106 protein-coding genes and 1 other annotated feature (1 of these 107 only partly in view) are annotated in these 115,343 nt (G+C 39.4%); of the genes, 58 read left to right on the top strand and 48 right to left on the bottom strand.

Features of this window, described 5'->3' with window-relative positions:
- Positions 1-173 precede the first annotated feature (173 nt).
- Positions 174-638 (top strand): YaiI/YqxD family protein, encoded by a 465-nt coding sequence (locus JI723_RS10255; protein ID WP_140186486.1) that lies wholly within the window; start codon positions 174-176, stop codon positions 636-638.
- Positions 639-702: 64 nt separating this feature from the next.
- Here JI723_RS10255 and JI723_RS10250 read toward each other — a convergent pair whose 3' ends face one another.
- The 4 genes from JI723_RS10250 to JI723_RS10235 all read right to left on the bottom strand — a co-directional run bounded on the left by JI723_RS10250 (position 703) and on the right by JI723_RS10235 (position 5,380).
- Positions 703-1,266, bottom strand: coding sequence for a class I SAM-dependent methyltransferase (locus JI723_RS10250; protein WP_140180033.1), 564 nt, complete (start codon positions 1,264-1,266; stop codon positions 703-705).
- Positions 1,267-1,804: 538 nt separating this feature from the next.
- A complete protein-coding gene (locus tag JI723_RS10245; RefSeq protein WP_140186488.1) occupies positions 1,805-3,103 on the bottom strand; it encodes an MFS transporter in 1,299 nt (432 codons plus the stop codon).
- 85 nt (positions 3,104-3,188) lie between these two features.
- Entirely contained in the window at positions 3,189-4,304 is a 1,116-nt protein-coding gene (locus tag JI723_RS10240; RefSeq protein ID WP_140186490.1) for a M20 family metallopeptidase, read from the bottom strand.
- A gap of 617 nt (positions 4,305-4,921) precedes the next feature.
- On the bottom strand, positions 4,922-5,380 hold the full coding sequence (locus JI723_RS10235; RefSeq protein ID WP_319066088.1) for a GNAT family N-acetyltransferase: 459 nt from the start codon (positions 5,378-5,380) through the stop codon (positions 4,922-4,924).
- Positions 5,381-5,591: 211 nt separating this feature from the next.
- Between JI723_RS10235 and JI723_RS10230 the strand changes: the two genes are divergently transcribed.
- The 4 genes from JI723_RS10230 to JI723_RS10215 are packed head-to-tail and all read left to right on the top strand — an operon-like array spanning position 5,592 to position 15,692.
- On the top strand, positions 5,592-7,427 hold the full coding sequence (locus tag JI723_RS10230; RefSeq protein ID WP_319066090.1) for an AAA family ATPase: 1,836 nt from the start codon (positions 5,592-5,594) through the stop codon (positions 7,425-7,427).
- A 6-nt stretch (positions 7,428-7,433) separates the two neighbouring features.
- Entirely contained in the window at positions 7,434-8,066 is a 633-nt protein-coding gene (locus tag JI723_RS10225) for a 4Fe-4S single cluster domain-containing protein (protein ID WP_319066092.1), read from the top strand.
- A gap of 17 nt (positions 8,067-8,083) precedes the next feature.
- Entirely contained in the window at positions 8,084-14,323 is a 6,240-nt protein-coding gene (locus tag JI723_RS10220) for an AAA domain-containing protein (RefSeq protein WP_319066093.1), read from the top strand.
- A 7-nt stretch (positions 14,324-14,330) separates the two neighbouring features.
- Positions 14,331-15,692 (top strand): hypothetical protein, encoded by a 1,362-nt coding sequence (locus JI723_RS10215; protein WP_272579855.1) that lies wholly within the window; start codon positions 14,331-14,333, stop codon positions 15,690-15,692.
- 64 nt (positions 15,693-15,756) lie between these two features.
- Here the strand turns inward: JI723_RS10215 and JI723_RS10210 are convergent, their stop codons facing one another.
- Positions 15,757-18,843, bottom strand: coding sequence for an efflux RND transporter permease subunit (locus JI723_RS10210; RefSeq protein ID WP_272579856.1), 3,087 nt, complete (start codon positions 18,841-18,843; stop codon positions 15,757-15,759).
- Positions 18,840-19,931 (bottom strand): efflux RND transporter periplasmic adaptor subunit, encoded by a 1,092-nt coding sequence (locus JI723_RS10205; protein ID WP_272579857.1) that lies wholly within the window; start codon positions 19,929-19,931, stop codon positions 18,840-18,842. Before JI723_RS10205 ends, JI723_RS10210 begins: the two co-directional genes overlap by 4 nt.
- A gap of 201 nt (positions 19,932-20,132) precedes the next feature.
- Between JI723_RS10205 and JI723_RS10200 the strand changes: the two genes are divergently transcribed.
- The 5 genes from JI723_RS10200 (at position 20,133) to JI723_RS10180 (ending at position 24,017) form a co-directional block, all read left to right on the top strand.
- On the top strand, positions 20,133-20,780 hold the full coding sequence (locus JI723_RS10200) for a LysE family transporter (RefSeq protein WP_070928014.1): 648 nt from the start codon (positions 20,133-20,135) through the stop codon (positions 20,778-20,780).
- Positions 20,781-20,916: 136 nt separating this feature from the next.
- The gene (locus tag JI723_RS10195) at positions 20,917-22,317 is read left to right on the top strand and encodes an amidohydrolase (protein WP_272579858.1); all 1,401 of its coding nucleotides are present in this window, start codon (positions 20,917-20,919) and stop codon (positions 22,315-22,317) included.
- Between the two features lie 128 nt (positions 22,318-22,445).
- Positions 22,446-22,709, top strand: a complete 264-nt coding sequence (locus tag JI723_RS10190) for a YjbD family protein (protein WP_070928017.1) — start codon at positions 22,446-22,448, stop codon at positions 22,707-22,709.
- A gap of 211 nt (positions 22,710-22,920) precedes the next feature.
- Entirely contained in the window at positions 22,921-23,241 is a 321-nt protein-coding gene (locus tag JI723_RS10185; protein ID WP_337979355.1) for a hypothetical protein, read from the top strand.
- Complete coding sequence (locus JI723_RS10180; RefSeq protein ID WP_337979354.1) at positions 23,205-24,017, top strand: transketolase-like TK C-terminal-containing protein; 813 nt, start codon at positions 23,205-23,207, stop codon at positions 24,015-24,017. The genes JI723_RS10185 and JI723_RS10180 overlap by 37 nt, the downstream gene beginning before the upstream one ends.
- Here JI723_RS10180 and JI723_RS10175 read toward each other — a convergent pair.
- Entirely contained in the window at positions 24,014-24,448 is a 435-nt protein-coding gene (locus JI723_RS10175) for a MarR family winged helix-turn-helix transcriptional regulator (RefSeq protein WP_233445675.1), read from the bottom strand. The two genes, JI723_RS10180 and JI723_RS10175, sit on opposite strands and share 4 nt — an antisense overlap.
- A 119-nt stretch (positions 24,449-24,567) precedes the next feature.
- On the opposite strand from JI723_RS10175, the gene JI723_RS10170 reads away from it, so the two are divergent.
- Positions 24,568-25,104: a transketolase-like TK C-terminal-containing protein gene (locus JI723_RS10170; RefSeq protein WP_272579860.1), complete on the top strand. Its 537-nt coding sequence runs from the start codon at positions 24,568-24,570 to the stop codon at positions 25,102-25,104.
- A 125-nt stretch (positions 25,105-25,229) separates the two neighbouring features.
- On the opposite strand, the gene mnmH is transcribed toward JI723_RS10170, so the two are convergent.
- On the bottom strand, positions 25,230-26,318 hold the full coding sequence (mnmH, locus tag JI723_RS10165) for a tRNA 2-selenouridine(34) synthase MnmH (RefSeq protein WP_272579861.1): 1,089 nt from the start codon (positions 26,316-26,318) through the stop codon (positions 25,230-25,232).
- Positions 26,319-26,376: 58 nt separating this feature from the next.
- Positions 26,377-27,195, bottom strand: coding sequence for an aminoglycoside adenylyltransferase family protein (locus JI723_RS10160; protein ID WP_272579862.1), 819 nt, complete (start codon positions 27,193-27,195; stop codon positions 26,377-26,379).
- A gap of 113 nt (positions 27,196-27,308) precedes the next feature.
- On the opposite strand from JI723_RS10160, the gene JI723_RS10155 reads away from it, so the two are divergent.
- Entirely contained in the window at positions 27,309-27,911 is a 603-nt protein-coding gene (locus JI723_RS10155; protein ID WP_070928027.1) for a TetR/AcrR family transcriptional regulator, read from the top strand.
- A 52-nt stretch (positions 27,912-27,963) separates the two neighbouring features.
- On the top strand, positions 27,964-29,064 hold the full coding sequence (gene nemA / locus JI723_RS10150) for an alkene reductase (RefSeq protein ID WP_337979353.1): 1,101 nt from the start codon (positions 27,964-27,966) through the stop codon (positions 29,062-29,064).
- A 57-nt stretch (positions 29,065-29,121) separates the two neighbouring features.
- Here nemA and JI723_RS10145 read toward each other — a convergent pair.
- A protein-coding gene (locus tag JI723_RS10145; RefSeq protein ID WP_319069321.1) for an IS3 family transposase occupies positions 29,122-30,332 on the bottom strand; the annotation gives its coding sequence in 2 pieces (ribosomal slippage) (positions 29,122-29,984 and positions 29,984-30,332; 1,212 coding nt in all).
- Positions 30,333-30,456: 124 nt separating this feature from the next.
- The gene (locus JI723_RS10140) at positions 30,457-31,659 is read right to left on the bottom strand and encodes an MFS transporter (RefSeq protein WP_272579864.1); all 1,203 of its coding nucleotides are present in this window, start codon (positions 31,657-31,659) and stop codon (positions 30,457-30,459) included.
- 165 nt (positions 31,660-31,824) lie between these two features.
- Here JI723_RS10140 and JI723_RS10135 point away from each other — a divergent pair, with 165 nt between their 5' ends.
- Positions 31,825-32,442 carry a TetR/AcrR family transcriptional regulator gene (locus tag JI723_RS10135; protein ID WP_272579865.1) on the top strand — a complete coding sequence of 206 codons (618 nt, stop codon included), beginning with the start codon at positions 31,825-31,827 and terminating at the stop codon, positions 32,440-32,442.
- A gap of 27 nt (positions 32,443-32,469) precedes the next feature.
- A complete protein-coding gene (locus JI723_RS10130; protein WP_272579866.1) occupies positions 32,470-32,967 on the top strand; it encodes a GNAT family N-acetyltransferase in 498 nt (165 codons plus the stop codon).
- A 125-nt stretch (positions 32,968-33,092) separates the two neighbouring features.
- Here JI723_RS10130 and JI723_RS10125 read toward each other — a convergent pair whose 3' ends face one another.
- From JI723_RS10125 to JI723_RS10105, 5 genes are all read right to left on the bottom strand, one after another.
- Positions 33,093-33,554, bottom strand: coding sequence for a GNAT family N-acetyltransferase (locus JI723_RS10125; RefSeq protein WP_337979352.1), 462 nt, complete (start codon positions 33,552-33,554; stop codon positions 33,093-33,095).
- A gap of 455 nt (positions 33,555-34,009) precedes the next feature.
- Positions 34,010-34,348 (bottom strand): hypothetical protein, encoded by a 339-nt coding sequence (locus tag JI723_RS10120; RefSeq protein WP_337979351.1) that lies wholly within the window; start codon positions 34,346-34,348, stop codon positions 34,010-34,012.
- A gap of 495 nt (positions 34,349-34,843) precedes the next feature.
- Positions 34,844-35,287, bottom strand: a complete 444-nt coding sequence (locus JI723_RS10115; RefSeq protein ID WP_337979350.1) for a tetratricopeptide repeat protein — start codon at positions 35,285-35,287, stop codon at positions 34,844-34,846.
- Between the two features lie 8 nt (positions 35,288-35,295).
- Positions 35,296-36,150 carry an SDR family oxidoreductase gene (locus JI723_RS10110; protein WP_337979349.1) on the bottom strand — a complete coding sequence of 285 codons (855 nt, stop codon included), beginning with the start codon at positions 36,148-36,150 and terminating at the stop codon, positions 35,296-35,298.
- A 133-nt stretch (positions 36,151-36,283) separates the two neighbouring features.
- Positions 36,284-36,754 (bottom strand): GNAT family N-acetyltransferase, encoded by a 471-nt coding sequence (locus JI723_RS10105; protein ID WP_272579871.1) that lies wholly within the window; start codon positions 36,752-36,754, stop codon positions 36,284-36,286.
- Positions 36,755-36,922: 168 nt separating this feature from the next.
- Here JI723_RS10105 and JI723_RS10100 point away from each other — a divergent pair, with 168 nt between their 5' ends.
- The 4 genes from JI723_RS10100 to JI723_RS10085 all read left to right on the top strand — a co-directional run bounded on the left by JI723_RS10100 (position 36,923) and on the right by JI723_RS10085 (position 40,068).
- Positions 36,923-38,545, top strand: a complete 1,623-nt coding sequence (locus JI723_RS10100) for a DUF4139 domain-containing protein (protein WP_272579872.1) — start codon at positions 36,923-36,925, stop codon at positions 38,543-38,545.
- 76 nt (positions 38,546-38,621) lie between these two features.
- On the top strand, positions 38,622-39,371 hold the full coding sequence (gene ydfG / locus JI723_RS10095; RefSeq protein WP_070928051.1) for a bifunctional NADP-dependent 3-hydroxy acid dehydrogenase/3-hydroxypropionate dehydrogenase YdfG: 750 nt from the start codon (positions 38,622-38,624) through the stop codon (positions 39,369-39,371).
- A 141-nt stretch (positions 39,372-39,512) separates the two neighbouring features.
- Positions 39,513-39,809: a DUF1283 family protein gene (locus tag JI723_RS10090; RefSeq protein WP_420704854.1), complete on the top strand. Its 297-nt coding sequence runs from the start codon at positions 39,513-39,515 to the stop codon at positions 39,807-39,809.
- Between the two features lie 25 nt (positions 39,810-39,834).
- Positions 39,835-40,068 (top strand): DUF1161 domain-containing protein, encoded by a 234-nt coding sequence (locus JI723_RS10085; RefSeq protein ID WP_070928056.1) that lies wholly within the window; start codon positions 39,835-39,837, stop codon positions 40,066-40,068.
- Between the two features lie 50 nt (positions 40,069-40,118).
- On the opposite strand, the gene bioD is transcribed toward JI723_RS10085, so the two are convergent.
- The 3 genes from bioD to JI723_RS10070 all read right to left on the bottom strand — a co-directional run bounded on the left by bioD (position 40,119) and on the right by JI723_RS10070 (position 43,226).
- Positions 40,119-40,793, bottom strand: a complete 675-nt coding sequence (gene bioD / locus JI723_RS10080; RefSeq protein WP_337979348.1) for a dethiobiotin synthase — start codon at positions 40,791-40,793, stop codon at positions 40,119-40,121.
- A 142-nt stretch (positions 40,794-40,935) separates the two neighbouring features.
- Positions 40,936-42,144 carry an ROK family protein gene (locus tag JI723_RS10075; protein WP_272579873.1) on the bottom strand — a complete coding sequence of 403 codons (1,209 nt, stop codon included), beginning with the start codon at positions 42,142-42,144 and terminating at the stop codon, positions 40,936-40,938.
- 179 nt (positions 42,145-42,323) lie between these two features.
- Entirely contained in the window at positions 42,324-43,226 is a 903-nt protein-coding gene (locus JI723_RS10070; protein WP_070928062.1) for a LysR family transcriptional regulator, read from the bottom strand.
- A gap of 112 nt (positions 43,227-43,338) precedes the next feature.
- Between JI723_RS10070 and JI723_RS10065 the strand changes: the two genes are divergently transcribed.
- From JI723_RS10065 to tus, 3 genes are all read left to right on the top strand, one after another.
- A complete protein-coding gene (locus JI723_RS10065; RefSeq protein ID WP_272579874.1) occupies positions 43,339-44,592 on the top strand; it encodes an MFS transporter in 1,254 nt (417 codons plus the stop codon).
- A gap of 114 nt (positions 44,593-44,706) precedes the next feature.
- On the top strand, positions 44,707-45,270 hold the full coding sequence (locus JI723_RS10060) for a lytic polysaccharide monooxygenase (protein WP_272579875.1): 564 nt from the start codon (positions 44,707-44,709) through the stop codon (positions 45,268-45,270).
- Positions 45,271-45,391: 121 nt separating this feature from the next.
- On the top strand, positions 45,392-46,312 hold the full coding sequence (tus, locus tag JI723_RS10055) for a DNA replication terminus site-binding protein (protein ID WP_272579876.1): 921 nt from the start codon (positions 45,392-45,394) through the stop codon (positions 46,310-46,312).
- Positions 46,313-46,397: 85 nt separating this feature from the next.
- Here the strand turns inward: tus and fumC are convergent, their stop codons facing one another.
- A complete protein-coding gene (gene fumC / locus JI723_RS10050) occupies positions 46,398-47,795 on the bottom strand; it encodes a class II fumarate hydratase (RefSeq protein ID WP_070928066.1) in 1,398 nt (465 codons plus the stop codon).
- A gap of 180 nt (positions 47,796-47,975) precedes the next feature.
- On the opposite strand from fumC, the gene manA reads away from it, so the two are divergent.
- The 3 genes from manA (at position 47,976) to add (ending at position 52,111) form a co-directional block, all read left to right on the top strand.
- On the top strand, positions 47,976-49,154 hold the full coding sequence (gene manA, locus JI723_RS10045) for a mannose-6-phosphate isomerase (RefSeq protein ID WP_140179578.1): 1,179 nt from the start codon (positions 47,976-47,978) through the stop codon (positions 49,152-49,154).
- 111 nt (positions 49,155-49,265) lie between these two features.
- Positions 49,266-50,906 (top strand): YdgA family protein, encoded by a 1,641-nt coding sequence (locus tag JI723_RS10040; RefSeq protein WP_081335945.1) that lies wholly within the window; start codon positions 49,266-49,268, stop codon positions 50,904-50,906.
- 200 nt (positions 50,907-51,106) lie between these two features.
- Positions 51,107-52,111 carry an adenosine deaminase gene (gene add, locus JI723_RS10035; RefSeq protein WP_337979347.1) on the top strand — a complete coding sequence of 335 codons (1,005 nt, stop codon included), beginning with the start codon at positions 51,107-51,109 and terminating at the stop codon, positions 52,109-52,111.
- A 156-nt stretch (positions 52,112-52,267) separates the two neighbouring features.
- Here the strand turns inward: add and JI723_RS10030 are convergent, their stop codons facing one another.
- Positions 52,268-53,242 (bottom strand): bile acid:sodium symporter family protein, encoded by a 975-nt coding sequence (locus JI723_RS10030; protein WP_337979346.1) that lies wholly within the window; start codon positions 53,240-53,242, stop codon positions 52,268-52,270.
- A gap of 48 nt (positions 53,243-53,290) precedes the next feature.
- On the bottom strand, positions 53,291-54,334 hold the full coding sequence (locus JI723_RS10025; protein ID WP_070928076.1) for an oxidoreductase: 1,044 nt from the start codon (positions 54,332-54,334) through the stop codon (positions 53,291-53,293).
- 117 nt (positions 54,335-54,451) lie between these two features.
- Here JI723_RS10025 and JI723_RS10020 point away from each other — a divergent pair, with 117 nt between their 5' ends.
- From JI723_RS10020 to JI723_RS09955, 15 genes are all read left to right on the top strand, one after another.
- Positions 54,452-54,892: a DUF2569 domain-containing protein gene (locus tag JI723_RS10020; RefSeq protein ID WP_070928079.1), complete on the top strand. Its 441-nt coding sequence runs from the start codon at positions 54,452-54,454 to the stop codon at positions 54,890-54,892.
- An 88-nt stretch (positions 54,893-54,980) separates the two neighbouring features.
- On the top strand, positions 54,981-55,562 hold the full coding sequence (gene rsxA, locus JI723_RS10015) for an electron transport complex subunit RsxA (RefSeq protein WP_070928081.1): 582 nt from the start codon (positions 54,981-54,983) through the stop codon (positions 55,560-55,562).
- Positions 55,562-56,167 (top strand): electron transport complex subunit RsxB, encoded by a 606-nt coding sequence (gene rsxB / locus JI723_RS10010; protein WP_140179576.1) that lies wholly within the window; start codon positions 55,562-55,564, stop codon positions 56,165-56,167. Before rsxA ends, rsxB begins: the two co-directional genes overlap by 1 nt.
- Complete coding sequence (gene rsxC / locus JI723_RS10005; protein ID WP_337979345.1) at positions 56,160-58,688, top strand: electron transport complex subunit RsxC; 2,529 nt, start codon at positions 56,160-56,162, stop codon at positions 58,686-58,688. Before rsxB ends, rsxC begins: the two co-directional genes overlap by 8 nt.
- A gap of 13 nt (positions 58,689-58,701) precedes the next feature.
- On the top strand, positions 58,702-59,787 hold the full coding sequence (gene rsxD, locus JI723_RS10000; RefSeq protein ID WP_272581382.1) for an electron transport complex subunit RsxD: 1,086 nt from the start codon (positions 58,702-58,704) through the stop codon (positions 59,785-59,787).
- 9 nt (positions 59,788-59,796) lie between these two features.
- Positions 59,797-60,423, top strand: coding sequence for an electron transport complex subunit RsxG (gene rsxG, locus JI723_RS09995; RefSeq protein WP_272581383.1), 627 nt, complete (start codon positions 59,797-59,799; stop codon positions 60,421-60,423).
- A 2-nt stretch (positions 60,424-60,425) separates the two neighbouring features.
- Complete coding sequence (locus JI723_RS09990; protein WP_140179569.1) at positions 60,426-61,142, top strand: electron transport complex subunit E; 717 nt, start codon at positions 60,426-60,428, stop codon at positions 61,140-61,142.
- 20 nt (positions 61,143-61,162) lie between these two features.
- Positions 61,163-61,804 carry an endonuclease III gene (nth, locus tag JI723_RS09985; RefSeq protein ID WP_070928091.1) on the top strand — a complete coding sequence of 214 codons (642 nt, stop codon included), beginning with the start codon at positions 61,163-61,165 and terminating at the stop codon, positions 61,802-61,804.
- A gap of 109 nt (positions 61,805-61,913) precedes the next feature.
- Positions 61,914-63,857 (top strand): exoribonuclease II, encoded by a 1,944-nt coding sequence (locus JI723_RS09980; protein ID WP_140179567.1) that lies wholly within the window; start codon positions 61,914-61,916, stop codon positions 63,855-63,857.
- A gap of 193 nt (positions 63,858-64,050) precedes the next feature.
- On the top strand, positions 64,051-64,269 hold the full coding sequence (osmB, locus tag JI723_RS09975; protein WP_070928095.1) for an osmotically-inducible lipoprotein OsmB: 219 nt from the start codon (positions 64,051-64,053) through the stop codon (positions 64,267-64,269).
- A 419-nt stretch (positions 64,270-64,688) separates the two neighbouring features.
- Positions 64,689-65,930, top strand: a complete 1,242-nt coding sequence (locus JI723_RS09970; protein WP_140186597.1) for a YjgN family protein — start codon at positions 64,689-64,691, stop codon at positions 65,928-65,930.
- Positions 65,927-66,949, top strand: a complete 1,023-nt coding sequence (locus JI723_RS09965; protein ID WP_337979344.1) for a M48 family metallopeptidase — start codon at positions 65,927-65,929, stop codon at positions 66,947-66,949. The genes JI723_RS09970 and JI723_RS09965 overlap by 4 nt, the downstream gene beginning before the upstream one ends.
- A 118-nt stretch (positions 66,950-67,067) precedes the next feature.
- Entirely contained in the window at positions 67,068-67,583 is a 516-nt protein-coding gene (locus JI723_RS09960; protein WP_337979343.1) for a type II CAAX endopeptidase family protein, read from the top strand.
- Positions 67,517-67,711 (top strand): CPBP family glutamic-type intramembrane protease, encoded by a 195-nt coding sequence (locus JI723_RS19910; RefSeq protein ID WP_369427510.1) that lies wholly within the window; start codon positions 67,517-67,519, stop codon positions 67,709-67,711. The genes JI723_RS09960 and JI723_RS19910 overlap by 67 nt, the downstream gene beginning before the upstream one ends.
- A 100-nt stretch (positions 67,712-67,811) precedes the next feature.
- Positions 67,812-68,405 (top strand): tetratricopeptide repeat protein, encoded by a 594-nt coding sequence (locus JI723_RS09955; protein WP_337979342.1) that lies wholly within the window; start codon positions 67,812-67,814, stop codon positions 68,403-68,405.
- Positions 68,406-68,429: 24 nt separating this feature from the next.
- On the opposite strand, the gene yciH is transcribed toward JI723_RS09955, so the two are convergent.
- The 5 genes from yciH to pgpB all read right to left on the bottom strand — a co-directional run bounded on the left by yciH (position 68,430) and on the right by pgpB (position 71,885).
- Entirely contained in the window at positions 68,430-68,756 is a 327-nt protein-coding gene (yciH, locus tag JI723_RS09950; protein ID WP_070928099.1) for a stress response translation initiation inhibitor YciH, read from the bottom strand.
- The gene (pyrF, locus tag JI723_RS09945) at positions 68,749-69,489 is read right to left on the bottom strand and encodes an orotidine-5'-phosphate decarboxylase (protein WP_337979341.1); all 741 of its coding nucleotides are present in this window, start codon (positions 69,487-69,489) and stop codon (positions 68,749-68,751) included. The genes yciH and pyrF overlap by 8 nt, the downstream gene beginning before the upstream one ends.
- 42 nt (positions 69,490-69,531) lie before the next feature.
- The gene (gene lapB / locus JI723_RS09940) at positions 69,532-70,701 is read right to left on the bottom strand and encodes a lipopolysaccharide assembly protein LapB (protein ID WP_272581389.1); all 1,170 of its coding nucleotides are present in this window, start codon (positions 70,699-70,701) and stop codon (positions 69,532-69,534) included.
- 6 nt (positions 70,702-70,707) lie between these two features.
- Positions 70,708-71,025, bottom strand: a complete 318-nt coding sequence (locus JI723_RS09935) for a LapA family protein (protein ID WP_070928102.1) — start codon at positions 71,023-71,025, stop codon at positions 70,708-70,710.
- A gap of 137 nt (positions 71,026-71,162) precedes the next feature.
- Entirely contained in the window at positions 71,163-71,885 is a 723-nt protein-coding gene (pgpB, locus tag JI723_RS09930; RefSeq protein WP_272581390.1) for a phosphatidylglycerophosphatase B, read from the bottom strand.
- Positions 71,886-72,100: 215 nt separating this feature from the next.
- Here pgpB and ribA point away from each other — a divergent pair, with 215 nt between their 5' ends.
- Both ribA and hemB read left to right on the top strand, forming a co-directional pair.
- Positions 72,101-72,697: a GTP cyclohydrolase II gene (ribA, locus tag JI723_RS09925; RefSeq protein ID WP_070928461.1), complete on the top strand. Its 597-nt coding sequence runs from the start codon at positions 72,101-72,103 to the stop codon at positions 72,695-72,697.
- Positions 72,698-72,998: 301 nt separating this feature from the next.
- A complete protein-coding gene (gene hemB, locus JI723_RS09920; protein ID WP_272581391.1) occupies positions 72,999-73,976 on the top strand; it encodes a porphobilinogen synthase in 978 nt (325 codons plus the stop codon).
- Positions 73,977-74,030: 54 nt separating this feature from the next.
- On the opposite strand, the gene JI723_RS09915 is transcribed toward hemB, so the two are convergent.
- The 3 genes from JI723_RS09915 to cysB all read right to left on the bottom strand — a co-directional run bounded on the left by JI723_RS09915 (position 74,031) and on the right by cysB (position 78,668).
- On the bottom strand, positions 74,031-74,486 hold the full coding sequence (locus JI723_RS09915) for a hypothetical protein (protein WP_070928106.1): 456 nt from the start codon (positions 74,484-74,486) through the stop codon (positions 74,031-74,033).
- Between the two features lie 287 nt (positions 74,487-74,773).
- A complete protein-coding gene (gene acnA, locus JI723_RS09910; protein WP_272580112.1) occupies positions 74,774-77,446 on the bottom strand; it encodes an aconitate hydratase AcnA in 2,673 nt (890 codons plus the stop codon).
- Positions 77,447-77,693: 247 nt separating this feature from the next.
- Positions 77,694-78,668 carry an HTH-type transcriptional regulator CysB gene (gene cysB, locus JI723_RS09905; RefSeq protein WP_070928108.1) on the bottom strand — a complete coding sequence of 325 codons (975 nt, stop codon included), beginning with the start codon at positions 78,666-78,668 and terminating at the stop codon, positions 77,694-77,696.
- Positions 78,669-78,950: 282 nt separating this feature from the next.
- Between cysB and JI723_RS09900 the strand changes: the two genes are divergently transcribed.
- Entirely contained in the window at positions 78,951-80,984 is a 2,034-nt protein-coding gene (locus JI723_RS09900) for a M13 family metallopeptidase (RefSeq protein WP_337979340.1), read from the top strand.
- A 735-nt stretch (positions 80,985-81,719) separates the two neighbouring features.
- On the opposite strand, the gene sodC is transcribed toward JI723_RS09900, so the two are convergent.
- Together sodC and topA are read right to left on the bottom strand one after the other, a co-directional pair.
- A complete protein-coding gene (gene sodC, locus JI723_RS09895; protein ID WP_070928112.1) occupies positions 81,720-82,244 on the bottom strand; it encodes a superoxide dismutase family protein in 525 nt (174 codons plus the stop codon).
- Between the two features lie 295 nt (positions 82,245-82,539).
- Entirely contained in the window at positions 82,540-85,134 is a 2,595-nt protein-coding gene (gene topA, locus JI723_RS09890; protein ID WP_140179542.1) for a type I DNA topoisomerase, read from the bottom strand.
- Between the two features lie 290 nt (positions 85,135-85,424).
- On the opposite strand from topA, the gene JI723_RS09885 reads away from it, so the two are divergent.
- Positions 85,425-85,673, top strand: coding sequence for a DUF2498 family protein (locus JI723_RS09885; protein ID WP_070928116.1), 249 nt, complete (start codon positions 85,425-85,427; stop codon positions 85,671-85,673).
- A gap of 92 nt (positions 85,674-85,765) precedes the next feature.
- Here the strand turns inward: JI723_RS09885 and sohB are convergent, their stop codons facing one another.
- Positions 85,766-86,812, bottom strand: a complete 1,047-nt coding sequence (gene sohB / locus JI723_RS09880; RefSeq protein ID WP_070928118.1) for a protease SohB — start codon at positions 86,810-86,812, stop codon at positions 85,766-85,768.
- Between the two features lie 178 nt (positions 86,813-86,990).
- On the opposite strand from sohB, the gene JI723_RS09875 reads away from it, so the two are divergent.
- Positions 86,991-87,755, top strand: coding sequence for a YciK family oxidoreductase (locus JI723_RS09875; protein WP_272580110.1), 765 nt, complete (start codon positions 86,991-86,993; stop codon positions 87,753-87,755).
- Positions 87,756-87,759: 4 nt separating this feature from the next.
- On the top strand, positions 87,760-88,350 hold the full coding sequence (gene cobO / locus JI723_RS09870; protein WP_272580109.1) for a cob(I)yrinic acid a,c-diamide adenosyltransferase: 591 nt from the start codon (positions 87,760-87,762) through the stop codon (positions 88,348-88,350).
- 133 nt (positions 88,351-88,483) lie between these two features.
- On the opposite strand, the gene JI723_RS09865 is transcribed toward cobO, so the two are convergent.
- The 4 genes from JI723_RS09865 to rnm all read right to left on the bottom strand — a co-directional run bounded on the left by JI723_RS09865 (position 88,484) and on the right by rnm (position 92,394).
- Positions 88,484-89,392, bottom strand: a complete 909-nt coding sequence (locus JI723_RS09865; RefSeq protein WP_337979339.1) for a hypothetical protein — start codon at positions 89,390-89,392, stop codon at positions 88,484-88,486.
- Positions 89,393-89,557: 165 nt separating this feature from the next.
- Positions 89,558-90,475: a 23S rRNA pseudouridine(2605) synthase RluB gene (gene rluB, locus JI723_RS09860; RefSeq protein ID WP_272580107.1), complete on the bottom strand. Its 918-nt coding sequence runs from the start codon at positions 90,473-90,475 to the stop codon at positions 89,558-89,560.
- A 136-nt stretch (positions 90,476-90,611) separates the two neighbouring features.
- Entirely contained in the window at positions 90,612-91,232 is a 621-nt protein-coding gene (locus JI723_RS09855; protein WP_070928126.1) for an L-threonylcarbamoyladenylate synthase, read from the bottom strand.
- Positions 91,233-91,521: 289 nt separating this feature from the next.
- Positions 91,522-92,394, bottom strand: a complete 873-nt coding sequence (gene rnm, locus JI723_RS09850) for an RNase RNM (RefSeq protein WP_272580106.1) — start codon at positions 92,392-92,394, stop codon at positions 91,522-91,524.
- Positions 92,395-92,561: 167 nt separating this feature from the next.
- Positions 92,562-92,662 (top strand) — a sequence feature (Trp leader region).
- Positions 92,663-92,689: 27 nt separating this feature from the next.
- Here rnm and JI723_RS09845 point away from each other — a divergent pair.
- From JI723_RS09845 to JI723_RS09815, 7 genes are all read left to right on the top strand, one after another.
- Positions 92,690-94,264: an anthranilate synthase component 1 gene (locus tag JI723_RS09845; RefSeq protein ID WP_070928130.1), complete on the top strand. Its 1,575-nt coding sequence runs from the start codon at positions 92,690-92,692 to the stop codon at positions 94,262-94,264.
- On the top strand, positions 94,264-94,872 hold the full coding sequence (locus tag JI723_RS09840; RefSeq protein WP_070928132.1) for a glutamine amidotransferase-related protein: 609 nt from the start codon (positions 94,264-94,266) through the stop codon (positions 94,870-94,872). Before JI723_RS09845 ends, JI723_RS09840 begins: the two co-directional genes overlap by 1 nt.
- Positions 94,873-94,893: 21 nt before the next feature.
- Entirely contained in the window at positions 94,894-95,895 is a 1,002-nt protein-coding gene (gene trpD, locus JI723_RS09835; RefSeq protein WP_070928134.1) for an anthranilate phosphoribosyltransferase, read from the top strand.
- 1 nt (position 95,896) lies between these two features.
- A complete protein-coding gene (gene trpCF / locus JI723_RS09830) occupies positions 95,897-97,255 on the top strand; it encodes a bifunctional indole-3-glycerol-phosphate synthase TrpC/phosphoribosylanthranilate isomerase TrpF (RefSeq protein WP_272580105.1) in 1,359 nt (452 codons plus the stop codon).
- 64 nt (positions 97,256-97,319) lie between these two features.
- Positions 97,320-98,510 (top strand): tryptophan synthase subunit beta, encoded by a 1,191-nt coding sequence (trpB, locus tag JI723_RS09825; protein WP_337979338.1) that lies wholly within the window; start codon positions 97,320-97,322, stop codon positions 98,508-98,510.
- On the top strand, positions 98,510-99,316 hold the full coding sequence (trpA, locus tag JI723_RS09820; RefSeq protein ID WP_272580104.1) for a tryptophan synthase subunit alpha: 807 nt from the start codon (positions 98,510-98,512) through the stop codon (positions 99,314-99,316). Before trpB ends, trpA begins: the two co-directional genes overlap by 1 nt.
- A 238-nt stretch (positions 99,317-99,554) precedes the next feature.
- Entirely contained in the window at positions 99,555-99,869 is a 315-nt protein-coding gene (locus tag JI723_RS09815; protein ID WP_272580103.1) for a BON domain-containing protein, read from the top strand.
- A gap of 293 nt (positions 99,870-100,162) precedes the next feature.
- On the opposite strand, the gene ompW is transcribed toward JI723_RS09815, so the two are convergent.
- The gene (gene ompW, locus JI723_RS09810) at positions 100,163-100,801 is read right to left on the bottom strand and encodes an outer membrane protein OmpW (protein ID WP_070928144.1); all 639 of its coding nucleotides are present in this window, start codon (positions 100,799-100,801) and stop codon (positions 100,163-100,165) included.
- A 414-nt stretch (positions 100,802-101,215) separates the two neighbouring features.
- On the opposite strand from ompW, the gene JI723_RS09805 reads away from it, so the two are divergent.
- Positions 101,216-101,968, top strand: a complete 753-nt coding sequence (locus JI723_RS09805) for a YciC family protein (RefSeq protein ID WP_070928146.1) — start codon at positions 101,216-101,218, stop codon at positions 101,966-101,968.
- A 61-nt stretch (positions 101,969-102,029) separates the two neighbouring features.
- On the opposite strand, the gene JI723_RS09800 is transcribed toward JI723_RS09805, so the two are convergent.
- Entirely contained in the window at positions 102,030-103,784 is a 1,755-nt protein-coding gene (locus tag JI723_RS09800) for a SulP family inorganic anion transporter (RefSeq protein ID WP_337979337.1), read from the bottom strand.
- A 226-nt stretch (positions 103,785-104,010) separates the two neighbouring features.
- Between JI723_RS09800 and JI723_RS09795 the strand changes: the two genes are divergently transcribed.
- The gene (locus JI723_RS09795; RefSeq protein ID WP_070928465.1) at positions 104,011-104,568 is read left to right on the top strand and encodes a septation protein A; all 558 of its coding nucleotides are present in this window, start codon (positions 104,011-104,013) and stop codon (positions 104,566-104,568) included.
- Between the two features lie 53 nt (positions 104,569-104,621).
- Here JI723_RS09795 and JI723_RS09790 read toward each other — a convergent pair whose 3' ends face one another.
- Positions 104,622-104,816: a YqaE/Pmp3 family membrane protein gene (locus JI723_RS09790; RefSeq protein WP_070928148.1), complete on the bottom strand. Its 195-nt coding sequence runs from the start codon at positions 104,814-104,816 to the stop codon at positions 104,622-104,624.
- A 406-nt stretch (positions 104,817-105,222) separates the two neighbouring features.
- Between JI723_RS09790 and yciA the strand changes: the two genes are divergently transcribed.
- Positions 105,223-105,639 carry an acyl-CoA thioester hydrolase YciA gene (yciA, locus tag JI723_RS09785; protein WP_070928150.1) on the top strand — a complete coding sequence of 139 codons (417 nt, stop codon included), beginning with the start codon at positions 105,223-105,225 and terminating at the stop codon, positions 105,637-105,639.
- A gap of 65 nt (positions 105,640-105,704) precedes the next feature.
- On the opposite strand, the gene JI723_RS09780 is transcribed toward yciA, so the two are convergent.
- The gene (locus JI723_RS09780; RefSeq protein WP_272580101.1) at positions 105,705-106,436 is read right to left on the bottom strand and encodes a TonB family protein; all 732 of its coding nucleotides are present in this window, start codon (positions 106,434-106,436) and stop codon (positions 105,705-105,707) included.
- Between the two features lie 120 nt (positions 106,437-106,556).
- On the bottom strand, positions 106,557-106,739 hold the full coding sequence (locus tag JI723_RS09775) for a YciY family protein (RefSeq protein ID WP_081335948.1): 183 nt from the start codon (positions 106,737-106,739) through the stop codon (positions 106,557-106,559).
- Between the two features lie 308 nt (positions 106,740-107,047).
- On the opposite strand from JI723_RS09775, the gene cls reads away from it, so the two are divergent.
- Together cls and JI723_RS09765 are read left to right on the top strand one after the other, a co-directional pair.
- A complete protein-coding gene (cls, locus tag JI723_RS09770; RefSeq protein WP_272580100.1) occupies positions 107,048-108,508 on the top strand; it encodes a cardiolipin synthase in 1,461 nt (486 codons plus the stop codon).
- Between the two features lie 21 nt (positions 108,509-108,529).
- Positions 108,530-108,862: an HI1450 family dsDNA-mimic protein gene (locus tag JI723_RS09765; RefSeq protein ID WP_140179528.1), complete on the top strand. Its 333-nt coding sequence runs from the start codon at positions 108,530-108,532 to the stop codon at positions 108,860-108,862.
- Positions 108,863-109,121: 259 nt separating this feature from the next.
- On the opposite strand, the gene oppF is transcribed toward JI723_RS09765, so the two are convergent.
- From oppF to JI723_RS09735, 6 genes are all read right to left on the bottom strand, one after another.
- A complete protein-coding gene (oppF, locus tag JI723_RS09760) occupies positions 109,122-110,123 on the bottom strand; it encodes a murein tripeptide/oligopeptide ABC transporter ATP binding protein OppF (RefSeq protein WP_272580099.1) in 1,002 nt (333 codons plus the stop codon).
- Complete coding sequence (gene oppD, locus JI723_RS09755; RefSeq protein WP_070928159.1) at positions 110,120-111,109, bottom strand: ABC transporter ATP-binding protein; 990 nt, start codon at positions 111,107-111,109, stop codon at positions 110,120-110,122. Before oppD ends, oppF begins: the two co-directional genes overlap by 4 nt.
- Positions 111,110-111,120: 11 nt before the next feature.
- Positions 111,121-112,029 carry an oligopeptide ABC transporter permease OppC gene (gene oppC, locus JI723_RS09750; RefSeq protein ID WP_070928161.1) on the bottom strand — a complete coding sequence of 303 codons (909 nt, stop codon included), beginning with the start codon at positions 112,027-112,029 and terminating at the stop codon, positions 111,121-111,123.
- A gap of 15 nt (positions 112,030-112,044) precedes the next feature.
- A complete protein-coding gene (gene oppB, locus JI723_RS09745; RefSeq protein ID WP_070928163.1) occupies positions 112,045-112,965 on the bottom strand; it encodes an oligopeptide ABC transporter permease OppB in 921 nt (306 codons plus the stop codon).
- 238 nt (positions 112,966-113,203) lie between these two features.
- Positions 113,204-114,820, bottom strand: coding sequence for an oligopeptide ABC transporter substrate-binding protein OppA (oppA, locus tag JI723_RS09740; protein WP_233445692.1), 1,617 nt, complete (start codon positions 114,818-114,820; stop codon positions 113,204-113,206).
- A gap of 119 nt (positions 114,821-114,939) precedes the next feature.
- Positions 114,940-115,343: the end of an ABC transporter substrate-binding protein gene (locus JI723_RS09735; RefSeq protein WP_272580118.1), read on the bottom strand. It continues 1,156 nt past the right edge of the window; the window shows 404 of its 1,560 coding nt (coding positions 1,157-1,560); its start codon lies off the right edge, out of view; it ends in the stop codon at positions 114,940-114,942.

Here is a 115,343-nt window from a genome sequence, read left to right as displayed (position 1 = left end):
GAAAGAAGTAGTTTAAGCTATTGTGATCTTATTGATAATAAAGAATTTACACTGAATGCTAGCTTTCAATCAGTTTTTATTTTAGTGATGGAAAAAATAGCTTAAAATCAAGAGCAATCAAATTGTTATTATTCAGTGGTAAAACACGATTTTAATTGTTATGGAGTAACTTGATGTTTATTTGGGTTGATGCGGATGCTTGTCCAAAAGTCATCAAAGAGGTTTTGTATCGGGCGGCTGATCGCGAAGAAGTTCAGATAACATTCGTTGCTAATCAGCGTTTAAGTGTACCGCCATCGGCTTTTTTACGTACCCTACAAGTGCCCGCTGGGTTTGATGTTGCAGATAATGAAATTGTACGTCGTGCACAGAAGGGGGACTTGGTCGTCACTGCGGATATTCCTTTGGCCGCTGAGGTGATGGAAAAAGGGGCGATCGCCTTGAATCCGCGAGGGGAACGTTATAATGAAGCGACTATTCGAGAACGTTTAACAATAAGAGATTTTATGGATACGATGAGGGCGAGTGGTGTTCAAACGGGTGGACCCGCAAGTTTAAATCAACGAGATCGCCAACAATTTGCCAATGAATTAGATAAATGGTTATTGCAACGAAGGAAAACCTTATCTGCACAATAAAAGATTGATGTCACCTTAAAATCCACTTTAAGGTGACATTGTATATTTATTCATGGTTTAACTCTTAATCTAACTTAGGCTTACAAGTATAGACCCAAGCGGGTGGAACATTAAGGTAAACCCTTTCTTTGGTAAAATGAAAGTAACGTGAAAACATAGATTCACAACCTTTTGTATATTGAAACAATATCAGACTGCCATTATTTTTCAGTAATCGTTCTCGGGTATTTTTCAGGATCTTCATACCTGTTTTCTTGCTTAATGAACGAAAAGGGAGCCCTGAAATAACAATGTCATAGTCCCCGAATAAATATTCTGCTGAACGATGATGTACGGTTATTCGGTGCTCATCTATTTGATTGAGGATCTTAATGAAATCGTTATTAATTTCATAGAGATCTAAACTGGCTAATGAAGACATACGTTGTAAAATATATTGACTAATAACGCCGTTGCCTGCGCCAATTTCCACTATTTTATAGCTATTTTTCCAATCTATATTATTGAGAATATTATTGCATAGCCAAGGTGAAGAGGGTAATAACGTTCCCATTTTAGTTGGCGAAGCAATAAAATTTTTCATATACAATGGGTAGTGATTAAATTGGTAAAAAAAAGATAGTTTCATTTTGCGTACCTTAATGAGAGGCGCTTTTGTTTATACCGATAGACCACATTCACTACAGAATTTCGCATTCTTATTTAAAATAGATTGGCATTGCCTACATTGTATTAGGGGTTGTTCTGATCTGTTAACATCCCAGTTTTGATATTCATATTGTCCATGATGCCTACCGTGTTTAGCGTAACCGCCATGTTTAGAATAGCGATTATAGTTGGAGTAACGTGATTTTCTATTGAAGCCAAATAACCAACTGAGAAATGACATGGTCTAATCCTCCTGCGTTTAATTTAATGATAGTATAAACCTTGGATATAACACTAAGCGCAATAGATTAATGCCATAATTACAATTAATTACATTGATAATGGTTTTAATAACAAAAACTGAAGATAATATTTAAATTTATAATAAAAATCATTTATAAGACTGGAAGAATATATTAAATGATATCTTGTTTTAATTGCGGTGAGAGTGAAATGGGGATTCTAAATAGATGTTGTAATTCTATACTTCTCAACATCTATTTAAATAATCATTAAAGTTAAACTTTTCGTTGGCTAAACATAATCACAGAAGCAATTAATAGTAATACTGTCATTAAAATTAAGCCATAAGTGAGTGAGCCTGTGGTTTGTTTGATCCACCCTAAGACATAAGGACTTAAAAAGCCACCAAATAACCCAATGGTATTGATCATAGCTATACCACCAGCAGCGGCAGTTCCCTGCATATATTTAGACGGGATAGACCAAAAGATGGTATAAGCTGTCCAGACTAATGCTGTTGCAATAATTAGCAATAATATCGCCAGAAAAAAATTGCTCATATAGTTAGAGGCAAATAAAGCAAGGCCCGCAACGAGAGCAGGGATAGCAACATGCAAACGGCGTTCTTGGCGTATATCCGATGATTTGGATAAGATCACCATGCTGAATAAGGCTGCAATATAGGGCAGAGCTGAATATAAACCAATATCAATCAGATCAGTAATGCCATGTGACTGCAAAATAGTTGGTAACCAGAAACTGATCGCATAAATACCACACATAATACAAAAGTATAGAATAGCTAATGCATAGGTAAGTGGTGTTTTAATGGCAGTTAAAAACGATGCATGGTTGATAACGCTTTGCTGTTTTTGGGAGATTGAAGAGGCAAGTTCTTGTTTTTCTTCTTTGGTTAACCAACTAGCTTGCTCTGGTTTATCTATAATATAGAACCAAGCCCAAATACCAAGAAGAACGCACGGTAAGCCTTCCAACATGAACATCCATTGCCAACCTTGTAATCCATTGACACCATGAAAGTGAGTCATTAACCATGTTGATAACGGGCCACAAATAATGCTGCCAATTGGGGCTGCTAACATAAGTAATGCCATTGCAGATGCCATACGTTGAACTGGAAACCATAATGTCAGATAGAAAATCACACCAGGGAAGAAGCCAGCTTCAAAAACACCAAGTAAAAAACGTAATATATAAAACATTGTTGGAGAAGAGACAAACATCATGGACGCAGATGTTAGCCCCCATAAGATCATAATACGGACAAACGTTCTTTTTGCGCCGATCTTAGTTAAATACAGATTACTTGGTATTTCAAACAGTACATAACCAAGAAAGAAGATCCCTGCACCTAAACCATATGCAGCATCACTAAGGTTGATCGCATCCTGCATCTGTAACTTAGCGAAGCCCATATTAATGCGGTCAATATAAGCAAACATATAGCACAGCGCTAAAAAAGGCAGTAAACGCCAATATAACTTATTGTAGGTTTTGTCAGAAATAGCGCCCTGACTGGTAATAGTTTCGACTTCTACTGTATTTTGGTACATGTAACGACTCCTCGTTTATTTTACTTATGTTGACTAAAGAATTGGAGTACGTACTGCGCATTGATGATTGCTATTTACCCATTCTTCAAGCTGAAGCCCAATCAGAAATAATTTTGCTATACAGTGTCTTAGCTGCCTCCATTTTAACGATAGAGCAATATTCATCCGTTTGATGTGCTTGTTCAGGTTCACCCGGACCTAATACAATGCAAGGGGGATTACCTAATGCGGGAACTAATAACGAAGCATCGGTAAAATAAGGCATTGTTTTTGCTTCTAAAGGTTGTTGGTGTAGGGCTTGGCAATGTTGATAAACTTGACGAACCCAAGTGTGCTTTTCATCGGTTAACACGGCAGGTAAATCAACCAATGTGGTTAATACAGCGCTTTCCCCTAAAAGAGCGGCCAGCTGCTGCGATATTTGCTGATGTGGTAAGTTGGGGACACTGCGAATATCCATATCGAAATGAACATAATCAGGGACAGAGTTAATATTCTCGCCACCTTGAATTCGACTTACATTCATAGTGGGTGAAGACATTAAAGGGTGAGGAGCACCAAGGGAATGATCTTTTATTTTGCCTAAGGCATCAACGGCTAAATAAATGGCATTGATCCCTAAAGAAGGCATAGAGCCATGAGCCGTTTTGCCTTTAAGAGCACAGCGTAACCATAAAGCACCTTTATGGCCGATAATAGGATAATTATTCGTTGGCTCGCCCACAATTAAGGCGCCGGGTTCAGGAACATGTTCTTCAGCTAGCAGTGCTTTTGCGCCATCACAACCCGTTTCTTCACCACCGGTTAAATAAAGCACTACCCCTGTACTGTTACGCAAAGCGGCTTGCTGCTGTATACAGGCAATGATAAACGCAGCTATAGAAGCCTTCATATCGCTGACTCCGCGTCCATAGAGCTTGTCTCCGTGAATATCGTGACCAAATGGGTCAAACTTCCAAGGTGTTTTGCCTAAAGGAACGGTGTCGATATGTCCAGTAAAACCCAATGGTTTACCAGCCTTTGAACCTGAGATCCACGCGAGAAGATTCATGCGTTGTTCACCAAATGAATGAAGTTTCGTTTCAAAACCTTTGTGCTTCAAATAATCCGCAAGAAACTGCATACATTCGGCTTCATTGCCGGGGGGATTAATAGTATTAAAACTGAGTAATTTTTGCGTTAAAGATAATGTTGAATTCATAGAGCTTCCTTATTTAATCTTTACTCTAGATAATTCGAAGTACAGCTAGGCAAAAAGTAAACAAGTCACTAGGCGCATACATAAGGATATGACTAGTGCGAGTGAACATCGTTAATGCAGCAACTTGAAGTATCACGAGTAAACTATTAACAGCCCCTAGTACTTAAATAATAAAATAGAGGCGCGACTAAACATCCATACTGAACAAGGATAAATAGCTGATATAAATTTATTTTTTGATAAAAAATGGCATAACAACCGATAATGCTGATGGATATAATTAATTAACAATCTGATAACACTATAAGGGATATATTATTGAAATTGCAATTACTTAATATCTTTAATGATATTCATTCGATATAAATAAATTTTCTGGATTATTATATTTAGTGTTTTCGATGGTAGAAATAGCTTCAACTACCATGATAGTTGAGCTGGAAAACAACATACTAATAAATGGTTGAGAGTGTTATTAATTCAATATGCTAACTTTATATAAATTAGCAGCACATTTCGAAGGTTATTTTTAGATGAAAAATTATAAAAGTGATACTTAATCATATTATCTAACATGATCTCACATTACTTTTTTTTATTCGGCCAGTTAAATTTATTTACTGTTTATATATATCTGGCCGAACAATTTGCCAAACAAAATTCTCTTGCTTAACTGGGCGATAACCGACTTTTTCGTAAAGCCAAGAAGCGGTCGAAGTTACTAACATAATACGTCGTAAACGCTGAGTAACAGGGTGCTGTTGGCAACATTCAACTAACCAACGACTCAATTTATGATTACGCCATTCTTCTACAATATATACATCGCATAAATAACCAAATGTTGCGTAATCAGTCACTAACCTCGCAAATCCAATTTGCTTATCATCTTTAAATAATCCGAAACATAAACTATTGGTAATAGATAACTGCACAGTTTCACGGGAAATACCCGCAGCCCAAGTCGAATGAGTTAAAAACTGATGAATGGCTGTAATATCCATGTTGTGTGGATTAGTCGTGATAGAACAGTTGGATAACGTTGGATGCAAATAGGTTTCAAATGAAGGGGACATCTCGGCTCACTTATTCAATATTAGGGTAAATTAAGGCGATTGATTGCTTATAAATTACAATGGAATATAGAAATATTAAACACAAAGATGAATGAATAACCAAATGTAATGAGAATGTTCAGATTATTGGTTGTTGTTATAGATAAATGCGCTATTTATCGAACATTTACGGTAAACTTGAATAAAATGCTCATGTAAGGTAAAGGATGTCATGGAAACTGCTTTTCAAAAACCACGTTGGTTACGCGATTTACTGAGATTTATACCATTAAAAAGCCAATTTGTATTATTTGGCAACGTTCGTGATCTTCAGGCAAGCGAAGTTGCTCCTAATGTGGTGACACCATTACCGTTTAATCAATCCTTATTTAATAGTTTATTTGAGGCTGGCTACGCACATATTATTACCTATACCCCTTTATTGGGGTTCCAATGGGTGGCTAACCCAGCCAAACAGGTTGAGGCAGGGATGGCACTCATGCAAAAACTGGGGTTAACACCCACTGAAGGGTATTCCGCAGGAGGAATAGATATCCTCAATCAAGTGCTGGATAAATGGGTAAATTGTACTGAACAGCCGATAGCACTTTGCATTGATTTCGCCTCATGTTTAATTTCCCACCGCGCTAATTTGACGCCAGCAGAGCACAGTTTATTTACTCGAGCTTTAGTGGTATCCCATCAAGCAAAAGCACGTCCAGCAGGCGAAAAAAATCAACCTTATTTTAATAGCTTATTTTGGATTGTGGAAAAGGAAACGGATTTACCTGATTGGTTCTTAGTCAACAATCCACGAGTGCGCGCTATTTCGGTGGCTAAGCCAGATAGCCAAGTTCGCCGACAACTCGCGCCAAGTTTATTGTCTTCGCTAGCAAACTTTAGCGATATAGAGGAAAGCGAAAAACAGCGTTTACTTAATGATTTTATCGATGAAACTGAAGGTCTACTGCTACTTGATTTAACTGCGATCATTCAGCTTGCGCGCATTGAGCAAGTTGACGCTGTGCGTATTAGTGATGCTGTACGTCGCTATAAAGTAGGTATTACCGAAGATCCATGGAAAAAAATCGATAAACAAAAAATTCGTCATGCACCACAAATGATCCAACGCAGGGTTAAAGGGCAACAGCATGCAGTCACCCATTTACTCGATATTATCAAACGCGCGATGACAGGGGTTGGTGGTCATAAAGGCGGCCGTCCTAGAGGGGTTGTCTTTTTGGCGGGACCAACTGGTGTTGGTAAAACGGAATTAGCCAAAACAGTAACTCAACTGCTATTTGGCGATGAGAGTGCTTATATTCGTTTTGATATGTCAGAGTTTAGTGCCGAACATGCAGATCAACGTTTGATTGGTGCTCCTCCTGGTTACGTAGGCTATGATTCAGGTGGCGAATTAACCAATGCCATCAGAGAAAAACCTTTTAGTGTTGTGCTATTTGATGAGATTGAAAAGGCACATCCTCACCTAATGGATAAGTTTTTACAAATTATTGATGATGGTGTTTTAACTTCAGGGCGGGGAGATCGCGTTTATTTCTCTGAATCTCTGATCATCTTTACTTCCAACCTCGGTATTTATCGTTTAGATGCTAATGGGGAACGCGTTGCTAATGTGCAACCCCATGAACCATTTGAAACAGTGACTCGCAATGTAAAAAATGAGATTGAGCGACATTTCAAATTAGTGCTTAACCGGCCTGAATTATTAAACCGTATCGGTGAAAATATCATTGTTTTTGATTTTATTCGCCCAGATGTGGCAGAGCAAATCTTTGAACAAATGGTTGATAACATTCTATTAGATCTGGAAAAACAGTCATTAAACATTGTTATTTCCCAACAGGCAAAAGAGAGACTAAAAACACGTTGTTTAGCTGATTTATCGAATGGTGGGCGCGGTATACGCAATCAATTAGAAGCATATTTAATTAATCCATTATCACGAGCCATTTTTGACAGCGAATTGGTGGAGAATAGCGCTTATCAAATAACAGATATAGAGATAGGTGAATCAACGCGTATATTACTGCAACCGATGGCGTAATAATAAATGACAAAAATCAGTCTTTCACGAGTTCATTTTCCTGTCACGACTTTGGGGCCCGGTCAACGTATTGGCTTATGGGTTCAAGGCTGCTCTATACATTGCAAAGGATGTATGTCACCGGACACTTGGCATCGGCGAGAAAATGGTATTGATATTACGGTTTTGATGCAGCAATTAAAACCATGGTTACAAGAGGCGGATGGGATCACCATTTCAGGTGGAGAACCATTTGAGCAACGAGATGCTTTGCAATGTTTATTAACAGAACTACGGCAAGATTTTCAGGGTGACATTTTAGTTTATAGCGGTTATGAATGGGATGATATTCATCAAGACATTTTAGATATGAATGGGTTGATTGATGCGTTAATCACAGGACCATATCAAGAAAGCGCGCCACAAACATTGGCATTGAGAGGAAGTGATAACCAACAGTTGCATTGTCTCACATCATTGGGAAAACAACGTTTCTCTCAATACGATACTCAGTTAATAGATTCTCATAAAGCGCTTGATCTCGCCGTAGATGAAACAGGTCGTATTTTTTTACTGGGGATCCCCCAGCGCCATGACATGTCCTATTTACAATCATGGCTTGAACAAAAAGAACAACCTTTAAAACAACTTAAAAAATAAGTGGATCGGAATAGCGGATGACCATGATACGTTTTTGCCCTCATTGCCAGACAAAACGCCCATTAACGGAGATTTTTTGTGAGGGGCAAATTAATCATCAACCTTGTGGTTGGGATCTTACTCTTGAAACCATTCAGGATGAAAGTTGGCAACCGCCATTACAGCAAAGCGAAGTTACCGGCGATCACATTTCAGCGGGCGATAAGGTTGTCGATGTATCGACATCAGACGCGATAGTTTGCGTCAATGGTCATCCAATGGACCCCAGTGATCTTATTTGCCTACAATGCGGTGCTGATGCAGCGTTATCCAATGATAGTCGCGAGCAGCAACAAGAGATAACTTCTCACCGATATATAGATGACTGGCGTCTAGATCAACGTATTAATGAAATTGATAGCGCGCGTGAGCGTTACACTGTCACAAATAAGCTGACAGGGCAAGTTGGTGTATTAACGCTGTACCAAAAGGGGGAAGAGCCTGATCCGGCGATTTACCAAGTACTCAAACTCATTCCCACTGAGCATGTGCCACAGTTTTATGAAACAGGGCGATGGGAAAATAGAGCATGGCATGTCACTGAACAGTTAACCGGTGGCTCACTTAGCCAATTTATCCAACAAGGGGATTTTTGGCGGCCTGATGAAATTCCTAAATTAGTTGAAGAGCTGGGAACTGCATTAGCCACATTTGCTGAACATGGATTACGTCATCGTGCTTTAAGGCCTTCTAACCTATTAATACGCAGTCGTGAACCACTCGATATTGTTATTATAGAATATGGTTCAGCAAGCTTGTCTGAATTTGATCTTGATATCGTCTCACCATTAGATATTTCACGTTATACCGCTCCAGAAACCTTAGCAGGAGGGGTTTGCGCCGCATCAGATTGGTGGAGCTTAGGGATTATTTTGCTGGAGCAATTAACCCGTGGAAAATGTTTTGATCATATCCATGATAATGCATTTCTGATTCATGTCATGACGAATGGTATTGAGCTCCCTAGTGAATTGGATGACCGTACTCAACTCTTATTACGTGGTTTATTAAATAGAGATCGCTTTTCACGTTGGCAGTGGCCTCAAGTTTCAGCTTGGTTACAAGGTCGTCCTGTCCAAGCTCCTGAATTGCTCAATAGCGACATACAGCAACAAGTACATAACTTGTCATTCGCAGGATACCAATTCAGTCATCCAGAAACATTTGCGTTGGTTGCAGCGGAACAAGCGCATTGGGACGATGCGATTGACTTGTTAACCCGTGGAGAAATCACGTCATGGTTAAGTAAATTTGACCAAATGGGCAGTGTATTAGGGCAATTACAGCGTTTAATGAATAATACAGAAATTATTCCTGACCTAAAATTGGCCTTAGCGCTACGGATTTTGAATCCAAATATTCCGTTTGTTTTTCAAGGTGAAATTATCACGCCAGCATGGCTACTAGACAACCCAATGTTGGGTTACCAATTAATTAGTGAGCCATTAGCAAATCAACTTCAAGCGATAGACGAGCAACATTGGCTGGTTCAACTTTTTCATCGTCAATGTAGGATCCGCCTGCGCGCAGAACAACAGCAAATCCCACTCAATGAAGAAAGCTTAAAACTCTATTTATTAATTAGTTCTACCAGCCAGTTAATGGCGCGTTGGGATATTTTTCATCAGCAATTCCCTGATACACATAACGACAGCTTAAGGGTACTCATTGGTAAACAAAAGCCACAAGAAGATGATTATATTTTACTACTCAGTGCTGATATTGGGCAGTTTATAGCGGTAGACACTATTATAAGTGATGCGGCTAAATTGGCTACACAATATGATATTGCCCATTTTGACCATGAAGTGGCTAAGCAGCAGTTGCTTTTACCACGTAATGAGCTATTTCAATTATTAGCAGAACGATTAGATGGTTTTAAACGACTCGGTGTAATGGATATTGATCAGTGGGCTGACACTTTTTTATTAACGCGTCGCTTGCCACTCCCGCAGGTTTTGCTGATGTTAGCCGTCCCAATTGAGCAATGGCAAGTTCCAGAATCACAGAAGTATATCCTTGAAGTTCTTGGCTTTTTCGCACAAAAACTCACCTCTGTTACCCAACGTGGTAACCTTGTCCGTATGCGTTTAACGGCTACAGCCGGTCGGGTTGACCTTACTGAGTGCACGAGCTCACACCAAGGTGCTGATAAGCTATTAGAGCATTTAATTAATCGGAAAAGCCGTGCAATCACGATTGATAGTGATTTGTTGTTACAGCGTAAAGGCGTTAATTCACGTTTGTGGGCATTGCAATCAGATACGCAATTGTACCAAAGAGACACCGGTATCAATGGCATGTATTTAGGTTTTCCATTTTTACTCCTGAATACCCAACCCAATAAAATCAAACCACGTATTGCGCCATTATTTTTATGGCCCGTATCTATTTTATCTTCTGAATTACAACGAGGACCTGTCCAACTCGCTTTTGATAATGATAGAGCAGCGGTCCGCATTAACCCAGCGCTGGCTAATTTTGTTGGGATCCCCGCAGTGAGTGAATGGCAAGACGCGTTAGATAATATTCTTTCGCAAGCCGCCTTAAGTGTTGAAGAAACAATGACAATGCTCAATGGGCTTTTGCCCGTGAGAGAATTTAATTTATCACCATTACCCTCTATTACTGAAAATGTACCCGAAAACAGTGCACAAATTATTTGCTCGGCGGTGTTGTTCCATACTTCATTTATTGGGCAAGCCATCAGCAGTGATTTGCAATTAATTACTTCACAAAGTATTAATCAAACAGCACTAGCCACCATGCTCAACCTCAATGAGCAACAAAGTATAGATGGGGCACGACAGGAACAAACTAAAGACCAATACTTTTTATCACTGCCAGATCCGTCTCAGGAGGCGGTAGTACAGGCTGCTCGCCAAGGAACCGGACTATTAATTGAAGGCCCTCCGGGAACAGGGAAAAGCCAAACGATTGTCAACTTAATTGCTGATGCTATTGGTCGTCAGAAAACGGCATTAGTTATCTGTCAAAAGCCCGCTGCATTAGAGGTGGTTTATAAACGCTTAGTTGCTAGTGGATTGGCAGATCGTGTATTAATGATTAATCAAAATCAGAAATCACGAGAAGTTATTCAGGCAGTTCGAGAACAACTTGAACAATTATGGGTTAAATTGGCAACCGAGTTACACGATGATGATTGGCGCAATCAACGTCGGCAAGTTAATCAAACACTTGAACAGTGTGAAAATACGCTTGATGAATATTATCAGGCAATGTATACCGATGATGACCAATTAAAATTGTCATATAAAGAGGTATTATCAGGGTTATTGGTTGCTGATAAAGCCGAACGTTATTTGCTGGATATTGATCAAATACAATCTGTTTTAGTCTTACAAAACAAAAACAGTATCACTCAATTTATCAATGATATTAATATTCATGCCCCTAACTGGTTTGCATTAAATTATGAGCAAAGTCCATTGAATGGAATAGCGCAATTTAACCTTGATGATCCAGAATACCGCTTGTTTGAGCAGACTTTTCCATTGTTTATCGCGGCAGAAACTCAGCGTTTAAGCACTGAGAGTGGCATTGAACATCAAATAAATATAGAGCTATTGCTAGATCATCGAACAACTTACCAGCAGTGCAAACAACAGTTTGCTTTATTGACCCCCGATCAATGGCACGACTTTTCGCAGTGGCTAACCTTGTTTTTAAATGAGCAGGGTAAACAAACCATTGGTGCTACGGTGATAGAGCAATTAATACAGCTAAATAACCGCTTAAGCAGCATTGATACCACAGGAACAGAATCTCATTATTTTTCGCTATTGGCATCATTGGATAATTTAACATTATCTCAGCTGTCACGTGCTATTTCGGAGAAATTACACGGCTCATTTCTACGTTTTTTAAATCCTTTCTATTACAGTCGAAAAAACAAACTCGCTCAATTCGTTGCTTCCAGTGGAATGAACAGTAGTGTTATTAAGTTTGATTGTTTATTAAAAACGATTAATACCGAGCAACAATGGCGCCTGTTATATCAAGAACTATTACCTATCTTCCATCAATTACACATTGAGCCACTAAATCCAGCGATACAGTTATGGCAGAAAACCCTCAGCTCGCTAATTGAACAGCTTCGACAAGTTGAACAAAATGCGGCCACTTTGGCAAATTATCCACAACCAGAACATTTTTTATCGGCCATTGTTCAACTGCAACGACTTGGATTTATGCAGCAATGCCGCGAAGTAGAAGCGGCTATCGACAAAGCGGAAGCAAGGCAAAACAGCTTAGCTATTTTGGATAGGCTAAAACCTGTATTAACAGTAACTTATTGGCAACAATTTAAAGATGCTATTATGACGGGGAACTCATTAGCGACAGCTATTGAACAGTTAAAAAAAGCGTTACCTGAGCTAGCTCGATTTCAAAAATTTAGGGCTGAAACCGCGCATTTTTCACCAGCAAATTGGCAAATATTGGCTTTGTTACGACCGTTGATTGAGGCTGATCACTCTTCTCATTGGGTAAGTAAATTAGCCAATACGGTTAAACATGCCTTTTTGTTATCGGCTAAAAATAAAATTGAAACCCGATCACCCGTACTTTCTTTAGATAATAATCAAGTCACAGAACAGATTGCTCAACTCGCTGAATTGCAAAATCAATTACAACGGCATAATAAGCAAGCGTTAACTCTCAATATTGATACATTAATGTTAGCTAGCCGCCGTGAATGGGAAGCAATTACACGTCTAACAGGACCGAGAGCTAGGCGTCTTCGTGAATTTATTAGTGAAGGATGTGAGCTTGGATTAATGCAATTGCGTCCAGTTTGGTTGATGACACCGGATGTAGCAAGTCAGATTCTACCACTTAAAGCAGGTCTGTTTGACAGTGTCATTTATGATGAAGCATCACAAATGCCGATTGAATATGCATTACCAACCTTATTTAGAGGAAAGCAGGCGATTGTCAGTGGTGATGAAAAACAGATGCCACCATCAAAATTTTTTAGTGGAAAACTCACCGATGATGATGAACATGATGAAGATGAAGATCAACAAGAGCAAGCGGATGAGCAGTGGAATTACCGACAAATTAGCGATTGTCCTGATCTGTTGCATCTAGCACGTACGGTATTACCCGTATATTCTCTCGATATTCACTATCGTTCAGTCTACCGTGAATTGATTAACTTCTCTAACTACGCATTCTATGAAAATCGGTTGAATATCCCAGCCCAACACTCCACGAAAATCGTGAATGATGTTAAACCATTAAGATTGATCACCGTTAATGGTACTTATGTTAATCAAAGTAATGAAGATGAAGCAAAAGCAGTTGTAGAGCACTTATCTCAAATTTGGTTGCGCCCATTTAATGAAAGACCTTCTATTGGTGTGGTCACCTTTAACCAAAAACAGGCTCAATTGATTAATCAACATATTCGAGCTAAAGCGCTAGTGGACGAGCAATTTCATCAAGCCTACAGTGAAGAAGCTCAACGCCAAACCAACGATGAAGATATGTCATTTTTTGTGAAAAATGTCGAAAACGTCCAAGGTGATGAGCGTGATGTGATTTTATTTTCCACCACGTTTGGGCGTAATCAACAAGGAACATTTAGGCGTAATTTTGGTGTATTAGGGCAAACTGGAGGCGAACGGCGTTTAAATGTCGCGATCACTCGGGCGCGTCAACAAGTGGTGATCATGTCATCAATGCCAATCGATGAAATTTCAGATTTACTCACGACATATCGGAAACCTGAGATCCCACGTGATTATTTACAAGGCTATTTAGCTTACGCTAAAAACTTGAGTGACCCATTAATGCAAGCAGAAAACAGTAAATTGCTCAATCGAATGTGTTATACGCAAGCGGCACAAACGCAACCCGAAGTAGAGATTGATGCATTTGTTGGATCCGTCACCCAATTTATTCGTTCTCAAGGTTGGAAAATTGCACCTACAGAGCAAGTAGGGGTATTTTATTTTGATTGTTTAATTGAAAATGAAGCCACTGGGCAATTTTTATTGGGGGTAGAATGCGATATGCCACACCATATGTTATTGCAGCGTGCGCGTTCACGAGAACTCTGGCGAGAAGGGGTATTAAAACGTATTGTAGTGGCTCGCCATCGTGTCTCGCTGAGAGAATGGTATTACGAGCGAGAAAAGGCACAACAACAACTTGTTGCAGCAATTCATCAAGCATCATTAATGATTAAATAGGTTAAATATGAGCTCCGCGGTTTATCAAATTTCAGTACGAGAAAGGCATGAAATCCTTTGCCAACGTCAACTTGCAGTCATGAATCGGGTATTTAAACAATGGCAAAAGCTCAACGAACAGCAACATAACAAAGATGCAAAAACCGATCAATTCATCGCAGCGCATCGAAAGTTAGTGGAACATAGCCAACGATTATATCGACTCAAATCGAGAGAACTCATTTCATTTAATCAAAAAATGGAGAGTTTTATTGCAAGTCTTAACGGTGAAATGCGTCAAATTCGTGAGCAAGTGATTGAAGAACAAGCCGCGCAAGCTCGTAGTCAATTTCATCGACAACGCAACCTTGTAGGGTTGATTACGCTACTACAACAGCAAGCTCCTAATGAAACCGCGTTAATGACTGAGTTGCAACGAGCAAGTTCATTAGATCAAGAACAGTTAGCCAATCTAACTTTCCGTGCAATTTCATTAATTGAAAATCTCGCACGGATTCCTTCAACGCATCAAAGTGAGTTACTTAAACAATTAAAAGCTCAGTCCGATAGCAAGAACGTATTTTGGCACAGTAGAGTTCCACAAACCCCGTTTTCTATGCAGTGTGAACAGATTGCTTTGATGATTGAAAAAGTAAAGATTTTAGCAGGAGAACAACAAGTTATAGGCTATTCAGAGACGTTAGCTGAAATTGAATTAATGCCTGAAGGTACCCAGCGCCATGTTCGCGCGGACTCATTGATCATGACGATCGCCGCACAGCTACATGACAGTCAAAAACGTATTGAACTGATGGAACGGTTAGAACAAGTTAGTGATGAGCTCAATAGCTTTAACAGCACAGAATTCACCTTACTCAGCCAGCAAGCTAGTCAATTATCATCAAGCGCTTCAATTATGCAAATTGAGCAACTGATCATACAAATAGAAGCCGCCATAGCGCAATTAGAACAACAAATTGTCACTCAAGCTCAGCGTACCATCGTCCTTGAAGGGCTTAGCAAATTAGGTTATGAAGTGCGTGATAGTTCTGTTGCCTCATGGCTAGCAAATGGCCAAGTGGTGGTGACTCATCCGGCTACGCCTGGCTATGGTTTGGAGCTTGGAGGGAAACAAACTCGTTTTCAAGCACGTACTGTTGCATTTTCTTCGCAGCGCGATACCCAACGTGATCATGATGTTGATGCTATTTGGTGTCATCAACATCAACAACTACAAGATATTATTGCGAAGTCAGATGCTGAGCTCACATTAGATAGAGCCTTACCTGCGGGCAGTAGTGAAATGAAAGTGATAGAAACCACAAATCAAGAAAATGAGCAGGCTCATAGGGTCATTGAACAAACCCAATATAGAACATTAAATAAATAGACTTAGAAATTATTTGTTTTACTAATTATTTAAATAAAAAGGGCAATTAAGCCCTTTTTATTTATTACCAATGTTTTACATCACGATCTGCTTTTGTTACGGATGTAAACTTCGCTAGTAGCGGCAATAGTTTCTTTTTTAGGTCATCAATAAAGCTATAAATGACGGGGACAAATAATAAACTCAATACCGTAGAGCTTAATAACCCACCAATGACAGCAACAGCCATTGGTGCTCTAAAGCCTGCATCAGCACCTGTCGTTAATACTAATGGTATCATTCCTGCGATCATGGCAAATGTTGTCATAATAATAGGGCGGATCCGTTCTTGACCGGCTTCGACAATTGCTAATTCACGGCTTAAGCCCGAACGCTCTTTTTCTAAGATAAATTCGACTAATAATATTGAGTTTTTAGTCACGATCCCCATTAACATCAAAATACCGATAATCACCGGTAAATCAATCATGGCACCATATAACACTAAAGCAATAATCGCACCGCCAATGGAAAAGGGTAATGCAGCTAAAATAGTAATAGGCTGCATGAAATCCTTAAATAAAATAATTAAGATGGCAAAAACGAGTAAAATACTAAATAGCATTGTGGTACTAAAACGATTGAACATGTCATTCATATATTCCATATCGCCATATTCTAATTGAGTCACACTCGTTGGTAGAGCGTTGTATTCGGGTAATGCCATGACACTTTCTAACGCTTCACCCAAGGTTAATCCCTCTAAGTTACCCTCAATTGACATTTTTCTGGAGCGATTGATACGGTCAATCTGTGATGGGCCATCGCTAAAATCAATATTTGCTATCGACTTTATAGGAATATTTTGTTGTTGGTTATTGCGTACATAAAGATTATTCAAAACGTTGACATCATCTTTCTGGTAATCGGGTAATATCACCTGTAAGGCTAATTGGCGTTCCGGTAAGTTAAATTTCGCACTTCGTGAATTAGCTTCTCCCATTGTAGCAACACGCAAAGTATTGGCGATTTCATCGACATTAACGGCGGTACGGCCAAGATCGCGAGTAATTGGTTTAACGATTAGCTCTTTACGCAATAATGGCTTAACCACGCGAACATTATTAATGCCTTTTATCTTAGCAATACTGTCACGCAATATATGCATTTGATGTTCTAGTTCTTGTGGGTCTGTACCTGTAAAGGTGAGTGAAAACTCTTTATTGCCATCACTATTACTGAAAGTGTAACGAGCGTCAGGGCTTTGCTGAAGTAAATGTGCAATCGAGTTTTCGAATTGTTTTTGTGACATTTCCCTTTCATCGGGTTCAGTTAACGTTAAAATTAATTGGCCTTTATGTTGAGCGATACCCTCAGCATCGTCGCTGATCCCTGCAATAGTGTAGATAGATTTAATCTCTTCTCGCTGGTGTAATAATGATGCCATATGAATAATAGCTTGCTGTGTTTCTTCGACAGGTGTACCTGGAGGTAATTCAACCTCAATTTGGCTAACGCTAATATCACCTTCAGGCATAAAACCAGCAGGTAAATAAGCGACTGTTGAAACAGAACCCACTAAGAACATCAGTGCCAATGAAAGTGCTAATTTACGGTGCTTTAAGGTAGCCAATAACAACTTTGTATAGTTCACAATCCACTGTGGTGTCGTGTGTTCTGTAATAGTTCTTTTGCTGGGTAATAGCAAATATGCAGCCATTAATGGCGTAACCAACCGAGCCACTAATAAAGAGGACAATACGGCGGCAGAAACGGTGATACCAAAGGGAACAAAATATTTACCGACGAAACCACCAATAAAGCTAACCGGTAAAAATACGGCAACAATCGTTAATGTAATAGCAACAATGGCAAAACCAATCGCATCTGATGCTTTTAATGCCGCTAAATAAGGGCGTTCTCCGCGCTCAATATATTTTTGAATATTTTCAATTTCAACAATAGCATCATCGACTAAAATACCAATCACTAACGTTAAAGCTAATAAGGTAATACTATTTAATGTATAACCAAATAGCGCCAGTATAAAAAAGGTGGGTAATATTGATAGAGGCAGAGCCACTGCGGCCACTAAGGTGGCTCGCCAACTCTTTAAAAAGAAGAAAACGATGATGACCGTTAAGAATGCACCTTCTAATAGCGTTTGGATAGTTAAATGATAACTGGATTCGGTATATTTGACGGTTGAAGAAACCAGCTGAATCTCAATATCAGGATGTTTTTGTTTTAACTCTGCAATTGCGTTATCTACACCTGCTGCGACTACGGTATCACTCGAATCTTTCGCACGAAAAACCGCAAAACCAACTACATCGGCCCCATTTAATTGGGAAAAAGTTTTCGAGGTTTTTTGTCCATGATAAATGGTCGCAATTTCATCAAGTTTAATCCATTGTTGTTCACCAACAGGTAACTGGATATTTTTGATTTCATCGATATTATTCTTTTCGCCTAACACACGGATGGTGTGTTGTAATGCGTTATATTTAGATGAGCCACCTGCTGAATTTTGATGCACACTGCGCAGTAATTCATTAAGGCTAACAATTGAAAGCTGTAATGCAGCTAGTTTATTTGCATCAGGCTCAACACGTATAACACTTTCTGCACCACCTAAACGGCTAACTTTTTGTACGCCGGGGATCATAATAAGTTGTTTGCTAATTGTATCATCAACAAACCAAGACAAATCGGCAATTGACTGACTATCCGATGCAACGGCATAACGTAAAATTGCCCCTCCTTCGACATCAATACGATTAATTAACGGTTCATCGATAGTTTGTGGTAAATCACTTCTAATTTGCGAAATTTGTTCGCGAATATCGTTGGTCGCAATATATGAATCAATATTTAAATCAAATTCAACGGTAGTGGTTGAAACACCTTCAGTAATAGTAGATGAAATATGACGAATACCTGGAATACCAGAAACGGCACGTTCAACTTGTTTGGTAACCGCATTTTCAAGTTCGGTGGGTGATGAGCCATCTTGAGTAACGGTTACGGTGACAATTGGAAAGTTAATGACAGGATTTGCAGTCACGGGTAAATTAATAAATGAAAATATACCTGCGATGGTCAGCGCCAAAAAAATGACAATAGTCGGGATAGGGCGAGTTATCGCCCAAGACGATAGCTGTAATTTCATGGCTTAGCCCTTACTGGTGTAACCGTATCATTCTCTGTTAAAAACGCTTGCGCATTGGTCACAACATCAAGGTCAGCGAGTAATGGTGAAAGGATTTCAATATCTCCAGCCTGTATTCTACCAACAGTGACTTTCTGCGATTTCACGACATTGTTATCGACAGTGAAAATAACCCGTTCGCCATTATCAAGCGTTCTAATCGCACTGTAAGGCAAAGTAGTTTGCATTTTTGCTGCATTACTGACCGTCATTACACCTGACTCACCAATTTGAATATGTGGTTTGTCGGAGTCTAATGAAACGCGTATTTTCCCTAGCTGCGATATACTGTCTAATTTAGGTGAGATATAGCGTATTTTCCCTGAAAACTGCTGTTTATCTGAGGTTGTTAATACAATTGTCTCAACTGACGATAAGCGTTTTAACTCTGAGGCATGCGCCAGTGCTTCAAATTCTATGTCATCGTTTTCAATGATTTTAAATAGCAATTGATTATCAGATAACATACCGCGTATCGCATGGCGTTCACTGATCACCCCCGCGACAGGAGCAATAATTCGCGATTTATCTTGCTGGCTCTGTTCTTTCATAAGCTGTGCCTGCAATTGACGTAATTCTGCTTTGCTAGCTTCAAGCATAGCCGATTGGGCTAATGCTTCTGATTTGGCTTTTTCAAAATCATTAGCTGAAATAACACCAGAGCGTGCCAAGGGTTTTAAGCGAGCAAGTTCTTTTTGTGACTGTTCTGATAAGGCTTTTTGCTGCCTAATATAAGCACTTGCTTTTTCAGTCTCTGCTTGCAATTGTTTGACCGCGGCGCTTTGCACTGGTGACTCTAAAGTTGCAAGTAATTGACCTTTTTCAACCGATTCACCTTCTTCAACAAACACATCAATGACCATTTGTTGCTGTAGTGGTGAACCAATTGCTATTTCATTTTTTGCCACAAATTTACCGGGCAAAGAAAGTGTGTCTACATATTGAGTTTTTTGTGGTTGAGTGACACTCAAACGCATATTTTCTGCATTAGATATTGGTGAAATAAATAAAAAAAAAAGTAAAGATGAAGTAGTAATAAAACGTCTCATAAATACATATGTTCCCTGAGTAGCATTGCCGGTAACATAATGAAACGTAGTGCTGATTACCATAAACCAAAGTTAAACCTTAATTTTTCGTTAAGCTTGTGAAGTCAGAAAAGAAAAGTAATTTACGCTTGAGTTATAGTGTTAAACATTATGATAAGTTTCAGGTGAATTATAACTTTCTAATTAATAGGTGGCTAACGTATGGATCCTCTACATAGCATTATTGTCACGTTGTTCTTGTTTATATTGACATTTCTTAACCCTGGAGCGAATTTGTTTGTCGTTGTACAAACCACATTGAGTTCGGGGAAGCGGGCAGGTTTAACGTGTGGCTATGGTGTTGTGTTAGGTAATGCCATTTATTCAGGATTAGGGCTATTTGGCTTAGTGGCTTTAATGACACAATTTGGTGAATTCTTTTCTATTATTAAAATTTTAGGTGGGGCTTATTTACTTTATTATGCTATCTCGACTTTTCGTAATAAAACACAGCTCAATTTAAATACAGATAGCGAAACCGAAAAATTGCACACTATTATTTATTTTAGGCGAGGGTTAATTTCTGATTTATCGAACCCACAAACTATTCTGTTTTTTATCAGTATTTTTTCAACAACGCTAAATGCAGATACCCCGCTGTGGACAAAAATCGTGATCTGGCTAGGTATTGTGACGGCGTCACTTATTTGGCGCATTATTTTGTGCCAAACCTTTTCTTTATCATCAGTAAGGCGAACCTACTCACGGATCCATAAAATCGTTGGAAAAGTAGTAGGGGTGATACTTGGGGGATTGGCCTCAAGATTAATTATCCAAGGTATAGATGAGCTGATTTATCGCAAAATATGATCACGACTATGGATGGCGTAGTCTTTAGTTTATTACTGGTAGCGGGTGTTGTGGGACTGTAACCGCTATATGCATGTTTATCTCTATTATTCATAAGGGTATCATATTTAAATATCTTAATTCTTATGGGGTCATTATGTCTTTTTCTAAATCAGTGCTGGCATTAACTATTATTGCTACTTCTTTTTCCAGTTATGCCATCAAAGAGGCATCTTTAATGATTGTTGATGGAACCGTTCTCACCATGGATCCTCAAAATAAGGTGATTGAAAATGGCACTGTGGTGATAAAGGATAATAAAATAATTGCCGTAGGTGGCGCTGAGCTAGCCAAGGAATACCAAGCCACAGATGTATTGAATGTTGATGGCGATATTGTTATGCCTGGCTTAATCAATACCCATACTCATGCCTCAATGACCGTGTTTCGTTCATTGGCAGATGATGTACCTGATCGTCTTCACCGCTATATCTTCCCACTTGAAAATAAAATGGTGTCACGTGATATGGTACGGATTGGGGCGAACTTGGGTAACGTAGAAATGGTGAAAGGCGGCGTTACTACTTATGTTGATATGTATTATTTTGAAGATGAAGTCGCGAAATCTGTCGACAAAATGGGGAATAGAGCAGTTCTTGGTGAATCAGTGATCCAATTCCCTGTTGCGGATGCACAAAATGCAGATGAAGGTATTGCTTATGCTATGAACTTTATTAATCAATATAAAGATCATCCGCGCATTACACCTGCATTCGCGCCTCATGCCCCATATACCAATTCTACGGAGCATCTACAGAAAATAGCCAAGCTTTCGCAACAACTTGATGTTCCCGTCACAATCCATTTAGCTGAAACTGACCGTGAACAAGCGGAAATAGCTAAGCGTACGGGAGGGAAAAGTCCTGTTCAATATATGGCTGATATCGGTGCATTAAATAATAAAGTGATCGCAGCTCATGCCATTATGGTTGATGACAAAGACATTGATTTATTGAAGCAATATGATGTTGGCGTAGCCCATAATATCAGTGCAAATACTAAATCGGCGAAAGGTGTTGCCCCAGTGACAAAAATGCTAGAAAAGGGCGTTCGTGTTGGTCTTGGTACTGATGGCCCTATGTCGAGCAATACCTTAACCACCATGAACGAGTTAGGCTTAGTCGGGAAAATTCATAAATTAGAGAATAAAGATCGTTCTGCCATGCCTCCATTGACGGTCGTTAAAATGGCGACTATGGGATCAGCTCAAGCATTGCATATGGAAGATAAACTTGGTTCTTTGGAGGTGGGTAAGTTAGCCGATATTATTGTTGTTGATACTAAAGCCCCCAATATGGTTCCAATGTATAGTCCATATGCCGCATTAGTATATGGGGCAAATGGCGGAGATGTCCGTCATACTATCGTTGATGGCAAAGTATTAATGAAAGATCGCCAATTACTAACCGTTGATGAAAAAGTGATTATCAAAGAAGCCCAAAAATTCGCACAACAAGTGCGTGAAACAGTGATAGCCAGCGGTGAAGCTGTTAAGTAACACTAACCAATAGCAACGCTGATACCATCATTGTTGTTATGGTATCAGCTCTATTGATATTCTTCATAGTCAGCATGGTTTGTTCAGTGTTATATTATTATCTCCTACGCGATGACCGAGGTGATAAAATGAAGATGTTAACGCTACAAGAGATGACCGAAGCGCAGTTATTTAGAGTAAAAACACGCTTAGGTCAGGAAAGAAAAAAATTGGGGCGTGAATTAACGAATGCGGAACACAGTAGGGTAAAGACGGCAATAGTCACTGAAATATCTAAAGAAGTTGAGTTAGCCGCTAAAAAAGCCAGAGCACAAAAGAAAAAAGATAAATTAGTTTCTAGTGATGAAACATTCAGTTGGTCATCTAATAACCATCGTCGAGGCCTTCGTTAAATCATAGATTAATTACACGTTAGCGCATTTATTTCTGCCCGATACAGAGTCCTTAACGTGGATTCTGTATGTCTAGTTGATTCAAAAACTCCCCTTTATTCCCTTTTTTTAGCAGCTTAGCAACGAACACAGTTTCGCTATCTATCTATTTGACTCTTCATATGATTGCAATTACAATCATTGCAAATGCAATTGTGTTTCAGGCTAGAGTATGTTAACCCAATATTTTAAGATGCCTTCGACAACAGTTAAAACAAGGCAAGCTGTGCAAGCCTGCATTAATCAGATTGATTTATATAAACAATATGTTTTAAAAATACAAACCTCTCCTGATTGTTATATCAACAATATTAGACAATTATTAAGTAAATTGGATACTCTGTGGATGGTTTCTGGCGATGAATCAAAGCAAGGACAGACGAATAAACTAAAAACAGCTTGGCCACTTTGGTTTCAAAATAAAGTAGGCAGTTATGAGAAACCCCTGTTTTATTTTTGCACAGTAATACTATCTCCACATTACTTTCATTAGAAGTCGAAACCAATCGCAAAGGTATTTTTTTCAATAGTGCAGATAAATCTAATATTGAATTGCCGAAAGGCGTGCAAGCTTGGTTTCCTTTAATACTCTCCACTATGAAGAATTGGCTGCCTTTTGATCCTGCTAATGCTCAAGAAACCGCCGCAATAATGCAGCAAGCATTAAAAACTATCTATTTAGATGGCGAACAAAAAATGGTTTATATTGCGACTCATGAACAAGTTTCTGAATTTTCACCAATGACCAATAGTGACATAGTCGATGCTTATAAAGGTATGTATCAAATAAGTACCCCTGAAAAAAGACACAAAAATTTAGTTGTCAGATTGTGTGGGGCTGGTAAATCATTAGAGCGAGTAAAAAAAGCGGCTCATTTGCTTAAACATCATTGGGATATTGAGTGTGAAGTTTGGAGTTGCCCCAGCTATACTCGGCTCGCTTATGATGCAGAGCAACTTACCTATAATCGACAACAAAATGTTCAAAACCCGTTAGTCAAATCACATATAGAACGGTGCTTTGGAAAAGAAGATTGGCCGGTTATTGCTGTGACTGATTACAACTATTTAATTGCTAGCCAAATCAAGCCGTTTGTTACTGCTAAGTTCACCGCAATCGGTTCAGATCCACAAATACATGGAGAAGCGAGTTATCCTCAGCCTGAATGGATCGCATTATGTGCATTAAAAAGATTAGTTGAACAGCACAAACTGTCTACCGATATATTAGAAAATGCAATCCATCTCTTAGGTATCGAAAATAATTAATCTCTAACTTCTCTTGCTGAGGCATCTAAAGCTTCAGCAAAGCGAGTGATTTCGTCTGCACTAAACTGACTAATAAAATGCTCCTTGATCACAGTTTGGTAAACTGCCCACATTTCTTTTCTAAGGGCTTTTCCTTTTTCAGTAATAGTAGCAAAGGCAGCTCTGCGGTCATCATCTGAACGTGATCTAACGACCAATTGCTCTTTTTCAAGGCGGTCAATAAGTCGAGTTAAGTTATACCGTTCAATTACAACCACATCAGCGAGCTCATGCATACGCCGAGTTCCATCTTTACCGCTCTCTAAGCCCCAAAGCACATCATACCATGCATATATCGGGAGCTTTGCTTCAGCTAATTTCGCTTCAATTTTTCTAATAATTAACTTATGGGCTCTTACGAAAGAAAACCATAAATCAGGTTTTTTGCTCATCACTATTCGCCATTTATTAAGTCCCGGAAAAAGTTGCAATTGCAATTATAAAAGGATACAGTCACTTTTACCATGATTGCAATTGCAACTATAGCAATTGCAATTTACGAGGGGCCTATTTGCTGAAATCCACAGCGCAGTCTACGGATAGTGAAAAGCGTGTACAGCTGATATCCAGTGGATCAATAATGAATGAAACCTTAGCGGCCGCAGATATATTGCTGGCGGACTTTGCTATTGAGAGCAATATTTGGAGTGCAACGAGCTTAACCGAATTAAGACGTGATGGCATGGCAACGGAACGTTGGAATATGCTTCACCCAGAAGAGGAGCCGAGAAAAAGCTATATTGAGCAATTGATGGCACCACACTCAGGACCTGTCGTCGTTGCAACAGACTATATGAAAATAGTCGGTGACCAAATAAGGCCATATTTGCCTGAACGTAAGTTTATTTCATTAGGTACAGATGGTTTTGGACGTTCAGATACTCGTGAAGCTTTGCGTGAATTATTTGAAGTTGATCGTCATTTCATTGTTATTGCGGCACTGAAGCTATTAGCCGATGATAATATCATTCCAAGAACTGAAGTTCAGCGGGCGATTCAATTGTATGGTATTGTTCCTGAAAAAGTGGCTCCCGCAGAGGTAAACTAATTTGATAGCAGATAACCCACGATTGGTGGGTTATCTTTTTCGTATAAAGACAAAAAAACTTTTGATTTTTAACGTAAATATCATAATTATTATTTAATAAAGCGATTTGTTTTTTAGGTTTTACACTAATGTGTGGTTAGCCATTCAAATACTTCTGAATAAGTTCCCCGAAAAGCTATTCTTTCCTGTTTTTTATCTAATTGATAATTGTACATAGGATCATAGTATTCGTTTAACAAGGGACATAACCAAGTAAAGTGGGCTTCTGTGGAGCCTGTTTTTTTCTGCTCAATTAAGGCTATGTCTAATAAGGCTGTTAGCTCTAACGCACGTTGAGAACCTAAGCGACGGCGTATCGCAGATAAGCCATGATGCAAATATTCACTATAGGCTAACCAGCCTTGTTCCTCACCATAACAGCGTAAAAAATCGCGGGTCATACTATCAAAATACTCGTGTTTTAACCGCTGTAACCGCTGCTCGAAAGGATCACTAACAACAACTAATGAAGCTGTAGCCATTTTATGACGTAATGGTTCTGGTAAACTGTTTGCTCCGATCGCTTTGCTTTCGTCTTCGAATACCCAACGTGCAGTATGTGAAGATTTTTTCAGTAATTGAACGCCCAAATAGTTTTCAAATGTTGCTTGCGGAAATTGAGGCTGTAAAGTTCGACCAAACGATGAGCCTCTATGATGTGCAATACCTTCAAGATCAATACCATCAGGTAATTCACGTACTAATATCGTTTTACCATTACCCGTACATCCACCAACTAAAACAGTAGGCCGCTGTAATAACTCTTTGGTCGATTCAATGATCGTTTGTCTTATTGCTTTATAGCCTCCATTCACGAGTGGATAATCGATACCCGTTTCATGAAGCCATTGTTGAACAATGTGTGAACGCATTCCACCACGAGCACAGCAAATATAGCCTTGAGGGTTTTTAATACATGCATCGCGCCAAGCGGCTATACGCCTATCACGAATTTCACCGCTCACTAATTGATGACCAAGTTCAACGGCTTTCTGAGATCCTTGTTGCTTATAACATGTGCCTACCGCTGAACGTTCTTCATCACTCATTAATGGTAAATTATAAGCTGCGGGCATTGAACCTTGATTAAATTCAATCGGTGCCCGAACATCAATTAGCGGAGTATCTGTGGCTAATATCTCTCGGATATTTTGTTGTGAATGTATTAATTCCATAAATAAAACTATAGTTAATCAAAATTAAACCAGAGGTCACTATACGCCTGTATGGCGATTATGGCACGTAATGATCCGTATTTTGTATTGCAATTAAATGCTTACACTGCGCCTTTATCGCTAAAATACAACATGTAATGGCGGTTTTGTTTGAAGCATCGAATACTTCGCCCGTTAAATAGGTTTTTTTCGCAGCCATAATCAGTTGCTGATGTAAAGGTTCTGAAATTCTCTCAATTAACCAATCGGCAGCTACCGATTTGGACTCAATTTCACCAGTAGTGAGCGTATACATAATGCGCGCTAAAGCAAGAATGATATTACATTCGTCATTCTCCCAATCAGCAGGGGCGTTCCATTGGTCTAACGTCGATATAAAGGCTTGAGCGAGATCTTCACGAGGAATGGCTGGAAAATTTATCGTTGCTTCATCACCAAATAGAACAATATTATGTCGCCGAATTTTAGTGATTAAAATCGCAATATCTGGGTCAATTTGAGGTGCTTCATAAATCCCCGCGTTAATATCATCACGCAGCCATTCGCCAAATTGCAATTCACGTTTAGGCGGATAATGCCAGTGCTTGATGGTGTCATTGAGTAATATGGTAATCTCTAATGCTCTATATTGTGGATCCGCTCCGGGCCAGGCCGAAATGTTCAGAAATTGCGTCATTAAATTTTTACGCTGTTGTTCTGAAAGAGGGGCATTTACAGTCACCAATAAATCGATATCACTTAATGGTTTTAATCCTCCAAGTAGAGCTGAGCCATATAAATGAATACTGTTAAGCTGTTTTCCAATGTTTTGTTGAATGATTTCACAAGCTGCTTTCACTTGCTCACGAATATCATTATCAATATTTTCAAAAATCACATTTCACCCATGTATTTGTTTTTAATATAATATACTGAAAAATATATAAGATATATCCAATCTTTCTATAAAACACACTTGCATTAGACTGGTCGGTCTATTATGGTATCCACATGAACAGAAAAACTGAACATGACACCCGTGAACACCTTTTAACCACTGGCGAACGCCTTTGCCTCCACCTTGGTTTTACTGGGATGGGGCTAAGTGAATTGTTAAAAACCGCTGAAGTACCTAAAGGGTCATTCTACCATTATTTTCGCTCAAAAGAGGCATTCGGCGTTGCTATGCTTGAACGCTATTATGCAGGTTATTTGCAAGACTTATCTGACCACTTTGAGCATGGGAAAGGGAACTATCGGGAACGTTTTCTGACTTATTATGGAAATGTTTTAAACAATACTTGTTTGCTAGAACATGTAAAGGGTTGCCTAACCGTTAAATTGTCAGCTGAAGTCTGCGATTTATCAGAAGACATGAATGCAGCGATGAATAATGGGGTTAGCCAAGTAATCGCATTGTTAGCTCAGGCCTTAGAAAATGGCCGAGAAGAAAAGTCGCTTTCTTTTCAGGGAGATCCATTTTCAACCGCACAAGTATTTTATTCATTATGGCTTGGAGCAAATTTACAAGCCAAAATTTTACGTAGTGATGCGCCGGTAAAAAGCGCCATTTCACATATCGAAAAATTAATCACAGCGCCTGAAAGTGAATAGGCGTTTTTATTTTCCTAGTTACTAGTCGACCGGTCTAATTTTCGGAGGTTAAATGTTACAAGAAAAACTATTTACACCCATTAAGATAGGTACATTCACTGCGCCCAATCGTATATTTATGGCTCCACTGACTCGATTACGTAGTATTGAACCTGGTGATATCCCAACTCCGTTGATGGCCGAATATTATCAGCAAAGAGCAACTGCTGGATTAATTATCACTGAGGCAACACAAATTTCAGCGCAAGCTAAAGGCTATGCAGGGGCTCCGGGAATTTATAGTGCCGAACAAATCACAGCATGGAAAAAAATCACTTCAGATGTTCATAAAGCAGGAGGGCATATTGCTGTACAGTTATGGCATACAGGACGTATCTCACATACCAGTGTACAACCTAACGGGCAAGTGCCTGTCGCACCTTCAGCAATTAATTCAGGTACACGAACCTCATTGCGTGATGAGAATGGTAATATTACCCGTGTTGATACATCGACACCACGTGCTTTAGAACTATCTGAAATTCCGGGTATTGTTAATGATTTCCGTAAAGCTGTAGCTAATGCAAATGAAGCGGGCTTTGATATGATTGAATTACATGCAGCACACGGATATTTGCTACATCAATTTTTATCACCATCAGCAAACCATAGAACAGATCAGTATGGTGGAAGTAGAGAAAACCGTGCACGTTTTCTTTTAGAGGTGGTGGATGCAGTTTGTGATGAATTGGGTTCAGAACGTATCGGTATCCGTATTTCCCCAATTGGCTCTTTTCAAAATACCGATAATGGACCAAATGAAGTAGAAGATGCGCTCTATTTAATTGAAGAACTTGAGAAACGTAAGATAGCCTACATCCACATGTCTGAACCTGATTGGGCTGGAGGGCAACCTTACACAGAGGATTTTCGTCAAAAAGTTCGTGAACGTTTCAGTGGAGTGATTATTGGCGCGGGAGCTTACACCACAGAAAAAGCAGCCTCATTGATAGGAAAAGGCTTAATTGATGCAGTTGCATTTGGCCGCGATTTTATTGCGAATCCAGATTTAGTTGCTAGGCTTCAGCAGAACGCTGAGCTTAATCCACAGCGCCCTGAAAGTTTCTACGGTGGAGACGCAGAAGGTTATACTGACTATCCATTTCTTTTATAACAATTCGTTATTGATAAAATAATATATTGACTAGTCCTGATATAGGTTGACAACTTTTCAGGTATAAAATGCTCGATGAACCTCATCGGGCGTTTTATAGTTTAATGATAAATGAGGTCGCCTTTCATTATAAATCTGTATTGATTCTTCAACCAACCTCCTAGCCTGTTCTAAATTTCTCGGCTTTATTAACAAATATTCCATTTTTAATATCCCATTGACTCGCTCTGCTAATGCATTTTGATAACAGTCATAGCCATCCGTCATAGAACATTGAATATTATGTTTTTTATGGATTTCCTGATATTCCGACGAACAGTATTGTAAGCCTCGATCTGAATGATGGATCAAGGTCGTGGTTGAACTTCGTTTTTTTAATGCTTGTACAAATGATTTCTTGACGGCTTTTGTTTTCATATTGTCATCAAGATGATAACCCACTATTTTTCGCGAATAAGCATCGGTGATCAGACTTAAATAAGTATCTCCTTCGTGTGTGGATAAATACGTAATATCAGCAACCCACAGTTGCTCCGGTTGTGAAGGGATAAACCCTGATTTAATTAAATTTGGATGTCGATGAAATCGATGATGACTCAATGTTGTTCGATGATATGACCGCTTATTAGGCACTAATAAGCGATGTTCTCTCAACAAAGAAAATAATCGGTCACGACCAATAATTAATTGTTTTTGTTTCAAAAGAAAGTGTAATTTTCTCACCCCAAGCCTAGGGTGAACTGTTCGCTCAGATTTCACAGCACAAACAATAATTGCATCTAATTTTTTCCGCTTATCAGACGTATCTTGACGTTTGTAATAGGCTTGCCGAGTGATTTTCATAAAACGACAAGCTTTGGTTACGGTGAGTTTTTCAACCGTTTTTTCCTTAATAACTCGGCTTTGCGCTTTTTTGAGAGGCGAACTCCAAAATCCCTATCCATCACTTTGACAACCGCCTCAAAAAAATCAGCTTTGAGCTGCATCTCCTCAAGCTCTTTTTCAAGGGCTTTAATGCGTTGTTCAGGTGTTTGTTGCTCCGAGGTTTGGTTCATAGCAGCACCTTTATAAAGAGTATTGGGCGTACCTTCCGACCAATCTAATCTACCATGCTTACGTAACCAAACCAAAACAGTTGAACGCCCCTGTATGCCATATCGATATTGAGCTTGTTTATAGGTGAGCTCGCCTTTTTCTACTTGGTCAACAACCGCCAGTTTAAAGGCAAGAGAATAATCACGTTGAGTTCGTTTACCTATTGGTTTCATTACACTCTCCAATTTTAGATTGGAAAAGTGTCAACTTTATTTAGGACCGGTCATATTAAATAAAAAAATCCGATATTAATTCAATATCGGATTTTTTATTATTCAAACATTTTTGAGCATTTGGTTAAGAACATTCAACAATCTTTCTCTGAGCATTTTTGATACGATGGGTTAATGTGAATATTAATACAAACGCTAATGATGCGACCAGTAACATACTTACCATCAAGATATAACCATTAAAATTATCCATGATATAGCCGCCAACTAAGCTACCAATAGTAATTAAAATTAAAAACATGAATGTGATAAGTGCGGAACCTTTTTCAACTAATTCAGGAACATGAACGTGCATCCACATATTAATTGTCGCGGGTATCATACCTGCCGCCACTCCCCATAAAAACACAATCATTGCACTATTGAACCAACTAAAATGCCAAATAGATAAAGCTAAAAATGTGACTGATAATAAAAATGCACTAATTGCAAAATTGTAACGCACATTATATTTACCAACATAGCCTGCTAGTACATTACCCAGAAAACTAGCAATACCAAAAACCAGTAATAATGCAGAGATCTGCTCATCTAAAAAACTAATCGTTTCTTTAAAGAAAACAGTAAAATAGTTATATGCGGCAAAATGAGCTAAAAATATTAATGAAAATATAATTAAACCTTTACGAGCAATAGGATGAGAAGGAAGTAATAATAATTCTTTCCATTGCATTGTCGATGATGGTTTTAATGAAGGTAGAGATAGATATTGCATAACAAAAGCTATCACACCAAGGATCACTAAAATAAAGTAGGGGGCTCTCCAGCCATATAAATTACCTAGCCAAGAACCTAACGGTACTCCAAACACAGTAACGAATGTGACAGCAGAAAAGAATATAGTTACAGAAGTCGTAACGGGCATATTTTTAGGAGCTAAACGTAAGACTAACCCAGCTGCGACTCCCCAAAATCCCCCCAAAGCAATACCTAGAATGAATCGTCCTAATAAAACAAGATAATAATTGGTTGCTAATGCTGTAATGGCATTAGCAACTATCATTAATACCACTAGAAATAGTAGGACTTGTCGTCTATCGAGTGTTTTGGCATAGATAGGCACTAGTAATGCAGATGCCATACCTGCGATAGATGTAACAGTCACGGTTAGGCCAGCGGTGCCTACAGAAATCTGAAAGTCATATGCGATATTATTGATGACACTTATGGCCAAAAATTCACCTGTCACAATAATAAAGCAAGCAAAAGTTGCAGATATTAGCGAAAGCCAGTTACCATTGTGTGTAGAAAGGTTAGGTATTGCCATGTGTTTACCTTATTAAGTTATTGTTGCTAGTTAATATATAATTCTATAGCGGTCACTATAGAATTGAGCTATTCTTAATGGAAACATGATGGCTGTCAATTTATTTTATAGTGATCACTATAAAATAAAACAGTGATATGAAATTAATTGTTGGAAAACAAGTATATGACTCAGACAAAACGCGGACGTCCAAAAGGCTTTGATCAGCAAGAAGCTTTAGCTAAGGCGATGTTACTGTTTTGGGAAAATGGTTATGTTGCCACCTCAATTAGTGATTTGACTAAATCACTAGGCATCACTGCGCCTAGTTTATATTGTGCTTTCGGTGATAAAGCTGCCTTATTTAATCAATGTATTGATTATTATTTAACCCATGAGGCATGTCCCATCCTTGCTATCATGAAGCAAGCGAAGACAGCTAAAGTTGCGATTGAATTGTTAATGTATGATACAGCAAAAAGATTGGCGCAACCTGATAAACCCGCAGGTTGTATGCTTATCACTGCCACGATGAATGGTGCAAAACAAATCGAAGAAGTATCACAGAACGTACATGAAAAAAGACAAAATTATCAAGAAATTTTGCTGAAAAGATTGGAGCAGGGCATTGAAGAAGGCGATATTGCTCCAAATGTACCAATTCATGCAATTACTGATTTTTATATTACAGTGATTAACGGATTAACAATACAAGCCTGTGATGGCGCGGATATTGATAAGCTTAATCAAGTGATCCTAAATGCGATCAAAGCATGGTCAATTTTTGATGTTGATATTAACTAGCAATATTAAGGAAATAAAATTAATACTATGATTGAACCTAAAATTCGTCTACTCGGAGTAGCTGATGTACAAGATTTTCGTAACATTCGCTTGTCAGCGTTGAAGAAATCTCCAGAGATGTTTGGTTCAATTTATGATTGTGAGGAAAAACAACCAATTCAATCTGTTGCAAAACGGTTGGATAGTTTTACAGCATTCGGTGCATACATAGACGAAAAGATTGTCGGTTTGTGTGTCTTTAAACAAGATGATGGCATTAAAGATGCTCACAAAGCTTATTTATCGAGCGTTTTTGTTGAGCCTGAATTTCGAGGGTTAGGTATAGCGGAAAAGCTATTACAGTCAGTGAAAAATTATGCTCTTAAGCATGTTGAGCAAATCATGCTCAGCGTAGTAGATGGAAATACCGCTGCTATCAACCTCTATGAAAAACATGGTTTCAAAATTTACGGTGTGGAACCTCGTGCGCTGAAAGAGGGCACGGAATATCGAGACGAAATATTGATGGCGTTAATCCTTCGCTAAGGCTTTTTGTATAAACCTAATACTGCAAAATTTGGGATCTACATTACACAGAAGTAAAAGCATCGTTAATTTGCCTTTAGTAATTAGTGCAAGCCATTATTGACTATGCAATCCTAACCAATTGATTATATTGTTATTTTCATTTTTGGTATAAATCGTCCAGGGATTGACTCTGAAGGTGTATTGTACATCGTTATTGCGCCCATTTTTTTATAAAAATTTTCAGCATTAGGATCTGCATCAAGTACTAGCTCTTTTATGTTCATCTTTCGTGCATGTTCCACAGCTCGTTCATACAAGGTTTTGCCAATCCCTTGGCCAATAAAAGAGGGGGCGACAAATAGCTTTTCTAGTTCTCCTTGTCCTGCGTTATCATTCAATTTGAGTTGAACAAAACCACAATATTTTTCATTATTTTTTGCGACCAAAATTAAAGAGTTAAGAAAATCGGCTTCTTTCAATGTGAGTTCATCACGGCACATCTCAATAAAGTCAGAACTGTATCCCCAGTATTGTTTAGATTCCAGAGCGATTGTTGTAAGTTCTTTTGCTTCAGAGGCATTAGCTATATCAATACTAATCGACATATTATTAAATCCTTGTTGGGGATCTGCGCAGAATTGAATAATTTATTCTAAAGATTATCTCAATGCCTGAAGCGCAACAACAAATACAATAAGAAAAGGTCACAATGAGCATGTGGTGAAGATTGAAATCACATCACAAGATATTTGATAAAGGTTTGGTTGAGAATAAGTTGTTCGGCCAGTATCTGTTTTTTATCTATGCGTAAATGCTGTATCGAGTATCCCATTAAAATTCTCAGATTGGGCTAGAAGTGAAGTTATTAAATTCTCAACACGTATCTGAGTCAATAGGGCTTTGAAGCGGTAAATCCTTGAAAGGATCCATCTTATGAAGTTATTGGTGATTACATTCAATTTAACATAATATGTATTATGCGAACCTAAGTATGAAATGAAGAAATCCAGCGTTCTGGCTGGTTAATCGTGTTGGTTCTTTTTGGCTTTAAAGCTAGAGCCTAACCATAAACTGGATGTGTTTTAATTAAAATCGTGGGTTCTATCTGCACTGAAACTTCAGGAAGCCCGCTATTTTCTTCACGCTTAATCATCATTACATCTTTATTTAATTGAATTTTTTCAACATATCTAATATGTAGTACTAAATTCGTAATATTGTCTACTTTCATTTCTAACGTTACGAATCCCTCAAATGCTGTAAAATAAAAAAGTAATGACACATTATTTTTATGATACTCATATCCAAATGTCATATTATCTGATACATCTTTCAAAAAAGGCTCTGTTTCAAAAAAACATAAAAAATCCACTTCATCTGGCAGTTCTGTGATACCCATTACGATGCTCCCTTTTTTATGAATCTAGAGCCGAACATTCTAGCTGGTTAATTGGTGTTGGTTCGTTTATCACTAGAATGACTTTTTGTCTCTGGGTCATCAAGCTACTGAACCGCTTTGGTATTGCGAAAAGCAAAATGTTCCCATTTAATAACGTCGGTGAATCATTTGCGCCAGTGTTGGTTGATTGAACGCGAAAATGTGACTAATTGACCATATAAAAACGGCTATCCTATTAATTAGTGACCCTGTCACATAAATACAATTATAAAATGCCCCGTCATAGATGCCATGTGCGGTTAGATTTGCTCAGAACTAAAATTGCTCCCTATTCTACTACTTGCCGCTGAAAATGACTCATTGACAAAGATCCTGAGTACATAGGTTAAATTAATCCATGATAGGTTGTCCTAGTTTTAATTCGGATCGCATACTTAATTAATGAGGTAAGGTCACGCCATGTTTTTATCGGAATTTCATTATTTTTATCTATATTCAATGTGTTAAATCATTATATTTATTACAAGGATAAGTGTTTTTATCGTCAGCAGTGATTGCCTTAAGGATAGAATTAATGCTATCTAAAAAATAAAAAGCTGCTTTTTCAGTATCAACTTCTACTCCATCGCCATTTTTATACATTTCACCTAATAGATAAGATGCCGTTGGGTCACCTAGATAAGATGCCTTGACATATAACTCTTTGGCTTTATCAAGATCTTTGGCTCTCATGTGACCATTTTGATACATAAACCCCAAAGAGGTTATGGCATTTGGCAGTTCTTTCTTAGAAGATCTTTCAAATAGTTCAAAGGCATATATCCAGTTCATATCAACGCCGACGCCATCGTAATACATTAAACCAAGGACGTATTGAGATTTAGTGCAACCTTGAGATGCAGATTTTCTGGTCCATTCAAATGCTTCCTCTGGATTCATCGTGATAATTAGTTAAGTTTTTTTGCTTCTTCAATATAGAAGTCGATTAAGCGTTCATTACCTACTGATTGCCCTATGTGGTCAGAGCCCATAAATGTCAGAAAAAATTCGATCGGGCCATACGTTTTTTGTGACGTAAAATTCCTTACCAGTACAATTGTTATTTTTCTCATCCAATCGGGTAAGTGTGTGATTTTGATTTCACGACCAAGGGCTTGACCGGCTAAATGACTAATTTGATTAAGGCTGAGTATTTCTGGTCCTCCTACGGCAACATCGCTTTGTTTTTGTTCTATCAAACTTACAATAAAAGTAGCAAGATCACCACCGGAGATAGGATTAATTTTTACGTTACCATTACCGAAAAGGTAAATCCGTCCAGATGCAGCCATATTGAGAAAGTCCCCCATGTCACTGAAGTAACCGTTAGGACGGACAATCGTTGAATTAATCGATGAACGTTTAAGTTCATCAGCAAATCGCTCTTTGGCTTGAAAAATTTTAAGTTGTCGGTTTTTGTCACCGTCTATTGCAGAGATATAGATGAATTTCTTAACGCCTGAGCCTTCCGCTTCGTGTAATAAATTAGCATTACCTTGGTAATCTACATCCATATACGTTAAGCCGTCTTTCTGACGAGTGATACCGACAGCACTGATCACGACATCTATTCCATCCGCTATACAGTGTAAGGTTTCTGGCTTGGTAATCTGACCAACAAAAATTTCATCCGCAGCTGAAACCTGAATTTGCTGCTTGGCTGATCTGACCAATGCCCTTACCCAATATCCTTTCTGTTTCAATTCCGAAACAAGATGACGACCTAAATAACCTGTAGCCCCTGCGACCAATACTTTTTGCACACTATATCCTATGGTTAACCGTTTGTTCTAAGCCAATTTACGGCTTATATTTTAAAAGAAAAAGCTAAGCAGCTAATGGCGCTCGCTCGGCATAATGGGCTGTAATGTTTAACGGAAGTAACACCTATCAATGCTATTCATGCTTTGCAAATAACCTAAATCGTTGGAAGCAAATGCCATCATATACAAGAGTACCATCTGGTTGAAAGCCATAACGAGATACTGCTTTAGCTGCTCTGGATAGTGGTAATAAGATGGTTATGCTCTCCAGATTCATTTCATCAAATGCTCGGCGGATAATTTCTTTATAAATAGTTTTCCCCATTCCCCAATATTTAGGGTGAAGCACAAGCGCTAAGTCTGCATCTTCACCTTCTTTTTGAAGCCCTCCCCAGCCTATAAATATCCCATCAATTACAAAGGCCCAAGGGCCATAACCGTGAATATCCCATTGAGAGTCTTTATCTTTCGCCCAAGCTTGGCTTTTTTCAATGTCGAAATTAGGGCTACCTAGTGGCATATGTCTGAGAACCTCAGGGTGGTTATTTAATTCTGCGATATCACTCGGCGCTATATCAATCAGTCTTTTAAACTCTAATTGCATCTCTTTCCTTATTACGAAATTCTACCTAGTATGTTAATGATATTTTATAAGCAGTTACTTGCCTACCTTATAAAGGTCATATTTAGGTTTATTCTGTTATCTAGATATTATCATATGAAATATGATGCGTTGTAATCCGCTAATTTTCACATTTTTATGAGGTTAAATATGCCGACTGTAGCAAAATTGGTGAAAGGTGTTGCATTATTTTCAGCATTTATTTCGTTGCAATCTGTTGCTAATGAGATCCAATCAATAAATAAAGCATTAAAACTAAATCAAGCAACGATATTTTTGCGGGGTGCGGAACTTAATAATAGCGCTGAGTTAGTGCTGCCTGCTGGCCAAAGCCAAATAACGCTAACAAATGTAGCTCAAAATGTAGACAAACAAAGTCTTTCTATGAGTTTTGCAACTGATGATATTGTCATTCGTTCAGTCAATCTACAACATGTTCCGACAAAACCATCGTATACTGCTGATATTACAGCACTAATACAGAAAATTAATGAAATAAAAAATCAAATCGCAGATATCAATATCAACGTAAAAGTTAATGATGAACAACTTGCATTACTTAAAGATCAGCGTTTTTTTGGTGAATCTACAGCATTATCTTTAGAACAAATCTCATCAAAACTCGACTTTATTCGTAAACAAATGGCATCAATTCTCAGTGAGCAACGTGTACATGAACAAAACATACAAAAATTAACTGAGGAAATGGAGCTATTACAAACTCAGTTAGAAAGTAAAATGCCAGCCAATGCAGATTCTCAAACCGAAATTGTACTGACCGTTGATACACCTAAAAGTATTACAACAAATATGCACGTTTCTTATATGACTCCTGATGCTGGCTGGTCACCATCGTATGATATAAGAGCAAAAGCGATTGATAAGCCATTATTATTAACCTATAAAGCAGATGTTATTCAAAATACAGGTATTAATTGGGAGCAAGTTAAATTATCGCTTTCATCAACTAACCCTACTCGTAATATTATTCCCCCGGCTTTATCACCTTGGTATTTATCTGTTTATGATGAACAAATGGCAGATATATCCGGTGGAAGAATGATGATGGAAATGGCGCCATCAGCCCCTGCTCCAATCGCTAGAATGAGTGCTAAAAAGGTTAATTCAGGTATTGCAGATTATGTGGTTACGGACACGAATGGTTTAAATCTTAGTTATAATATTGAATTACCTTATAGCTTAAATAGCACACCACGCTCCCAATCTATCACGATCAAACAACAAGATGTTGATGCTAAGTATCGCTACACAGCAACGCCAAAACTATCAGAAGAGGTTTATCTACAGGCTGAAGTTGATAATTGGCAAAATCTTAATTTGCTTAATGGCCCTGCAAATATCTATTTAATGAATAATTATATTGGTAGTTACCAAGTGATGACGGATCAACTGACTAAAACATTAGACGTACCTTTTGGGGTAGATAAAAATATCCAAATAAGCCGAGCAAGTAATGAGCTATTACGCAAAAAACCGACATTTATCGGCTCAATGATTGAACAAAAAGAAAGCTATATTATCAAAGTTAAGAATAATCGTAATAATGATATAAATCTTGTGGTCTATGACCAGTTACCAGTTAGCCAAGATAGTGAGATTAAAATTACCGATATGGAATATGAAAACGGTAACTTGGATAAAACTAACGGTAAAATTAACTGGGATCTCTTGCTGAAACCTAATCAACAAACTGAAATTCCTCTTAATTACACCCTTAAATATCCAAAAGAAAAGCATATTGTCGGGTTATGATCTGCAATTTGTAGAACGGTGCCGCTAGCGCTAGAATGACGTAATACTAATCGATAATAATTTGACAGGGGTAATGATGATTATTTTAGTAACAGGCGCAACATCAGGTTTTGGCGAATCAATAGCTCGTCGTTTTATACAAAATGGTGCGACCGTTATCGGCACGGGTCGGCGTTCTGAGCGCTTAGCTGCATTGCAAAAAGAATTAGGTGATAATTTTTATCCTTTAACTCTTGATGTGAGAGATAGACAAGCTATACAAACTGCGATCGCTGAGCTACCTGCTGATTTAAAAAACATTGATGTCCTTGTCAATAATGCAGGCTTAGCACTAGGTATAGAGCCTGCATTCAATGCTAATCCTGATGATTGGGCAACTATGATTGATACGAATACTAAAGGCCTAGTCAATATGACCTATGAAGTTCTGCAAACGATGGTTGCGAACAATCATGGGCACATTATCAACATAGGTTCAACAGCTGCAAATTGGCCATATAAAGGTGGAAATGTTTATGGCGCAACAAAAGCATTTGTTAGACAATTCTCTTTAGGTTTACGGGCTGATCTGCAAGGTAAAAAAATACGAGTCACCGATATTGAGCCAGGCTTAGTGGGGGGAACTGAGTTTTCAAATGTCCGCCTTAAAGGTGATGATGATAAAGCCGCAAGTATTTATAAAGGTGCTGATGCATTAACACCGGATGATATTGCAGAAACTGTCTATTGGGTGGCCAACTTACCGGCTCGTATGAACGTAAATACACTTGAATTGATGCCTGTCTGTCAGACATTTGCTGGTTTGACGATCCATAAAGAAGGCTAATTTTTCGTACTTTTCTAAGGTATTTAAGTCAACTTTTATGGTTACATTGTTAGAATGGAACTAAAGTAAGGAACTAAAATGAACTCATCATCAAAGTTTATTAAACATGGTTTAGCAGCATTACTTCTCTGTTTACCTTTAATGGGCGCTCAAGCTGCGAGTGTCAACTGTACTGCTGGAAGTACGTGTGTAACTTCGGGTAATGTTGATAGTGTTTTGACAAAAGAACAAGCTCGTCAAGAAAAAGAGCAATGGGATCAAACTCGTCAATTGCGTACAAAAGTTAACTCTCGTACCGAAAAAGAGTTCGATAAAATTGATGCTGCGTTTGATGCTAAAGATGCATGTGAAAAAAGCCTTAATTTAAATGCTTATTGGGAACCCAGTACTCAACGTTGTCTTGATGTCAATACTGGACGCCCTCTTGCTCGCCCATAACTCATTAATCAATTAAGGAGTTATTATGAAAATGAGATTGGTACTACCTGCATTAGTCGTTTTACTCGCGCCTGTATTCGCTCAGGCATCATGTGAAAGTGTGATTGAAGAAATTAAACAAAAAATTATTAATAATGGCGTGCCTGCTGATAATTTCAGTTTAGTTGCCGTCCCAAATGATGAAGCGGAACAGTCTCAAGGCCAAGTTGTTGGCCACTGTCAAAACGAAACGTATAAAATTATTTATACGCGTCATTGATAGCCAAAAGGGCACTAATTTCAGTGCCCTTGTCAATTTCGTTCGTCTTACTAAGCGTATTCACACATAAACTCTTTCAGTTTATTTTGATTCAAATACTGACAGAGCTCTTTTTCTTCTGGCCTTAACAAATAAGGGATTTCTCCAAGTAATGGGGCTTGTATATGTTGCTGTAGACGATTAATAATTTGTGCATAGTGGCCTAGCCCTGGGTTGATTCGATTGGCAATCCAGCCAACAAGCGGTAAACCATCAGCACGTATCGCATCAGCTGTTAATAAAGTATGATTAACACAACCATGTTGAATGCCAACAACGAGTATCACGCCAACTTTTTGGTCTTTTAGCCAATCCGTATAAAATGTATTGTCATCTAATAGATAACGCCAACCACCATTTCCTTCAATAACAACAGTATCACATTGGCTATTTAAATTGTCTAAACCTTGTTTTACCTTATTGAAGTTAATGAGGTTTTCTTGATTATAGTTATCTTTAATTTTAATGGGATTTACATCATCATAGGATACTAATTGTTGTGATGCGCCATGTATTAGCAATGCATCTTTATTCCGCATTCCTTCTGGAGTATCAATACATTTATCTGCGATAGGCTTATAACCTACCGCTTTAATTCCTTGACTATTAAGTGCCTGCAATATCGCTAATGTGGATACTGTCTTCCCGACATCTGTATCTGTCCCGGTAACAAATAGATTCATCATGGTTATTTTCTATCCTGAAGTGACAGACGACTGCATAATTCGCAGTGAAAAATGATATGGGATCAGTTTATGGGAAGAGAGAACTCTGAAGTTTGCGTTAGCTCAATTTTCTAGTTAATAACAATAATTTTATTAATAGTTATTAACCTTGTAGTAACTGAAGTAATAAAGAACCATCATAGAGCGCTTGTAAAATTAATGCTGTTTCACTGTCTTTCTTGGTAATTATAGAATTTTCTATCTGTAATTCATTACAATATAGGGGAATGGATTGAGAAATACAGTATTGGCGTAAAAGAGAATTGAATTGATCTGAAATATTATTTAAAGGTGAATTGATTAAAATTAATTCGGTACCAAAGATATTGATTAATTGAGAAAGCTGGTTAGCAAGTATTTTAGCGACATACTTCAATACATATAAGCAATGGGGATCTTGATTTTCAACACCGTGACAAAAGTGATTAAATGAAATATCACGACTAGTCAGATTAGATAATGAGAGTTGTTCTTGTGACTGATTGAGTTTTGCTAAAATGGCGGGAATTGAGATGACACTTTCAAGGCACCCTGTCCTACCGCAATAACAGTTTTCATTGTGCCCCTCAATTTTCACATGACCAAAATGTATTGCACGGCGAGTACTACTATCTAATGCAACACCATTATTGATGATGGCAGCACTAACAATCTCATCAATTTGTAAGTAGATAATATTTTTGGCTGTTCGTTTAGTATGCAATGAAAAATAATCTGTTAACGCTAATGCATTGACGTAAGGCTGTATATAAGTTGGCAATCCTGTTTTTTCAGTTAAAAAATTCCCAAGCGATAGATTTTCAATATCATAGCTCGCTAATTTATAAATGACCCCAGAGAACGGTTCAATTAAACCATCGAGAAGAATGCTAATTGCGGTCACACGTTCTAATTGCTGTGCATAGGTTGAAAAAAAATCACTAATTAATGTTGCAATGGTGCTTGAAAATTCATCATTACCTTTTACATTAAAAGGATAATCTTGCTCAATAATGGTTTGTGTATTGATCTGTTTAAGTGAAAGACTGATTGAGTTATGTTCAATACGTATTGATAAAAATTGCCACCCTTCGCTCTCTATCACTAAGCCAATTGCTGGGCGCCCTCGTAAACCGAGTACAGGGAACTCAATCTCTTTCACTAAATGTGCATCAATTAATTCACGAGTAATTTTAGTGATACTGGCTGGTGCCAGTTGTGACTGCTTTGATAGGGCAATTCGGGAAATTGGTCCATATTGATCAATGACTCGGTAAACAATACCAGTATTTAATTGCTTTATTTGATCAATATGACCCGTTTGGTTTTCCATAATAAGCTGTTAGATCCCATTGTATAGCAGTAGATTGACTCATTAATCATCATCGTCCTTCAAGTTGCCTTGTTTTTAAGCGCCTAGCGACGTGCTTATCTGTCGCCTAGTTACAACTTGTAATTATTTAGAGTATACATCAAGTTATGGCGAACTTAGCTATCTTCATTTGAATTTGTTTAACCAACAATATTTTTGATTAGCAGATCCGTCAATTTTTTAGCCGCTGCGGGTAATGCTCTACGTGTATTGTAGACTAACCATACTTCTGAAGCTGCCTCGATGTTAGAAAATTTGATATATCTAACGCCATCAATTTTCATACGAGTAAAGGATTCTGTAATAATTGAGATCCCCATTCCAGCTGAAATTAACCCCAAAATAGTCATCGCTTCCCCCGCTTCTTGGGAAATTTTGGGCGTGATCCCTGCTGATGTTAGTAAATGATGGATTTCGTCATACAAAGCAGTACCAACCTCTCTTTCGAAAAATACTAGGGGATAATCGGCTAATAGATGAATGTCGATGCCTGTTTTTTCATATTTTAACAATGGATGTCCTTCATAAACAGCCACCATAAAAGGTTCTTTAAAGAGCAATTGATAATCTAAATGTTCAGGCAAAGCTGTATTTCGCATAATACCGATATCAATCCGCCCAGTAAGTAACGGAGCCAACTGTTGTTTAGTATTCATCTGGTGCATATGAATCGCCACTTCCGGAAATGATTCACGATACTGGCGTAAGCTTGTTGTGACTTTATTCATAAAAGGCGTAGTTGAAGTAAAGCCTATCGATAGCTCCCCTAGCTCTCCCTTTTCCATCCTTGCGGCCTTAGTTGCCGCTGCATCAACTTGAGACAAAATTTGATAAGCCTCTTTAAGAAACATACTGCCTGCTGGCGTCAACGAAACGTTTCTATTATTCCGCTCTAGTAGTTTTGCGTTGATCTGCTCCTCAAGAGCTTGAATTTGCTGGCTTAACGGTGGTTGAGAAATATGCAACCGTTCAGCGGCTCGTCCAAAATGGAGTTCCTCAGCGACAGCAATAAAGTATCGTAAGTGTCTTAATTCAATGGCCATTTTCATTTGATATTTTTAAAGTATTATTTTTAATAATTAATATATTAGACAAAAAACTCTGAAGTTTCTATCTTTGATCAAAATCAATTGGATTGTTATGACAAGGAACATTATGGAACACTCAACAACAAATAGTCTGCCGACTGAAAATACTGCTAATGGAAAGCAAGATAATCCCACGCCTAAAAAACACTACATTCAACGTGATGACTCGCTGTACTTACGCGTAACGCTGTCATTTTTCACTGTTGGGTTAGCAACATTTGCGTTGCTTTACTTTGTACAACCAATTTTACCAATGCTGTCGGAAGATTTTAATGTGTCGCCAGCCACAGCGAGCCTCGCCCTCTCATTAAGCACAGGACTAATGGCATTAGGGTTATTGATCACAGGGCCAATATCGGATGCGATTGGTCGTAAAAATGTCATGGTAGTTGCATTAACCAGTGCGGCGTTATTTACTTTATTGAGTGCCTTCATGCAAAGTTGGCAAGGCATATTAATTGCGCGAGCTATGGTTGGCCTATCTTTAAGCGGCGTTGCCGCTGTGGCGATGACTTATTTAAGTGAAGAGATTCACCCTAGCTATGTTGCGCTATCTATGGGCTTATACATTAGTGGTAATTCAATTGGTGGCATGAGTGGTCGTTTGGTGACCGGTGTGATTGCTGATTTCTATTCTTGGCGTGTTGCCGTCATTTTATTAGGTAGCTTAGCGCTAATTGCAGCAATAGGTTTTTGGCGTTTACTACCACCGTCACAACATTTTCGCGCTAGCTCATTAAAACCTAAAAATTTATGGATCAACTTACGCCTTCATTTTAGGGATAAAGGGTTACCTTGGCTATTTATTGAAGGTTTTGTTTTAATGGGTGGTTTTGTCACTATGTATAACTATATCGGTTATCGTTTATTGGAAGCCCCCTATCATTTTAGCCAAGCGACAGTAGGTTTATTATCTATTATATATTTAACAGGAACTTACAGTGCATCTAAATCAGGTAGCCTCACACACAAATTTGGTTTAGCAAAAGTACTACTGTCCGCACTGGCACTGATGCTTATTGGTATTTTGTTAACATTATTCTCAGAGTTTTGGATTATTTTATTAGGTATGACAATATTGACCACAGGCTTCTTTGCTGCTCATTCAGTTGCAAGTAGTTGGGTTGGCCATAGAGCGAAACGAGCAAGAGGTCAAGCTTCATCTCTTTATTTATTCAGTTATTACGCGGGTTCGAGTATTGCAGGCACAGTAGGCGGAGTATTTTGGTTGAAATTTGGATGGTCAGGTGTTGCCTTATTTATTGCTGCCTTATTGCTTATTGGTATGTTGATTGGTTATAAATTGAAAGTTAGTTGTTAAGAAAATAATTAATTTTTAATGCATTTGATTTGTTAATACCTATCAAACGATGAAATTTATTTATAGCGTTTGATTAAGAGAACATGTTGTCTTCAATCTTAACGAGGACAACATATGAAAAACTTTTTTCTACTCTCTGTTTTACTTTGCTTTTCTACCACTGTTTTTGCCCATGGCTATATTGAGAACCCAGAAAGCCGCGCCTATTTATGCAAACTGCAAAAAAATACGAGTTGTGGCGCTGTAGAATATGAACCTCAATCTCTAGAAGGTCCTAAAGGTTTCCCACAAAATGGACCTAAAGATGGTAAAATTGCCAGTGCGGGTATTCAGGGATTTAATGCATTGAATGCACAAACTCCTTCACGATGGATAAAAAACACGATTACTCACCCTCAATTAACATTTAAGTGGCATCTAACGGCTAGGCATGCAACTAAAAAATGGGAATATTTTATCACTAAGCCTAACTGGAATCCCTCCCAGTTATTGGCTCGTGAGCAACTTGTTTTAACCCCATTCTGTGAATATAACGAACCAGCTCATCCACAAACGATAGTAACTCATAATTGTAAGTTACCGGCAGAAAATAAAGGCTATCATGTGATATTAGCCGTTTGGAGTATTGCTGATACGGCAAATGCGTTCTATCAAGTTATTGATGTTGATATTAAATAATCATTCAGGGGAAAAGAACTCCCCTAATTGCTGGTTAAATTATTATTATGCACGGTGTCTAATATTTGTTATTCTCTTTTCAAGAACTAATGAATGTTGTAACTAAATGGACATCTGTGATATGAACAAAGCTAAATATGATCTTCTTGATAACTTCAAACAGTTGGAAAGTAGAATATCTGAATTCAGTCAACAGCTGTCACAATTAACTGACTTTACCGCTGTTGTATTTCGTTTACCCGACATAATGAAAGGCGATGAAAACAAAGAAATTAGTGAAATTTATGTTGAGAAATTTACCGGTGTATCCGCCATTAAACAGGCTATAGACCATTTTAACCTATTATTTCTTCAAGATAAATCAGAATCAACGAGCAATAAATCTGCTATTCGCTTACCTGGTGCAATATGTGTCAGTACCCCCTATTCTACTTTTCGTTTACTTCAGTCTCAATTAGATGAAATTAATCAGTTAAAAAAACAAATTAAACATATCGTTACGAAAAAATCAGGAATTGATGAATCACAACGCTTTGAATTTGTTCATGATAGTTTACATGGCCTATTGACTCTCAATACCTATCGAACACTAACCTATCTTGTTGATGTTGATACTGTTAGATTTGGCTGGGCCAATAAAAAGGTTATCAATAAAGTCACTAAAGAACAGATTCTAAATAAGTTACAGGATTCATTAGAGAGTAAACGTTCACCATTAGGAATGACCCGTGAACATTGGCAAAGCCAAATAGAACAAGAAATACTTCTGATCAAAAGTTTAAGCGATAACGCAGTTTTAAAAACACAACGTCCAGTGAAAGTACAACCTATTGCTCGAGTTTGGGACAGCGCACAGCAAAAACAAACACAATTAGCCTGTGCGAACCCATTGATTGTATTTGCGGTTGATAAATCTTATGAAGAGATAGTGCTAGGCGATCTACCTGATTATCGAGCGACGAATATTGCTTTACGCAATCGGCCTCGTTCAAAGCCTGTTGAGTTGCTGCTCCCGCGTCTCAACTTATATGTCGAAATATGATGTGATAGAGTAACTGATACAATTAATTATATAAAGCACTTGCTACTCTACAAGCAAGTGCTTTTCATTACCAATCAATTAATGATTAGCTTTTCATGCTACCAACCATATCTTCAGGGCGAACCCACTCATCGAACTGCTCAGCAGTCAGATAATTCAGTTTCAATGCCGCTTGTTTCAGCGTTAGCCCTTCTTTATGGGCTTTCTTAGCAATTTCAGCTGCTTTATCATAACCAATGTGCGTATTAAGCGCAGTGACTAACATTAGCGATTCATGCAGTAATTTTTCAATACGTTCACGGTTTGGCTCGATGCCAATTGCACAGTGCTCATTGAAACTACGCATACCATCAGCTAATAAACGGATAGATTGCAGGAAGTTATCAATCAACATTGGACGGAAAACGTTCAATTCAAAGTTACCAGAAGCACCACCGATGTTCACTGCAACATCGTTACCCATTACTTGAGCGCACAGCATAGTCAGTGCTTCACATTGAGTTGGGTTTACTTTACCAGGCATGATAGAGCTTCCTGGTTCATTTTCTGGAATAGAAATTTCACCGATACCACAACGCGGACCCGATGCTAACCAACGAACATCATTAGCGATCTTCATTAATGATGCGGCCAAACCTTTTAGAGCACCATGAGCATGTACTAATGCATCACAGGTTGCCAGTGCTTCAAATTTATTTGGTGAAGTAACAAATGGTTGCCCTGTTAGCTCAGCAATTTTTTTCGCAACACGCACCGCGTACTCTGGATGAGTATTCAAACCTGTACCAACAGCAGTACCACCTAACGCCAGTTCACAAACATGTGGAACTGAATTTTCAATGTGTTTCTCACTGTGAGCTAGCATTGCTGCCCAGCCAGAAATTTCTTGGCCTAAAGTCAGTGGAGTTGCATCTTGCAAGTGGGTACGACCAATTTTGACGATGTCTTTGAACTCTTTTGCTTTAGCATCTAACACTTTGTGTAACGCTTTCAGTTCAGGTAACAAGTGTTCGCGAATGGCAACAACTGCCGCAACATGCATTGCCGTTGGGAACACATCATTTGAACTTTGGCTCTTGTTCACATCATCATTTGGGTGAATAAGACGGTCGTTCCCTCTTTGCCCACCTAAGATCTCGCTACCACGGTTCGCTAGCACTTCGTTCATGTTCATGTTACTTTGCGTACCAGAACCTGTTTGCCAAATAGCGAGAGGGAATTCAGTAGGATGTTTACCCGCTAATACTTCATCCGCAGCTGCAACAATTGCATCACCACGATCTTTAGGGAGTAATCCTAAATCCATGTTCACACTCGCCGCCGCTTTTTTAGTGACCGCTAAAGCATGGATCAATGCGACAGGCATCTTTTCTACAGATATACGGAAATGTTCTAAAGAACGCTGAGTTTGCGCGCCCCACAACTGGTCAGCAGGTACTTCGATTGGTCCCATTGAGTCTTTTTCAATGCGAGTGGCTGCCATTACTATCTCCTTAAGTACATACACAGAATAATCGGTTTTGGAATCATTGGCTTGCAGGTAAGCCGATGACAACGAACCTATAATGCCACATATTTAATTTCAATAATGCGACTTAACCGTGTTTATTGTATTGTAGTACATAAGGAAATACGTTGATTTTTAGAAAAAGAGAGTTTACCCATGCTAAAAATGATTAATAAAGTTCAAAATTATGACTGGGGAAGTAAAACTGCTCTCACGCAGTTGTACTCAGTCCCTAATCCAGAACATTTGCCAATGGCTGAATTATGGATGGGGGCTCATCCCAAAGCGAGTTCTTACGTTATTGACAATAAAACAGGGCATAAACTCTCATTAATCGATTACATCGCACAAAACCCATCTCAAATTTTAGGCGATAAAATAGCAGAGACATTTAAATCTCGTTTACCTTTTTTATTTAAAGTGCTTTGCGCTGCAAGACCACTGTCAGTTCAAGTTCATCCAAATAAAGTATACGCTGAGGTTGGCTTTGCAAAAGAAAATGCGGCGGGTATTCCATTAGACTCCCCCATCCGTAACTATAAAGATGATAACCATAAGCCCGAGTTAATTTATGCACTAACTCCGTTTAAGGCAATGAATGCATTTCGCCCATTAGAGGAAATTGCTGAATTACTTGATTTTGTCTCTGCCGCACATCCAGAAATTCAGTTTTTTGTTCAATCACCTAACGATGAGAAACTCGCTAAATTATTTGCACAAATTCTCAGCCTGACTGGAGAGCAAAAAGAACTCGCTTTAGGGGTGTTAAAAGCAGCATTAAATAGCCGCCAAGGAGAACCGTGGAATACGATAAAACAAATGGTCAGTCTGTATCCAGAAGATACAGGGCTATTTGTTCCTCTTTTGCTTAATGTCATCGAGTTGCAGCCGGGCGAAGCTATGTTCTTGTATGCAAGAACGCCTCATGCCTATATTGAAGGTGTTGGTTTAGAAATCATGGCTAACTCAGATAATGTATTGCGTGCTGGGCTAACAAATAAGCATATTGATGTTCCTGAATTGATTGCTAATGTCGATTTTATTTCGAAAACTAAAGAAAGCTTACTTAGTGAACCAGAAAAATCAGGAAATATCTGTAAATATCATATACCAGTAGAAGATTTTGCATTTAGTATATATTCTATTAACGACACGGGAATAGGCATAACTAATGAAACCGCTTCTATTCTATTTTGCATAGATGGCGAATTAGTTTTGAAATCAGGCGATGATGAATTAAAGATCTGTTCAGGAGAATCTATTTTTCTTTCTGCCTTTGAAAAAGAAGTTTATGTCACAGGTGTGGGTAAACTCGCTCGCGTGTATAACCTTTAATGTGTTTTTTTGTGTTTTATTCGTCTTGATTGCACGCAATAGACGGTTGGATGAAACTTGTAAATTTTTATAGTGCGTTAATAAAACGTGCTAAAAGGATGGATGTTTATAATGAAAAAGTCATTAGTTGCAGTTGGTGTGATTGTTGCTGTTGGTGCGGCTTGGACCGGTGCATCTTGGTATACAGGCTCTAAAGTTGAAAATGAACTGAATAAAATCATCAGCAACACTAACGAGTTCTTTGCTGCAAATGCCCCTGAAGCGGGTGTTGTGTTTAAAGTTGAAAACTTTAAACGTGGCGTCTTTTCTTCACAAGCGAACATCGTTATTTCAGCAGCAGAATCTAACGGTGCTGATGAAACTATAGTCTTCAATACCGATATTGAACATGGCCCTTTCCCTCTATCTCAAGTTGCTAAGTTTAATTTAATTCCTAAACTAGGTGCCGCGAATATTGAGCTCGCAAATAATGCTGCGACTAAAGAGTTATTCGAAATCACTAAAGGTAAACCTTTCATTTCTGGTACTGCTGTTGTTGGTTATAGCAAAAGTATTGATTCTAATTTAGAGTTGCTTCCAATTGAATATTCTAAAGATGATGCAAGTATCTCTTTCAGTGGTTCAAAACTGGTATTCAATTCCTCTGCTGATTTCGCTGATGTTGATGGCTCAATTATCACTGATAACTTAGTTATTCAAAAAGCTGACAAATCTGAGAGCATGACGTTAAAAGGGTTAAAAATAACCACGAACGTAACCAAATCTCAATACGGCTTCTACACGGGTAAACAAGATCTCGTTATTGCTGATACTGATTTCAACATCCCAGAAACGAAGTTCTCTTTCAAAAATCTGGTTATAGGTTCTGATACTGTTCTTGAAAAAGAAAGTGTTAAAGGTAGCATCTCCTATAGCATTGACGATTTGAAAGCATTAGAGCAAAACTTAGGTTCAGGTAAAGTTGCACTTTCAATCGATAAACTGGATGCGAAAGCGCTGGGTAAATTTGTTGAGCAGTACAACAAAGCATTAGCCGAAGGTTTGGCTACAGGTGATCCTTCGGCAGCGGCTGAGCAAGTTGCAATGGATATGATGACCAAAACATTGCCTGAGTTACTGCAAAGTAAACCAACCTTCTCTATCAGCCCGGCTTACTGGAAAAACGACGCAGGTCAAAGTTCAATCGATTTGAGTATGACCTTCAACAAATGGGATCAAGACGAACTGACTTCATTGGCTATGGCTAATAAAGTGGATGAGGCCGTTAAGAGCCTACTGACTTCTTTTGATTTTAACTTTACGTTGAATAAACCAATGGCGATTGAGTTAATAGCTCAAGCCGCAATTTTAGATCAAGGTAAAGCTGTTGATGCAGCGACTAAGAAGCAATTTGTGGAGCAAGCAACCGCTGAGTTTGACCAAGCGCAAGTTATGCTGACTTCAGACATGTTCTCTTCACCATTCGAAGAAATGTTCATGACCGATGAACAACGTGCAGAAAAAGCAAAACAGAAAAAATCACCTTGGATGGTTGAAAAAGGTAATGACCTGACAATGACTATCAAGTTCGCAGGTAACGATATCACCTTCAATGCTGATAAATACACTCTTGCTGATTTCTTAACTAAAATGAAAGTTATGTCTAGCCCTGAAGATAATATGGGTTATGAAGAAGACTTAGCTGAACCAGAAATGGGTACTGAAGAAGCCCCTGCGGAAGGTGCAGATATTGCTGTACCAGCAGCTAACTAATTACGATTAATTAGTTAGGATCACAAACAAACGCCAGCTTTATTTTTAAGCTGGCGTTTTATATTTATACCCCAAATAATTCGAGGTGCAGCCAATAGCAGATAAATTAGTCACCAAATGCGCTGACTAAAAGCACTGCAACGTGAAGGATGACGGGTATATACTAAAGATACGATATAACGACATAGGAACGGAATTCAGTGATCAACAAACAACTACCACTCACAGACATTCATCGTCATCTCGATGGCAATATCCGCCCTGAAACAATTCTTTCTCTCGCACAACAACATAATATTATTTTACCTGCTAATGAAATTGAAAGCCTACGCCCTCATGTGCAGGTTATTACTCAAGAAGCTGATTTAGTAGGTTTTTTACAAAAGTTAGATTGGGGAGTCGCCGTTTTAGCTGATTTAGATGCTTGCAAACGAGTCGCTCAAGAAAATGTTGAAGACGCTTATAATGCTGGCATCGATTATGCTGAATTACGCTTCTCTCCGTACTATATGGCCATGAAACATCAGCTTCCTATTGAAGGTGTCGTTGAGGCTGTAATCGATGGCATTGCCGCTGGTTGTCTAGAATACGATATAAAAGTAAATCTAATTGGTATTCTAAGCCGTACTTTTGGCCAAGAGGCTTGCGCAAAAGAGTTAGCTGGATTATTAGCCCATCGTAATAAACTGTGTGCTCTTGATCTTGCAGGCGATGAACTTGGCTTCCCTGGCGCCCTATTTCATAATCATTTTAAACAAGCGAGAGATGCTGGCTTACAAATTACCGTACATGCAGGTGAAGCAGCCGGTGCTGAAAGTATTTGGCATGCAATAAAAGAGCTTGGTGCTCAACGGATCGGCCACGGTGTAAAAGCTAGCGAAGATCCGAAACTTATTGAGTATTTAGCAACACATAAGATAGGTATCGAAAGTTGTTTAACCTCTAATATTCAAACCAGTACCGTTGCTTCTTTGGCTAACCATCCACTGAAAATGTTTTTACAGCACAGAATCATTGCCTCAATAAATACGGATGACCCTGCGGTAGAAGGCATTGAATTAGCTTATGAATATGAAGTTGCTGCACCTAAAGCAGGATTAACCCCTGCTGAAGTTGAACAAGCTCAAATTAATGGTTTAACCATGTCATTCCTCAGTGATAATGAAAAACAGCAACTACGGCAAAAAGCTGCCCTACGCCAATAAGTCACCATCTAACGACCATGGGTAGAAAGTCCCTTTCTGCCCTGTTTAACCTGTAAATGGCGCCATTGTTTATGTGATTTTTATTTTTTACACCACAAGTATGTTGTAACTAAAAACTATAAGACCGAACAAGTTTAATTGTTCGGCTGATAAATATTATTTAGTTAGACGCTTGGCGTAGCGCTGTGCAAGAACAGCACTAACCATTAACTGAATTTGATGAAATATCATGAGTGGTAGAAGGATCACGCCAACTACCGAGGCTGGAAATAGTACATTAGCCATAGGTACCCCATTGGCGAGGCTTTTTTTAGAGCCACAAAAAACAATGGTGATTTCATCTTCTTTACTGAATTTAAATAGTCGAGCTGCAATTATATTTAGCATCATAACAATAAATAAAATAATACAACTCACGACAGCAATCATAAATAATGAGAAAGCATCAATCCGTTGCCAAATTCCCTCTACTACCGCTTCACTGAACGCAACATAAACAACAAGTAGTATCGATGAACGATCTGTAATATTGATCAGCTTACGATTGCGACTCATCCAATTAGCAAGTAATGGTCGAGCTAAGTGTCCTACAACAAATGGTAACATCAATTGCAGTAAGATTGACCCTATCGCATTGAGCGTGTCCATCGCTTGACTGCCATCTTCATCCATTAAAAAACCAACAAGTATCGGAGATAAAAAGACCCCAAGTATGCTTGACGCTGATGCACTACAGATTGCGGCAGCAACATTACCTCCGGCAACAGAAGTAAATGCAATTGCTGATTGTACTGTTGCGGGCAATGCACATAAATAAAGGAAGCCCATATATACCGTTGGAGACATCCATGAAGGCACCATAAAGTGCAACCCTAGCCCAATAATTGGAAATAAAATAAATGTGCTAGAAAACACCATTAAATGTAGTCGCCAATGCCCTATCCCAGCAACAATTGATTCTCTAGATAGTTTTGCGCCATGCATAAAAAAGAGCAATGCAATCGCTGCTGTGGTTAAATATTGAAAAGCCACCTTTATATTCCCCTCACAAGGAAATAGGCTGGCAATCACGACAACACAAATCATGATCAATAAGAACGGATCAATTTTTAGTTTAGCTAACAAATTCATCATATTACCCAAAAAAGAACCAGCAAATGCTGATGCATCAAATAAATATTAGAAATCAATATTGATAGTACGTTTTTCCTTGTCAGAACGTATGCCTGCTTCAATAAGTTTCATAATATTGATAGCTTCTTGAGGAAGAACAGGCGTGGCTGCGCCATTGCGTATCGCCTCATAAATTGCAAGATAATATCCACCATAGTTACCTTTCTCATTGATCCATTCTTGGGTAACGAGTTCATCATTTTGTGACAACGTCACGTAACCGTTGCGTTTATCTATTCCCCAATTATCATCAGTGGGTAATCGCCCTTTTTTCAATTCATCTTCTTGTGAATCAAGGCCATATTTAACATAGCTACCTTTCATGCCGTGAATAACATACAACGGTGATTCTGCTGCTGCGACTGTCGTCGCATGTAAAACCACTTTTTTATCTGAATAGTTAAGTAAAACATGAAAATAATCAGTTGCTTCAGCATTAGGGCGAATAATGCCTAAATCAGCCGTAATACCGAGCGGTTTACCAAAAAACTGCAATGCTTGATCTAATAAATGAGGGCCTAAATCATACCAAATACCGCCACCTGCAACAGCTGATTCACGCCATCTTTGACGCGTTTCGGGACGATAGCGATCAAAGTGTGATTCATAATATTTGATATCACCTAAGCAACCATCAGCAAACAGTTTTTTAAGGGTTAAAAAACCTGCATCCCAACGGCGGTTATGGTAAACAGAGAGTAACTTACCCTCTTTAAGCGCCTGTTGTTGTAACTTTTCAGCTTCTTCGACCGTCACTGTGAATGGCTTATCAACAACGACGTGCTTACCTGCAGCCAATGCTTGGCTCGCTAATGCATAATGTGTGTCATTAGGTGTGGGAATTATGACTAGTTCTATTTCTGGATTAGCAAACAATTTTTCAGGGGAAGAGGCAACAGCTACATTCGGCCAATCGAGGGTGACTTTATTAGGATCGCTACTAGAGATGGCTGTCAATTCATATCCGGGTAACGTGGCAATAAACGGCGCATGAAATGTTTTACTGGCATAGCCATAACCCACAATACCTACTTTTATCGGTGTAGACATAAGTAACCTCATTAATTATTTTTTATTCGTAACCACAAAAAGTATCACCATAACCAATTAATTAGCAAATTAAACTATGGTAGAATACTCATTAATTGATTTTATGGAATAGATGATATGACTCCTGTTTATGACCATCACCGTATCACTGGTTGGCTACTCGCTCCAGCTGCTTTTATTTTACTCACTTTCTTTGCCGTTTGTGCGATGGTTGTTATGTATTCCATTAAGCTTTATCAAATAATCACCACCATCGATAATTGGACTAGTTATATTCCACTTGATTGGTGCTTATCTTTTTTGATTACCATCGTAATGGCATTATTTACTGCTCATATCATTAAACTCATGTTTAACCGTTCCCGCTTCTTCCCACGCCGCTTTATTATTTGGCTGCTGATCTTATTACTACTCGGGCTAAAAACATTTGCATTTGCCGCTGTCGATGATGCAACAGCCCTTAAAGCATTGGCTTGGCCTCTTATCGGTGCTGGTTTCTTTGTCCCCTATATCAAGAATTCTGCACGTGTAAAAATGACTTTCACACAAGATCGATAAGCATCACAAAAATAGCTTGTTATGATACGGCCTGTTTAACTGACATTCGTCGTTTTTTGTACTTTTAATTTTGTTTTCAGGCTATGAAATGACTGATTATCTTTTGCTATTTATTGGAACAGTACTGGTTAATAACTTCGTACTGGTAAAATTCCTTGGTCTGTGTCCTTTTATGGGCGTATCAAAAAAACTCGAAACAGCCATTGGAATGGGATTTGCCACGACCTTCGTAATGACGCTCGCCGCGATCTCTTCTTGGTTAATGGACACCTTAATATTGGTTCCCCTTGACCTCCTTTACTTACGCACATTAAGCTTTATCTTAGTCATTGCAGTGGTTGTGCAATTCACTGAAATGGTGGTGAGAAAAACCAGCCCAACCCTGTATCGCCTACTAGGTATTTTCCTACCATTGATCACCACTAACTGCGCAGTACTGGGTGTCGCACTACTCAACATTAACCAGTCGCATGGCTTTTTACAGTCTGCCGTCTATGGTTTTGGTGCGGCCGTTGGTTTTTCATTAGTTATGGTGTTATTTGCAGCCATTCGTGAACGCCTTGCAGTTGCAGATGTACCCGCACCTTTTCGAGGCTCATCTATCGGCTTAATTACAGCTGGATTGATGTCTTTAGCATTTATGGGCTTTAGTGGTTTGGTGAAATTCTAATGATGTCATTATGGATTGCTATCGCTATTTTAGCTGTATTAGGGCTGATTTTTGGTCTGATCCTTGGCTATGCCTCTTTACGTTTTAAGGTTGAAGAGGATCCGATTGTTGAAAAAATTGATGCTATTTTACCTCAAAGCCAATGTGGTCAATGTAGTTACCCTGGCTGTCGTCCGTATGCAGAAGCTGTTGCCAATAATGGTGAAATGATCAACAAATGTGCCCCCGGTGGTGAACAAGTGATGCTTAAACTAGCAGAACTTCTTAACGTCGACCCTCAACCTATTGATGGTGATGAAAGCGCACAAAACCCTGTGCGTAAAGTCGCGATTATTGATGAAGACAATTGCATCGGTTGTACTAAATGTATCCAAGCTTGCCCTGTAGACGCCATTGTAGGTGCAACTCGTGCAATGCATACCGTTATCGAAGATTTATGTACAGGGTGTGATTTATGTGTAGCCCCCTGCCCAACAGACTGTATTGAACTTGTCCCCGTGAAAACCACCACAGCAAATTGGAAATGGGATTTAAACAGTATCCCAGTTAAAAATATACCTGTATCACCGAATCAAACAGCAGTAAAAGGTGAAACACATGTTTAATTTATTTAACTGGTTGAAAAAAGATAATATTTGGGACTTTGCAGGTGGCATACATCCACCTGAAATGAAGCTACAGTCTAGCCAAACACCCATGCGCATTGCCACGGTCCCTGATGAGTTAGTCATTCCATTACAACAACATTTGGGCCCAGAAGGTGAACTAATAGTTAATGTTGGCGATCATGTATTAAAAGGCCAACCATTAACGCGAGGTGTTGGGCGGACTGTTCCTGTACATGCTTCAACATCAGGCACGATCACCGCCATCAAACCGATGGTCACAGCTCACCCTTCTGGCTTGAGTGAATTATCCGTTTGTCTCAAATCTGATGGCCTTGACACTTGGTGTGAATTGTATCCAGAGACGGATTATTCACGTTTAACGCCTCAACAGCTACTGCAAAAAATCGAACAAGCAGGCATTGCGGGTTTAGGTGGAGCAGGATTCCCTACCGCTTCAAAACTTGCCGGTGGTAAAGATGCTATCAAAACATTAATTGTTAATGCAGCAGAGTGTGAGCCTTATATCACCGCTGATGACCGATTAATGCAAGAGCATGCTGATGAAGTGATTGAAGGCTGCCGAGTATTACAGCATTTGTTAAACCCAGACCAAATATTAATTGGTATTGAAGATAATAAACCTGAAGCAATCGCAGCGTTAAAAAATGCGATTACTGACCATGACAGACAGATCATTGTTCGTGTCGTGCCCACTAAATACCCTTCTGGCGGTGCTAAACAGCTCACTAAAATCTTAACTGGTAAAGAAGTGCCGTCTGGTGCCCGTTCGTCACAAATTGGCGTACTGATGCAAAACGTGGGAACTGTCGTTGCAATTAAACGAGCAATTATCGATGGACAACCATTAATTGAACGTGTTGTGACCGTGACTGGCGAGTCAATTACTTCTCCCGGTAACTTTTGGGTACGTTTAGGAACTCCTGTTTATCATCTCCTAAAGCAAACAGGCTTTACACCTGCCACTGAACAAATGGTGATCATGGGAGGGCCTTTGATGGGCTTTACCTTACCTGACCTTAACGTTCCTGTTGTGAAAATCTGTAACTGCTTATTAGTTCCTAGTCTTGAAGAAGTGGGTCAAAAACCACTAGAAGAAGCTTGTATTCGTTGTGGCCTGTGTGTTGAGGCATGCCCTGCTGCCTTGTTACCTCAGCAATTATATTGGTTTAGTAAAGGTAAAGAACACGAAAAAGCCCAAAAACATAACTTGTTTGACTGTATTGAATGCGGAGCTTGTGCTTATGTCTGCCCGAGTAATATTCCGCTGGTACAATATTATCGACAAGAAAAAGCTGAAATACGCGAAATTAATCAAGAAGAACGCCGTGCTGCTGAAGCTAAATTGCGTTTTGAAGCAAAACAACAGCGAATGGAGCGAGAGAAACTCGCTCGAGAAGAACGCCACAAAAAAGCCTCAGTACAAGTCGAGGCATCTGATAAAGATGCAGTTGCAGCGGCATTAGCTCGCGTAAAAGCTAAACAAACTAATGCAACAGCTGATATCAATATTGTCAGTGGCGCTGAACCTGATAACAGCGCAGTCATTGCAGCTAGAGCTGCTCGTAAAGAGCTTGCTAGAGCAAAACAAGCAGAAAAACAAGCCGCAACGACCACGGCTAATGATGTAGCAGATGACCCACGTAAAGCGGCCGTCGCCGCTGCGCTTGCTCGAGCCAAAGCTAAAAAAGCACAGCAAGCGGCGGAAAGTGACAGCGTAACTCAAGGAGCAGCTTCACCTGAAGTGGATGACCCACGTAAAGCCGCTGTTGCTGCTGCCATTGCCCGCGCTAAGGCCAAAAAAGCGGCGCAGCAAGCTGAGGCAGCCCCTGCCGCTACTGAGCTTGATGCATCCGTTGGAGTAGCCGAAGCCGAAGTGGATCCACGTAAAGCCGCCGTTGCCGCAGCCATTGCCCGTGCTAAGGCCAAAAAAGCGGCGCAACAAGCTGAGGCAGCTCTTGCCGCGACTGAGCCTGATGCATCCGTTGAAGTAACCGAAGCCGAAGTGGATCCACGTAAAGCCGCCGTTGCTGCTGTCATTGCCCGAGCCAAGGCCAAAAAAGCGGCGCAGCAAGCTGAGGCAGCCCCTGCTGCTACTGAGCTTGATGCATCCGTTGGAGTAGCCGAAGCCGAAGTAGATCCACGTAAAGCCGCTGTTGCTGCTGCCATTGCCCGAGCCAAGGCCAAAAAAGCGGTGCAGCAAGCTGAGGCAGCCCCTGCCGCGACTGAGCCTGATGCATCCGTTGAAGTAACCGAAGCCGAAGTGGATCCACGTAAAGCCGCCGTTGCTGCTGCCATTGCGCGAGTTAAGGCAAAAAAACTAGCTCAAGAAAAAGCACAAATGGTTGCTCAGATTAGAGAAGAAGAGTTGCTCTCTCCAGCCGCGGAGCTACCTATTGAAGAAGAAACGGATCCACGCAAAATTGCCGTTGCAGCAGCCATAGCTCGTGTAAAAGCTAAACAAGCTCAAAAGCAAAATGAACAAACAACGACAGAGTAAGTGATTAGACACCATGAAATTTAGGCCTATTGACCCAAATAATCGCCGCTTAAAAATTGCTAGCGCGCCATTTACCCACGATAAACAAAGTACCAGCTCGGTGATGTTTTGGGTTTTACTGGCAGCGATCCCAGGTATAGCAGCACAGCTTTATTTTTTTGGTATTGGTACACTCTATCAGATCATTTTAGCCATGCTGACTGCGTTAATTGCCGAAGGTATATCTATACGTTTGCGTAAGCAACCTGTTGTTAACGTACTAAAAGATAACTCCGCGGTCGTCACCGCATTGCTCTTAGGTGTAAGCTTACCGCCGTTAGCGCCATGGTGGATGATTGTTTTAGGAACAGCGTTTGCCATTATTATTGCCAAACAATGTTACGGTGGATTGGGACAAAATCCATTTAATCCAGCAATGGTTGGCTATGTTGTATTATTGATATCATTTCCCGTACAAATGACCAGCTGGTTACCACCTCATGAATTACAATCACTCAGCATAAACCCATTAGAAAGTTTAGCCATTATCTTGACTGGACATACGCCAACAGGTGTGACCCTTGATGCTCTACGCATGGGGGTTGATGGTATGAGCCAAGCAACACCTTTAGATAGCTTTAAAACAGGGCTGTTAACACACTCCATTTCTGATGTTTTACAACAACCTATTTTGCAAGGCTCATTAGCTGGTATTGGCTGGCAGTGGGTAAACCTTGGCTATTTGCTAGGTGGGTTGATCATGTTGAACCGCCGCATTATCAACTGGCAAATTCCAGTGTCGTTCCTTGTTACATTAGCTTTCTGTGCAACTGTCAGTTGGTTGCTAGATGATAGCCGTTACTCATCACCGATGTTGCAACTGTTATCTGGTGCAACGATGTTAGGCGCCTTCTTTATTGCAACCGATCCTGTTACGGCATCCACAACACCGAAAGGTCGCCTTATTTATGGTGTTATGATTGGTTTATTAGTTTGGTTAATTCGCGTATACGGCGGTTATCCAGATGCGATCGCTTTTGCTGTGTTATTAACTAACATCGCAGTCCCACTTATTGACCACTATACGCAACCTCGCGCATACGGGCACGGACATAAGTAAGGAGCCTTTATGCTAAATACAATGCGCCGTCATGGCACGATATTGGCTATCTTTGCAGCAGGTACAACAGCACTCAGCGGGGCTGTCTATACCTTGACTAAAGATACTATTGCTCAACAAGCTGCGATCGTTCAAAAGCAGTTGCTCGACCAAGTCGTACCCACCAATTTATATGATAATGAATTTGGCCAAGAGTGTTATCTTGTAGGTGCAGAAGCTGAACTCGGCAGTAAACAGCCGCATCGACTGTATATTGCGCGTAAAAATGGTGAGCCTGTTGCAGCTGCTCTTGAATCAACCGCGCCTGATGGCTATTCAGGAGCAATACACTTATTGGTCGGTACAGATTTCAATGGAAATGTATTAGGTGTTAGAGTTACTGAGCACCATGAAACACCCGGTCTTGGCGATAAAATCGAAACGCGAATTTCAAACTGGATCACGTTACTTACGGGTAAAGTCGAATCAGAACATGATCCTAAATGGGCGGTAAAAAAAGATGGCGGTGATTTTGACCAATTTACAGGAGCAACGATCACACCTAGAGCTGTAGTGAATGCCACTAAGCGTACGGCCACATTTATGCAAAAAATACCACAAAACTTATCAAATTATCCTATTTGTGGAGCTGAATAAACATGAGTGAATCTAAAGAACTGTTTGCACAAGGCTTATGGAAAAATAACTCGGCTCTTGTACAACTATTAGGTCTATGTCCATTACTGGCAGTTTCATCAACGGCAACTAATGCCCTTGGTCTCGGCCTTGCGACCACTTTGGTTTTAGTTTGTACCAACGTCGCCGTTTCTGCGTTTCGTCGCTGGGTACCTACAGAAATTCGTATTCCTATCTATGTTATGATTATTGCATCTGTCGTAAGTGCCGTACAGATGCTGATCAATGCATATGCCTTTGGTTTATATGAATCTCTGGGAATATTTATCCCTCTTATCGTTACCAACTGTATTGTCATCGGTCGTGCTGAGGCCTACGCCTCAAGAAACCCTGTATCACTTTCTGCTATAGATGGTCTAGCGATGGGATTAGGTGCTACCGCCGCATTATTTGTGCTTGGTGCTATGCGTGAAATACTGGGTAACGGTACTTTGTTTGATGGTGCTGATTTACTCTTAGGTTCATGGGCTAAATCATTACGCGTTGAGGTATTACACCTTGACTCACCGTTTTTACTCGCTATGCTGCCACCGGGCGCTTTTATTGGCCTAGCCTTGATGCTTGCGGGCAAATATTTGATTGATGAAAAAATGAAAAAACGTGCCGTACTCAAGTCAGGTGAACAACCTGAACGCGAATATCAAAAAGAACAAGGGTGCGGCAGCCATATTTCTAGATAAAAATAACATTGAATGTGAGTATGAATAAATCGAAACGCATTGAAATATTAACTCGCCTGCGCGATAACAATCCAAATCCTACCACGGAGCTGCAATTCAGCTCCCCTTTTGAATTGCTGATAGCCGTATTGCTATCAGCGCAAGCGACCGATGTCAGTGTCAATAAAGCGACTGCAAAATTATACCCTGTCGCTAACACCCCTGAAGCCATGTTAGCGCTTGGTGTTGATGGTATTAAAGAATACATCAAGACTATTGGCCTATTTAATACTAAAGCCGAAAGCGTAATTAAAACGTGCAAAATCCTAATCGAAAAGCATAACAGCCAAGTCCCTGAAGATCGCGAAGCACTAGAAGCGCTTCCTGGAGTAGGTCGTAAAACGGCGAATGTCGTCCTCAATACGGCTTTTGGTTGGCCTACCATTGCTGTTGATACCCATATTTTCCGCGTTTGTAATCGAACTAATTTTGCTCCGGGTAAGAATGTCGTCGAAGTTGAAGAAAAACTTCTAAAAGTCGTTCCAGCAGAATTTAAAGTTGACTGCCATCATTGGCTGATTTTGCATGGTCGTTATACTTGCATTGCACGTAAACCTCGCTGTGGCTCGTGCATTATCGAAGACCTCTGTGAATTTAAAGATAAGGTTTACCCAGAAAATTAATCTAACACAGCTCCCAGTTATTTGTTGCCTGCGCAAATTTTTCCTTGCCCTAAGACTTTGTCTTACGTAACAATGGGAGCCAAACTCAACCTCCATAAAAACGGTAAGTATGTTTCAAGACAACCCATTGCTCGCGCAACTTAAACAGCAGCTACACTCTCAAACGCCTCGCGTTGAGGGCTTAGTTAAAAGCACCGATAAAGGTTTCGGTTTCCTAGAAGTAGATGGTCAAAAAAGCTACTTTATTCCACCGCCACAAATGAAAAAAGTCATGCATGGTGATCGCATCATTGCCGCTGTTCATACTGATAAAGATCGCGAATTCGCTGAACCTGAAGAGCTGATTGAACCCTTTCTCAGCCGCTTTGTGGGTAGAATTCAAAAAAAAGATAACGATAACCGTTTATTCGTTATTCCTGATCATCCACTTCTGAAAGATGCTATCTCTTGCCGCCCAATCAAAGAAGTTACTCATGACTTTGTTCAAGGCGATTGGGTCGTCGCTCAGATGCGCCGCCATCCTTTAAAAGGTGACAAGGGTTTTTATGCAGATATCACTGAGTTTATTACTGATGGCGAAGATCATTTTGCTCCTTGGTGGGTAACGTTACGCCGTCATCAACTCGACCGCGCTGAGCCGCAAATGGTTGACGGTGAGCGTGATGATGAAGGTATTGAGCGTGTTGATTTAACTGACTTACACTTTGTCACTATTGATAGCGCAAGCACCGAAGATATGGATGATGCGCTCTATGTCGAAAGAACAGAAAATGGTGATATAAAGTTGTATATCGCTATTGCTGATCCAACAAGCTACATCAAAAAAGATAGTGAACTAGATAAGCTCGCTTTAGCGCGTTCTTATACTAACTATCTACCGGGTTTTAACATTCCAATGCTGCCTAGAGAGCTGTCAGATAATCTTTGCTCTTTGCGCCCGAATGAACGTCGCCCTGCTCTGGTATGCTGTGCAACTATTTTAGATGATGGCCACATTGCTGATGATATTCAATTTTTCAGCGCATGGGTCGAGTCTAAATCCAAGTTAGTCTATGATGAAGTTTCTGATTGGCTAGAAAAGTCTGGTAGTTGGCAGCCTGCAAACAAGACTGATCAACAGCAAATTGAATTATTGAAAGAGATGGCTGATAAGCGCCATCAATGGCGTCAACAAAATGCATTAGTATTTAAAGATCGCCCAGACTACCGTTTCATATTAGATGATAAAGGTAATGTCATTGATATTATTGTTGAAAGCCGTCGCTCAGCCAATCGTATTGTTGAAGAAGCCATGATCACCGCGAACTTATGCGCTGCAATCCAACTCAAAAATAGCTTAGGTTTTGGGGTATTTAACGTGCATATGGGCTTTGAGCCCTTACAGATTGAGCAAGTTGTACAAACACTAAAAGATCACGGTATTGAAACAACGGCTGAATCTTTACTTACACTTGAAGGTTTCCGTCAACTTCGCCGTAAATTAGATGCTCAACCAACCCAATTCCTAGATAGCCGCATTCGTCGTTTCCAAACTTTTGCTGAAGTTAAAGGTGAGCCAGGACCACACTTTGGGCTCGGTTTTGATGCTTATGCAACATGGACTTCACCGATCCGTAAATATACGGATATCGTTAATCATCGCCTGCTCAAATCAGTTATTGCCGGTAAGCCTTCTACCGACAAACCAACTGAAGAGCTTTCTTTAAAGCTAGCAGAGCGTCGTCGCGCAAATCGCATGGCAGAACGAGATGTCGGTGATTGGTTATATGCGCGATTCTTGAAGCCATTTGAAGGGACAGATAAAGCCTTCCCTGCTGAAATCATTGATATAACCCGCGGTGGTGTACGTGTTAGATTAACCGATAATGGCGCTGTCGCCTTTATACCTGCTCCATTCTTACATTCTGTACGCGATGAAATTCAATGCAGCCAAGAAACGGGTAGCGTGCTAATTAAAGGTGAGCCCGCATACCAACTCAATGATATTATTAATGTCAACATCGCCGAAGTGCGTATGGAAACTCGTAATATTGTTGCTCGCCCTGTTGCATAATCAATTTTAATACTATAATTCTATGTGCTACTAAATACTTTTTAGTAGCACATTATTTTTATTATCGTCTATTTACCGTGTTGTACTCAGACATATTACTGCTCTCTATATAAATCAATTCCCGATAATTCTGATTCGTATAATTACTGATTGTGATAATTTGGTTACGACCTTGAAACTAGGAGTCACTAAAATGAACACGACAAGTAAACGCGTTATGACATTTACTCTTGCTGCTGTACTAGCTGTGAGTTTAAGTGCTTGCTCAAACATGTCAAAACGAGATAAGAATACTGCTGTTGGCGCAGGTGTTGGTGCTGTTGGCGGAGCGATCCTAACTGGCGGTAGCACACTTGGTACTGTCGGTGGCGCTGCGGTTGGGGGGATCATAGGACATCAAGTCGGAAAATAGATAGATAGATTCATGGATAAGGAGAGGCTTCTCCTTATCCAGCTTCTATAGAATAAACCCCCTCTCAATCTCAATTGTATTAGACTCTTATCCAATAAACTCGCCATAATATCTATTACATTTCAATAAATGTACTATTAAATTTATAACCAAATAACTCTTTAAATGGAAATATAACCCCAAAAATATCTATTTTTAATAATTAAAAAAGACAATCAATTAATGAAAAAGCATTCTTACTTGATTTAAAAAATCATTTAATATAAATAAAAATAATAATTTCCATATAACTAATTAGATGCTATATTCTCGCGGAAATTAATTCAGCATTAATAATCATCAGAAACTTATAAATCTGACAATCTAAATTTGATTTTTTATATACTCACAATGATATTGAGTATAATTAAGGCTCGTTTATGGAAAAGACAACAAACTCTTATTTAAATATAGAAAAAGAAAACCTGTGTTCGGAAACTCATCCTGTTATATTTCATGGTAAAAAATCCGAGTATTTCTTAATTTGGCTCGTAAACTTACTGCTAACAATAATCACTCTAGGTGTTTACTCCGCATGGGCTACAGTAAGAACAAGAAGATATTTCTTAGGAAATACAGAAATTAATGGTTCTAGATTTGAGTATCATGCATCCGCTTTCAGGATCTTTTTAACACGCTTAATTATTGTTGTACTGTTAGTTTTATTCATAGTAAGCGAGTATATTCACGTAGGTTTTAAATATGCATTTTTAGCTACCCTATTCCTTTTAACGCCCTATTTTTTAGTTCGTTCATGGCGTTTTAATGCAATAATGACGAGTTACAGAAATGTGAGATTTAATTTTCAAACCAATTACTCTAAAGCCTATTGGATTATACTGCTCCTCCCATTTCTATTAATAGTAGCATCAATAGTATCTGTTTATGGAATTGGCTCAGTTATTTCCATCATAAACACGATAAATCAACGAAATAATGGGTATTCATACCAAGAATTAAAGAGTTTTTACTTTGTTATGTCGATTGTTCAAATCGCTGTAATGACTGTTTTACTCTACCTTATTGCTAGTTTTCGCTCAAAAAAAATATATGAATTTTTTGTAAATCACCTTTGTTTTGGAAAGTCAAATTTTAGTATAAAATTAAAATATTCAAAATTTCTTAATATCTATGGGATCGCTTTTTTAATATTTTTACCTTTTTTAATCATAGCAGCGTTAGGTTTCTATCAATTTTTATCTACAGAAGTCTTTCATGCAAACTACAATGTAGATAAAAAGAGCACTTCATTTGTTACAAGTGTTCTATTCCTGAGTTATATAGATGTATACGTTGGTTTTTTTGTTTCCTATGCCTATATTCATGTCGCTACTCGACGTCTTGTCATCAATACAATGGAATTCAATAACACATTGAATTTCAAATCAACAATGACATTTTCATCCTATTTACTATTGTTAATTACCAATGCTTTATTGGTTATTTTCACTTTAGGTTTTGGTGCACCTCTCGCCCAAATACGTTATGCCAATTATATGGCTGAAAATACAAAAATTATTGGTGATCTATCATTAAAAAATGAAATAGCTCATGACGATACACACGCAACGGCTTTACATGATGAAGTTCTCAATGAGTTTGATCTTGGGCTCAGTATATGATTTTCAAGGGTAAATACACCTATAATAAAATGGCACAGCAGTACAGTGCCATTTTATTGATAGACAATGTGTCGAATGAAATAACATTAACAATTAACGGCGACAAAAAATCATACTCTCTCTGTGAAATCAAAATATCCGATTCGTTAGGCTCACTACCTGATGTGCTCTACTTTTCGGATGGTGGATGCTTCACCTGTGATAAAAAAAACCAACTACGAAAAATAATTAGAAGTAAAAAAAAGAAAAAACTTGAAATCATTGACTTTTTAGAGCGCCGAAAAGCCACTTGCTTGTATTTGTTTATGAGCTTAATTCTAATGACTACTCTTGTTTTTCAATACGTCATCCCGTATTCATCCGGCATAGTTGCAAAGAATATTCCCATTTTCATCCAAAAAAGCCTCGGAGAAGAAACATTAGCATTACTAGATAAATCTGAGCTTAAACCAAGTAAGTTACCACTAGAAAAACAGCAAGAAATCAGCTTGCTATTTAATAACATTATGTCAATAGAGCTAAAGAACTCACCTTTAAGGCCATCGTTAATATTTAGAGATTTTCCCGGTGAGGCGAATGCGTTAACTTTAGCCGATGGTACAATTATCATTACTGATGAGTTAATTAATCTAACTAAAGATGAAAATGAAATTGCATCGGTATTATTACATGAGATGGGGCATCATTATCATCAGCATATCATGCATACACTAGTGAGCTCTTCATCCATTAAATTGCTATTTTTATGGATGGTAGGGAAAACGTCTAATTTAGAAGAGCTTCTTATAAATTCAGGAAGTTTATTACTCTCTCTGAGCTATTCGCGAGATATGGAATTAGAAGCCGACCAATTTGCATTAGATGCGATGGTAGAGCAGGAACGTCCAATAGAAATGATGAAATCTATATTTACCAAATTATCTGAACAGCACGTAAACGTAAATTCGAAGCTATTAAGTTCTCATCCTTCTTGGCAAGAACGGTTAGATAATTTAGATAAAGCACTATTACAACAGTAAATAGGTTATTGCTAATTTATCTATTGTTTCTCGCTATAAATATTAGATATATCAACAACAATAAATCTGTATTAGACTTAAATTCAAAATCAACCCATCTAAAATAGAAACCAGTCGTATGAATTCATTTGAAAACCGCGTATCTCATTCATTATTATGCGCTTTTATTTTTATCTTTTGTTTTTATTCGTCATATTTTATATTATTCATTCCTAATGTAATTCAATTACTACGTTCAGATTATGCTATACCTGCATCACTTCTGTGTTTTACACTTCCGGTATCATTAATCAGTTGGTATTACTATCAAAAAAAGTCCGGTCTAATGCCAGTTGGTGTGACAACATGGCAAATAGTGTTCTTACTATTATTAACCGCAATAGGTTTATCTATTATTAGTGGTTTTTTAGGAAATGAAGAAGAATGGCTTGTGCTTTTTAAACATATAAATGGTTTTCCATTCGTTTTGTTAAGTATTAGTATAATATTTGCCGCACCTATTTCAGAAGAAATTATGTTTCGAGGTTTTTTACTAAACGCGAGTATGTGGTATGGCCCAAATGGAAAATGGATCGGTATATTAGTGTCATCGCTCATATTTTCATCTTTGCATACACAGTATACTCTTCTATGAGCACCTTTGTTTACCTTTTTATAGCTGGTATCATTCTTTGCCAAATTAGAATTTATACGCGTTCACTCATTGCTCCCATGATACTTCACATGTTTATAAATACTATCGCGGTAATTTGTCTACTCTAAATAAGTTTTAGTTTAAATTGTAAGCTACAACCGAATTTTATCTAAAAAAAATGTCATATACCCTATGAAATTTATTAATAAATACTCTTGTATCCTATTAATGGCTACAAACATTTCATACGCAAATGTTTGTAATGATTTATATGAAAAAAATAAAGTCCGTTGGGACAAAAACCAAAACCTACAACTTTGTTATGATGCAATTAAAGGCGATCCTGATGCTCAATTCGATTTGGCGGGCTGGTATAAGTTGGAAGAAAATGATGCTAATGAAGCATTAAATTGGGCTTTAAAATCCGCAGAGCAAGGGTGTGCAAAATCTCAATTTGTGACTGGTCTTTTATATTATGATATCAATGGACCTGAGCCAAATTGGTTTAAAGCTTTTGAATGGATAGAAAAATCCGCTAATAATGGGCTACCACACGCACAAGCTATGCTTGGTTTCATGTATCAACATGGCCAAGCTGTCGCACAAAATAAAATAAAAGCCAAACAACTCTACGAAGCCGCCATTGAACAACAAAATGAGGATGGCTACAACTACTTAGGGAAAATGTATGAAAGTGGTGATGGGATCCCTATCGACAAACAGAAAGCTCAACTATTGTTTGCCCAAGAGAAAATAGCAAGGGTACTCACCATCATTAATAATAATAATTACCCCTGCCAGCAAAATGAAATTTCTCACTAAATGATTCAATCTAACTAAGTTAAATTAGCCACCAGCTAATTTAACTTGATAACCTTTAGCTTCAAGGAGTTGTTTGATCACATCACGTTTATCACCTTGAATTTCAATATCACCGTCTTTCACTGAGCCACCGCAACCACATTTTTTCTTAAGTTCAGCAGCTAACTTAGCTAAGCTCTCGTCATCGAGATCTAGGCCGGTAACAACGCAAACGCCCTTGCCTTTACGACCCGCAGTTTCTCGACGGATCCTTACAATCCCATCACCTTTAGGACGTTGAACTTTAGGTTTTTGTTCTTCGATACGCCCAACATCCGTACTATAAACGAGACGGCTATTTGAATCACTCATGACCATTCCTTATCGACTGATTGATTTGCTGTAGAGCCAATGCAGGATCATCACTACGCGTAATTGGGCGACCAATAACCATGTAATCAACCCCTGCTTGCAATGCATCTTGCGGGGTCATAATACGACGCTGATCACCAACCTCGCTACCAACTGGACGAATACCCGGTGTGACTAGTTTAAAATCAGCACCACACAATGATTTCAGTCTGGTTGCTTCATGTGCAGAGCACACAACACCATCTAGGCCACAATTTTTTGTCAGTAATGCTAACCGCTCCGCATGTTCCGCAGGAGTAGCATTAATACCGACACCAATAAGATCAGACTGTTCCATACTGGTTAATACCGTAACAGCGGTTAATAATGGCGCATCTTTGCCAAAAGAGCTCAAAGCTTGACGAGCGGCTTCCATCATACGGCTACCACCACCCGCATGGACGTTAACCATCCAAACGCCCATTTCTGCGGCAGCGGCCACCGCACGCGCTACAGTATTTGGAATATCGTGAAATTTTAAATCAAGGAAAACATCAAAACCACGTTGATGCAGCGATTTAACAAATTGAGGGCCATTGAAAGTAAACATTTCTTTGCCCACTTTCAAACGGCATTCACGCGGATCAATCAAGTCAACAAATGCTAATGCTGCATTTGCATCTTCATAATCAAGCGCAACAATAACAGGTGAATGAGTTGATGCACGAGCGTGGTTCTCAGATGAAGAAATCATTTCGTAATAGCCTTTAATCGTGTTTGGTAATAAGTGACGTTGTCACTGGCCATCCAACCCTCTAATCGGTTTGATTGTGTCCCATGAACGGCAGGATGGGCAATGCCAATATAACGAATGCGAAGTAAAACCACATTTGTGGCAACGGTAATCAGGTTTAGTTCTTATTTGTTCACCTACCATTTTGCGCAGCAGAATTAAGCTTTCTTTTGCACGCCCTTCTTCTGCTTCTTGTAGGTGGTAATCCATCAAACGATAAAACAGCCTCATTGTAGGATGGCGTTGTATTTGATCATTGATATAACTTGCAGCGGCTTCATGGCTTTGTTTAGCGACAATAATATCTGCTAAATACAGTTCAGCAATCGCTCCTGTATTCCCTGCTACACACTGGCGCAGATAGGCTTCCCATGCATCAATATCGGAAACCTTGTGGTAGCAATCATGAAGCAGCGGCAGAGTTTCTGCAACAAGTTCCCGATCTTGCTCATACACCTGTTTAAGTACCGCAATCGCTTTTTCATAATGAGACTGCTCAATAAAAATACGCCCTTTCATGATGGATACACGAGCACAATTTTTATCGGCTTGCTCAGCTTTATTAAGTAAGCTCAACGCACCATCAAGGTCATCACTACCGAGATGTTGAATCGCTAATTCACAGTAAAAATGAGCAATATTTTCTCTTAGCTCTTCATTACCCAATTTAACTAATTTAGTTGCTGTCTCAATGGCTTTAGTCCATTCACTTGTCAATTGGAAAATTGAAAGTAACGACTGTAACGCACTTTGTTTAAAATCAACTTCATCTGTCAGTTGTTGAAACATATTTTCAGCGCGATCATAAACCCCAGCAGCCATGTAATCACGGCCAAGTTGTTGAGTGGCTAAGAGTCGTTGTTCAAATGATAAGGCGGCACTTTCGACTAGGGATTGATGTATCCGTATAGCACGCTCTACTTCCCCCCTAGAACGGAATAAATTTCCCAAAGTGAGATGAGCTTCAAAGGCGGAACTGTCTTCCTTTAACATATCAAGGAATAAATCGACAGCTTTATCTTGTTGGTTTGACAACAGAAAGTTAACGCCTGTCACATAATCTCGTGACAGGCGATTAGCATGTTGCTGCTTGTCTTGTTGAGCGCTTCGACGCCCCATATACCAACCATATGCAGCAGCGATTGGTAATAACAGAAACAGCAACTCAAACATATAACGTTATTCCTTGCTATTCTGCGCAACAATCTCGGTTGATTCAGCGAATGTTTTATCGCCTGTGCTTAATTGAGATTCAAGACGCCTAATTTTACGGCGGGCATTTTTTAAACTCACCATAGCACGTAAATAGAACAGTCCAGCGACTAACCAACCCAGCACAAACCCGACACCAAACAAAGAAGCTAATAGTGAAGATACTGAGAAATCTCCCTGTGCAATCAGGTAGTTAAATGTAATAACCTGATTATTGCTTGAGCCTAGCGTAATTGAAATGATAAAAATGACGACAGCTAGTAATAAAATCAGAAAATATTTCACATTTTTTCCCGTTATCAGTTCTTATGAAAAACAAAATATCTACCTGATAAGGTAGCATTTCTAGGCCATTCAGACAAAGTAATTTATCTTATACGCCCACATAACGAATGGGAGAAGATCTGGCTACTTGTTTCTATTTATTCTTTACTCGTAATACGAATTTGCGTTTGCAATAAACGGCATGCCACCATAGCAAGAACTGCACTGATAATAATAGAAACGATGACATCTGAGGGCCAATGCATTCCCAATAACAAACGGCTAAAGACAATTCCTTCGGCCCAAACAGCAATAACAATTGCTAACGCATATTGGCGACGCTGCCAAAAAAGGCCAATCAACAACAGAGCCCAGCCAGCAGCAAATAAAACATGACCTGATGGAAAAGAATAACCCGTTTCAGCTTGCCAATGCTTACGCTGCCATGAAGGAACTTGTTGATTGCGCTTAACGACTTCTTTTATGACATCCACACGTTGTTTTCTTTTTAGCTCATAAAAATCTGAGCTAGAAACATCATAGTTTTCTTCTAACCAAACGACATAAGGCCGTGGTTCTTGAAATGTATTTTTCACAACCCCTTTTATACCTTGACCAACTAATATGCAGCAGATAATCACTATCATCCATTTTATTATATTAGCCTTCGTTGGCTGACAAATCACCAGCGCTAACACTAACAACACAGCAGAAGTTATCAAACTATAAGGAAGCCCTGCTGTTTCAGTAAGCCAATATAACCATTTAAGTGATTCTGTGCTTTCTGATGGCTGCCAATGCCAACCGGCAAATAACATTACCGCAGGGGGAATGATCAATAAAATTGAAAATGCAGATATTGAGTAAACAGTTTTATTCATTTAATGCTATCCAAACCGATAGGTTACGCAGATTGATAAAATTAAGTTCACAGCTAATTAACTCTGCTATAGTAATATATCGCTGACCGTGTGCAAATGAATGTCAGCCTTCTATATGCTAAGTGCTAAACACCATATAGCATCGATAAATGATTTTTCTTATCGGTTAACACTATTTAATTATGTAAGAGTTATTCCAACTAATGAATGAAAATATGCAGCTAAAACGTATTGCAGAGGCCAAATTACCAACGCCTTTTGGCGAGTTTTTAATGGTAGGTTTTGAAGAGATTGCAACCGGTCGTGACCATGTCGCCTTAATATTTGGTGATATTTCAGGCCCTGAGCCAGTTCTCAGTCGCATCCATTCTGAATGCTTAACCGGAGATGCATTATTTAGTTTACGTTGTGATTGTGGTTTCCAATTAGAAGCCGCGCTTTCGCAAATTAGTAAAGAAGGCCGTGGCGTACTTCTTTATCATCGCCAAGAAGGTCGTAATATTGGTCTACTCAACAAGATCCGTGCATACGCATTACAAGATCAGGGCTTAGATACTGTTGAAGCTAATTTAAAATTGGGCTTCAAAGCTGATGAACGTGATTTCACACTCTGTTCCGACATGTATAAGCTATTGGGAATTAATGAAGTTCGTTTATTAACCAATAACCCTAAGAAAATTGATATTATGCGCGAAGCGGGTATCAATGTCATTGAACGAGTGCCGTTAATTGTTGGGCGTAATCCAAGTAATGCCCACTATCTAGATGTGAAAGCTGAAAAAATGGGTCACATGCTATTCAAGCACCAATAACCCTTCTCAATAGGAAGAGCTAATAACAGTGCTCTTCCTTTTCTGATATTAAACAAATAACACTCTGTTGTATTTGTTTAATCAATCGATATATTCACTTTCAATTTATAAGGTTTATACTCTAAATAATTCGAGGTGCAGCTAGGCGACAAGTGAATGAGTCGCTAGGAACATACATAAGTATGTGACTGGTGCGAGTGAATGCAGTCAACAACGCTGCAACTTGAAGTATAACGAGTATATACTGTTTGCCAATAAATTTAACACCTTAAGTTTATTTTTCTGATAACAAGGAGCTACGGTGAACAACCTGCATTCTATCCAACGCATGAGAAGATTACGTAAATCCGAAAAAATGCGTGATTTATTCCAAGAAACCCATCTTTCTATTAATGATCTATGTCTGCCTATCTTTGTTGAAGAAGGCTTAGATGATTATCAGCAAATAACCAGTATGCCTGGTGTCGTACGTATTCCTGAAAAACGTTTAGCTTATGAAATCGAACGTATTGCTAAAGCTGGTATTAAATCCGTGATGACATTTGGTGTGTCCCACCATCTTGATGAAACAGGTAGCGATGCGTGGCAAGAAAATGGCCTTGTGGCGCGTATGTCGCGTATTTGTAAAGATACCGTTCCTGAAATGATTGTTATGTCAGATACTTGTTTCTGTGAATATACCTCTCATGGCCACTGTGGCGTAATGCATGGTGATATTGTCGATAACGATGCCACTATTCACAATTTAGGTTTACAAGCTGTTGCTGCTGCCCGTGCAGGGGCAGATTTTATCGCTCCCTCTGCGGCGATGGATGGACAAGTTGCCGCAATCCGTCATGCGCTTGATGCCGCAGGTTTTACAGATACTGCGATTATGTCTTATTCAACCAAGTTTGCATCCGCCCTTTACGGTCCATTTAGAGATGCAGCAGGATCCTGTTTAAAAGGTGATCGCAAAACTTACCAAATGAATCCAATGAATCGCCGTGAAGCACTTCATGAATCATTAATTGATGTGCAAGAAGGTGCTGATGCGCTAATGGTTAAGCCTGCCGGTGCCTATCTCGATATCATTCGTGATCTGCGTGAGTGCACAGAGCTTCCTATCGGTGCTTATCAAGTCAGTGGGGAATATGCACAAATTAAATTTGCTGCCATGGCTGGGGCGATTGATGAAACCCGCGTCACCCTTGAAACATTAGGCTCGATTAAACGTGCTGGTGCAGATTTGATCTTCACCTACTTCGCATTACAACTGGCTGAAGCCAAAATTTTGTAAATATCGGCGTAATACTCTGAAGCCCGCTATTGGCGGGCTTTTTATATTTAAGATTTAGGCTTTTTGGGCTGCTAGTTGCTCAGTCAAACGTTCGACATAGTTTTTAGCGACACTAGGCTCAAATACGCCTGTGATCATAAGAAGTTGTTTGCCCGCAGTTGTTTTCGCAACCACTCCCCATGAATAAATATCTTCTCTTGTTTGATACATCTCGACTGGATCGGTAGATTTTTCAGGTAATGCAACAATTGTGTCATCCTTAGCTAAAGCAACCAGCTCAAACGAAACATAATCCGCATTACGTCCTAATGGGAATTCTTTATCAACAAATAAACGTAGATCAAATACCTCAGTTTCTGGCGTTTGCATCACAATGGAATACAAATTAGGAATATGCTCAAGAATATCTCTGATTTCCTCTTTATAGCGATGGCTTGAAGAAGTGCTAACTAAAATATCTGCTGCCCATAGTGCACCTTTATAAAAATCAGTTGCGTTAATATCTGCCATGTATTCATCCTTTACGTTGCCTAGCGACTTTAAAATACCCCTAAGTACTATTCTCTACTGCTATAAAAAGTTAAACACAACTCTTTCCGGTAACGAAATTTTTAAGCTAAATTTTCCATAAAAAAATCAAAATATTTTCATTTTTATGATGTATTCCCAATTTAACTTATTAATCTTTCTTTACGTAACAATCATAACTTGAATTAAATAACCTAATATTGCGAAATAACAATAAAAAACGCCCATAGGGCAAACACATATGGGCGTTTTAGTTTGATTGATTAAAATTAATGCAGCATTTGACGGATCACATAGTGCAAGATACCACCATGACGGTAATATTCCATTTCCGTCGCTGTATCAATACGACAACGTGTCGCAATTTCTTGAACATGACCATCACCATAAGTGATTTTCACCACAATATGTTGTCCAGGTTCAATGGATTGTAGGTATTCAACGTCAATGCGTTCATCCCCTTTTAACTCTAGAGTTTTACGCGTGGTTCCCTGAGGGAACTCAAGAGGGATCACCCCCATACCGATTAAGTTTGAACGATGAATTCGCTCGTAAGACTCCGCAATAACGACACGGACGCCTAGCAAGTTAGTTCCTTTAGCAGCCCAGTCACGGCTGGAGCCAGAACCATATTCCTTACCTGCGATAATGGCTAAGGGACGTTTTTCCTCTTGATACAACATGGCTGCATCATAAATCGCCATTTGTTTACCACTTGGAATATGTTTTGTATAACCACCTTCAACACCCGGTACCATTTCGTTACGAATGCGAATATTAGCAAATGTTCCTCGCATCATAACCTCATGGTTACCACGGCGTGAACCATATGAGTTAAAGTCAGCCGCGGCAACACCATGCTCTTGTAAATAACGCCCAGCAGGACTATCCGCTTTGATATTACCAGCTGGAGAGATATGGTCAGTAGTCACTGAGTCGCCTAAAATCGCTAATATATTAGCGCCATGAATATCTTTAACCGCTTCTGGTGTAGCTTTCATACCTTCAAAGAAAGGTGGATGGCGAATATAGGTCGAATCCTCCTGCCAGTTATACGTTGCTGAACTTTCAACTGCTAAGGCCTGCCATGCTTCATCACCATCAAAAACCGCACTGTATTCTTTGCGGAACATATCCGTTTTAACTTTTTCAACAGCTTGAGCAATTTCAGCACTTGATGGCCAAATATCTTTCAGATAAACATCATTGCCTTGTGTATCCTTACCTAAAGGATCCGTTTTGACATTAATATTCATGTTACCTGCTAATGCATAAGCAACCACCAGCGGTGGTGAAGCCAGCCAGTTAGTTTTCACTAATGGATGGATACGGCCTTCAAAGTTACGGTTGCCTGATAATACTGCACCCACCGTTAAATCAGCTTGTTTGATCGCTTGTTCAATCGGTTCAGGCAAAGGACCTGAGTTACCAATACAGGTTGTACAGCCATAGCCGACTAGGTTAAATCCAAGCTGATCTAAATAAGGCGTAAGCCCTGCTAATGCTAAATAATCGGTAACAACCTTTGACCCCGGTGCTAATGATGATTTCACCCAAGGCTGGCGAGTGAGCCCCTTCTCTACAGCTTTTTTCGCTAATAGCCCTGCAGCCATAAGAACACTTGGGTTAGAGGTATTAGTACAAGACGTGATAGCGGCAATGACCACTGCGCCATCTTTCATTTCAAAGTTTTGCCCTTGATACTCAACAGCTAAATGAGCGGCTTTATCTTTTTTGTTCAGCTCTAACTCAATTGCTGCTTGGAATGCTTTTGGCACTTGGCTCAGTTCAACACGATCTTGTGGACGTTTAGGACCCGCCAAACTGGATTCAACTGTCGACATATCCAGTTCTAGTGTGCTGGTAAAGATAGGCTCATCACCTTTATGACGCCATAACCCCTGCTCTTTGCTATACGCTTCTACTAGGGCAATTTCTTGATCGCTACGCCCAGTTAATTTCATATAGCTCAGTGTCACTTCATCTACTGGGAAGAAACCACAGGTTGCCCCATATTCAGGGGACATATTAGCTATAGTTGCTCTGTCCGCGAGTGGTAAATCAGCGAGACCATCACCATAAAATTCAACAAACTTCCCAACCACACCATGCTTACGTAGCATTTGAGTTACGGTTAAAACTAAATCCGTCGCTGTGATACCTTCCGCTAATTTGCCTGTCAATTTAAAACCGACCACATCAGGGATCAACATAGAGATAGGCTGACCTAACATAGCAGCTTCAGCTTCAATGCCCCCAACACCCCAACCTAATACACCAAGACCATTAATCATGGTGGTGTGGGAGTCAGTACCTACTAAAGTGTCTGGATAAGCAAATAATTTGCCATCTATTTCTTCATACCATACGGCTTTACCAAGGTACTCTAAATTGACTTGGTGACAAATACCGGTTCCAGGTGGCACAACTCTAAAACGATTGAATGCTTTTTGCCCCCAACGTAGAAATAGGTAACGCTCATGGTTACGCTTCATTTCAATTTCGACGTTATCATCGAAGGCATTATTTGTTGCGAACTCGTCCACCATCACCGAGTGGTCGATAACCAAATCAACAGGTGATAATGGGTTAACTTGCTCAACATTACCCCCTAACGATTTAACCGCTTCTCGCATCGCTGCAAGGTCAACCACAGCGGGTACGCCAGTAAAATCCTGCATTAATACACGTGCTGGTCGATAAGCTATTTCTCTATTAGCATGCCCAGTTTTTTGCCAATCAATAATCGCTTGTAGATCGGCTTCGACCACTGATTTGCCATCGATATTTCGCAATAGATTTTCGAGCAGAACTTTAAGGGATTTGGGTAGTTTTGTAGGATCACCGAGTTGCTTAGTCGCAATCGGTAAACTGAAGTAATTATAGAGCTTGCTTCCCACACTGAGTGTTGCTGCACTCTGCGTTTTTAGACTCAACGACATAACTCCTCCTTGGTTTTTTATGATGATTATCGGTCATCTTATTTACCTAGCAAATGACATAAGATTTGTTAAGTACTTGTAATTATAGTTGCTATAATTATTTACTTTATGGATTTTGTGTCAAATCCATAAATTTATTGTACTTACTATCATAAAAAGAAGAGATATAAAGCGAAATGGTTAGTAATAAAGGTAGGTTTGATGGATCCTACTACGGATCCACCATTCAATGAAAAGGATCACTCAATTACACGATCGGTAATTTAATGTCCTTAAACATCTCTTCAATATCTTCATTATTACGAAGTGCAATCGCTTTATCGACAACATCTCGGGTTAAATGAGGCGCAAAACGCCAAATAAAATCATACATATAGCTACGTAAGAAGCTGGTTCGTTTAAAACCAATTTTCGTGGTGCTATAACTAAACTTATCGCGCATATCGATAACGACCAAATCGTTATCCAATTCAGGATTCACAGCCATACTGGCAATGATACCGATACCCAGCCCTAACCTAACATAAGTTTTAATCACATCGGCATCTGTTGCTGTAAAAATGATTTTGGGTTCAAGATCTGCTTTTTGGAATGCCACATCCAATTCAGAACGACCAGTAAAACCATGGGTATATGTTACGATTTGATACTGAGCGACATCTTCAATAGTCACATTTTTCTTTTCTGCTAATGGATGCCCTTTTTGCACCACTACACATCGATTCCAATGGTAGCAAGGCAGCATAATCAAATCGCTGTATAAATGTAATGCTTCAGTGGCTATCGCAAAATCACTATTTCCTTTGCACACTTCTTCCGCTATTTGGGTTGGTGATCCCTGTTGCATATGTAATGAAACGTGTGGGTAGCGCTCGATAAAGCCTTTGATCACCGGAGGTAATGCATAGCGAGCCTGTGTATGAGTCGTCGCAATATGTAATGTGCCTTTATCAGGATAAGTATGTTCGCCTGCTACAGAGCGGATGGCTTCAATTTTTGAGAGGACTTCTCGGGAAATACGGATCACTTCTTCACCAGCAGGCGTAACATGTGTTAGATGTTTACCACTACGGGCAAAAATTTGAATACCTAACTCATCTTCAAGCATTCTCACTTGTTTACTGATACCAGGCTGTGAGGTAAATAACCCTTCAGCGGTTGAAGAGACATTCAAGTCATGATTAACCACTTCAACAATATAACGTAATTGCTGTAATTTCATATTGCGATCCACCTCTACAGAGCAGCAAGAAATTTGCTATAGCTAAAAATTATTACTTATAATTAAAAGCTATATATAGTCGATTTGATATAACCAATATATCATCATTCCGTACAGAATGAATAGCCAGATGATAAAATTTCACCTAAGTTAATTTATTTTGAAATAATTTATACTTGGGATCAGTAAGAAAATGAAAAGATACAATTCACGTTTCACGATCTATGATTGAATAAGTGCAAGACGATTTGGCTAAAATGGAAATATAAAAGAGGATATTACATGCAGAAAAAAATATTGGCGCTGTTAATTAGCATGTCAACTATTGCTATGGTGCCTTCCCTCCATGCGAAAGAAATTTCTTACGGCGATCAAAAAATTGTATTGTCTGACAATATCGTTTCTGGAGATGATTTCTATCGCTATGTTAATCAGGATTGGATTAGTAAAGCCAAAATTCCAACGGGTATGCCACGGATCAACTCATTTGTTGAGCTATACCTGAATACAGAAAAACAACTACAAACCATTATCGATGAATTACAGAGCACACCAGAAAGCGCTCTCAATCATAACCAACGAAATATTCGCAATTTATATACTAGTTATTTAAATGAAGAGGCGATAGAAAAAACAGGTATCACACCGCTCAAAAGCGACCTTGACGCTATCAGTAGTGCAAAAAATCACAATGATATAAATAAGTTAATGGCTCAGCCTGCTTATACACCTTTTATCTCGTATTGGGTTGACCTTGATGCCAAACAACCTGATACCTACGTTTTATACCTAGGACAAGGAGGCCTCGGTTTACCAAATCGTAATTATTACCTCGACCAAACACCACAAATGGAAGAGATCCGCAAAAACTATATCGCCTATATAGCGACAATCTTAAAACTGTCAGGTGAAAAAGACGTAGAGAAAAAAGCACAACAAATTTTTGACTTAGAAAAATCAATGGCTGAAGTGCATTGGAGTCCAGAAGAACGCCGTGACACCATAAAGAACTATCACCCAATGACCTTAGATGAAATGAAAAAATTCACTAAAGGGTTTGAATGGGAGAGCTTTATTAATCAATGGCAACTTTCAAACAAACAGTTGAATAAAATTATTGTCGAAAATGATAGTGCGGTTGAACAACTGGCTAAAATTTATGCTGACACGCCTGTCTCAACGCTACAAGACTACTTACGTTTTCATTATTTGAGTAACCAAGCCGCTTATTTAAATCGTGACTATTCTGACGCTCGGTTTGATTTTTATTCACGTAAACTAAACGGCGTGGAAAAACAAAGAACCCGCAAAGAACGCGCTCTTGAAACCGTTAATCGTTTACAAGGCGAACCTATGGGGCAAATTTATGTTGAAAAATACTTTAATCCTGAATCCAAAGCAAAAATTACTGATTTGGTCAGTTACGTCAGAGGCACATTTAAGTCACGTTTAACCCAAAATGACTGGATGGATGAACCAACCCGTCAAGAGGCACTTAAAAAACTCGACCAATTTACAGTTAAGGTTGGTTATCCGGATAAATGGCATGATTTTAGCGATATTAATTTAACTTCAGATAATTTACTTGATAACTATAAGCAGGTGCTCAATTGGTTCTATCACGATGATATGAGCAAAATCGGCCAGCCAGTACGTCAATGGGAATGGGGAATGACCCCACAAACCATCAATGCTTATTTCAATCCAGTGCAAAATGAAATTGTATTCCCTGCGGCAATACTACAAGCGCCATTCTTTGATCCTAATGTTGACCCTGCCTACAACTATGGCGCAATTGGTGCCGTTATAGGCCACGAAATGGGTCATGGCTTTGATGACCAAGGCAGCCTATACGATGGTACCGGTCAATTACGAAATTGGTGGAGCGATACCGCTAAAGAACATTTTAAGCAAAAGACGGATAAGTTAGTCGCACAATACGATAGTTTCACTGTTGGTGACCAAAAAGTGAATGGTCAATTAACATTAGGTGAAAATATTGGCGATTTAGGCGGTCTAAATATCGCCCTAAGTGCTTATAAGCAATTTGTTAAAGAGAACTATCCAAATGGAGAAGCTCCCATTATTGATGGAACCACTGGGTTACAACGCTTCTTTATCTCTTGGGCAAGAACATGGCAAGAACTTGCAAATAAAGAATCTGAGCGTAATAAGATCCTCACAGATCCACACAGTCCGAATCAATTCCGCGCAAATGGTGTCGTCCGTAATATGGATGAGTGGTATCAATCCTTTGGTGTTGATAAAGACAATAAATTATACCTAGAACCAGAACAGCGTATTCGTATTTGGTAAACAAGCAACTATACTGTATATTTATACAGCCACCAGTAAAATCGATACCTAAATATTCTCACAAAATACATTATCGTTAGTTTTCAATAAATTAAAGGCTCCGAGTGATTGGAGCCTTTTGAGTATTCCATTCTTAAAAATGGGATACCATAGTTTCAATATTTCATTTGCTAAAAAAATTGTTAGTGCGTAACACTGATTTTAATATCATTTGCTGTCTTGAACCCGTAGCGACTCAGTGGTGATATCATCACGTCAGCAACATTGCCTGACACATCAATGATTTTTTTCTCGCCCAGTGTAATATAAAACTGTCCAATTGAATAAGATTACAACTATCTTTATTAACAATATTTTTTACTTAAGAGAAAGGCACTACGAATACTCTTATATTGATAAAACTGAGAGTTTCAATCTGCGCTTATACTATTTTCATTGTTTTTTAAAAAATATATTTTGAGATTTGTAAACTTTTGCTTTGGTTTTTTCTATTATTTATCAATAAATTACATGGGTTTACTTTCATAAAAAACAGGTATGATGACACATCGAGCCAAATTGGATAATCCAATATTAATGTTATTGATTGATTTTTTATAACTATAAAGAATTAATACACATCAGGTGAGCAAAAAATAAAACCTTTCAAGCTAAGAATTAAGAATAATGAATACAGTTAAATACGACATACAATATTTGAGTCTTCCCATTGTTAGGAAAGACCCATATATGCAACTAGTCAATAACACCACATGCCATTCGAGCACCGCCACCACCTAATGCCTCTGGGTGGTCTGAATAGTTATCACCCCCTACATGTACCATAATGGCATGCTTTTCTACTGCTTTAAGCTCCTTTAAACGTGGTGCCAGAACGGCATAATCTGCATTTCCTTTAGTATCCACAACTAAACCAGGCAGATCGCCTAAGTGGCCTGTTTTATCATAAGGCCCTTTATGTACACCTGTTTTTTCAGGATCTAAATGCCCACCAGCCTTTAATGCAGGAACCATTTTGCCCTCTTTTTCACCTGCATCACAGCTTGGGTTTTCATGAATATGGAATCCATGTATACCTGGTGCTAAACCTGTTAGTTTTGGCGTAAACAATAATCCATAGTCCGTTTCAGAGATCACAACTTCACCAATTGTTTTTCCTTCTCCTTGTGCTGTTGCTTCTTTCAATTCTACCGTTTTTTCTGCGCCATTGGCTGCAAATGCAGTTAGTAAGCCTGCTAGTAAACATATTTTGAGTTTCATTCAACCTCCGGTTGTGATGGTGTTATAGCTCTTACGTTTAATAATATGACAATACTGAATATCACTTATCAATGATAACTATAAATAGAATAGCAACTCCATTTTGGATTGCTTTGCGGTTTGCCACATAAAATAAAACTTAACTCAAATAATACGGTTTTTAAGATAGATCCATATGGCGAGATAAAACGAAAAACTGAGGCCAAAATTGAAATGAAAAACTGAGGCCAAAATTGAAATGAAAAAGGCGATAGAAAAACTATCGCCTTTATATTTGAAGAGACATTAAAAACACTTATTTGTCTTTAACTTCCCATTTACCATCAACGTAAAACGCACTCCAGCCGGTTGCTTTGCCATTTTTATCTGAAGAAACATATTGCTGTTTCGTTTTACGGCTAAAGCGAACCACCGTTGGGTTTCCTTCAGGATCTTTAGCAGGAGCATCAGCCAAATATGCTAATTTCTCTGGTAATCTCTCTCTGAAGCGCTGTAATTCTTCAACCAATGGCGCACGTGTTTCACGTGATTTCGGGAACGTATTGGCTGCAAGGAATACGCCAGCAGCACCATCACGCAAAACGAAATAAGCATCTGATTTTTCACATGGCAGTTCAGGCAATGGAACTGGATCTTCTTTTGGTGGGGCAACTTCACCATTTTTTAAGATCTTACGTGTGTTCTTACACTCTTCGTTGGTGCACCCCATATATGGACCAAAACGACCTGTTTTTAGGTGCATTTCAGAACCACATTTATCACACTCAACTACTGGGCCATCATACCCTTTAATGCGGAACTCACCCTCTTCGATTTCATAGCCTTCACAAGCGGGGTTGTTACCGCATACATGCAGTTTACGTTGGTTATCGACCACATAGCTATCCATCGCAGTGCCGCATTTTGGACAACGACGTTTCGCACGTAACGCATTGGTTTCTGCATCATCACCTTCAAGAATATTCAGAACTTCGTGTTCAGGAATAAGGTTGATGGTTTTCTTACAACGCTCTTTTGGTGGTAATGCATAACCTTCACAACCAAGGAATACCCCTGTCGATGCTGTGCGGATCCCCATATGACGTTCACAATCAGGACAAATGATGGATGTGATCACCATTGGGTTAGTACGCATGCCACCTTCTTCAGGCTCTTTTTCTGCAATATTAAGTTGCTTACTAAAGTCTGAGAAAAACTCATCCAGTACCGCTTTCCATTCAGCCTCATGGTTAGCAACATGGTCGAGCTGATTTTCCATGCGAGCAGTAAAATCGTAGTTCATTAGGTCATTGAAGTTCTCTTCCAGCCTATCAGTAACGATTTCACCCATTTTTTCAGCGTAGAAACGACGATTCTCAACTTTAACATAACCACGGTCTTGAATAGTCGAGATAATGGCCGCGTAAGTTGATGGGCGTCCAATACCCCGCTTTTCTAGCTCTTTAACCAGTGATGCTTCACTAAAACGCGCTGGCGGCTTAGTGAAATGTTGGCTTGGCAGCAATTCGACTAATGATAATTCAGAACCCACCTGAATTGGTGGTAATGTTTTGTCTTCGTCGTTTTTGCGTAATGCAGGCATGACACGCGTCCAACCATCAAAGCGTAAGGTACGGCCTTTGGCTTTAAGCTCGAAATCACCTGCTTTCACAGTCAATGTTGTTGAATCGTATTTTGCCGGCGTCATTTGGCAAGCAACAAATTGATTCCAAATCAACTGATACAATTTCTTCGCATCAGCTTCCATATCTTTCAGCGAGTCAGTTAATACATCAACACTTGAAGGACGGATGGCTTCGTGCGCTTCTTGCGAATTCTCTTTACTGCTATAGACAATGACATCTTTTGGTAGATATTTATTACCAAAATTGTCACTGATATAACCACGAACCATATTTAATGCATCTTGGCTCAAATTGGTTGAGTCTGTACGCATATAGGTGATATAACCCGCTTCATAAAGACGCTGAGCCATCATCATGGTTTTTTTCACACCAAAGCCAAGCCGAGTACTTGCCGCTTGTTGCAATGTTGATGTGATAAACGGTGCGCTAGGTTTGCTTGACGTTGGTCGGTCTTCACGGTCGACAACTTGAAAACGCGCTTTTTCTAACAGGCCTACCGCCGCTTCAGTTTCTGCTTTGGTAACGGGTTTAAAAGGCTTACCTAATCGATGAGTAACTTCCATTCGCAATGCCGCGATATCTTTATCAGCGAGATCGGCATGGAGCTCCCAATACTCTTCAGGCACAAACGCTTTAATTTCACGTTCACGCTCAACAATCAGACGCACAGCGACTGATTGCACACGACCCGCAGATAGACCACGAGCCACTTTTTTCCATAATAAAGGCGATACCATATAACCAACCACGCGATCCATAAAACGGCGTGCTTGTTGCGCATTAACCCGGTCAATATTTAGTTCACCTGGGCTTTCAAACGCTTGTTTAATCGCATTTTTAGTAATTTCATTAAACACGACACGACTAAAGCGGGAGTCATCCCCTCCAATCACTTCGCGTAAATGCCATGCAATAGCTTCCCCTTCGCGGTCAAGGTCCGTCGCAAGATAGACATGGTCTGCATCTGCCGCTAACGCTTGTAATTCAGAAACTACTTTTTCCTTACCGGGCAAAATTTGATAATTCGCCTTCCAACCATGGTAAGGATCAATCCCCATACGTTTTACTAACGCAGCTTGAGGATCTTTTTTAACCTTTTTGGTTTTGTCGGTAGATGAGCCTGTACTCTTTTGTGAGCCGGACCCGCTTTTCGGCAGATCACGAATGTGGCCAACGCTGCTTTTGACAACGTAGCCACTGCCAAGATACTTATTGATCGTTTTGGCTTTTGCCGGGGACTCCACGATAACAAGAGCTTTACCCATATTTACCTTTACCTAAATTTCTACGATGGCGCATTTCTACATTAAAATGCGCAAAATGAAAATCTCTTTTTTATATTGCGGCACAATTGCAATATATCAATATAATTTCTTTAAATTGTTTGCGTTTAAGCAAAAACTACAAAGCAAATCACGCTATGCTAAAAAGAACATAAAGTGTTCTAGCTGACTGATTTTAGCCGTATAATAACTAATTCATATCAACGAAAAGCACACACTCTACCTGATAAAATACGAGACGCAACCAATTATTTTCTTAAGGGAGCTAACTAATGCACGATGATATCCAATCTATAACACAAAACGAACTTCTTGAAAAAGCTAATGAGATCATAAAGAAACATGAAGACTACATTCATGGTATGTTTGTTGATACTGTAGAGCAACATCGCGGCACTTTAGTTTTTAAAGGTGAATTCTTTTTAGATGAAAATGGTATCCCAACCGCAAAAAGTACCGCAGCTTTCAATATGTACAAACATTTATCCCATTTGTTTTCAGAAAAATATCACCTTAAGTAATGGTACGTAATCAAAAAATTACCGGCAATCAGCCGGTAATTAATAATAGATATGAAATAGATAATTTGCGAGCAAACCAAGTCTCAATTTATTTACATAAACGGTTTTTGACCTCGCTGCCACCAACGCAATAGTAGTTTGTCTACATTTTCGGACACACTACTTGTAAAACGCTCTAGCATTTTTTTACTCTGCGTATAGCGAATACCGACAATTTCCTTTGTATCAATTGAAGCAATAATAATATCATCACTCACCCCAAGCTCATCAATTAAACCTTTATCTAATGCTTGAGTACCGTACCAATATTCACCTGTAGCAACTGAATCGATATCCAATGATGGACGATTTTGATGAACAAATTGCTTAAATAGATCATGGGTTTCATTGAGGTTTTCAACAAATTTTTTACGACCTTGTTCAGTATTTTCACCTAACATAGTTAATGTTCGTTTATATTCACCAGCAGTATGAAGCTCGACATCAACATCATGTTTTTTCAGTAAACGATGGATATTAGGTACCTGTGCTACCACACCAATTGATCCCAATATAGCAAACGGCGCTGCAACAATTTTTGTCGCAATACATGCCATCATGTACCCACCACTCGCAGCCACTTTATCAACAGCCACGGTTAATGGAATATTTTTCTCTTTTAAACGAGATAGCTGAGATGCCGCTAAACCATAACCATGTACCACACCACCTGGGCTTTCAAGGCGTAATAATACTTCGTCCTGCTGATCTGCAACGGCAAGTACAGCACTGATCTCTTCTCTTAAAGAGCTCACTTCACGTGCATCCATGCTCCCCTTAAAATCGAGGACATATAAACAAGGCTTTTTTACCGCCGTCTGGCCTGTTTTCGCCCCTGCTTTTTCATTTTTTTCTTTTGTTTTCTGCTGTTTTTTAAACGCTTTTAACCACGCTTTATGTTCAGCATCATTCATTTTAACTTGTTGCATTTGACGTTGACGTTCACGGTAGTTTTCACCTAAATCGGTGATTTTTAGTTCACCTCGGCTACCTTGACGACGCATTCCAACACCAAATACAAAAACGGCAAGCACAACAATCGCCACGACAATTGTGACAACTTTGGCTAAAAATAGTCCATACAGAGAGAAATACTCCACAAAATCATCCTTCTGATATTAAGCTTAATAAAAAATAATCTCATGATTGCCGCGAAACAACCAGTAAAATAACTCTGCTTTATCGTCATGTTACTTGAATTTTTACGTCAAATTGGCTAATCATCGTAATCATGCGATGATATCTCAACATGTTAACAAAAAAGATAGGAAAATTACCATGCTCCACTATCAACCCAAACAGGATCTCTTAAGTGGCAAAACCCTTCTCGTAACAGGAGCCGGTGATGGCATTGGCCGTGAAGCTGCATTAACCTATGCCCGATTTGGCGCATCGTTGATCCTCATCGGTAGAACGTTGCATAAACTTCAATCAGTCAGTCAAGAAATTGAACAGCTGACAGGTAAATCCGCAGATATCTATGTATTAGATTTGTTGACAGCTACCCATCAAGAGTACACCGAACTGGCACAAAGCATTGCCCAAAAACATGCTTACCTTGACGGTGTTTTACACAGCGCAGGTTTATTAGGTGTAGTTAGCCCTATTATTGAGCAGCCTGTAGTTGAATGGCATGAGGTTATGCAGGTCAACGTAAATGGCGCCTTTATGCTAACGCAAGTTTTGCTACCTCTATTACTCAAAGCCCCGAATGCCTCTTTAGTTTTCACCAGTTCAAGCGTAGGTAAACAAGGCCGTGCAGAATGGGGAGCTTATTCGGTTTCAAAATTTGCTACAGAAGGCTTAATGCAAATTCTATCTGAAGAGTATAAAAATAGTAGCTTGCGCGTTAACTGTATTAACCCAGGACGCACTCGTACTAGCATGCGAGCCAGCGCGGCTCCAAATGAAGATCCAATGACTATTAAAACTCCTGCCGATATTATGCCAATATATTTATATGTTATGAGTGATGATAGTCTACGAAAAACAGGGATCAGTTTTGATGCCCAACCTGCTCGTAACGTCAATATAACGGAGTAACCGTATGTCTCAAAGCCGACACGAACAACGCCAACAGCGCCTGAAAGAAAAAGTTGATGCTCGTATTGAATCCGCCCAAATAGAACGTGGTATTTTGCTGGTTTTTACAGGGAATGGAAAAGGTAAAACAACAGCAGCTTTCGGTACCGTTTGCCGAGCGGTCGGCCATGGGAAGAAAGCGGCGGTAGTTCAATTTATTAAAGGAAGTTGGGATAATGGTGAACGTGAGTTACTCGAACCCAATGGCGTCCCTTTTTATGTGATGGCAACAGGTTTCACATGGGAAACCCAAGACAAGGAGGCGGATACTTTAGCTTGCCTTGAAACATGGCAACATGCACGTCAACTATTGTCTGACCCATTAATCGATTTAGTGGTGCTCGATGAAATGACTTATATGGTCAGTTATAACTATCTACCATTAAGCGAAGTCATTGATGCCCTAGAACATCGCCCTGAAAACCAATCAGTTATTATTACAGGCCGAGGATGCCATCGTGACTTGCTAAGTTTAGCGGATACAGTGACAGAAATGCGCCCTGTAAAACATGCCTTTGATGCAGGAATTAAAGCACAGAAAGGTATTGATTGGTGAGTCTACTGGCTGGTGTACATATATACTCAAAATAATTCGAGAGGTAGATAGATGACGCGTAGCCGTAATCACTATGCCTTTAATGAAAAGCCCTGCAATGTGAATTATCGTGAGTATAAGTACATCAGCAATATTAATTAAGCATCAACGTACCCGCCCCAAAAATCGCCTGAGTCTGCTGCATAAACTCAGCATACTTGCGTTTTTCAAGCAATGAACGTTTATCACTCCCCATACGGCTATAAATCACCGCCATATTTGAAATATTATCGTGGTATTTATTGTAGTAAAATGCTTTTCTCTGTGGATCTAAAGAACGACGAAAGTTATTAATTAGACATACGACATCTAAAGCATACATTTGCAGTGTTTCATCAGAAAAATGAGGTGGAGAAAGCGGGTAATTGAAATCTACAGTGACCGATTGCACCTCATCATTAATCAGTTTCTTAATTATTAGTTGTGAAAGTAAAACATCTTCATTACGAATTAAATCGACCAACTCTTTATGAGTTAAACATTTAGTTTTTACTTTACTCACTGTCGTCGAGCCGGCGAGTATTTCGGAAACATATTCTCCTACTGCGATATCACAATTAAATACATTATTATCAATTATATAATCATTACTACTATTGATCCTACCCACCAACTCATAGCCATCAATAACTAAAGATTGTTTATTTAAATGATAAACAGCAGGGATCCCCTCAGTGCCATAAATAAAATCATACGCATAATAAAATTGTTGGGTAGGATTTAGAATACCGCCTTTATTACCTGGATAAACAATAAACTGAACCACTTTACCCGTCGCGGTCGTCATCGAGTGAAAACCCGGACTGAGAGAAATACTGCCAACCCCATTTTTGGGGATCACAATAGGCTGATAATCGATTAAAAATATGAAACTATCCGATGAGTCATTAGTAAAATAAAAACGCCCACTTTCAGGAGTTACTGTTTGGTTACTATCACAACCACTTAAACTTAATCCTAAACCCAATACCATGACAGCCGACATTAACCGAAATCCATTCATATAAAATAACACCCTGTTCTACTGCTACTAACAAATAAAATATCGTAAATACAGAATATTCTCAATTATGTATTTGTACTTTTGTGACAAATACATTATCAAAATTAATAAAAAAGGCTATGGATCACTCCATGGCCTTTCCAAAAAATAATGATAAATGATTTGTTAGATGCGGGTACGACGCTTAGCCGTTGGTCTTGATGACTGGCGTTTTGATGCAGGTCTAGCGGCAACTTGTGAGTGACGTTTAACCGCACGACGGATTTGATTGGCTTTAATACGTCGTTGATCGCGTTCAACCGCCACTTTAGATTCGGTTTCGGCCTCAAGTTCAACTAATTCTCTTAAATAGTTAGTTTGTTCAAGCCCTAATTCAGTCCAACCACCGCGAGGTAAACCTTTTGGTAAGTCAATATCACCGTATCTAACACGGATCAGGCGGCTAACTTGAACACCCACAGCTTCCCAGAGTCGACGAACTTCACGGTTACGGCCTTCAGTTAAGGTTACGTTATACCATTGATTCATTCCCTCACCGCCACGATATGAAACCGTTTTAAATGCCGCAGGGCCATCTTCTAGTTGAACACCTTGAGTTAACTGACGAATTTTTGCATCTGTGATTTCACCAAATACACGCACAGCATATTCACGTTCTACTTCACGGCTTGGATGCATCAAACGATTAGCTAATTCACCATCGGTAGTAAACAGTAACAATCCGCTAGTATTCACATCTAAGCGACCTACAGCAATCCAGCGTGCACCAACTAGCTTAGGTAAGCGAGTAAATACGGTTGGACGCCCTTCGGGATCATGACGAGTACATAGCTCTCCCTCAGGCTTGTAATATGCCATTACACGGCAAATCTCTTTTTCTGGCTCTTTAATGGTCAGAATACGGCCATCCATACGGATTTTAGTCGCAGATTTTACTTCAATGCGATCACCTAACGTCGCCATTTTACCATCAACACTGATGCGACCTTCTTTCAAAAAGGCTTCAATTTCACGACGGGAGCCATGCCCAGAGCGGGCAAGAATTTTTTGTAACTTCTCAGTTTTTTGCGGTTTAGCGCTCATATAACCCTCGAATGTCGCCTTCACAGGCGTCAATAATTTTTCGTGACCTATCACAAAAAATAATGAATAAGAAAACCTGCGCATTATACACAGGTTTTCAAGGATCCCCTATTAATAATCCTTTGGCTAAAAAAGCTTATTCAAACGGTGATGGATCACCTGTACCTACACGAACCACCACGGGTGCATCATTAGTTAAATCAATAACCGTGGTCGGCTTTTGGCCAATGTAGCCACCATGGATCACCAAATCGACCTGCTTACCCAGTAAATCACGAATTTCCTCAGGATCAGATTGAGTAAAATCATCCCCAGGCATAATTAGGCTGGTTGACATCAGAGGTTCCCCCACGGCTTCCAATAAATCACGTGCAATCGGGTTTGCAGGAACTCTTAAGCCTATCGTTTTACGTTTTTCATTCATTAAACGGCGTGGTACTTCTTTAGTCGCCTGAAGGATAAATGTATAGTTACCTGGTGTATTATTTTTGATTAAACGAAATGCACTATTATCAACATGTGCATAATTTGATAGCTCTGATAGATCACGGCACATCAACGTAAAATTGTGATTCGCATCCAGTTGACGAATACGACAAATGCGTTGTAATGCATCTTTATCTTCTAATCGGCAACCAATTGCATACCCAGAATCGGTTGGATAAACGATCACACCACCTTGATTTAAGATTTCAACGCTTTGGCTGATTAAGCGCGGTTGTGGATTATCCGGATGGATATAAAAAAACTGGCTCATACAGACCTCGGTTCTTTATTCTTGACAGCATCATCCGGTAAAAAACCTGAAAATGGCACTATCTACTCGCAAATAACAACGCATCAATAAAACTGACGCAGCTTCTTTCATTGGATGTATTCTACACCGCATTTACGATATATACTCTAAATAATTCAAGGTGCAACTAAGCGGCAAGTGAACGAGTCGCTGAGAACTCAGAGAATTATGTGGCAGCCATGAGTGAAGCTAAGCACCATAAATCAACCAAACGCATTCCAACTTGCAGCATGATGAATATCACCATGTGTTATCGCGTTTTTACCTCATCCCACAGCCCCCAAACTGCTTGTTCATCGTCAGGAAGCCATAAGTTACGGCCCAATTCAATCCAAGAGCATGGCCGATGAAAATCGGAACCCACAGAAGTCTTCAAATCGCTCACTCGTGCGAGTTCAGCGAGATATTGTTTTTCATTCGGTGCTTGTTGGCAATGAGAAACCTCCATCGCGTCCCCCTGACAATCTTTAAAATAAGCCACCAAACGTTTAAGCCATTTATTGGACAGTTGATATTTAGAGGGGTGTGCTAAAACCGCAATACCTCCAGAGCGATGGATAGCATCAACGGCATCTTCAATAGAGCACCACTTTGCAGGGACATACCCCATTTTACCTTTCGATAAATAACGCTTGAAAACATTATTGATATTTTTCTCTTTGCCAATTTTAACTAAATATTGCGCAAAGTGTGCTCGGGTTACTTGTCCACCAGCGGAAATTTGTGATGCATTCTCCCAAGCATCGGGAATACCAACTTTTTCTAGCCGACGCCCTATTTCAATTCCACGTTCTAAACGTAACGCAGATTGTTTTTCTAATAATTGCCTCATCACAGATGATGTTGTAGAAAAATTTAACCCAACAATATGAATTTCCATGTTTTCCCACATAGTGGAAATTTCAACACCATTAATCAATTCCAATGGACGTTGAGTTTGCAAAAGGTACTCACGAGCTTTGATAACGCCGTCACAGGTATCATGGTCAGTAATGGCAAGCACATTTACGCCCATTTCGATAGCCCTTTCAATCACTTCCGCAGGTGTCAGTTCACCATCTGAAGCATTGGTATGACAATGCAAATCATATCGTGTCATCAATGGGCTCGAAATTTGTGACATAAGGTAATCATCTCCTTTTCCAATTACGGAATATTTTTCCTGAATATAAATAACAAACTACTTGACACAATCAATGTGATCCAGTTTACTAGTACGCAAGACGGCAGCAATGCCGATATTAATTTGATTATCCAGAGAGGCACTGTATGGCTGTTATCAATCTATCAAATCGTTGGTGGCGTAACTTCCCAAATTGGGCGGAAGACGCACACGCATAGATTCGATATGCCTCAGCGCCAAACCCGCCCTAGTCTGCGGGTTTTTTTATGTCTAAAAATCGTTAAAAGGCAACAAAATGAATAAGCAAAACACAACATTAGCACATTTTAGTTTTCTGGATAGCCCAATTAACTATCAGCAAGACCCAACATTGCTGTTTAACCACCTTTGCCAAGAGGTTCCTGCGACCATGTTATTAGAATCCGCAGAAATCAATAGTAAAGCGAATTTACAGAGTTTGTTAATTGTCGCAAGTGCCCTACGTATTCGCGCGTTTGGTCAGCGTGTTGAAATTGAAGCATTAACCCCAAATGGTGAAAACTTACTGCCTATCATGGCTGAGCAATTAGCAGATAAAGCACTACGGTGTGAACTATCAGCTCAGCACCTGACAATTAACTTCGGTCAACCAAGTCATGAACTCGATGAAGATAGTCGTTTAAAAAGTGCTTCTTGCTTAGATGTTCTAAGGTTACTACCAACACTCGCACAAGCCAGTACTCAACAGCCCGAAAATTTATTTATTGGTGGATTATTTGCTTATGATTTAATCGCTAGTTTTGAATCTTTACCGGCGACAAAAACGATCAATCAGTGTCCTGACTACTGCTTCTTCGTAGCGGAACACTATTTAGTGATCGACCATCAAAATCAGGCTGCACGTCTGAAAAGCTGTTTTTTTACTGATAATGTGGAACAACAACAAACGATTAAACAACGACATGATGAAATCATTTCAGCATGTCGTCCTTTTTTATCGCCTCTAGCATTAGGGACCACTGAGACATTTGCCGTTCACACCAATAAAAGTGATGAGCAATATTGTGCGGTGGTTAACTCAATGAAAGAAGCCATCTATCGTGGTGATATTTTTCAAGTGGTTCCATCACGTAAATTTTCGGTGCCTTGTCCTTATCCACTTATTGCCTATCAAAAGCTCAAAGCACAAAACCCAAGCCCTTACATGTTTTTTATGCAAGATAATGATTTTTCACTGTTTGGTGCGTCACCAGAAAGTGCACTGAAATACAGCTCAAGCACTCGGAAAGTCGAAATATACCCAATTGCAGGTACACGTCCTCGCGGTCGTGATGCTTCAGGCGCTATCGATTTAGATCTTGATAGCCGCATAGAACTCTCCATGCGTACTGATCATAAAGAGCTGGCAGAGCATTTTATGTTAGTTGATTTAGCGCGTAACGATTTAGCGCGTATTTGTGAAGCAGGTAGCCGTTACGTTGCCAACTTAACTAAGGTTGACCGTTATTCATTTGTAATGCACTTGGTCTCACATGTTGTAGGGACTCTGCGCGCTGATTTGGATATTTTTCATGCTTATCAAGCTTGTATGAATATGGGAACCCTCACAGGTGCGCCGAAAGTGCGTGCCATGCAATTGATTGCAGAATATGAACAAGAGCGTCGAGGCTCCTATGGTGGCGCGGTTGGTTATTTCACAGGCAAAGGCGACTTCGATACTTGTATCGTGATCCGTTCCGCTTATGTCGAGAATGGCGTGGCTACCGTCCAAGCCGGTGGGGGCGTCGTACTTGATTCTTCACCTCAAGGAGAAGCCGATGAAACACGTAACAAAGCTCGCGCAGTGATCCGCGCAATTGCCCAAGCCCACCAAGCAGAGGAGTTATTCTAATGGCGAACATCTTATTACTCGACAATGTTGACTCTTTTACTTACAACCTCGTAGATCAATTACGCTCTGGTGGTCATCACGTGGTGATTTATCGTAATACCGTTAGTGCGGAGCATATTTTATCAGTTTTAAATCAAATGGAATCGCCGCTACTCGTGCTCTCACCGGGCCCTGGAAAACCAAGTGATGCAGGCTGTATGCCAGAAGTTTTACAACAAGTGATTGGTAAAATTCCTGTGATCGGTATCTGTTTAGGGCATCAAGCCATTATTGAGGCTTATGGGGGTCATGTTTCTGCCGCAGGCGAAATTCTTCATGGTAAATCATCCATGGCAACTCATGATCAACAAGCCATGTTTAGTGGTTTAGATAACCCAATACCTGTTGCTCGTTACCACTCTTTAGTCGGCAGCCAAGTTCCCGAGCAACTCACTATCTGTGCACAATCAAATGGTATGGTCATGGCGGTACGTAATGATCACGACCGTATTTGCGGTTTTCAATTCCACCCTGAGTCTATCTTAACCACTCAAGGGGCAGTGTTACTTGAAAAAACCGTAGCATGGGCGCTTTCGACCCCAATTAGCACAACAACATCATCGCGTTAACAGGGAAGAGAGAACCTAATTATGCAAACTATATTCGATAAATTATTTCGCGCTCAAACATTAACACAGCAAGAAAGCCAACAGTTATTCAATGCCATAATTCGTGGCGAATTAACAGAGGCACAATTAGCTGGTGTATTAGTCAGTATGAAAATGCGAGGTGAACAGCCGGAAGAAATTGCCGGTGCAGCATTAGCTTGCCTTGAAAATGCGCAGCCGTTCCCACGCCCTGAGTATCAATTCAGTGATATTGTCGGTACCGGTGGTGATGGTGCAAATAGCATTAATATTTCAACGGCAAGTGCTTTTGTTGCTGCACAAGCTGGGATCAAGGTTGCCAAACATGGTAACCGCAGCGTTTCTAGCCGTTCAGGCTCATCTGATTTATTAGCCTCTTTTGGTATTTCACTTGATTTAAGTGCTCAAAGTGCTCGTGATGCTCTTGATGAATTGGGGGTCTGCTTCTTATTTGCGCCACAGTATCACAGCGGTTTTCGTCATGCAGCCCCCGTACGTACTCAGTTAAAAACACGTACATTATTCAATGTGTTAGGTCCATTAATCAATCCGGCACGCCCACCAATTGCGTTGATTGGGGTGTATCAAGAATCGTTAGTAGAGCCCGTAGCAAAAACACTACAAATGCTTGGTTTTACTCGCGCTGCTGTGGTACACAGTGGAGGTATGGATGAAGTTTCTCTTCATGCTACAACACAGGTTGCTGAGTTAAACCAAGGTGTTCTTTCCTTCTATCAACTAAACGCAACTGATTTTGGTTTACAGACTTATCAGTTATCTGATTTAGAAGGTGGTACTCCTGATGAAAACCGAATTTTACTCACCAATTTGTTACAGGGTCACGGAAAGCCTGCACATGAAGCTGCGGTCGCAGCAAATGTTGCCATGCTAATGCGTATTAATGGCCATGAAGATTTAAAACAAAATAGCGAACACGCTCTGAATATTATTCGTAGTGGTAGCGCGTTTGACCGAGTCACTGCACTAGCTTCAAGGAACCAATAAAATGAAAGCGACTGTATTACAAAAAATTGTTGATGATAAACGCGCCTACCTTGTTGAGCGTAAAATCAAACAGCCACTAGAGAGCTTTATCGATACAATAACGCCATCAAGCCGCAGTTTTTATGAAGCACTGTCAGCAAAGCGCCCTGTTTTTATACTTGAATGTAAAAAAGCGTCACCTTCCAAAGGACTGATTAGAGCTGATTTTGATCCTGCTGTGATTGCAAGTATTTATGCGCCTTATGCATCCGCTATCTCAGTGTTAACCGATGAAAAATATTTCCAAGGCAATATGGAATACCTGACCATTGTCAGTAATACCGTTAAACAGCCCGTGTTATGCAAAGATTTTATTGTTGATGCGTACCAAATTTACCTAGCAAGACACTATCAAGCTGATGCAATTTTATTAATGCTATCAGTACTCGATGACCAAGAATATGTCGCCCTTGCTGAGGTTGCCCATCAATTAAATATGGGTGTATTGACTGAAGTCAGTAATGAAGAAGAGCTTGAACGTGCGATTCAACTTAAAGCACAAGTGGTAGGCATTAATAATCGTGATTTACGCGATCTGTCTATCGATTTAAATCGTACTCGCCAGCTCGCACCAAGGCTACCAACAGGCACTATCGTGATCAGTGAATCAGGCATTCACCGCCATCAACATATTCAATCATTGAGTGAATTTGCTAATGGATTTTTGATTGGTAGTGCATTAATGGAACAAGCTGACATCGGCAAAGCCTTACGTAACCTCGTAACTGGTGAGCACAAAGTGTGTGGATTAACCCGCGGACAAGATGCTAAAGCGGCACTGGCCGCAGGGGCAACTTATGGTGGGTTAATTTTTGCAGAAAGCTCCCCACGAAAAGTGACACTGTCACAAGCAAGGCAAATTATCCACGCCGTTCCACTTAAATATGTCGGTGTGTTTCGCGATCAATCTGCCGATTTTGTGGCTCATATGGTAGAGCAGCTTGCTTTATCAGCAGTACAGCTGCATGGCAATGAAGATGCAAACTACGTGCAAAAATTACGTGAAACTTTGCCTACGCATTGTGAAATTTGGAAAGCCGTTAATATGTCACACCCCGATTTTAGCCAATTCGATGAACAACCTATAGATCTTTTATTACTCGATAATGGCCGCGGTGGTAGTGGTAAAACTTTTGATTGGAACATGATCCCCACAAACAGTAAGTTTCGATTTATGGTCGCAGGTGGACTAAATGCAGAAAATTGTCGTCAAGCTGCCAAATTATTGTGTAATGGACTTGATTTCAATTCAGGCGTTGAAATCGAACCGGGTATTAAAAGCGAACAAAAAATTAATCAAGTATTCAGTTCACTCGCTTAATCGACAAGCACATTTAAAACTGAACATAATACGCATATAGAATAGAGATTAAGAGACAAATAAAATGAGTAAACTAGACCCCTACTTTGGTGAATTTGGCGGGCAATATATCCCAGAAATTTTAATTCCAGCCCTGAATCAACTGGAAGAAGCGTTTATTGATGCACAGAATGACCCGACATTTCTAGCCGAATTTCATGATTTATTAAAAAACTATGCAGGTCGCCCTACCGCGTTAACCTTATGTCGTAACCTCACTGAGGGAACCAAAACTAAACTATATTTAAAACGCGAAGATCTGCTACACGGTGGCGCCCATAAAACCAACCAAGTATTAGGCCAAGCACTGTTAGCAAAACGCATGGGGAAAAATGAGATCATCGCTGAAACAGGCGCAGGACAACATGGTGTTGCAACCGCACTGGCATGTGCATTACTGAATATGAAATGCCGCATCTATATGGGGGCGAAAGATGTTGAACGCCAATCTCCTAACGTTTTCCGTATGAAGTTAATGGGTGCAGAAGTGATCCCTGTGCACAGTGGTTCTGCAACGCTAAAAGATGCTTGTAATGAAGCACTTAGGGACTGGTCTGGTAGCTATGAAAAAGCACACTACCTACTTGGCACTGCGGCGGGTCCTCATCCGTATCCAACCATTGTACGTGATTTCCAACGTATGATTGGTGATGAAGCCAAACAACAAATCTTAGAAAAAGAAGGCCGTTTACCTGATGCTGTAATCGCATGTATCGGCGGTGGCTCCAATGCCATTGGTCTGTTTGCTTCTTTTATCCCTGAAGAAGATGTCCGTCTTATTGGTGTTGAGCCAGCAGGCTTAGGAATTGAAAGCGGACAACATGGCGCACCATTGAAACATGGTCGCGTTGGTATCTATTTCGGCATGAAATCGCCAATGATGCAAACCCATGAAGGGCAAATCGAAGAGTCTTACTCCATCTCCGCAGGCCTTGATTTCCCATCCGTCGGGCCACAACATGCTCACTTAAATAGCATAGGTCGCGCTGATTATGTTTCTATTACTGATGATGAAGCATTGACTGCATTTAAGCTCTTATCACGCAAAGAGGGAATTATTCCTGCCCTTGAATCATCCCATGCCCTCGCCTATGCACTAAAAATGGCCGAGCAAGAGCCTAATAAAGAGCAATTGTTAATTGTTAACCTATCAGGTCGTGGTGATAAAGATATTTTTACCGTGCACGATATATTGAAAAGTAAGGGAGAGATCTAATGGAACGTTATACTAAGCTTTTTGAACGTTTAAATAGTGTTAATCAAGGTGCTTTCGTTCCATTCGTCACACTTGGTGATCCTGATGCTGAACTTTCACTAAAAATTATTGATGCATTAATCGCTGGTGGTGCTGATGCCTTAGAAATTGGCATTCCCTTCTCTGATCCTCTCGCTGATGGTCCAACGATCCAAAATGCTAATCTAAGAGCATTTAAAAGTGATATCACGCCAACACTATGCTTTGAATTACTAGCACGAGTGCGTCAAAAACACCCCAATATACCCATTGGGCTGCTGGTCTACGCAAATCTAGTTTTCAGTAATGGCATTGATAAATTTTATTCACGTTGCCAACAAGCTGGCGTCGATTCAGTTTTAGTTGCTGATGTGCCTATGCGTGAATCTAAGCCATTCCGTGAATCTGCTATGGCGCATGGTATTGCGCCAATATTTATCTGCCCGCCAAATGGTGATGATAAACTACTTAAAGAGATCGGTGAATATAGCCAAGGCTACACCTATTTGTTATCACGCGCGGGTGTGACAGGCACTGAGCAACGAGCGCAAATGCCTCTTACTAACCTCATCAACAAATTAAACCATTATCAAGCGGCTCCCGCACTGCAAGGCTTTGGAATTTCAGAACCAGCTCAAGTTGCTGAAGCCATTGCTAATGGTGCAGCGGGTGCAATCTCAGGCTCTGCGGTGGTTAAAATTATCGAAAACAACCTGCAACGTCCTGATACTATGCTGGCTGAGCTCACCCAGTTTGTGGCTAATATGAAGGTCGCCACTGTAAGATAATCTCAAACATAGCATTCTATTCGCCATACCTTTGTATGGCGAATTTACCCTCTCTCATCTCAATTAGACCATTTTAGTTGTATCTTTAAGTTGAATTTTCCCCTATTTCTACTGATACTAAAATTATCAGTGACAATCATTTACTTTATAGTGATTACTCGCTGAAAACTAAATAGCAGCTCTTGCTGAATAACATAACAACCAATAGTTTGTAGTTCGACACGTTAGGAGAGAAAGGATGAAATTATTAAAGTCTGTTGGCACACTACTTGTTGCCACTTTTATGGCATTCGCACTCGCTGCTTGTGCACCTACGTCTAAATCAGAAGGCACTGGTGGCTATATCGATGATACGGTCATTACAACTAAGGTTAAATCTGCTTTGCTTGCGGAGAAAGATTTAAAATCGACACAAATTAGTGTTGAGACATTTAAAGGTCGAGTGCAATTAAGTGGCTTCGTTGATTCTAAAGCCAGCGCAAATAAAGCAATCGAAGCGGCTCGAAATGTAAAAGGTGTTCAATCTGTTATTGACTCGATGAAAATACGTTAATATTTTCAATCCAAACTTAAAATATCAGTCCTATTCGGGCTGATATTTTATCACTCTTGTTAATAGTATTTTTTGTTTTATAAAATAAGATTTGTTATGAATATGTTTCCATATCGTTACGGTAATATTTTTAATTTATATTGAAAACTAATAAGATTAGAAATTAAATTCTTAACTGATTATACATTTTTATCGACTATTTCCATTATAACAAAAAACCCGAGAATACTTATTCCCGGGTTTCCTACTACCTAACATCCATTTAATATCAGATTGCGTCCTGCTAAATTCAATTAGAAGCGGTAACCGACACCAAACATAAATACGAATGGGTCAAGACGAGTATCCACTTTTTGTTGTTCACCGTTAAATTTAAATTTAACGTCTGTATCAATATCCATCCACCACAGAGAGGCGTTTAACATCCAGTTTTCAGTCAGCATATAGTCCATACCAGCTTGTGCTGCGAAGCCCCAAGAACTAGATAAATCAAGGTCACTCAAGCCTAGCTGTTTAGCACCTGAATTGAATTTTTCGTCAAAGAAGAACGTGTAGTTAATACCTGCGCCTAAATAAGGACGTAATTTGTCTTCTTTGCTACCAAAATAATATTGTGCCATTAATGTTGGTGGTAAATGATGAACTGTCGCAATATTACCTAGTTCACCTAAACTAACTTTATGCTCAAATGGCGTTGCAGCTAATAATTCCACACCGATATTATCGGTCACCATATAGCTGAATGTCAGACCTAATTGAGTATTATTATTCGCATTAAAATGGCCAAGCCCGCCTAATACATCGTCAGAGCCTGCATTAGGACGAACAGTTGCAGTACCTGCACGGAAAATAAAGTCGCCTTCTTGATGAGCAATTGAAGCAACTGGAGCTAATGTTGCAGCAGCTAAGACAAGCGCAGTGAGTTTTTTCATTATCAATCCCATTCCTGTGTTTTTTTATTTGGGTGAAATATACCCTTTAATTTTATTTAATGTTCAAATCAAGATCACATCTTTTAATAAAAGAAGCATAATCTGACTAGAGTGAATTTATTATTTCATTTGTAATTTTTTTAATTTTGATTTAAATCAATTTTTATTAGATATATATAAAAATAAAAAAATACTATCGTTATTTTTATATTATTCAGCCAATAAAGTTATATTTAAAATACACCTTTAGCCTGATTAAGAATTATTACTTAATTATTATTTGAGAAAATTTTGTGTTTTTCGCTTACTATTTACGACTAACACTAGGTCTTTTCTGAACTTTCTCTACCTATGAGGTTGATACTCAGTTACAATCAGCTAAAAATTTTACCCTTTGTAGATAGGAGCAGTTACATGTCCATTTCGGCCAACTCACTCATTAGTGATAGTATTAACTTTTTTAAGAATCAGTTGGGTGGCCTATCCACAATTGTATTGCTAGCAACCGTCGTCAGTGTCATCATTTATTCGATGATGATCCCAAGCGCTCAGATGATTTCAGTCTTAGTAGATGCACAAGCTCAATTTATTAAAGCAGGAAACTCAGGGCTACAAGATTGGGTTCAAGGGCTTTCTGAAGAAGAGAAAAGTAGCATCTTACGTGTCTCTTTTGGTCTGATCCTGTCGGTGACTTTCGGTAGCTTGATATTAATTTGCGGGGTTTTAGCCTATATTGCAGGGCTATCACGCGGGGAAGATATGACTGGCACCCAAGCTTTATTAGCCTCACTCCCTAAAGCACCCTCTATGTTTTTACTGTTAGTCGTATGCTCATTGCTAGTTCAACTAGGTACCACCATCATGGTGTTTCCCGGCATTGTATTAGCAATCGGTTTTTCTTTAGCACCTGCGATTTTGATCAGTGAAAATGTCAATCCATTCAATGCAATGGGTAAAAGCTGGAAAATGGCGTATGCAAATTGGCGGTTAGCCCTTCCTATGGTACTGATTTGGATGGCCTCACAAATGCTAGTTAGCCTACTAATGAGTAGTATGCAGATGAATCACATCGTCAGCAATGGCGTTTCATTCCTAATAAATAATATTATTGCAGCATTTGCTCTGATTTACTTCTATCGCCTTTATATGCTGATCACTCAAAAATAGTTGCAACATAAATCACCACTAAAAACTGCACCGTTTAGGTGCAGTTTTTCTACTCATCAACTCAAGATTCATCTGGCTCTACCTGAACACGCGTAGTCGGCACTTCTCGCTCGTCAATTTCCTTTTGCTGTATTTGCTGTTTACTTTGAATCAAGCGAATTGCAAAATAAATATCAGGTACTACCAATAGATCATCATCTGAACGATTAATCTTATTTTTTTCTAACCAGCGATTTATTGATGTTCGACGCCCTGCCAAAACTAATGTCACGCCTTTAGCTTTCAGTGCCGTAACAATATCATTCAATGCAGAAAATACACTGACATCATTGTGTGTAAAGCTAACCGCAGCATCCACAATGACCCATGCAGGCCTCTTGGATTGATTATCAATATGTTTATTCAATCGCTCTTTAAAATAATTCACATTAAAGTAAGTCAATGGTGAATTGAATCGATAAATCAGTACCCCTTCAACAGGCTGGATATCATTATCTTTTGACATTGAATGCAGCATTCCTTGGTCGTCAACGCCTAATAGCTGATCTGTCGGACGAAAAATCACTCTAATAAATTGCAATAAGCCTAACAAAACTGCTAAACCAACACCATTGATCAAACCTGAAATCAGCACTGCACCGAGTGTAAAAATACACAGCGTAAACGCTTCTTTGTTACGTTTACGCATTGAAAAAATACTACGAACACTGAGTAATGACCAGGTTGATACAATCAACACCATTCCTAAAGCAGGCATTGGAATATAACCAAGTAAATCAATTGAAAACAACAGAACCGCGAGAATAGCTAACGCAGCAACAATCGAGACTAATTGCGTTTTTCCTCCCATCATGTCGTTCACCGCAGTACGGCTACTGGCTGCACTCACGGCAAATCCTTGTGAAAATGCAGAGGCAATATTCGCCATGCCTAATGCTCGTAACTCTTGATCGGCATCGACGTTATAACCATTTTTGCTCGCAAAACTACGTGCCGTCATCATAAAACTCACAAAACTGATAACAGCTAAGTTTAAGGAAGGCGTGATCAAATCACGCATCAAAGCAGGGTCAAACTGCGGCATAGGGATAAAAGGAAGGCCACCACCTAAATCACCAACAATACTAATACCATACTTTTCAACATCAAAGACATAACTGACCAAGGTTGCAAAGAGCATCGCTATCAGTAATGATGGCCACATATTTCTCACTCTTTTGATCACAATGATGATAGCTAACGTACCAAGAGACATTAGTAAAGTAGGAATATGGGTACTTAATAGTGAGGTAGGAAAAGCAATCAATAGTTCAATAAAACCACTAGGTAACGAAGTAATACCAAATATTTTACCTAACTGACCTAAAATAATGGTTAACGCGACCCCATTCAACAGGCCTTGTAAAATCGGTCGAGAAAGAAAATCAGCAAATGTTCCTAGCCTAAATCTCGCAGCAATTAAACACCACAACCCCGTCATAAAACTCATTACGATGATTAACTGCCAACGAATTGAATCATCGCCCAGAGCTAATGGGCTCACAGCGGCAGCGATAACGGCACAAGTTGCCGCATCAGGACCAATAATTAATTGCCTTGATGTACCAAATAATGCATAAATGATCATCGGTAAAATACAGGCATATAAGCCGATAATGGCATTAATTCCCATTAGTTCGGCGTAAGCAATAGCAACAGGCAATGCAACTGCTGCAACAGATAAACCCGCTTTAACATCAGGGCCAAAGTCCGCCATACGGTAGTTAAGTAACGACGCTAAACCGGGCATCCAGACAAACAGTCTTGCCTTTATCATTGTTGGAAAATTCTCTAGAAATTAATATGTTAAACTATCTCAGACATTATATATATCTGAAGTATCAAAGATTATCTATCTCTTAACTCAAATAAAAGTAAAATAGTGCAAATATGATTGGTAACAAGACGTGTTTATTGGTAAAAAGAAGCAAATTTTTAACAATTAGCGCGAAAATCGGTTAAACTATCCTATTATTTTTATGCGAGGCCGTGTATCCACCGTTATGAAACAACTTATTGATTTTATCCCTCTGGTGATTTTTTTCATTGTCTATAAAACTTATGACATTTTCTATGCCAGCGGCGCTTTACTTGTCACTACACCACTGGCTTTGCTCGCAACTTACTTGATTTATAAAAAGGTTGAAAAGGTTGCTAAAATTACCTGTTTAATTGTGATGGTTTTTGCTTCTTTAACCCTCATTTTTCACAGTGATGCCTTCATTAAATGGAAAGTCACCATTATTTATGCGCTCTTTGCTTTAGCACTGCTTATCAGCCAGTGGTTTACCAAAAAACCGTTGATTCAAAGAATGCTCGGTAGCAATCAAGAAATTAAGCTTCCAGATAGCCACTGGGCTAAGCTAAATAGCGCATGGGCCATTTTCTTTATTGTCTGTGCAGCACTTAACGTCTATATCGCTTTTTGGTTATCTCTAGATACGTGGATGAACTTTAAAGTATTCGGCTTAACAGCTGGAACGTTGATCTTTACTGTTTTAAGTGTGGTGTATATTTATAAAAATATGGCTAAAGAACACCCTCCTGAAGAAAATCAATAGCCACTCTTTTATCATCTTTCATAAAAAAACCTGCATTAGCAGGTTTTTTTATATCAGCGCCCTCTTCCCAACGCCTGATCAATTTTTTTATCCGTATTGTACTGTGATAATGCATATACCGACCAAATTGCAGCGGGAAGCCAACCAATCAAGGTAATTTGTAAAACAAGGCAGATAATCCCTGCGAATGGACGACCGATGGTAAAAAATTGCAGCCAAGGTAATAATATCGCGAGTATTAATCTCATTTAATCTCCCAACTTCAGTGTTAGAAAACCTACAAACATTATAAATAGTTAACCAACAATATATACTCTCAATAATTCGAAGTGCAGCTAAGCAACCAATAAACACGTAGCCAAGTGCATGGAAAATAATCTAGATAGTACAAGTTAACACCGTCACTATATCGTAATAAAAAACGCTGTAACTTGAAGTACATGAGTATAGAGCGCAAGAAAAGCTTTTTATAGCACCTTTGAATATCTTTAGTCTATTTACCAATACTTTACTCTTCAGTTTACCATTATCACCATATTGAATTGGTGCTTTTCGCAGCGATAGAGCTAACCAATAATGATTCATCGTGACTGCCAGTGTCATTCTAGTTTATGATTAGCCCGAATTTGATAATGACTATTTAAAGAGCTTGTTATGCAATTACCTAATGGGGAATTAGTTTTACGTACTTTAGCCATGCCAGCTGACACTAACGCAAATGGTGATATTTTTGGTGGCTGGTTAATGTCTCAAATGGATATTGGCGGTGCAATTTTAGCAAAAGAAATTGCACTTGGCCGTGTTGTTACGGTTGCAGTAAATGGGATCAAATTTCAAAAGCCCGTTGCTGTTGGTGACGTGGTTTGCTGTTATGCACGTTGCTTAAAAACAGGGAAAAGCTCCATCACTATCAATATCGAAGTATGGGTCAAAAAAGTGGCTACAGAACCTGTCGGTCAACGCTATCGTGCAACTGATGCCGTATTTACGTATGTTGCAGTCACAGATGACAATACGGCGCGGGAGTTACCAAAAGATAAGCAACACTTTCAATTAGAAAGCACAGAATAATCATTACGTTAATAAAAATGCCCTGAAAGGGCATTTTTATTTATCATATCAAATAACTAATTAAATTAAACTTGACTGACAGTTCCATCAATTTTGAAATAAATTTCAGTGACATAACCTTTAGCTGGCAACTTTTCAAATGCCCAACGGTTCATGGCTCGTTTGACATCTCGTTCAAATAGCCCTTTAGGTGAAGCTTCAACAAACTCTATATTTGTCACTCGCCCATCTTCATCAATATCATAACGAACCTTAACATAACCATCTTTCCCTAAACGACGTGCACGTTCAGGATAGGCTGGCGCTTGTTTACGAAGTGCCTGAGGCCCTCGTTTGCTGGTTGATTGATTATTAGTCACACCTGTATTTTTTGCTGTCGTATTTGCTGTTGATTTTGGCGCTGCTGTCTTAAGATCAGATAATGGTTTTAAATCACTTTTCGCTAACTGTTTATTTACAGGCTTAGGATCGTGCTTGATTTCACGTTTTTCTTCTTTCTTAGGTTTAGGCTTTTTCTTAACTTCAGGCTTTTTCTCAAGCACAATCGCGGGTTTTACGACTGGCTCAGGTTCAACAATAGGTTCAGGCTCTGGTTCCGGTTCCGGCTCAACAACCGGTTCAGGTTCTGCTGAAACAGGCTCTACCGCAGGTTCATCTGCTTCAAAGGCTATCATGGCAACTGTCATAGGCTCTACAACAGGCGCCATTTTGGGCTGATTAAAAATCCATGCCATAGCCAATCCAGCATGAATAGCCAATGAAATGATGATGATAAGAGGCCAACGGATCCAACGCATAAGAATTTTCTACCCTAAGACAGTATACAAACCTAAAGAATATAGATGATAGTTTAAATGCAAATAGCAATCATATTCAATAAGGTTTGTCACTCAAAGTGAAAATTGTGAAATCAGACCTCAATGTCCCCACTCATTCCATTGTGTAAATAACAAAGAACGTCGCCTTTTATAGATATCAATTTTTCTTAATGAGTAGATGTGCATATTACGTCTCGAATGCCCTTCCAGCCAGCGACGGCGACGACGCAATGACTGTCTTAACATCCGCCAGCGACCCACTTCATGCCTACTGCGTTTCATTTTTTTATCCTTCTTTTACTCTGTTTAACCACCCACTAAATTTGGCAAAATATTATAGACCTTTACGAGTCAGAACCAAACAATATGGTGAGTTAATACTAAAATGCCCAATTGCTCTGATAGTGACTAAATAAAACTATCAGTAGAAGTAATTGTTTTTTCGTCATTAATCTATATGATTTAACGAAGCTTTTTATATGAAATTTTGCTAAATTCTATAAAGTTTAGTACCAATTTTAATTTGATATGGTCTATTTCTTTTTTTGACTGATTTTACACTCTCCTATTTGTGAGGTATGTAATCGATTATGGCAACAGTATATACGCTATTAAGCTGGTTATTGTTTTTCTTCTATTGGCTAATTATTGCTGCAATTACCGTTAGGATTTTGGTTAAACGGCGCCCTGTAACATCAGCAATGACATGGTTATTAATTATTTATATCCTGCCATTAGTAGGTATTATCGCCTACATCGCCTTTGGTGAGCTCCATCTCGGTAAGCGACGCGTCGATAAAGCCCAACAAATGTGGCCTTCTGTTGCCACTTGGTTAGAGAATTTGCGTCACTCTAAACATATTTTTACTTCAGAAAATAGCCCCGTCGCTGAGCCCTTGTTCCAATTATGTGAAAAACGCCAAGGCATTGCAGGGGTTAAAGGCAATCGCATCCAATTAATGACGACCTGTGAAGAGTCACTAAAATCCATTGTCAATGATATCAATAATGCCCAACACTCGATTGAGATGGTATTTTATATTTGGCAGCCAGGAGGGTTGGTCGATGGAGTGACTGAAGCACTATTCAATGCAGCGAAACGGGGTGTTAAATGCCGTATTATGGTCGATTCCGCTGGTAGCTGGCACTTCTTCCGTAGTGACTACCCAGATAAAATGCGTGCTGCGGGGATTGAGTTTGTCGAATCCTTAAAAGTTAATTTAATGCGCTTTTTCTTACGCCGTATGGATCTACGCCAACACCGTAAAATTATTGTTATTGATAACTATATTTCATATACCGGCAGTATGAACATGGTTGATCCACGCTACTTTAAACAAGATGCAGGTGTGGGTGAATGGGTTGATATCCTTGTACGTATGGAAGGCCCAGTAAGTACCACATTAGGGATTGTGTACGCATTTGACTGGGAAATGGAAACTGGCCAACGCATTTTACCACCACCACCAGATACCAACATAATGCCTTTTGAACAAGCAAACGGCCATACCACCCAAATGATCGCATCGGGTCCCGGCTTTCCCGATGAATTAATCCAACAGTCATTAATGACAGCGATTTTTTCTGCACGTAAACAGTTAATCATGACCACACCTTACTTCGTGCCGAGTGATGATTTATTACATGCAATCTGCACCGCTGCAATGCGTGGCGTTGATGTCAGTATTGTGATGCCTAGGCAAAATGACTCGTTCCTTGTTCGCTGGGCAAGTCGTTCATTCTATACTGAACTACTCGAAGCCGGCGTCAAAATTTATCAATTTGAAGATGGCTTACTCCATACCAAAAGTGTCCTAGTTGATGGCGAACTAAGCTTAGTTGGCTCGGTAAACTTAGATATGCGTAGCTTATGGCTGAACTTTGAAATCACTGTGGTGATTGATGATAAAAATTTTGGTAGTGACTTAACACTTGTGCAGTATGATTATATTGCACGTTCAACACGTCTTGAAATTGAAGAATGGGAACAACGCCCATTTTGGAATCGAGTGGTTGAACGTTTATGCTATTTCTTTAGCCCATTATTGTAATTTTAAATTTTAGGAACAGTCATGACTCAGCCACAATCTCTTAAACTTATCGATGAAGACGAAATCATTGAAATAGCCTATGACTTGTTCCTAGAAGGCGCTATGGAAAATTTAGAACCTGCTGATCAAGTGATTTTTGCTCTGCAATTTGAAGAGTGTGGCGCTGCTGAAATTGTGCCTCTGAGTCATCATTGGCAAGGTATTATTCAGCCTGAATTTAATTTAGAAAATTTTAGTGAAGTCGTTATTGGTCTAGCACAATCCGATGAGGATGACATTAATGACATTTTTGCTCGTGTTTTGATTAGCCGAGATACAATTCGCCCTTTTAACCATATTTTGTGGAAACGTTAAGTCGTTTTGGCCTCCCCTTAGCCTCGACAATAACTCACCATCATCGTGTTCTATATTCATCACAATGATATCAAAAAGGGCCTTACGGCCCTTGAGGTTGCTGACGAAGCGGGATAAAAGCGTGGTTTTTCCCGCTCCGTGTTATCAGCCGAAAATCAATGAATTGATTTTCCTCGTTTATTTCAGAACCCCTAACGACTGCCGCCAAACATGATATGTTTGTCAACAGTCTGAAGGGCCTTACGGCCCTTATCTCAATTTAAAGGGGATCAACTTTTAAACAAGACACCGCATGTTTAAAGCTACCTTCAAGTAATGGTTTAGTTTTAGCGCACCCTTCATCAGCCAGTGGACAACGAGTTCTGAATACACAACCTGACGGTGGATTAATGGGTGATGGTAATTCCCCTTCTAATAATTCAATAGTCTTGGTTTTTTCTTTATCAGGATCAGGGACTGGAACTGCTGACATCAGTGCCTTAGTATAAGGATGAAGTGGATTATTATAGACTTCATCATAAGTTCCTAATTCAACAGCATTTCCTAAATACATGACGAGTACACGATCTGAAATATGCTTTACGACTGCCAAATCATGAGCGATAAAAATCAGTGATAGCCCCATTTCTCTTTGCAGTTCTTGCAATAAGTTAACCACCTGCGCTTGGATTGACACATCCAATGCAGAGACGGGTTCATCGCAAATCACTAATTTAGGCTCAAGTATCAAGGCCCTTGCAATGCCAATTCGCTGACATTGTCCCCCTGAGAATTCATGGGGATAGCGATTGATTAAATTAGGCAATAAACCAACTCGCATCATCATTTTTTTAACTTTGTCAGTCACTTCTGACTGAGGCATTTTTGAATGATATGTTTTTAATGGCTCAGCAATAATATCGCCTATGGTCATTCTTGGATTCAGTGATGCCAAAGGATCTTGGAATATCATTTGAATATCACTACGAACATCTCGCCACTGTTTTTCAGTCTGTCCAAGTAAATCATGCCCTAGCCAACTGACTGTACCACCCGTTGATTTCACGAGGCCAATAATGGCGCGTGCAAATGTCGATTTACCACATCCCGATTCACCAACAACACCTAACGTTTCACCTTCATAAAGGCGCAGTGTTACCCCATCAACGGCTTTCAAACTCTTATCTGGCTGCCAAAACCATTGATTTTTATCTCGGATCGCAAAATGCACTTTTAATTCGTTAACTTCCAGTAAAACAGGACGATTTTCATGTTGTGTCATAGCAACTCCTCCACTGGTTTAAAGCAAGCTCTTAAACGGTTTGCTGAAAATGCGCTCAGTGCAGGCTCTTGTTCAACACATTGTGCGTTTGCATATTGGCAGCGCGGTGAAAATGGGCAACCTTTTGGTAAACGTAACAGGTTTGGTGGGTTTCCGGGGATCGTTGCTAGGCTTTCATCGTCACCATCTAAACGGGGAACCGCAGCAAGCAAACCTAATGAATATGGATGAGATGGTTGATAAAAAATATCACGTGCCGTGCCATATTCCATAGTCCGGCCTGCATACATCACCAAAACTTTATCACAGACCCCAGCGACAACACCAAGGTCATGCGTGATCAAAATAATTGCAGTGTTAAATTCTTGCTTCAGTTCATTCAGTAATGTCATGATCTGTGCTTGAACTGTGACATCCAATGCTGTGGTAGGTTCATCGGCGATCAGTAGTTTAGGTTGACACAAAAGTGCCATCGCAATCATGACTCGTTGGCGCATCCCCCCTGAAAATTCATGCGGATACATATTCATGCGTTTACGTGATTCGGGCATTTTAACTGCATCAAGCATCCGAACAGACTCTTCATACGCTTGTTGTTTTCCCATTCCTTTGTGAAGCATAAGCACTTCAGATAATTGCGTACCAATTTTTAAGTAAGGATTGAGTGAAGTCATTGGGTCTTGAAAAATGATTGAGATCTCTTCCGCCCGCATCTTATTTAATGCTTTCTCTTTTAAATTTAAAATTTCGCGACCATTAAAAATGGCTGAACCACCAATTTTACCATTACGAGCCAAAAGCCCCATTAATGCGAAAGCGGTTTGTGACTTACCGGAACCTGATTCACCTACAATGCCAAGTGTTTCACCTGCCCGTAATTCAAAGTTTAGCTTATTAACTGCCGTCACATTGCCATCAGGGGTGGTAAAAGTCACATCCAAATCTTTTACGCTCAATAGAGGGTTTGCTGATTTAATTTCTGACATAATAACTCCCTCTAGCGGTCTTTCGGATCGAGGGCATCACGTAAGCCATCACCGATAAAGTTAAAACAAAACAGTGTCACAACTAAAAATCCAGCTGGGATCAACAATAACCATGGCGTAACTTCCATAGAATTTGCACCATCACTTAATAAAGCCCCCCAACTACTCAAAGGCTCTTGCGTACCTAACCCTAAGAAACTCAAAAATGATTCAAACAAAATCATACTTGGTACTAACAACGAGGCATAGACCACCACAACCCCTAATACGTTTGGTACGATATGACGTAAAATAATATGACGAGTACTTACACCACACACTAACGCAGCTTCAATAAACTCTTTACGCTTTAAGCCAAGGGTTTGACCACGAACGATACGAGCCATATCTAACCAAGACACCATACCAATCGCAACAAAGATCAAGAGAATATTAGTACCAAAGAGAGTGACTAATAAAATAACGAAAAACATAAACGGAAATGAATTTAATATTTCCAGCAAACGCATCATGATGGAATCGACCTTCCCACCCACATATCCTGCAAGAGAGCCATATAACGTCCCAACAATTACAGCGACTAAGGCCGCAGCCACTCCAACCATTAGCGAGATCCGCCCACCAATCGCAACCCGAACGAGTAAATCACGTCCTGATGCGTCAGTTCCAAAATAGTGACCACTCGCCATATCTGGTGGCATTGACATCATTTCCCAATCAGTATCGTCGTATAAAAAAGGCGATAACATGGGGGCAAATATCACAAATAACGTAATTAAAAACAGAATACATAAGCTAAAAATTGCAGCTCGGTTATGCATAAATCGACGACGTGCATCTTGCCACAAGCTACGCCCTTCAATATCTAATTGCTCAGAAAGCTTTTCCAGAGCTTCACTATTCTTTTGGTTCAATAACATAGTGTCTTCTCCAGATTAATAGCGAATTTTAGGGTCGATAACGGCATATAACACATCAACAATCGCATTAAAGGCAATGGTTAATACCCCCACTAAAATGGTCAAGCTCAATACTAATGAATAATCACGATTCAGAGCCCCATTAACGAAGAGTTGCCCTATTCCTGGTAAACCAAATATTGTTTCAATCACCATTGACCCCGTAATGATCCCAACAAAAGCGGGCCCCATATAAGAGAGCACGGGGAGTAACGCAGGTTTCAACGCATGACGTAAAATAATGGTTTTTAATGGTAATCCCTTAGCCCGAGCTGTTCGAATAAAGTTCGAATGCATAATTTCAATCATTGAACCACGGGTAATACGTGAGATGCTCGCAATATAAGCAAGCGACAGGGCAACCATAGGTAAAATCATATGTTTGATGTTTCCACCATCCCAGCCACCACCGGGGAGCCACTTCAAATGAATAGCAAAAATTAGCACTAATAGCGGTGCCACTACAAAGCTTGGGATGACAACCCCCGTCATGGCGAATCCCATGACTGTAAAATCCCATTTACTATTTTGATTTAGGGCTGCAATAACCCCTGCTGATACACCAAAAAATACTGCCACAATGAATGCCGTTGCACCTAGTTTTGCCGATACTGGAAAGGCTTTCGCGACAAGGTCGTTAACGCTGTAATCTTTATATTTAAATGAAGGGCCAAAGTCGCCTTTTGATAACTGCACTAGGTAACTAAAATATTGTTTATACATTGGGTCATTTAAGTGGTATTTGGCTTCAATATTTGCCATTACCTCCGGTGGTAGTTTACGCTCCCCAGTAAATGGACTTCCTGGTGCTAACCGCATCATAAAAAATGAAATAGTAATAAGAATAAAAAGTGTCGGAATCGCTTCAAGTAAACGACGTAAAATAAATTTTAACATTGCCCTTTCCTACTTTGTTGCTTAGTCGGACCAATAATCATATTAGTGTCCGGCTCCGTAGAGCCGGACTGAGGTTGCTGACGAAGCGGGATAAAAGCGTGATTTTTCCCGCTTCGTGTTATCAGCCGAAAATCAATAAATTGATTTTCCTCGTTTATTTCAGAACCCCCTAACGACTGCCGCCAAACATGATAGTTTGTCAGTAGTCGTTATCCGGCTCCGTAGAGCCGGACTGTTATTAGTGCTTGATAATATAAAGGTCTTTAGTGTGTAGGTTATCTAATGGGTCTTTTCCGGTATAGCCACCTACATACGGTTTAACTAAACGTGTATTCACATAGTAGTAAAGTGGTACAACCGCTGAATCCTTATCAAGAATTTTCTCTGCTTGGCCATATAACTCAGCACGCTCTTCATCTGTCTGCACTTTTAGCGTCTGCTTCATCGCCGCATCAAAATCTTTATTTTTATAGTGAACAGTATTATTACTGCTGTTAGAAAGTAACATATTGAGGAAAGAAGAAGGTTCATTATAGTCAGCACACCAGCCTGCACGAGCAACATCATAAGCGCCTTGATGACGACTATCTAAAAATGTTTTCCACTCTTGGTTTTCTAATTTAACTTCTGCACCAATATTTTTCTTCCACATAGAAGATGCCGCAATAGCAATACGTTTATGCAGGTCAGATGTGTTATATAACAAATTAAACTTCAATGGATTAGATTTATTATAGCCAGCCTCTTCAAGCAACTGTTTAGCTTTTTCGTTACGTTGCTCTTGTGTCATATTTGCATACCAATCTGGCTTTTCAGTTTTCATGCCACTAGTAAATGGTGGTGTAAAACCGTAGGCAGGAATATCACCTTGCGCTTTCACCTTATAGGTGATCACATCTCTATCCATTGATAATTTTAGTGCTTCTCTGACACGTGGATCATTGAATGGTGGTTTTTCGTTATTTATTTCATAGTAATAAATACATAAATATGGGTTAACACGCAGCTCATTTGGCATATTTTGCTGCAACGTTTTAAACTGTTCGATAGGTAAGTTACTATAAGTCATATCGATTTCGCCGCTACGATAGCGATTAACATCGGTAACTTCAGATGAAATAGGTAAGAACGTAACCTGATCAATAATTGTATTTTGGTTATCCCAATAAGTAGGACTGCGCTCTAATACAATACGTTCGTTAACAGTCCAGTCTTTTAGTTTATAAGCACCATTACCAACAAAGTTTTGTGGTTGTGTCCACTTAGCACCATATTTTTCAATCACTTTTTTATTTACTGGCGACATTGAGGAGTGGATTAATAATTTAGGGATATAAGGAACGGCCTCGCTAAGTTCAAGCACTAGCGTATGGTCGTCTAATGCTTTAACTCCCAGCTCCGAAGGTTTTTTCTTACCGGTAATAATGTCATCAACATTATTGATATGTGCATATTGGAGGTAACTTGCATATGGAGAGGCAGTATCTGGATCAACTATACGTTGGAAACTATAGACAAAATCATGAGCGGTGACCGGATCACCATTTGACCACTTAGCATCATCACGAATTTTAAATGTCCACTCTTTGAAGTCTTTATTATCCCAACTCACTGCCGAGCCCGGTAAAATTTCTCCATTTGGCCCAACAATGGTTAACCCTTCAAACAGATCACGTGCCAGCGCAGATTCAGGAACCCCTTCGATTTTATGAGGGTCAAGAGATTGTGGCTCTGAGCCATTATTGCGCACCATGACTTGCTTTTCTGCAAGCTCAACACCTGCTGGAACGGTTGCTGCAAAACTGCTAGTGATCCCTGTTGCCATTAAGCCAGTAGCAACGCCTAATGCAACCATGGTTTTATGAATTTGTTTACTCATCTTATCCGTTACTCCCATACCATACTTAATTGTTATGTTGTTGATTGTGATGCTTACCAACTCGGTAAACTGTTTTTGTAATTATTTAATAAATATTAATTAGATTGATTTATATATAACCGCTTAACATCCATATAATCAAGAGGGTCTTTTCCTTTAAATCCTCCAACTGATGGATTAACTAAGCGAACACTGACTCGGTAATAAACAGGAATAATCGTTGAATCATGATCAAGCAGTGCTTCCGCTTGCTGATAAATTTGTTTCCGTGACTCATCATTCGGTGCAATCAATGCTTTCTCTAACAGGGAATCAAATTGTGCGCTTTTATAGAATGTGGTGTTATTACTACTATCTGAAAGCATCATATTTAAAAATGCAGAAGGTTCATTGTAATCCGCGCACCACGTCGCACGTGCCACATCATAATTTCCATCGTGGCGGCTTTGTAATGAGGTTTTCCACTCTTGATTTTGCAGTTCTACTTCTGCTCCAATGT

The sequence above is a fragment of the Providencia manganoxydans genome (assembly GCF_016618195.1).
GTDB classification, from domain to species: Bacteria; Pseudomonadota; Gammaproteobacteria; order Enterobacterales; family Enterobacteriaceae; genus Providencia; species Providencia manganoxydans.
Note: the sequence above shows the minus strand (reverse complement) of the source record. Positions and strands in the feature narration are given on the sequence as shown.

Excerpts from the sequence above, each read along its gene's own strand:
- JI723_RS09965 (WP_337979344.1), top strand. The coding sequence starts at position 65,927 with ATGATTTTCAAGGGTAAATACACCTATAATAAAATGGCACAGCAGTAC.
- JI723_RS09795 (WP_070928465.1), top strand. The coding sequence starts at position 104,011 with ATGAAACAACTTATTGATTTTATCCCTCTGGTGATTTTTTTCATTGTC.
- JI723_RS10020 (WP_070928079.1), top strand. The coding sequence starts at position 54,452 with ATGACTCCTGTTTATGACCATCACCGTATCACTGGTTGGCTACTCGCT.
- pyrF (WP_337979341.1), bottom strand. The coding sequence starts at position 69,489 with ATGATTTCTTCATCTGAGAACCACGCTCGTGCATCAACTCATTCACCT.
- JI723_RS10250 (WP_140180033.1), bottom strand. The coding sequence starts at position 1,266 with ATGAAACTATCTTTTTTTTACCAATTTAATCACTACCCATTGTATATG.
- rsxD (WP_272581382.1), top strand. The coding sequence starts at position 58,702 with ATGAAATTTAGGCCTATTGACCCAAATAATCGCCGCTTAAAAATTGCT.
- JI723_RS09800 (WP_337979337.1), bottom strand. The coding sequence starts at position 103,784 with ATGATAAAGGCAAGACTGTTTGTCTGGATGCCCGGTTTAGCGTCGTTA.
- JI723_RS10125 (WP_337979352.1), bottom strand. The coding sequence starts at position 33,554 with ATGTCGATTAGTATTGATATAGCTAATGCCTCTGAAGCAAAAGAACTT.
- JI723_RS09805 (WP_070928146.1), top strand. The coding sequence starts at position 101,216 with ATGTCCATTTCGGCCAACTCACTCATTAGTGATAGTATTAACTTTTTT.
- JI723_RS09875 (WP_272580110.1), top strand. The coding sequence starts at position 86,991 with ATGCTCCACTATCAACCCAAACAGGATCTCTTAAGTGGCAAAACCCTT.
- JI723_RS09970 (WP_140186597.1), top strand. The coding sequence starts at position 64,689 with ATGGAAAAGACAACAAACTCTTATTTAAATATAGAAAAAGAAAACCTG.
- JI723_RS09845 (WP_070928130.1), top strand. The coding sequence starts at position 92,690 with ATGAATAAGCAAAACACAACATTAGCACATTTTAGTTTTCTGGATAGC.
- oppA (WP_233445692.1), bottom strand. The coding sequence starts at position 114,820 with ATGGTTGCATTAGGCGTTGCTACTGGCTTAATGGCAACAGGGATCACT.
- trpD (WP_070928134.1), top strand. The coding sequence starts at position 94,894 with ATGCAAACTATATTCGATAAATTATTTCGCGCTCAAACATTAACACAG.
- JI723_RS09960 (WP_337979343.1), top strand. The coding sequence starts at position 67,068 with ATGAATTCATTTGAAAACCGCGTATCTCATTCATTATTATGCGCTTTT.
- JI723_RS09790 (WP_070928148.1), bottom strand. The coding sequence starts at position 104,816 with ATGAGATTAATACTCGCGATATTATTACCTTGGCTGCAATTTTTTACC.
- JI723_RS10065 (WP_272579874.1), top strand. The coding sequence starts at position 43,339 with ATGGAACACTCAACAACAAATAGTCTGCCGACTGAAAATACTGCTAAT.
- JI723_RS09855 (WP_070928126.1), bottom strand. The coding sequence starts at position 91,232 with ATGAGCCAGTTTTTTTATATCCATCCGGATAATCCACAACCGCGCTTA.
- bioD (WP_337979348.1), bottom strand. The coding sequence starts at position 40,793 with ATGATGAATCTATTTGTTACCGGGACAGATACAGATGTCGGGAAGACA.
- rsxA (WP_070928081.1), top strand. The coding sequence starts at position 54,981 with ATGACTGATTATCTTTTGCTATTTATTGGAACAGTACTGGTTAATAAC.
- JI723_RS10215 (WP_272579855.1), top strand. The coding sequence starts at position 14,331 with ATGAGCTCCGCGGTTTATCAAATTTCAGTACGAGAAAGGCATGAAATC.
- osmB (WP_070928095.1), top strand. The coding sequence starts at position 64,051 with ATGAACACGACAAGTAAACGCGTTATGACATTTACTCTTGCTGCTGTA.
- JI723_RS10200 (WP_070928014.1), top strand. The coding sequence starts at position 20,133 with ATGGATCCTCTACATAGCATTATTGTCACGTTGTTCTTGTTTATATTG.
- JI723_RS09765 (WP_140179528.1), top strand. The coding sequence starts at position 108,530 with ATGACTCAGCCACAATCTCTTAAACTTATCGATGAAGACGAAATCATT.
- mnmH (WP_272579861.1), bottom strand. The coding sequence starts at position 26,318 with ATGGAATTAATACATTCACAACAAAATATCCGAGAGATATTAGCCACA.
- trpB (WP_337979338.1), top strand. The coding sequence starts at position 97,320 with ATGAGTAAACTAGACCCCTACTTTGGTGAATTTGGCGGGCAATATATC.
- JI723_RS10185 (WP_337979355.1), top strand. The coding sequence starts at position 22,921 with ATGTTAACCCAATATTTTAAGATGCCTTCGACAACAGTTAAAACAAGG.
- JI723_RS10140 (WP_272579864.1), bottom strand. The coding sequence starts at position 31,659 with ATGGCAATACCTAACCTTTCTACACACAATGGTAACTGGCTTTCGCTA.
- JI723_RS10220 (WP_319066093.1), top strand. The coding sequence starts at position 8,084 with ATGACCATGATACGTTTTTGCCCTCATTGCCAGACAAAACGCCCATTA.
- JI723_RS10115 (WP_337979350.1), bottom strand. The coding sequence starts at position 35,287 with ATGAATCCAGAGGAAGCATTTGAATGGACCAGAAAATCTGCATCTCAA.
- JI723_RS10040 (WP_081335945.1), top strand. The coding sequence starts at position 49,266 with ATGAAAAAGTCATTAGTTGCAGTTGGTGTGATTGTTGCTGTTGGTGCG.
- acnA (WP_272580112.1), bottom strand. The coding sequence starts at position 77,446 with ATGTCGTTGAGTCTAAAAACGCAGAGTGCAGCAACACTCAGTGTGGGA.
- nemA (WP_337979353.1), top strand. The coding sequence starts at position 27,964 with ATGTTACAAGAAAAACTATTTACACCCATTAAGATAGGTACATTCACT.
- JI723_RS10205 (WP_272579857.1), bottom strand. The coding sequence starts at position 19,931 with ATGAGACGTTTTATTACTACTTCATCTTTACTTTTTTTTTTATTTATT.
- oppB (WP_070928163.1), bottom strand. The coding sequence starts at position 112,965 with ATGTTAAAATTTATTTTACGTCGTTTACTTGAAGCGATTCCGACACTT.
- JI723_RS10090 (WP_420704854.1), top strand. The coding sequence starts at position 39,513 with ATGGGCGCTCAAGCTGCGAGTGTCAACTGTACTGCTGGAAGTACGTGT.
- JI723_RS10060 (WP_272579875.1), top strand. The coding sequence starts at position 44,707 with ATGAAAAACTTTTTTCTACTCTCTGTTTTACTTTGCTTTTCTACCACT.
- JI723_RS10195 (WP_272579858.1), top strand. The coding sequence starts at position 20,917 with ATGTCTTTTTCTAAATCAGTGCTGGCATTAACTATTATTGCTACTTCT.
- ompW (WP_070928144.1), bottom strand. The coding sequence starts at position 100,801 with ATGAAAAAACTCACTGCGCTTGTCTTAGCTGCTGCAACATTAGCTCCA.
- JI723_RS09775 (WP_081335948.1), bottom strand. The coding sequence starts at position 106,739 with ATGAAACGCAGTAGGCATGAAGTGGGTCGCTGGCGGATGTTAAGACAG.
- nth (WP_070928091.1), top strand. The coding sequence starts at position 61,163 with ATGAATAAATCGAAACGCATTGAAATATTAACTCGCCTGCGCGATAAC.
- JI723_RS10190 (WP_070928017.1), top strand. The coding sequence starts at position 22,446 with ATGAAGATGTTAACGCTACAAGAGATGACCGAAGCGCAGTTATTTAGA.
- JI723_RS19910 (WP_369427510.1), top strand. The coding sequence starts at position 67,517 with ATGGATCGGTATATTAGTGTCATCGCTCATATTTTCATCTTTGCATAC.
- JI723_RS10105 (WP_272579871.1), bottom strand. The coding sequence starts at position 36,754 with ATGCAATTAGAGTTTAAAAGACTGATTGATATAGCGCCGAGTGATATC.
- JI723_RS10235 (WP_319066088.1), bottom strand. The coding sequence starts at position 5,380 with ATGTCCCCTTCATTTGAAACCTATTTGCATCCAACGTTATCCAACTGT.
- yciH (WP_070928099.1), bottom strand. The coding sequence starts at position 68,756 with ATGAGTGATTCAAATAGCCGTCTCGTTTATAGTACGGATGTTGGGCGT.
- topA (WP_140179542.1), bottom strand. The coding sequence starts at position 85,134 with ATGGGTAAAGCTCTTGTTATCGTGGAGTCCCCGGCAAAAGCCAAAACG.
- JI723_RS09865 (WP_337979339.1), bottom strand. The coding sequence starts at position 89,392 with ATGAATGGATTTCGGTTAATGTCGGCTGTCATGGTATTGGGTTTAGGA.
- fumC (WP_070928066.1), bottom strand. The coding sequence starts at position 47,795 with ATGGCAGCCACTCGCATTGAAAAAGACTCAATGGGACCAATCGAAGTA.
- oppC (WP_070928161.1), bottom strand. The coding sequence starts at position 112,029 with ATGTTATTGAACCAAAAGAATAGTGAAGCTCTGGAAAAGCTTTCTGAG.
- JI723_RS10155 (WP_070928027.1), top strand. The coding sequence starts at position 27,309 with ATGAACAGAAAAACTGAACATGACACCCGTGAACACCTTTTAACCACT.
- JI723_RS10225 (WP_319066092.1), top strand. The coding sequence starts at position 7,434 with ATGACAAAAATCAGTCTTTCACGAGTTCATTTTCCTGTCACGACTTTG.
- lapB (WP_272581389.1), bottom strand. The coding sequence starts at position 70,701 with ATGTTTGAGTTGCTGTTTCTGTTATTACCAATCGCTGCTGCATATGGT.
- JI723_RS09900 (WP_337979340.1), top strand. The coding sequence starts at position 78,951 with ATGCAGAAAAAAATATTGGCGCTGTTAATTAGCATGTCAACTATTGCT.
- sodC (WP_070928112.1), bottom strand. The coding sequence starts at position 82,244 with ATGAAACTCAAAATATGTTTACTAGCAGGCTTACTAACTGCATTTGCA.
- rnm (WP_272580106.1), bottom strand. The coding sequence starts at position 92,394 with ATGTCACAAATTTCGAGCCCATTGATGACACGATATGATTTGCATTGT.
- JI723_RS09955 (WP_337979342.1), top strand. The coding sequence starts at position 67,812 with ATGGCTACAAACATTTCATACGCAAATGTTTGTAATGATTTATATGAA.
- JI723_RS10210 (WP_272579856.1), bottom strand. The coding sequence starts at position 18,843 with ATGAAATTACAGCTATCGTCTTGGGCGATAACTCGCCCTATCCCGACT.
- JI723_RS09780 (WP_272580101.1), bottom strand. The coding sequence starts at position 106,436 with ATGCGTTGGATCCGTTGGCCTCTTATCATCATCATTTCATTGGCTATT.
- JI723_RS10030 (WP_337979346.1), bottom strand. The coding sequence starts at position 53,242 with ATGAATTTGTTAGCTAAACTAAAAATTGATCCGTTCTTATTGATCATG.
- JI723_RS10025 (WP_070928076.1), bottom strand. The coding sequence starts at position 54,334 with ATGTCTACACCGATAAAAGTAGGTATTGTGGGTTATGGCTATGCCAGT.
- JI723_RS10255 (WP_140186486.1), top strand. The coding sequence starts at position 174 with ATGTTTATTTGGGTTGATGCGGATGCTTGTCCAAAAGTCATCAAAGAG.
- rluB (WP_272580107.1), bottom strand. The coding sequence starts at position 90,475 with ATGAGCGCTAAACCGCAAAAAACTGAGAAGTTACAAAAAATTCTTGCC.
- cysB (WP_070928108.1), bottom strand. The coding sequence starts at position 78,668 with ATGAAATTACAGCAATTACGTTATATTGTTGAAGTGGTTAATCATGAC.
- trpA (WP_272580104.1), top strand. The coding sequence starts at position 98,510 with ATGGAACGTTATACTAAGCTTTTTGAACGTTTAAATAGTGTTAATCAA.
- manA (WP_140179578.1), top strand. The coding sequence starts at position 47,976 with ATGCTAAAAATGATTAATAAAGTTCAAAATTATGACTGGGGAAGTAAA.
- JI723_RS09885 (WP_070928116.1), top strand. The coding sequence starts at position 85,425 with ATGCACGATGATATCCAATCTATAACACAAAACGAACTTCTTGAAAAA.
- oppF (WP_272580099.1), bottom strand. The coding sequence starts at position 110,123 with ATGACACAACATGAAAATCGTCCTGTTTTACTGGAAGTTAACGAATTA.
- JI723_RS10135 (WP_272579865.1), top strand. The coding sequence starts at position 31,825 with ATGACTCAGACAAAACGCGGACGTCCAAAAGGCTTTGATCAGCAAGAA.
- ydfG (WP_070928051.1), top strand. The coding sequence starts at position 38,622 with ATGATTATTTTAGTAACAGGCGCAACATCAGGTTTTGGCGAATCAATA.
- JI723_RS10130 (WP_272579866.1), top strand. The coding sequence starts at position 32,470 with ATGATTGAACCTAAAATTCGTCTACTCGGAGTAGCTGATGTACAAGAT.
- JI723_RS10240 (WP_140186490.1), bottom strand. The coding sequence starts at position 4,304 with ATGAATTCAACATTATCTTTAACGCAAAAATTACTCAGTTTTAATACT.
- oppD (WP_070928159.1), bottom strand. The coding sequence starts at position 111,109 with ATGTCAGAAATTAAATCAGCAAACCCTCTATTGAGCGTAAAAGATTTG.
- JI723_RS10085 (WP_070928056.1), top strand. The coding sequence starts at position 39,835 with ATGAAAATGAGATTGGTACTACCTGCATTAGTCGTTTTACTCGCGCCT.
- JI723_RS09815 (WP_272580103.1), top strand. The coding sequence starts at position 99,555 with ATGAAATTATTAAAGTCTGTTGGCACACTACTTGTTGCCACTTTTATG.
- rsxC (WP_337979345.1), top strand. The coding sequence starts at position 56,160 with ATGTTTAATTTATTTAACTGGTTGAAAAAAGATAATATTTGGGACTTT.
- JI723_RS10100 (WP_272579872.1), top strand. The coding sequence starts at position 36,923 with ATGCCGACTGTAGCAAAATTGGTGAAAGGTGTTGCATTATTTTCAGCA.
- JI723_RS10120 (WP_337979351.1), bottom strand. The coding sequence starts at position 34,348 with ATGGGTATCACAGAACTGCCAGATGAAGTGGATTTTTTATGTTTTTTT.
- JI723_RS10070 (WP_070928062.1), bottom strand. The coding sequence starts at position 43,226 with ATGGCCATTGAATTAAGACACTTACGATACTTTATTGCTGTCGCTGAG.
- tus (WP_272579876.1), top strand. The coding sequence starts at position 45,392 with ATGAACAAAGCTAAATATGATCTTCTTGATAACTTCAAACAGTTGGAA.
- ribA (WP_070928461.1), top strand. The coding sequence starts at position 72,101 with ATGCAGCTAAAACGTATTGCAGAGGCCAAATTACCAACGCCTTTTGGC.
- JI723_RS10075 (WP_272579873.1), bottom strand. The coding sequence starts at position 42,144 with ATGGAAAACCAAACGGGTCATATTGATCAAATAAAGCAATTAAATACT.
- JI723_RS10245 (WP_140186488.1), bottom strand. The coding sequence starts at position 3,103 with ATGTACCAAAATACAGTAGAAGTCGAAACTATTACCAGTCAGGGCGCT.
- cobO (WP_272580109.1), top strand. The coding sequence starts at position 87,760 with ATGTCTCAAAGCCGACACGAACAACGCCAACAGCGCCTGAAAGAAAAA.
- JI723_RS09915 (WP_070928106.1), bottom strand. The coding sequence starts at position 74,486 with ATGGCAGATATTAACGCAACTGATTTTTATAAAGGTGCACTATGGGCA.
- JI723_RS10175 (WP_233445675.1), bottom strand. The coding sequence starts at position 24,448 with ATGAGCAAAAAACCTGATTTATGGTTTTCTTTCGTAAGAGCCCATAAG.
- trpCF (WP_272580105.1), top strand. The coding sequence starts at position 95,897 with ATGAAAGCGACTGTATTACAAAAAATTGTTGATGATAAACGCGCCTAC.
- JI723_RS09990 (WP_140179569.1), top strand. The coding sequence starts at position 60,426 with ATGAGTGAATCTAAAGAACTGTTTGCACAAGGCTTATGGAAAAATAAC.
- pgpB (WP_272581390.1), bottom strand. The coding sequence starts at position 71,885 with ATGAATAAAACTGTTTACTCAATATCTGCATTTTCAATTTTATTGATC.
- cls (WP_272580100.1), top strand. The coding sequence starts at position 107,048 with ATGGCAACAGTATATACGCTATTAAGCTGGTTATTGTTTTTCTTCTAT.
- rsxG (WP_272581383.1), top strand. The coding sequence starts at position 59,797 with ATGCTAAATACAATGCGCCGTCATGGCACGATATTGGCTATCTTTGCA.
- JI723_RS09840 (WP_070928132.1), top strand. The coding sequence starts at position 94,264 with ATGGCGAACATCTTATTACTCGACAATGTTGACTCTTTTACTTACAAC.
- yciA (WP_070928150.1), top strand. The coding sequence starts at position 105,223 with ATGCAATTACCTAATGGGGAATTAGTTTTACGTACTTTAGCCATGCCA.
- JI723_RS09980 (WP_140179567.1), top strand. The coding sequence starts at position 61,914 with ATGTTTCAAGACAACCCATTGCTCGCGCAACTTAAACAGCAGCTACAC.
- JI723_RS10230 (WP_319066090.1), top strand. The coding sequence starts at position 5,592 with ATGGAAACTGCTTTTCAAAAACCACGTTGGTTACGCGATTTACTGAGA.
- rsxB (WP_140179576.1), top strand. The coding sequence starts at position 55,562 with ATGATGTCATTATGGATTGCTATCGCTATTTTAGCTGTATTAGGGCTG.